115 protein-coding genes, 2 pseudogenes and 1 riboswitch (1 of these 118 cut by a window edge) are annotated in these 111,986 nt (G+C 66.9%); of the genes and pseudogenes, 63 read left to right on the top strand and 54 right to left on the bottom strand.

Annotated features, from left to right (window positions below):
• Positions 1–98 precede the first annotated feature (98 nt).
• From serA to ASF81_RS02175, 3 genes and pseudogenes are all read right to left on the bottom strand, one after another.
• Positions 99–1,346 (bottom strand): phosphoglycerate dehydrogenase, encoded by a 1,248-nt coding sequence (serA, locus tag ASF81_RS15520; RefSeq protein WP_369814895.1) that lies wholly within the window; start codon positions 1,344–1,346, stop codon positions 99–101.
• Positions 1,347–1,463: 117 nt separating this feature from the next.
• Positions 1,464–1,991, bottom strand: a pseudogene (locus ASF81_RS15605) (HAD-IB family phosphatase); the annotation flags it as partial.
• A 121-nt stretch (positions 1,992–2,112) separates the two neighbouring features.
• Positions 2,113–2,652, bottom strand: a complete 540-nt coding sequence (locus tag ASF81_RS02175; protein WP_055755006.1) for a hypothetical protein — start codon at positions 2,650–2,652, stop codon at positions 2,113–2,115.
• Between the two features lie 187 nt (positions 2,653–2,839).
• On the opposite strand from ASF81_RS02175, the gene ASF81_RS02170 reads away from it, so the two are divergent.
• On the top strand, positions 2,840–3,763 hold the full coding sequence (locus ASF81_RS02170) for an Hsp33 family molecular chaperone (RefSeq protein WP_055755007.1): 924 nt from the start codon (positions 2,840–2,842) through the stop codon (positions 3,761–3,763).
• A 37-nt stretch (positions 3,764–3,800) separates the two neighbouring features.
• Here the strand turns inward: ASF81_RS02170 and phoB are convergent, their stop codons facing one another.
• The 6 genes from phoB to ASF81_RS02140 all read right to left on the bottom strand — a co-directional run bounded on the left by phoB (position 3,801) and on the right by ASF81_RS02140 (position 10,461).
• Positions 3,801–4,493: a phosphate regulon transcriptional regulator PhoB gene (gene phoB, locus ASF81_RS02165; protein WP_017505977.1), complete on the bottom strand. Its 693-nt coding sequence runs from the start codon at positions 4,491–4,493 to the stop codon at positions 3,801–3,803.
• Between the two features lie 20 nt (positions 4,494–4,513).
• Positions 4,514–5,239 (bottom strand): phosphate signaling complex protein PhoU, encoded by a 726-nt coding sequence (gene phoU / locus ASF81_RS02160; protein ID WP_017505976.1) that lies wholly within the window; start codon positions 5,237–5,239, stop codon positions 4,514–4,516.
• A 4-nt stretch (positions 5,240–5,243) separates the two neighbouring features.
• Positions 5,244–6,191, bottom strand: coding sequence for a phosphate ABC transporter ATP-binding protein PstB (gene pstB / locus ASF81_RS02155; RefSeq protein WP_055804220.1), 948 nt, complete (start codon positions 6,189–6,191; stop codon positions 5,244–5,246).
• 4 nt (positions 6,192–6,195) lie between these two features.
• Positions 6,196–7,500, bottom strand: coding sequence for a phosphate ABC transporter permease PstA (pstA, locus tag ASF81_RS02150; protein WP_055804218.1), 1,305 nt, complete (start codon positions 7,498–7,500; stop codon positions 6,196–6,198).
• The gene (gene pstC / locus ASF81_RS02145; RefSeq protein ID WP_055804216.1) at positions 7,493–8,923 is read right to left on the bottom strand and encodes a phosphate ABC transporter permease subunit PstC; all 1,431 of its coding nucleotides are present in this window, start codon (positions 8,921–8,923) and stop codon (positions 7,493–7,495) included. Before pstC ends, pstA begins: the two co-directional genes overlap by 8 nt.
• Before the next feature lie 140 nt (positions 8,924–9,063).
• Complete coding sequence (locus tag ASF81_RS02140) at positions 9,064–10,461, bottom strand: ATP-binding protein (RefSeq protein ID WP_055804213.1); 1,398 nt, start codon at positions 10,459–10,461, stop codon at positions 9,064–9,066.
• 144 nt (positions 10,462–10,605) lie between these two features.
• Between ASF81_RS02140 and ASF81_RS02135 the strand changes: the two genes are divergently transcribed.
• The 8 genes from ASF81_RS02135 (at position 10,606) to ychF (ending at position 19,914) form a co-directional block, all read left to right on the top strand.
• Positions 10,606–12,894: an ATP-binding protein gene (locus tag ASF81_RS02135; RefSeq protein ID WP_082503401.1), complete on the top strand. Its 2,289-nt coding sequence runs from the start codon at positions 10,606–10,608 to the stop codon at positions 12,892–12,894.
• Between the two features lie 134 nt (positions 12,895–13,028).
• A complete protein-coding gene (locus tag ASF81_RS02130; RefSeq protein ID WP_045810293.1) occupies positions 13,029–13,661 on the top strand; it encodes a 50S ribosomal protein L25/general stress protein Ctc in 633 nt (210 codons plus the stop codon).
• 86 nt (positions 13,662–13,747) lie between these two features.
• Positions 13,748–14,356, top strand: coding sequence for an aminoacyl-tRNA hydrolase (gene pth, locus ASF81_RS02125; protein ID WP_055804211.1), 609 nt, complete (start codon positions 13,748–13,750; stop codon positions 14,354–14,356).
• Between the two features lie 49 nt (positions 14,357–14,405).
• Positions 14,406–14,792, top strand: a complete 387-nt coding sequence (locus ASF81_RS02120; protein WP_055804207.1) for a hypothetical protein — start codon at positions 14,406–14,408, stop codon at positions 14,790–14,792.
• Between the two features lie 67 nt (positions 14,793–14,859).
• Complete coding sequence (locus ASF81_RS02115) at positions 14,860–16,908, top strand: TonB-dependent receptor domain-containing protein (protein WP_055804204.1); 2,049 nt, start codon at positions 14,860–14,862, stop codon at positions 16,906–16,908.
• Between the two features lie 16 nt (positions 16,909–16,924).
• Positions 16,925–18,244 (top strand): PepSY domain-containing protein, encoded by a 1,320-nt coding sequence (locus tag ASF81_RS02110; protein ID WP_235559192.1) that lies wholly within the window; start codon positions 16,925–16,927, stop codon positions 18,242–18,244.
• A 13-nt stretch (positions 18,245–18,257) separates the two neighbouring features.
• Positions 18,258–18,749, top strand: coding sequence for a copper chaperone PCu(A)C (locus tag ASF81_RS02105; protein WP_055804197.1), 492 nt, complete (start codon positions 18,258–18,260; stop codon positions 18,747–18,749).
• 70 nt (positions 18,750–18,819) lie between these two features.
• The gene (gene ychF, locus ASF81_RS02100) at positions 18,820–19,914 is read left to right on the top strand and encodes a redox-regulated ATPase YchF (protein WP_055804194.1); all 1,095 of its coding nucleotides are present in this window, start codon (positions 18,820–18,822) and stop codon (positions 19,912–19,914) included.
• Here the strand turns inward: ychF and ASF81_RS02095 are convergent.
• The 3 genes from ASF81_RS02095 to ASF81_RS02085 form a co-directional block, all read right to left on the bottom strand.
• Complete coding sequence (locus ASF81_RS02095; RefSeq protein WP_055804191.1) at positions 19,907–20,440, bottom strand: hypothetical protein; 534 nt, start codon at positions 20,438–20,440, stop codon at positions 19,907–19,909. The genes ychF and ASF81_RS02095 overlap by 8 nt on opposite strands.
• Positions 20,441–20,508: 68 nt before the next feature.
• Complete coding sequence (locus ASF81_RS02090; protein WP_200932843.1) at positions 20,509–21,942, bottom strand: hypothetical protein; 1,434 nt, start codon at positions 21,940–21,942, stop codon at positions 20,509–20,511.
• 72 nt (positions 21,943–22,014) lie between these two features.
• Entirely contained in the window at positions 22,015–23,004 is a 990-nt protein-coding gene (locus ASF81_RS02085; protein WP_055804188.1) for a YafY family protein, read from the bottom strand.
• Between the two features lie 91 nt (positions 23,005–23,095).
• Between ASF81_RS02085 and ASF81_RS02080 the strand changes: the two genes are divergently transcribed.
• Positions 23,096–23,320: a hypothetical protein gene (locus ASF81_RS02080; protein WP_055804185.1), complete on the top strand. Its 225-nt coding sequence runs from the start codon at positions 23,096–23,098 to the stop codon at positions 23,318–23,320.
• Positions 23,321–23,322: 2 nt separating this feature from the next.
• On the opposite strand, the gene ASF81_RS02075 is transcribed toward ASF81_RS02080, so the two are convergent.
• The 8 genes from ASF81_RS02075 to ASF81_RS02040 form a co-directional block, all read right to left on the bottom strand.
• Positions 23,323–24,429: an acyltransferase gene (locus tag ASF81_RS02075; protein WP_055804182.1), complete on the bottom strand. Its 1,107-nt coding sequence runs from the start codon at positions 24,427–24,429 to the stop codon at positions 23,323–23,325.
• Between the two features lie 51 nt (positions 24,430–24,480).
• A complete protein-coding gene (locus ASF81_RS02070) occupies positions 24,481–24,834 on the bottom strand; it encodes a DUF1801 domain-containing protein (RefSeq protein WP_200932842.1) in 354 nt (117 codons plus the stop codon).
• Between the two features lie 54 nt (positions 24,835–24,888).
• Positions 24,889–26,310 carry an NAD(P)(+) transhydrogenase (Re/Si-specific) subunit beta gene (locus ASF81_RS02065; RefSeq protein ID WP_055804175.1) on the bottom strand — a complete coding sequence of 474 codons (1,422 nt, stop codon included), beginning with the start codon at positions 26,308–26,310 and terminating at the stop codon, positions 24,889–24,891.
• Between the two features lie 13 nt (positions 26,311–26,323).
• A complete protein-coding gene (locus ASF81_RS02060; protein WP_055755025.1) occupies positions 26,324–26,590 on the bottom strand; it encodes a hypothetical protein in 267 nt (88 codons plus the stop codon).
• Positions 26,587–26,934, bottom strand: a complete 348-nt coding sequence (locus ASF81_RS02055; RefSeq protein WP_017505954.1) for an NAD(P) transhydrogenase subunit alpha — start codon at positions 26,932–26,934, stop codon at positions 26,587–26,589. Before ASF81_RS02055 ends, ASF81_RS02060 begins: the two co-directional genes overlap by 4 nt.
• 392 nt (positions 26,935–27,326) lie before the next feature.
• Positions 27,327–28,460: a Re/Si-specific NAD(P)(+) transhydrogenase subunit alpha gene (locus ASF81_RS02050; RefSeq protein WP_055804170.1), complete on the bottom strand. Its 1,134-nt coding sequence runs from the start codon at positions 28,458–28,460 to the stop codon at positions 27,327–27,329.
• A 130-nt stretch (positions 28,461–28,590) separates the two neighbouring features.
• Positions 28,591–28,863 carry an aa3-type cytochrome c oxidase subunit IV gene (locus tag ASF81_RS02045; RefSeq protein WP_017505952.1) on the bottom strand — a complete coding sequence of 91 codons (273 nt, stop codon included), beginning with the start codon at positions 28,861–28,863 and terminating at the stop codon, positions 28,591–28,593.
• Positions 28,864–28,939: 76 nt separating this feature from the next.
• Positions 28,940–30,733 (bottom strand): M3 family oligoendopeptidase, encoded by a 1,794-nt coding sequence (locus ASF81_RS02040; RefSeq protein WP_055804168.1) that lies wholly within the window; start codon positions 30,731–30,733, stop codon positions 28,940–28,942.
• Positions 30,734–30,829: 96 nt separating this feature from the next.
• On the opposite strand from ASF81_RS02040, the gene ASF81_RS02035 reads away from it, so the two are divergent.
• Together ASF81_RS02035 and ASF81_RS02030 are read left to right on the top strand one after the other, a co-directional pair.
• Positions 30,830–32,599: a DUF4153 domain-containing protein gene (locus ASF81_RS02035; protein WP_055804165.1), complete on the top strand. Its 1,770-nt coding sequence runs from the start codon at positions 30,830–30,832 to the stop codon at positions 32,597–32,599.
• 106 nt (positions 32,600–32,705) lie between these two features.
• The gene (locus tag ASF81_RS02030; RefSeq protein WP_055804162.1) at positions 32,706–34,157 is read left to right on the top strand and encodes a sigma-54 dependent transcriptional regulator; all 1,452 of its coding nucleotides are present in this window, start codon (positions 32,706–32,708) and stop codon (positions 34,155–34,157) included.
• A 154-nt stretch (positions 34,158–34,311) separates the two neighbouring features.
• Here ASF81_RS02030 and ASF81_RS02025 read toward each other — a convergent pair whose 3' ends face one another.
• The 3 genes from ASF81_RS02025 to ykgO form a co-directional block, all read right to left on the bottom strand.
• Positions 34,312–34,689: a hypothetical protein gene (locus ASF81_RS02025; protein ID WP_055804159.1), complete on the bottom strand. Its 378-nt coding sequence runs from the start codon at positions 34,687–34,689 to the stop codon at positions 34,312–34,314.
• A gap of 12 nt (positions 34,690–34,701) precedes the next feature.
• On the bottom strand, positions 34,702–34,977 hold the full coding sequence (locus ASF81_RS02020) for a DUF2312 domain-containing protein (protein WP_055804156.1): 276 nt from the start codon (positions 34,975–34,977) through the stop codon (positions 34,702–34,704).
• Between the two features lie 194 nt (positions 34,978–35,171).
• The gene (ykgO, locus tag ASF81_RS02015) at positions 35,172–35,297 is read right to left on the bottom strand and encodes a type B 50S ribosomal protein L36 (RefSeq protein WP_008263184.1); all 126 of its coding nucleotides are present in this window, start codon (positions 35,295–35,297) and stop codon (positions 35,172–35,174) included.
• A gap of 472 nt (positions 35,298–35,769) precedes the next feature.
• On the opposite strand from ykgO, the gene ASF81_RS02010 reads away from it, so the two are divergent.
• The gene (locus ASF81_RS02010) at positions 35,770–37,053 is read left to right on the top strand and encodes a lytic murein transglycosylase (protein WP_055804152.1); all 1,284 of its coding nucleotides are present in this window, start codon (positions 35,770–35,772) and stop codon (positions 37,051–37,053) included.
• A gap of 49 nt (positions 37,054–37,102) precedes the next feature.
• Here the strand turns inward: ASF81_RS02010 and cysS are convergent, their stop codons facing one another.
• Positions 37,103–38,554, bottom strand: coding sequence for a cysteine--tRNA ligase (gene cysS / locus ASF81_RS02005; RefSeq protein ID WP_055804149.1), 1,452 nt, complete (start codon positions 38,552–38,554; stop codon positions 37,103–37,105).
• A gap of 128 nt (positions 38,555–38,682) precedes the next feature.
• On the opposite strand from cysS, the gene folE reads away from it, so the two are divergent.
• The 15 genes from folE (at position 38,683) to ASF81_RS01930 (ending at position 52,102) form a co-directional block, all read left to right on the top strand.
• The gene (gene folE, locus ASF81_RS02000; protein ID WP_055804144.1) at positions 38,683–39,297 is read left to right on the top strand and encodes a GTP cyclohydrolase I FolE; all 615 of its coding nucleotides are present in this window, start codon (positions 38,683–38,685) and stop codon (positions 39,295–39,297) included.
• Between the two features lie 169 nt (positions 39,298–39,466).
• On the top strand, positions 39,467–39,901 hold the full coding sequence (locus tag ASF81_RS01995; protein ID WP_017505348.1) for a biopolymer transporter ExbD: 435 nt from the start codon (positions 39,467–39,469) through the stop codon (positions 39,899–39,901).
• Between the two features lie 127 nt (positions 39,902–40,028).
• A complete protein-coding gene (locus ASF81_RS01990; RefSeq protein ID WP_055804141.1) occupies positions 40,029–41,858 on the top strand; it encodes a gamma-glutamyltransferase family protein in 1,830 nt (609 codons plus the stop codon).
• 27 nt (positions 41,859–41,885) lie between these two features.
• Positions 41,886–42,227, top strand: a complete 342-nt coding sequence (locus ASF81_RS01985; RefSeq protein ID WP_055804138.1) for an MmcQ/YjbR family DNA-binding protein — start codon at positions 41,886–41,888, stop codon at positions 42,225–42,227.
• A 69-nt stretch (positions 42,228–42,296) separates the two neighbouring features.
• Positions 42,297–43,190 (top strand): serine aminopeptidase domain-containing protein, encoded by an 894-nt coding sequence (locus ASF81_RS01980; RefSeq protein ID WP_156363111.1) that lies wholly within the window; start codon positions 42,297–42,299, stop codon positions 43,188–43,190.
• Positions 43,191–43,260: 70 nt separating this feature from the next.
• Positions 43,261–44,103, top strand: coding sequence for an aldo/keto reductase (locus ASF81_RS01975; RefSeq protein ID WP_055804130.1), 843 nt, complete (start codon positions 43,261–43,263; stop codon positions 44,101–44,103).
• A gap of 18 nt (positions 44,104–44,121) precedes the next feature.
• Positions 44,122–44,784: a Pr6Pr family membrane protein gene (locus tag ASF81_RS01970; protein ID WP_156363110.1), complete on the top strand. Its 663-nt coding sequence runs from the start codon at positions 44,122–44,124 to the stop codon at positions 44,782–44,784.
• Between the two features lie 10 nt (positions 44,785–44,794).
• Positions 44,795–46,324 (top strand): UbiD family decarboxylase, encoded by a 1,530-nt coding sequence (locus tag ASF81_RS01965; RefSeq protein WP_055804122.1) that lies wholly within the window; start codon positions 44,795–44,797, stop codon positions 46,322–46,324.
• A 30-nt stretch (positions 46,325–46,354) separates the two neighbouring features.
• The gene (locus ASF81_RS01960; RefSeq protein WP_055804118.1) at positions 46,355–46,987 is read left to right on the top strand and encodes a hypothetical protein; all 633 of its coding nucleotides are present in this window, start codon (positions 46,355–46,357) and stop codon (positions 46,985–46,987) included.
• Between the two features lie 101 nt (positions 46,988–47,088).
• Positions 47,089–48,858, top strand: coding sequence for a M14 family metallopeptidase (locus tag ASF81_RS01955; RefSeq protein ID WP_200932841.1), 1,770 nt, complete (start codon positions 47,089–47,091; stop codon positions 48,856–48,858).
• Between the two features lie 3 nt (positions 48,859–48,861).
• Positions 48,862–49,269 carry an MAPEG family protein gene (locus tag ASF81_RS01950; protein ID WP_017505339.1) on the top strand — a complete coding sequence of 136 codons (408 nt, stop codon included), beginning with the start codon at positions 48,862–48,864 and terminating at the stop codon, positions 49,267–49,269.
• A gap of 39 nt (positions 49,270–49,308) precedes the next feature.
• Entirely contained in the window at positions 49,309–50,664 is a 1,356-nt protein-coding gene (locus ASF81_RS01945; protein WP_055804113.1) for a TldD/PmbA family protein, read from the top strand.
• Positions 50,661–51,458 carry a 3'(2'),5'-bisphosphate nucleotidase CysQ gene (locus ASF81_RS01940; RefSeq protein ID WP_055804109.1) on the top strand — a complete coding sequence of 266 codons (798 nt, stop codon included), beginning with the start codon at positions 50,661–50,663 and terminating at the stop codon, positions 51,456–51,458. The genes ASF81_RS01945 and ASF81_RS01940 overlap by 4 nt, the downstream gene beginning before the upstream one ends.
• A gap of 108 nt (positions 51,459–51,566) precedes the next feature.
• Positions 51,567–51,812 carry a DUF4170 domain-containing protein gene (locus ASF81_RS01935; RefSeq protein WP_017505336.1) on the top strand — a complete coding sequence of 82 codons (246 nt, stop codon included), beginning with the start codon at positions 51,567–51,569 and terminating at the stop codon, positions 51,810–51,812.
• 77 nt (positions 51,813–51,889) lie between these two features.
• Complete coding sequence (locus tag ASF81_RS01930; protein WP_055804103.1) at positions 51,890–52,102, top strand: hypothetical protein; 213 nt, start codon at positions 51,890–51,892, stop codon at positions 52,100–52,102.
• A 4-nt stretch (positions 52,103–52,106) separates the two neighbouring features.
• Here ASF81_RS01930 and ASF81_RS01925 read toward each other — a convergent pair whose 3' ends face one another.
• Entirely contained in the window at positions 52,107–52,772 is a 666-nt protein-coding gene (locus ASF81_RS01925; protein ID WP_055805324.1) for a beta-lactamase hydrolase domain-containing protein, read from the bottom strand.
• An 88-nt stretch (positions 52,773–52,860) separates the two neighbouring features.
• On the opposite strand from ASF81_RS01925, the gene ASF81_RS01920 reads away from it, so the two are divergent.
• The 5 genes from ASF81_RS01920 to lpxK are packed head-to-tail and all read left to right on the top strand — an operon-like array spanning position 52,861 to position 58,239.
• Entirely contained in the window at positions 52,861–53,382 is a 522-nt protein-coding gene (locus tag ASF81_RS01920) for a hypothetical protein (RefSeq protein ID WP_055804100.1), read from the top strand.
• A gap of 31 nt (positions 53,383–53,413) precedes the next feature.
• The gene (locus ASF81_RS01915) at positions 53,414–55,243 is read left to right on the top strand and encodes an ABC transporter ATP-binding protein (protein WP_055805321.1); all 1,830 of its coding nucleotides are present in this window, start codon (positions 53,414–53,416) and stop codon (positions 55,241–55,243) included.
• A complete protein-coding gene (locus ASF81_RS01910) occupies positions 55,240–55,923 on the top strand; it encodes a lysophospholipid acyltransferase family protein (protein ID WP_055753298.1) in 684 nt (227 codons plus the stop codon). Before ASF81_RS01915 ends, ASF81_RS01910 begins: the two co-directional genes overlap by 4 nt.
• Before the next feature lie 10 nt (positions 55,924–55,933).
• Positions 55,934–57,226 (top strand): 3-deoxy-D-manno-octulosonic acid transferase, encoded by a 1,293-nt coding sequence (locus tag ASF81_RS01905; protein ID WP_055804097.1) that lies wholly within the window; start codon positions 55,934–55,936, stop codon positions 57,224–57,226.
• Positions 57,223–58,239, top strand: coding sequence for a tetraacyldisaccharide 4'-kinase (gene lpxK, locus ASF81_RS01900; RefSeq protein ID WP_055804093.1), 1,017 nt, complete (start codon positions 57,223–57,225; stop codon positions 58,237–58,239). Before ASF81_RS01905 ends, lpxK begins: the two co-directional genes overlap by 4 nt.
• Here lpxK and ASF81_RS01895 read toward each other — a convergent pair.
• Positions 58,224–59,549 carry an amidohydrolase family protein gene (locus ASF81_RS01895; RefSeq protein ID WP_055804090.1) on the bottom strand — a complete coding sequence of 442 codons (1,326 nt, stop codon included), beginning with the start codon at positions 59,547–59,549 and terminating at the stop codon, positions 58,224–58,226. The genes lpxK and ASF81_RS01895 overlap by 16 nt on opposite strands.
• A gap of 156 nt (positions 59,550–59,705) precedes the next feature.
• Between ASF81_RS01895 and ASF81_RS01890 the strand changes: the two genes are divergently transcribed.
• Complete coding sequence (locus ASF81_RS01890; protein ID WP_235559190.1) at positions 59,706–60,356, top strand: murein L,D-transpeptidase catalytic domain family protein; 651 nt, start codon at positions 59,706–59,708, stop codon at positions 60,354–60,356.
• 3 nt (positions 60,357–60,359) lie between these two features.
• Here ASF81_RS01890 and purD read toward each other — a convergent pair whose 3' ends face one another.
• From purD to ASF81_RS15205, 3 genes are all read right to left on the bottom strand, one after another.
• Entirely contained in the window at positions 60,360–61,634 is a 1,275-nt protein-coding gene (purD, locus tag ASF81_RS01885) for a phosphoribosylamine--glycine ligase (RefSeq protein WP_055804083.1), read from the bottom strand.
• Positions 61,635–61,707: 73 nt separating this feature from the next.
• Complete coding sequence (locus ASF81_RS01880; protein WP_055804079.1) at positions 61,708–62,139, bottom strand: hypothetical protein; 432 nt, start codon at positions 62,137–62,139, stop codon at positions 61,708–61,710.
• Between the two features lie 16 nt (positions 62,140–62,155).
• Entirely contained in the window at positions 62,156–62,317 is a 162-nt protein-coding gene (locus ASF81_RS15205) for a hypothetical protein (protein WP_200932840.1), read from the bottom strand.
• A gap of 64 nt (positions 62,318–62,381) precedes the next feature.
• Between ASF81_RS15205 and xseA the strand changes: the two genes are divergently transcribed.
• From xseA to ASF81_RS01835, 9 genes are all read left to right on the top strand, one after another.
• Complete coding sequence (gene xseA / locus ASF81_RS01875) at positions 62,382–63,977, top strand: exodeoxyribonuclease VII large subunit (protein WP_055804075.1); 1,596 nt, start codon at positions 62,382–62,384, stop codon at positions 63,975–63,977.
• A 64-nt stretch (positions 63,978–64,041) separates the two neighbouring features.
• On the top strand, positions 64,042–64,548 hold the full coding sequence (lspA, locus tag ASF81_RS01870; protein ID WP_055804071.1) for a signal peptidase II: 507 nt from the start codon (positions 64,042–64,044) through the stop codon (positions 64,546–64,548).
• 71 nt (positions 64,549–64,619) lie between these two features.
• Complete coding sequence (locus ASF81_RS01865) at positions 64,620–65,186, top strand: DUF3035 domain-containing protein (protein ID WP_055804068.1); 567 nt, start codon at positions 64,620–64,622, stop codon at positions 65,184–65,186.
• A gap of 74 nt (positions 65,187–65,260) precedes the next feature.
• Positions 65,261–65,704 carry a PaaI family thioesterase gene (locus tag ASF81_RS01860; RefSeq protein ID WP_055804066.1) on the top strand — a complete coding sequence of 148 codons (444 nt, stop codon included), beginning with the start codon at positions 65,261–65,263 and terminating at the stop codon, positions 65,702–65,704.
• A 120-nt stretch (positions 65,705–65,824) separates the two neighbouring features.
• Complete coding sequence (locus ASF81_RS01855) at positions 65,825–66,511, top strand: hypothetical protein (protein WP_055804063.1); 687 nt, start codon at positions 65,825–65,827, stop codon at positions 66,509–66,511.
• Positions 66,511–68,313, top strand: a complete 1,803-nt coding sequence (argS, locus tag ASF81_RS01850) for an arginine--tRNA ligase (protein WP_055804060.1) — start codon at positions 66,511–66,513, stop codon at positions 68,311–68,313. The genes ASF81_RS01855 and argS overlap by 1 nt, the downstream gene beginning before the upstream one ends.
• Positions 68,314–68,533: 220 nt before the next feature.
• Entirely contained in the window at positions 68,534–69,544 is a 1,011-nt protein-coding gene (locus ASF81_RS01845) for an adenosine deaminase (RefSeq protein WP_055804057.1), read from the top strand.
• Positions 69,541–69,861 (top strand): hypothetical protein, encoded by a 321-nt coding sequence (locus tag ASF81_RS01840; protein WP_055804053.1) that lies wholly within the window; start codon positions 69,541–69,543, stop codon positions 69,859–69,861. The genes ASF81_RS01845 and ASF81_RS01840 overlap by 4 nt, the downstream gene beginning before the upstream one ends.
• Before the next feature lie 65 nt (positions 69,862–69,926).
• Positions 69,927–71,216: a type VI secretion protein ImpB gene (locus ASF81_RS01835; RefSeq protein WP_235559188.1), complete on the top strand. Its 1,290-nt coding sequence runs from the start codon at positions 69,927–69,929 to the stop codon at positions 71,214–71,216.
• 7 nt (positions 71,217–71,223) lie between these two features.
• On the opposite strand, the gene pncA is transcribed toward ASF81_RS01835, so the two are convergent.
• The 3 genes from pncA to ASF81_RS01820 form a co-directional block, all read right to left on the bottom strand.
• A complete protein-coding gene (pncA, locus tag ASF81_RS01830; RefSeq protein WP_055804047.1) occupies positions 71,224–71,844 on the bottom strand; it encodes a bifunctional nicotinamidase/pyrazinamidase in 621 nt (206 codons plus the stop codon).
• Positions 71,844–72,809, bottom strand: a complete 966-nt coding sequence (locus tag ASF81_RS01825; protein WP_055804044.1) for a class 1 fructose-bisphosphatase — start codon at positions 72,807–72,809, stop codon at positions 71,844–71,846. The genes pncA and ASF81_RS01825 overlap by 1 nt, the downstream gene beginning before the upstream one ends.
• A 131-nt stretch (positions 72,810–72,940) precedes the next feature.
• Complete coding sequence (locus ASF81_RS01820; RefSeq protein ID WP_055804041.1) at positions 72,941–73,978, bottom strand: alpha/beta hydrolase; 1,038 nt, start codon at positions 73,976–73,978, stop codon at positions 72,941–72,943.
• Between the two features lie 105 nt (positions 73,979–74,083).
• Positions 74,084–74,181, top strand: a riboswitch (glycine riboswitch).
• Positions 74,182–74,324: 143 nt separating this feature from the next.
• On the opposite strand from ASF81_RS01820, the gene gcvT reads away from it, so the two are divergent.
• The 7 genes from gcvT (at position 74,325) to ASF81_RS01785 (ending at position 81,007) form a co-directional block, all read left to right on the top strand.
• Positions 74,325–75,437 (top strand): glycine cleavage system aminomethyltransferase GcvT, encoded by a 1,113-nt coding sequence (gcvT, locus tag ASF81_RS01815; protein ID WP_055804038.1) that lies wholly within the window; start codon positions 74,325–74,327, stop codon positions 75,435–75,437.
• An 11-nt stretch (positions 75,438–75,448) separates the two neighbouring features.
• Positions 75,449–75,814, top strand: coding sequence for a glycine cleavage system protein GcvH (gcvH, locus tag ASF81_RS01810; protein ID WP_045810337.1), 366 nt, complete (start codon positions 75,449–75,451; stop codon positions 75,812–75,814).
• A gap of 62 nt (positions 75,815–75,876) precedes the next feature.
• A complete protein-coding gene (gene gcvPA, locus ASF81_RS01805) occupies positions 75,877–77,223 on the top strand; it encodes an aminomethyl-transferring glycine dehydrogenase subunit GcvPA (protein ID WP_055805318.1) in 1,347 nt (448 codons plus the stop codon).
• A 12-nt stretch (positions 77,224–77,235) separates the two neighbouring features.
• Positions 77,236–78,804 (top strand): aminomethyl-transferring glycine dehydrogenase subunit GcvPB, encoded by a 1,569-nt coding sequence (gene gcvPB / locus ASF81_RS01800; RefSeq protein ID WP_055804032.1) that lies wholly within the window; start codon positions 77,236–77,238, stop codon positions 78,802–78,804.
• A 66-nt stretch (positions 78,805–78,870) separates the two neighbouring features.
• On the top strand, positions 78,871–79,788 hold the full coding sequence (locus ASF81_RS01795) for an SDR family oxidoreductase (protein ID WP_055805313.1): 918 nt from the start codon (positions 78,871–78,873) through the stop codon (positions 79,786–79,788).
• 211 nt (positions 79,789–79,999) lie between these two features.
• A complete protein-coding gene (locus ASF81_RS01790; RefSeq protein ID WP_017505302.1) occupies positions 80,000–80,404 on the top strand; it encodes a PGPGW domain-containing protein in 405 nt (134 codons plus the stop codon).
• A gap of 132 nt (positions 80,405–80,536) precedes the next feature.
• Positions 80,537–81,007, top strand: a complete 471-nt coding sequence (locus ASF81_RS01785) for a DUF6789 family protein (RefSeq protein ID WP_055753275.1) — start codon at positions 80,537–80,539, stop codon at positions 81,005–81,007.
• 76 nt (positions 81,008–81,083) lie between these two features.
• Here the strand turns inward: ASF81_RS01785 and ASF81_RS01780 are convergent, their stop codons facing one another.
• The 5 genes from ASF81_RS01780 to ASF81_RS01760 form a co-directional block, all read right to left on the bottom strand.
• Positions 81,084–81,599 carry a F0F1 ATP synthase subunit B gene (locus tag ASF81_RS01780; RefSeq protein WP_055804029.1) on the bottom strand — a complete coding sequence of 172 codons (516 nt, stop codon included), beginning with the start codon at positions 81,597–81,599 and terminating at the stop codon, positions 81,084–81,086.
• On the bottom strand, positions 81,599–82,171 hold the full coding sequence (locus ASF81_RS01775; RefSeq protein WP_055804026.1) for an ATP synthase F0 subunit B': 573 nt from the start codon (positions 82,169–82,171) through the stop codon (positions 81,599–81,601). Before ASF81_RS01775 ends, ASF81_RS01780 begins: the two co-directional genes overlap by 1 nt.
• Positions 82,172–82,239: 68 nt before the next feature.
• Positions 82,240–82,464: a F0F1 ATP synthase subunit C gene (locus ASF81_RS01770; RefSeq protein ID WP_017505298.1), complete on the bottom strand. Its 225-nt coding sequence runs from the start codon at positions 82,462–82,464 to the stop codon at positions 82,240–82,242.
• Positions 82,465–82,522: 58 nt separating this feature from the next.
• Positions 82,523–83,308 (bottom strand): F0F1 ATP synthase subunit A, encoded by a 786-nt coding sequence (locus ASF81_RS01765; RefSeq protein WP_017505297.1) that lies wholly within the window; start codon positions 83,306–83,308, stop codon positions 82,523–82,525.
• A gap of 6 nt (positions 83,309–83,314) precedes the next feature.
• Complete coding sequence (locus tag ASF81_RS01760) at positions 83,315–83,674, bottom strand: AtpZ/AtpI family protein (RefSeq protein WP_017505296.1); 360 nt, start codon at positions 83,672–83,674, stop codon at positions 83,315–83,317.
• A 251-nt stretch (positions 83,675–83,925) separates the two neighbouring features.
• Between ASF81_RS01760 and ispH the strand changes: the two genes are divergently transcribed.
• Complete coding sequence (ispH, locus tag ASF81_RS01755) at positions 83,926–84,897, top strand: 4-hydroxy-3-methylbut-2-enyl diphosphate reductase (RefSeq protein ID WP_055804023.1); 972 nt, start codon at positions 83,926–83,928, stop codon at positions 84,895–84,897.
• On the opposite strand, the gene ASF81_RS01750 is transcribed toward ispH, so the two are convergent.
• The 6 genes from ASF81_RS01750 to ASF81_RS01725 form a co-directional block, all read right to left on the bottom strand.
• Positions 84,894–86,489: an ATP-binding protein gene (locus ASF81_RS01750; RefSeq protein WP_162237568.1), complete on the bottom strand. Its 1,596-nt coding sequence runs from the start codon at positions 86,487–86,489 to the stop codon at positions 84,894–84,896. The two genes, ispH and ASF81_RS01750, sit on opposite strands and share 4 nt — an antisense overlap.
• Before the next feature lie 50 nt (positions 86,490–86,539).
• A complete protein-coding gene (scpB, locus tag ASF81_RS01745) occupies positions 86,540–87,220 on the bottom strand; it encodes an SMC-Scp complex subunit ScpB (protein ID WP_055804017.1) in 681 nt (226 codons plus the stop codon).
• The gene (locus ASF81_RS01740; RefSeq protein ID WP_055804014.1) at positions 87,217–88,035 is read right to left on the bottom strand and encodes a ScpA family protein; all 819 of its coding nucleotides are present in this window, start codon (positions 88,033–88,035) and stop codon (positions 87,217–87,219) included. The genes scpB and ASF81_RS01740 overlap by 4 nt, the downstream gene beginning before the upstream one ends.
• 6 nt (positions 88,036–88,041) lie before the next feature.
• Positions 88,042–89,091: a beta-N-acetylhexosaminidase gene (gene nagZ, locus ASF81_RS01735; protein ID WP_055804010.1), complete on the bottom strand. Its 1,050-nt coding sequence runs from the start codon at positions 89,089–89,091 to the stop codon at positions 88,042–88,044.
• Positions 89,088–89,864 (bottom strand): SPOR domain-containing protein, encoded by a 777-nt coding sequence (locus tag ASF81_RS01730; protein WP_055804007.1) that lies wholly within the window; start codon positions 89,862–89,864, stop codon positions 89,088–89,090. Before ASF81_RS01730 ends, nagZ begins: the two co-directional genes overlap by 4 nt.
• 76 nt (positions 89,865–89,940) lie before the next feature.
• On the bottom strand, positions 89,941–91,131 hold the full coding sequence (locus tag ASF81_RS01725) for a deoxyguanosinetriphosphate triphosphohydrolase (RefSeq protein ID WP_055804004.1): 1,191 nt from the start codon (positions 91,129–91,131) through the stop codon (positions 89,941–89,943).
• A gap of 130 nt (positions 91,132–91,261) precedes the next feature.
• Here ASF81_RS01725 and erpA point away from each other — a divergent pair, with 130 nt between their 5' ends.
• Positions 91,262–91,579 carry an iron-sulfur cluster insertion protein ErpA gene (gene erpA / locus ASF81_RS01720; RefSeq protein WP_055805311.1) on the top strand — a complete coding sequence of 106 codons (318 nt, stop codon included), beginning with the start codon at positions 91,262–91,264 and terminating at the stop codon, positions 91,577–91,579.
• Here erpA and ASF81_RS01715 read toward each other — a convergent pair.
• From ASF81_RS01715 to ASF81_RS01705, 3 genes and pseudogenes are all read right to left on the bottom strand, one after another.
• Complete coding sequence (locus ASF81_RS01715; protein WP_055805308.1) at positions 91,563–91,760, bottom strand: hypothetical protein; 198 nt, start codon at positions 91,758–91,760, stop codon at positions 91,563–91,565. The two genes, erpA and ASF81_RS01715, sit on opposite strands and share 17 nt — an antisense overlap.
• Positions 91,757–92,949: pseudogene (locus tag ASF81_RS01710) on the bottom strand (PepSY-associated TM helix domain-containing protein). Before ASF81_RS01710 ends, ASF81_RS01715 begins: the two are co-directional and overlap by 4 nt.
• A complete protein-coding gene (locus ASF81_RS01705) occupies positions 92,859–95,048 on the bottom strand; it encodes a TonB-dependent receptor (protein WP_369814888.1) in 2,190 nt (729 codons plus the stop codon). The pseudogene ASF81_RS01710 and the gene ASF81_RS01705 overlap by 91 nt, the downstream one beginning before the upstream one ends.
• A 169-nt stretch (positions 95,049–95,217) precedes the next feature.
• Here ASF81_RS01705 and ASF81_RS01700 point away from each other — a divergent pair, with 169 nt between their 5' ends.
• Genes ASF81_RS01700 through ASF81_RS01690 form a run of 3 tightly spaced genes read left to right on the top strand, consistent with a single transcriptional unit; the run spans position 95,218 to position 97,153 of the window.
• The gene (locus tag ASF81_RS01700) at positions 95,218–95,523 is read left to right on the top strand and encodes a metalloregulator ArsR/SmtB family transcription factor (protein WP_055803996.1); all 306 of its coding nucleotides are present in this window, start codon (positions 95,218–95,220) and stop codon (positions 95,521–95,523) included.
• Positions 95,520–96,200 carry an SdpI family protein gene (locus ASF81_RS01695; protein ID WP_055803993.1) on the top strand — a complete coding sequence of 227 codons (681 nt, stop codon included), beginning with the start codon at positions 95,520–95,522 and terminating at the stop codon, positions 96,198–96,200. Before ASF81_RS01700 ends, ASF81_RS01695 begins: the two co-directional genes overlap by 4 nt.
• An 11-nt stretch (positions 96,201–96,211) precedes the next feature.
• Entirely contained in the window at positions 96,212–97,153 is a 942-nt protein-coding gene (locus ASF81_RS01690) for an alpha/beta hydrolase (protein ID WP_082503399.1), read from the top strand.
• Between the two features lie 77 nt (positions 97,154–97,230).
• Here ASF81_RS01690 and ASF81_RS01685 read toward each other — a convergent pair whose 3' ends face one another.
• The 4 genes from ASF81_RS01685 to ASF81_RS01670 all read right to left on the bottom strand — a co-directional run bounded on the left by ASF81_RS01685 (position 97,231) and on the right by ASF81_RS01670 (position 101,009).
• The gene (locus tag ASF81_RS01685) at positions 97,231–97,788 is read right to left on the bottom strand and encodes a dihydrofolate reductase family protein (protein ID WP_055803989.1); all 558 of its coding nucleotides are present in this window, start codon (positions 97,786–97,788) and stop codon (positions 97,231–97,233) included.
• 41 nt (positions 97,789–97,829) lie between these two features.
• Complete coding sequence (locus tag ASF81_RS01680) at positions 97,830–98,558, bottom strand: prephenate dehydrogenase/arogenate dehydrogenase family protein (protein WP_055803986.1); 729 nt, start codon at positions 98,556–98,558, stop codon at positions 97,830–97,832.
• Positions 98,555–99,886: a dihydroorotase gene (locus ASF81_RS01675; RefSeq protein WP_055803981.1), complete on the bottom strand. Its 1,332-nt coding sequence runs from the start codon at positions 99,884–99,886 to the stop codon at positions 98,555–98,557. Before ASF81_RS01675 ends, ASF81_RS01680 begins: the two co-directional genes overlap by 4 nt.
• Positions 99,887–100,049: 163 nt before the next feature.
• Complete coding sequence (locus tag ASF81_RS01670; protein ID WP_055803978.1) at positions 100,050–101,009, bottom strand: glycosyltransferase family 9 protein; 960 nt, start codon at positions 101,007–101,009, stop codon at positions 100,050–100,052.
• A gap of 86 nt (positions 101,010–101,095) precedes the next feature.
• On the opposite strand from ASF81_RS01670, the gene ASF81_RS01665 reads away from it, so the two are divergent.
• From ASF81_RS01665 to ASF81_RS01635, 7 genes are all read left to right on the top strand, one after another.
• Complete coding sequence (locus ASF81_RS01665; protein ID WP_055803975.1) at positions 101,096–101,326, top strand: hypothetical protein; 231 nt, start codon at positions 101,096–101,098, stop codon at positions 101,324–101,326.
• Positions 101,323–101,889 (top strand): hypothetical protein, encoded by a 567-nt coding sequence (locus tag ASF81_RS01660; RefSeq protein WP_055803972.1) that lies wholly within the window; start codon positions 101,323–101,325, stop codon positions 101,887–101,889. The genes ASF81_RS01665 and ASF81_RS01660 overlap by 4 nt, the downstream gene beginning before the upstream one ends.
• Positions 101,890–101,956: 67 nt before the next feature.
• A complete protein-coding gene (locus ASF81_RS01655) occupies positions 101,957–103,345 on the top strand; it encodes a response regulator (protein WP_055803969.1) in 1,389 nt (462 codons plus the stop codon).
• Positions 103,346–103,395: 50 nt separating this feature from the next.
• Entirely contained in the window at positions 103,396–104,199 is an 804-nt protein-coding gene (locus tag ASF81_RS01650) for a folate-binding protein YgfZ (RefSeq protein WP_055803965.1), read from the top strand.
• An 8-nt stretch (positions 104,200–104,207) separates the two neighbouring features.
• Complete coding sequence (locus tag ASF81_RS01645) at positions 104,208–104,966, top strand: 3-oxoacyl-ACP reductase (RefSeq protein WP_055803963.1); 759 nt, start codon at positions 104,208–104,210, stop codon at positions 104,964–104,966.
• A gap of 493 nt (positions 104,967–105,459) precedes the next feature.
• Entirely contained in the window at positions 105,460–106,068 is a 609-nt protein-coding gene (locus ASF81_RS01640) for a DNA-3-methyladenine glycosylase I (protein ID WP_055803959.1), read from the top strand.
• A 52-nt stretch (positions 106,069–106,120) separates the two neighbouring features.
• Entirely contained in the window at positions 106,121–106,702 is a 582-nt protein-coding gene (locus ASF81_RS01635; protein WP_156363139.1) for a ribonuclease HII, read from the top strand.
• A gap of 7 nt (positions 106,703–106,709) precedes the next feature.
• Here the strand turns inward: ASF81_RS01635 and ASF81_RS01630 are convergent, their stop codons facing one another.
• Positions 106,710–106,988: a hypothetical protein gene (locus ASF81_RS01630; RefSeq protein WP_055803953.1), complete on the bottom strand. Its 279-nt coding sequence runs from the start codon at positions 106,986–106,988 to the stop codon at positions 106,710–106,712.
• 62 nt (positions 106,989–107,050) lie between these two features.
• A complete protein-coding gene (locus tag ASF81_RS01625) occupies positions 107,051–108,088 on the bottom strand; it encodes a DNA adenine methylase (protein WP_055803950.1) in 1,038 nt (345 codons plus the stop codon).
• Between the two features lie 142 nt (positions 108,089–108,230).
• Here ASF81_RS01625 and ASF81_RS01620 point away from each other — a divergent pair, with 142 nt between their 5' ends.
• Positions 108,231–108,920, top strand: coding sequence for a VIT family protein (locus ASF81_RS01620; RefSeq protein WP_055803947.1), 690 nt, complete (start codon positions 108,231–108,233; stop codon positions 108,918–108,920).
• Here ASF81_RS01620 and ASF81_RS01615 read toward each other — a convergent pair whose 3' ends face one another.
• Positions 108,921–111,296 (bottom strand): TonB-dependent receptor, encoded by a 2,376-nt coding sequence (locus ASF81_RS01615; RefSeq protein WP_235559187.1) that lies wholly within the window; start codon positions 111,294–111,296, stop codon positions 108,921–108,923. It abuts the gene before it with no gap.
• 21 nt (positions 111,297–111,317) lie between these two features.
• A protein-coding gene (locus ASF81_RS01610; RefSeq protein WP_055803939.1) for a FecR domain-containing protein crosses the window boundary here: on the bottom strand, positions 111,318–111,986 show its 3' portion. The gene runs 312 nt beyond the window's last position; 669 of the gene's 981 nt are visible here — the last part of the coding sequence; the start codon falls outside the window, past its right edge — the gene reads right to left on this strand; its stop codon occupies positions 111,318–111,320.

The following is a 111,986-nucleotide window of genomic DNA, read 5'->3' as shown; positions in this document are numbered from 1 at the left end:
CCGTCGTTGCGCGGCCGTTCGACGTGAGGATGCGCCAGTTCGCGCAGAGCGCAAGATGCCGCGAGGTCAGCTTTGAGAAGATATTTGCGAGCGACGTATCACTGCAACGTGCGGAACTTCAGCGTGCCCGGCACCGTCTTAAGTTCGCGTAGCGCCTCTGGATCGTAGTCGCGGTCCACGTCGGTGATGACATAACCCGTGCGCTCGTCCGTTTTCAGGTGCTGGCCCAGGATGTTCAGGCCCGCCGAAGCCAGAGCGCGGTTCAGTTCGGCCAGCACGCCCGGCTGGTTTCTGTGGATGTGCAGAATGCGGTGCGCGCCCGAAACGTCGGAGAGCTGGACGTTGGGCAGGTTGACGCTGAAGGTCGTATCGCCCCGGTTTAGATAGCCCAGCAGGCGTTCGGCCGCGAACTCGGCGATGGCCTCCTGCGCCTCTTCGGTCGAGCCGCCGATGTGCGGCGTCAGGATCATATTGGGCAGGCCCTGAAGCGGGCTCTCGAAGGGGTCGGCGTTGGTGCGCGGCTCTTCGGGGAAGACATCGACGGCGGCGCCGGCGACCCGGCCCGAGCCGATGGCCTGGGACAGGGCGCCGACATCGACCACATGGCCGCGCGCCAGGTTCAGGAACAACGCGCCTTCCTTCATCCGGCCGAACTGGGCAGCACCGAAGATGTTGGCGTTCTCCTTGCGGCCATCGACATGCAGGGTGACCACGTCGCTTTCGGCCAGCAGCGCGTCCAGCGAGCGCATGCGGCGCGCATTGCCCAGCGCCAGGCGTTCGGACAGGTCATAGAACAGCACCCGCATGCCCAGGTTTTCGGCCAGGACCGACAACTGGCTGCCGATGGCGCCATAGCCGACGATGCCCAGGGTCTTGCCACGCAGTTCCTTGGAGCCGGTGGCGGACTTGTTCCACTTGCCGACGTGCATGGCCGAGGACTTGTCCGCCACGTCGCGCATCAGGACGATCATGAGGCCGATGGCCAGTTCGACCACCGAGCGGGTGTTCGAATAGGGGGCGTTGAACACCGCCACGCCGTGATCCGAGGCCGCGTCCAGATCAATCTGGTTGGTGCCGATGCAGAAGGCGGCGACGGCCATCAGGCGATCGGCCTGTTCCAGCACGCGACGGCTGACCGTGGTCTTTGAGCGGATGCCCAGGACATGGACGCCTTTGATGGCCGCGATCAGATCGTCCTCGTCCAGCGCGCCCTTCTGGGTTTCGACCGAATAGCCCGCCTCTTCCAACCGTTCGACGGCGGCGGGGTGGATGTTTTCCAGGAGCAGCATCTTCATGCGGCTGCGCGGGAAGGACCAGCGGCCGACAAGGCCTTCGGCATGGAGCACCTCGTCGAGCGACGCGGCCTCGGCGTCGGCGACCTGGACCACCGGCGCGCGACGCACCACCTCGGTGAAAGCGTAGAAAGCGTCGGCGGCGCCCGCGATCTTGACCTCAGCGTCGTTCCAGCCGTCGCCCACCATGACGACGCGACCGGACAGGTTCAGGCCGTGAATGGCGGTCGGCTTGCCGTTGGCGTGCGACAGCGGGTTGGCGTCGTCCACGCCGACCACGCGGTCGTCGGCGTCATAGATCAAATCGTTGCACAGCACGCGATCGGGAGAGACGCCCAACTCTTCGGCGACGGGCGCAATCACCTCGCGGAAGCCGCCGGAGAGGATGACGACCTTGCCCTTGTTCTGCTGGAAGAAATTCAGGTTGCGCCGCACAGACGCCGTCAGGTGGTCCGACGCGCTCTGGGCCAGGGCGGCGACATGGGCGCGGGTCAGCGGAAGCAGAGCCAGCCGGCGGCGCAAAGCGTCGCCGAACTCGATCTCGCCGCCCATGGCCTGATCTGTCAGGGCGGCGATCTGGGCGCGCGTATCGGATGCGCCCGGCGCGTCCGCCAGGGCGATGTCGGCCAAAGCCTCAAGGGTCTCGAAATCGACCAGGGTCGAATCGAAGTCGAAGATCAGGGTGGGGCGCGCGCTCATGGGCGGCGTCTTAGCGGCCTTCGCGGCTGCGGCAAAGCCGAGCGATGCTGCTCATTGTGGGCAGATGCGCTAAAAGTTTGCCGCCCGCCGCGATTTTCACCAGGCGGACGGCACGAAAATGTCAGAAGCGGGCGATGCGACGCACATGGCTGTCGGGACGACGGCTTTCAAGCACGGCTGCGCCGACGGCTGCGGCGATGGTCGCCACCGCCAGCAGCGCTCCGCCTTCGCGGGCGTGGTCACGCGCATATTGACCGGCGTCGTCAGCGTAGCGGCGCGCCGTCTTGCCATGCTTCTTCAGCGCCTTCTTGCCGTCCTTGCGGGCCGAACGGAACCAGTCGTCGGCGCGGTCGCGCACGTCATAGGCGGTGTCTGCGGCGCGGTGGCGGGCGTCGCGCGAAAGCGCGCCGGCGCGTTCACCGACATCCTCGGCCCGGTGGCGGAAGGCGTCGACGGCGTCGTGGAAACGGTCGCGCAGTTCGGACGTATCGACCCAGCCGCGCGGGTCGATACGCGACTTGATGCGCTGGTAACGGGTGGGGCCGCTGCGTTGCGTCAGATAGACGACGGCGACAGCGCCGAGCGCGACTGCGAGGAGGCTGCCGGCGGTGATGCCGGGGTGTTTGCGAATCTCTTCGATCGGATCGATGTCGCGGATCATCGGCGGAACCTCTTCAGTTATTGGCGTCATGAACGGAGCGACGGCTCCGCTTGAGCCAAAAGAGCGATCCGCGCCGAAATCGGTTCCGTCGCCCTCCCCCAGACCGGGCGGATTAGCCCCCTTATCAAGCCGCCTGCGGGCGCCTACATAGCCGCGATCCCGAAACGACGCCCCAAAGGACCTCGCCGTGACCGATCACGCGCCCAACATTCCCGTTTCCGACGATCTGGCCGCCGCCTTCCAGATCGAAGGCTGGCCCGTGCGCGGTCGCCTGGTTCGCCTGGGCGCGACCATCGACAAGATCCTGGCCGCCCACGCCTATCCCGAGCCGGTCGCCGCCCTGTTGGGCGAGGCCTGCGCACTGGCCGCCCTGATCGGTTCCAGCCTGAAGTTCGAGGGTCGCCTGCTAGTCCAGGCCCAGGGCGACGGCCCCGTGCGCTACGTCGTCGCCGACTACGGCACCGACGGCTCACTGCGCGGCTATTGCCGCTACGACGAGGCCGAGGTGGCCGAGGCGTCGCAGGGCTTCGCCCGTCCCGGCGCCCGATCGCTGCTGGGCCAGGGCGTCTTCATCATGACGCTGGATCGGGGCCCCGACTTCGAGCGCACCCAGGGGATCACGCCGATCGAGGGCGAGAGCCTGTCGCTGGCGGCCGAACACTATTTCCAGCAGTCGGAACAGGTGCCGACCAAGGTGCGCCTGGCCGTCGGCCAGGTTCAGACCGAGGCCGGATCGCAGTGGCGCGCCGGCGGGGCGATGATCCAGATCATCGCCGGCGACGAGGCGCGCGGTTCAACCGAAGAGGTCTGGGACCGCACGCGGGCCCTGTTCGGCACGCTGGGCGATGACGAACTGGTCGATCCGACGATCTCGCCCGAGACGCTGCTGTTCCGCCTGTTCCACGAAGACGGCGTGCGGCTGGAGGGCGCGCGAGAACTGACGGCCGTTTGCCGTTGCTCGCGCGAACGGATCGCCTCGGTCCTGGCCTCGTTCGATCCCGCCGAACGCGCCGACATGTTGGAGGACGACGGCAAGATCCGCGTCACCTGCGAATACTGCGCCACGGTCTATGCGCTGGACCCCGACGAGGTCGTCGCAGAGCAGATTTGAATTGCAAAGGGCGGCTCCGAGAGCCGCCCTTCTTCTTTTAGCCTTCCAGATCCAGCGAATAGCCAGCCGAGCGGACCGTGCGGATAGGATTGGCGCTTTCGTCGGCGATGGCGAGGGCCTTGCGCAGGCGCCCGACGTGGACGTCGACGGTGCGGGCCTCGACATAGACGTCCGAGCCCCAGACCGCGTCCAGCAGCTGCTCGCGGCTGAACACCCGTCCGGGATGCTGCATGAAGTGATCCAGCAAACGGAACTCGGTCGGGCCCAGATGGACCTCCTTGCCGTTGCGCTTCACCCGGTGCGAGACGCGATCGACAACGATGTCGCCGTGGTTCAGGCGGTCGTCGGCCAGACCCGGACGGATGCGGCGCAGGACGGCGCGGATGCGGGCGATCAGCTCGACCATCGAAAAGGGCTTGGTCAGATAGTCGTCGGCGCCGGTGTCCAGACCGCGAACCCGGTCGCTCTCCTCGCCGCGCGCTGTCAGCATGATGATCGGCAGGTTGCGGGTCTCGGCCTTGCCGCGAATGCGACGGCAGACCTCGATGCCCGACAGCTTGGGCAGCATCCAGTCCAGCAGCACCAGATCGGGCAGACGCTCGTCGATCTGGAGCATGCCCTCCTCGCCGTCGGCGGCGACGGCGACGTCGTAGCCTTCCTTTTCGAGATTGTACTGAAGAAGGGTCGCCAGCGCGTCCTCGTCTTCCATCACAAGGATATAGGGCTGCACGTCGGGTCTCCGGTCTCGGGTCAGTGCGTCGAAAGGTTCGGCGTCGGATCGGAATCCTCAGCCGTGGGTTGGGCGCGCGGGCGTTCGCCCACGATGTCCTCGCCCGTGATCTCGTAGTGGACGGTCTCGGCGATATTGGTCGCGTGGTCGCCGATCCGCTCCAGGTTCTTGGCCATGAACAGCAGATGGGTGCAGGCGCCGATCGTGCGCGGATCGCCCATCATGTATGTCAGCAATTCGCGGAACAGGGCGTTGTAGTGCTCATCGACCTCGTCGTCGGTCTGCCAGACAGCGACGGCGCGATCGAGTTCCGAGGCCGTATAGGCGTCCAACACATCGCGCAGGCGGGTCGAGACAAGCCGTCCCATCCGCTCGATCGAACGGGTCAGGGGCTGCATCGGTTGGGCTTCGGCCAAGATCAGCGCGCGCTTGGCGATGTTCTTGGCCAGGTCGCCGGTGCGCTCCAGATCGGTGGCGATCTTCATGGCGCCCAAGGTGCGGCGCAGGTCACTGGCGACCGGTTGGCGCAGGGCGATCAGGCGGATCGCCTTCTTCTCGATATCGCGGTGCAGGGCGTCCAGCTTCAAATCGCGTTCGACCACGGCGCGGGCCAGGGCGATGTCGCGCCGGGCGACGGAATCGATGGCGTCCGCGACCTGGGCCTCGGCCAAACCGCCCATGCGGGCGATCTCGGCCGTGATCTGGTTCAGTTCGTCGCCATAGGCTTTGACGGTGTGCTGGTTCATCGGATTAGCCGAAGCGTCCCGTGATGTAGTCGAGCGTGCGCCGTTCGCGCGGATTCTGGAAGATGTCTTCCGTGTCCCCGGTCTCGACCAGACGGCCCATGTGGAAGAAGGCGGTGCGTTGCGACACGCGCGCGGCCTGGGCCATCGAGTGGGTGACGATGACGATGCAGAACCGCTCGCGCAGTTCGTCGATCAGCTCCTCGATCCGCGCCGTGGCGATGGGGTCCAGCGCCGAGCAGGGCTCGTCCATCAGGATGACTTCGGGGTTTACGGCGATGGCGCGGGCGATGACCAGACGCTGCTGCTGGCCGCCTGACAGACCCATGGCCGACGATTGCAGGCGGTCAGCGACCTCTTCCCACAGGCCAGCGCGCTTCAGCGCCTTTTCAACGACCTCGTCCATCTCGGCCTTGGACGACACCAGGCCGTGGATCTTGGGTCCGTAGGCGACGTTTTCGTAGATCGATTTCGGGAAGGGGTTCGGACGCTGGAACACCATACCGACGCGGGCGCGCAGCAGCACCGGGTCGATGGAGCGGTCGTTAATGTCCTCGCCGTCCATGGCGATACGGCCCGTGACCTTGGCCCCGGCGATAGTGTCGTTCATGCGGTTCATGGTCCGCAGGAATGTGGACTTGCCGCAGCCCGACGGGCCGATCAGAGCCGTGACGGTCTTGTCCGGGATATCCAGCGAGACGTCGTAAAGCGCCTGTTTGCCCTCATAAAAGACCGAGACGTCGCGCGCGGCGATCTTGATCGGACCGACGGGCGGGCTGTCGACCACGGCGGGGCCCGACCGGGGCGTAGCGTCCTCGACACGCGGTTCGGCGGCTGCGCCCTTGGATGGGGCGATTTCGGGCAGGATCTGACCGCCCATGCGCGGCGCTTCGGTCGGATCGACCGAGCCGGCGCCGGTCTGGTCCTCGGCGGAGCGGAAAATACGGAATTTCATTCTCTTACCACCGACGCTCGAAGCGCCGCCTCAGGATAATGGCCGCCGCGTTCATGATGATCATGAAGACCAACAGGACGATGATCGCCGCAGCGGTGCGTTCGTGGAAGGCCCGCTCCGAGGCGTTTTCCCAGATGTAGATCAGCGAGGGCAGCGCGCCGACAGGCTGGTCGATGGCGTGCGGCACGCCCGGCACGAAGCTGACCATGCCGATCAGCAGCAGCGGCGCGGTCTCGCCCAGGGCGTGGGCCATCGAGATGATGGCGCCGGTCATGACGCCAGGCATGGCCAGCGGCAGGACGTGGCTGAACACCGTTTGGGTCTTGGATGCGCCCATGGCCAAGGCGGCCTCGCGGATCGACGGGGGCACGGCTTTCAGCGCCGAACGGGTGGCGATGACCAGGGTCGGCAGGGCCATCAGCGCCAGGACCAGACCGCCGACGATCGGACTGGCGCGCGGCAGATGCATCCAGTTGATGAACAGGGCCAGACCCAGCAGGCCGTAGACGATGGACGGCACGGCCGCGAGGTTGTTGATGTTGACCTCGATGATGTCGGTCAGCTTGTTCTTGGGCGCGAACTCTTCCAGCCAGATGGCCGCGCCGACGCCCAGCGGAATGGCGATCAGGGCCGTGACCATCAGCATCAGGGCCGAACCGACCACGGCGCCCAGGACGCCCGCCAGCTCGGGCTGGGTCGAATCGCCGTTGGTGAACAGGGCGGTGTTGAAGTGCGAGCCGATCACGCCTTCGGTCTGCATCCGGTCCAGCCAGGCGATCTGCTGATCGGTCAGGCGGCGTTGATCCTCAGGCGTCTCCCTAGAGATTTCGCCCTTCAGATACAGATCGGCGTCATCGGACAGCGGCACGGCCAGGGGCACGGTCTCGCCGATGACCTCGCTTCGCTTGGCGACCAGATCAGCGGCGACAAACTTCAGCTCCGACGAGAACAGCCGCTTCATCTGCGCGGCCTTCGTCCCGGCCGCGTCGTCCTGAATGCCGATGCGGGCCAACTGCTGCTCGGCCGCCAGTTGCTCGAAGTTGGAGCCCTGCGGATAAGCGCGGTCCACGCGCGCCGGGTCCATGAAAACCGGCACGGTGACGGTGTGGGTGTAGAAGGCGGTGTGGCCCTGCTCGACGATGCGCACCAGCAGCACGGCCAAGAACAGCATGGCGGCGGCGATGGCCAGGCGGCCATACCATTTGAAACGCGTTTCCTTGGCGTGGCGACGCTTCAGACCGGCCCGCAGGCGGTCGAGACGTCCCTTGGCGGCCGCGCCGTCGATCTGATCGGGGGTCGCGTCAGTCATATTGTTCCCGATAGGTCTGCACGATCCGGTGGGCGATGATGTTCAGCATCAGGGTGACCAGGAACAGGGTCAGGCCCAGGCCGAAGGCGGACAGGGTCTTGGCGCTGTTGAACTCCTGGTCGCCGGTCAGCAGGGTCACGATCTGCACGGTGACGGTGGTGACGGTGTCCAGCGGGTTGAAGGTCAGGTTGGCGGCCAGGCCCGCGGCCATGGTCACGATCATGGTCTCGCCAATGGCGCGCGACACGGCTAGCAGCAGGGCGCCGGCGATGCCCGGCAGCGCGGCGGGCAGAAGAACCCGCTTCACCGTCTCGGACTTGGTCGCGCCCATGGCGAACGAGCCGTCACGCAGCGACTGAGGCACGGCGTTCAGAATGTCGTCGGACAGGGACGACACGAACGGGATCAGCATGATGCCCATCACCGCGCCCGCCGTCAGGGCCATCTGGTTCTGAACCAGAGCCAGGTATTGGCCGAGCCCGTCCAGCGGTCCGCCGATCAGGAAGAGGCCGATCTCGTTGAAGAAGACCCTCAGCAACGGCCCGACGGTCAGGGCGGCGAAGAAGCCGTAAACGACGGTCGGCACGCCGGCGAGGATCTCCAGCAGCGGCTTGATCACCGCGCGGGTCGTGCGGCCGGCGTATTCCGACAGATAGATAGCCGACAGCAGGCCGATGGGCGCAGCGACGCACATGGCGATGACCATGATCAGCAGGGTGCCGGCGAACAGCGGCACGGCCCCGAAGGCGCCCGAGGACCCGACCTGATCGGCGCGGATGGCGATCTGAGGGCTCCATTGGGTGCCAAACAGGAAGTCGAGAACCGGCACCTTCTGGAAGAAGCGGAAGCTGTCGAAGGCCAGGGAGGCGATGATGCCCAGGGTCGTCAGGACGGCGATGGCCGAGCAGACGAACAGGGCGCCGTAGATCCAGCCCTCGACCCGGTTGCGAGCGCGCGTCTGAGGCTTGATCTGCGTCAGGGCGAACAGGCCGCCCAGGACGGCGGCCAGGATGGCGGCGACGCCGCCGCCCCACGACAGGGTGCGTTCGATGCGAACCATGCGGCGCGCCTCGACCGGCAGTTCTTCGGCCAGCGGACGCTCCCAAATCTGCATGGCGGGCTCGCCACGACCCACGCGGTGGGCGTCGGCGAAGAAGGCGTCGCGACGGAACGGCTCCAGCGCCGCGACTGCATCAGGCGTGCCGGCGGCCGTCAGCTGACGCTGAAGCGGGGCGGCGAAAACCGAGGCCAGGATCAGGACCAGCAGAGCCGGCGCGGCGACCCAGATCAGCGCATAGGCGCCGTGCTGACCGGGGCGGGAATGGGGCTTTGCGCCGATCGCACGACGACGCGCCAATGCACGCCCGCCCAGGAAGGCGGCCGCACTCAAGGCGACGAGGATCAGCAAATAAATCCAGATCATTCAGAAGTCCGAAGCGCCGTGTGCGAATCGACGACGGTCCTGAACATCGGGACCAACGCGGCGCGACTACTGCCTGCGAATGGTCAGCGGATTACGACGGCTCGATGACAGTTGGGTGACAGCGATCGGCCGTCGCGCTCTCAGCGTCGCTCGACCGGCTGAGGGAACCATGCGGTGAAGGCCGCGCCCATACCCGGCGCGCTTTCGACCACCAGACCGCCCTGGTGACGGTTGATGATGTGTTTGACGATGGCCAGACCCAGCCCCGTCCCCTGCCGCTCGCCGCTCTTTTGACCCTCGACCCGATAGAAGCGCTCGGTCAGGCGGGGCAGATGTTCGCGCGCCATGCCGGGCCCATGATCGCGCACCGTGACGGCGGCATAGGAGACGCCGGCCGTGCGGTCCGGCGTGACCAGCGGCAGTCGTGTCGCGCCAGGCATGCGCGAGGCCCAGGCCTCGTCGAACGACAGGTCCGAACGCACCGAGATTTCGACCGTGCCGTTGCGTGACGAATATTTGACGGCGTTGTCGAGCAGGTTCTGCACCACCTGCAATATCTCGTCGCGATCGCCGCTGATCGACGCCCTCGCCTCCCCTTGATCCAGGGCGATGGCGATCTCTTTTTCGCGCGTCAGAACGCTGATGGCGTCGACCACGTCGGAGGCGGCGCGGTCCAGATCGACGCGGCCAGAGGGCGGAATATGCTCGTTCAGTTCGATCCGGCTGAGCGACAGCAGATCCGCGACCAGCCGCCCCATCCGATCCGCCTGGGCCGACATGATGTCCAGGAAGCGGTCGCGCGCGACAACATCCTCACGCGCGTGGCCTTTCAGGGTCTCGATGAAACCGCTGAGCGAGGCCAGGGGCGTGCGCAGTTCGTGGCTGGCGTTGGCCAGGAAGTCCACGCGCATCATCTCGATACGGCGCGAGTCCGTTTCGTCGCGCAGGATCAGCAGGGCCAGCTCCGACCCCGCCTTGCCTGACGCTTCGAGTGAGAGCGGACGGGTCCAGGCACGCCAGCGTCGGTCGCGCTGCCCACCGGTCGCATAATCCGTGGTGCGCGCCGTCCCGCCGAACAGGGCCTCGTCCACCGCCTCCAGCACGCCCGGTTCGCGGATCACCTGAACCAGCAAGGCGCCTTGGCGCTGGATGCGCAGAAGTTCGCGCGCAGCCGCGTTCGCCATCACGATGCGTCGCCCGGCGATGTCGTCCGGCTCGCCGCCGCTGACCACCAGCACCGGATCGTCCAGCGCCTCGAACACCCGGTCGAGAAGATCGCCCGTCACCATGTCGATGGCGGGCTCGGTCGCAGCGCCCTGGTTGGCCGCCGGCTCAGCCCTGGCCGCCTCGTTCATGTTCAACAGCCAAGCCGAGGCCGCCACGATCACCGCCCCGCCGACCAGCCAGTTCGCGAGTTCGGGATGCAGGATCGCCAGCACGAGCAGGGTCACGATGGCGATGCCGATGCTGGCGCCGACCGTCCACAGCCGCGAGGTGGATACCGGCGCGACAGGCGATGGCGAGACTTCGTAAGGCATGGGTCCGGGCGACCTCGAACTGAAGAACGATTCCGATCCTTGCACGGATTCTGTGACGGCGTGCCGACAGCCTGCGGCGCCCATAAGCTTCGCCGCACGGTTTCTTTAGGATTGTCGCCTATCGTACACCCAAGGGGAGGCCTCGTGGACCGCATCATCCATTGCATTGCGCATGATCACGACTGGCGGATTACGGTGTTCGCTGCGTTGATCTGCATGGCCGGTCTGGGCGTCTCCACCCACGTCATGCAGCAGATGGGCCGACGCGACCCCAATCGACGCCGCCGCTCGGTCCTGCTGGCCGTCATGATCGGGGCCTTGTCGATCTGGGCGACCCATTTCGTGGCCATGCAGGGGTTCGTGGCTGGCGTGCCGGTGCGTTACAATCCTTTCCTGACGGTCGCCTCCCTGGGGATCGCACTGGCCATGATCGGCCTGACGATTGGCTCGACGTTGATGGGCAAGGGCCGCATGTGGCGGGTGCTTGCCGCGGTGATCGCCGTCGCCGGCGTCGGAGCCATGCATTACCTCGGTATGGCCGCCATCAAGGCGCCCGCGCACATCAGTTGGGATCCCGGCCTAGTCGCCCTGTCCATCATCGCGGCCCTGGCGATCGGCGGTGCGACGGCCTTCTTCTATCGTCGAGGCGGCCTGCTGCGCCTGCTGGCGACGACGACGGGACTTTCCGCGACCGTCATCGTTCTTCATTTCATCGGCATGGCGGCGATCACGGTGACGCCGGACCCGACCGTCGCCGCCGACCAGGGGCTGTCGAGCGAGGCGATGCGACTGCTGCTGGCCGCCATTCTGCTGATGATCTGCACGGCCGCCACCGTGCTGGGCATGATGGCCTATATTTCCCGCGCCACCGCGCTGCGCCGCATCCGCGAGGCGGTGGACGCCATGCCCGACGGCCTGGGCTTTTATGATTCCAAGGATCGGCTAGTGCTTTGGAATGCGCGCTACGCCGAGGTGAACCCCGAGCTCGAGCCGCATCTGGTCGTCGGCCTGACCTTCCGAGAGGCCTTGCGCATCGGCATCGACGAAGGCCGCTATCAGGAGGCGGCCGGCCGCGAAGAAGAATGGCTGAATGAGCGCATGCAGGCCCGTCGTCAGCTTTCATCGAACAGCGAGCAACAGGTCGCCGGCGGGCGTTGGCTGCGTATTCAGGACCGCCGTACGTCCGAGGGCGGGACGGTCACGGTCTGCAACGACATCACCGATCTGAAGCGCGACGCCGAGGCCCTGTCCGAAGCGCGCGACGCGGCCGAGGCCGCCAATGTCGCCAAGAGCCAGTTTCTGGCCAACATGAGCCATGAGATCCGCACGCCATTGAACGGCGTGATCGGCCTGTCCCAGGCCCTGGCCAAGACCGATCTGACGGCTGAGCAGCGTGAGATGCTGGATCTGATGCAGGCGTCGGGAAAGACGTTGCAGACGCTGCTCAGCGACATCCTGGATCTGGCGCGCGTCGAATCGGGCAAGCTGGAGCTGACCGAAGACGCCTTCGAACTGGCGACGGTCGTGCGCGAGGCGGCTCAGCTCTATGCCGAAAACGCGCGTGAGAAGCATCTCGACTTCCATGTGGATATCGATCTGGAGGACGACGTCTGGATCTTGGGCGATGCGGTGCGCCTGAAGCAGGTGCTGACCAATCTGATCTCGAACGCCGTCAAGTTCACCAGCAAGGGCTTTGTCGGCCTGATCGTGCAGCGTGGCGCGGACCGCGAGGGCTCGCCCGTGCTGCGCTTCACCGTCGAGGACAGCGGCATCGGCTTTGACGCCGCGACGCGGGCGCGCCTGTTCAGCCGGTTCGAACAGGCCGACGGCGGCATCACGCGCAAGTTCGGCGGTTCGGGACTGGGCCTGTCCATCTGTCGTCAGCTGGCCGAGATGATGGGCGGCGACCTGGGCTGCGAGAGCGAACCCGGCGGCGGCGCGGCCTTTATCCTGACTTTGCCGCTGAGACAGACTCAGGCCCCGTCGCGCAAGGAGCCTGCGCCGGCCCAACCCGCCGTCGTGGAGCAGGCGCGAACGATCCGCGTGCTGGTCGCCGACGACCATCCGACCAACCGCCGCGTCATCGAACTGATTCTGGCGCAGACGCCGACGCAGATCGTGATCGCCGAGAACGGCGCCCAGGCGCTGGAAAGTTTCCGGGCCGACACCTTCGACCTAGTGCTGATGGACATGCAGATGCCCATCATGGACGGGCTGACCGCGACGCAGGAGATTCGCCTGCACGAGGCGACGATGGGCCTGGATCGCACGCCGATCGTCATGCTGACCGCCAACGCCATGCCAGAGCACGTCGCCGCCGGACGCGCGGCCGGGGCGGACCACCACCTGGCCAAGCCGTTCAACGCCGCCGAGCTGCTGGGCATCGTCGCGGCGCCGACGTCGCTGCTGAAGGATCGCGCGCGGGCGGCGTGAAGCGGAACCTTTGACGGTTGCGCCTTGGACCTGATGCGTGTAATAGCCCGCGCTCTTGAATTCGAGGGTTCATCACCCCCGCCGCGAGAGCCCCGGGTTGGCGCGGCGTTTCCGTTGTTGTTGAGGCGAGCCACATGGCCGAGATCATTCTGAACGTGGACGTCCGCGATGGCGTCGGCACCGGCGGCGCTCGCGCTGCGCGTCGCGCCGGTTTCGTGCCGGGCGTCCTTTACGGCGGCGAGCAAGCCCCCGTCGCCATTTCGGTGAACGAGAAGGACTTCCGCAAGTCGCTCTACACCGGCAAGCTGCTGGGCCACCTGGTGACCCTGAAGTACGGCGACGAGACCCAGCCGGTCATCGCCAAGGACGTGCAGTTCGACCCCGTTTCGGACCGCCCCCTGCACTTCGACCTGATGCGCGTCGACGAGAAGGCTCCGGTCAAGATCGAAGTGCCGGTGCACTTCCTGAACGCCGATGAAGCGCCCTACTCGCGTCAGGGCGGCTCGCTGGAGATCGTCCGTCACGCCGTCGAGATCCTGGTCCGCGCCGACCAGATCCCGGAAGAGCTGGTTGTCGATCTGGCCAAGGCCGAAATCGGCGACACCATCCGCATCTCGGACATCAAGCTGCCCAAGGGCGCGGAAGCCACCATCACCGACCGCGACTTCGTGATCGCCACGGTCAAGATCTCGTCGGCCGCCCTGTCGGAAGCTGCTGACGAAGCCGCTGACGCCGAGGCCGCCCCGGCCGAGAAGACCGAAGACTGATCCTTCGTCGCTTCGACAAGATCAGGCCCCGCCCGGTTCGCCGTGCGGGGCTTTTCTTTGCCTGACGCAAACGGCAAGAGGACGCCATGATCATCATCGCGGGGCTCGGCAATCCGGGCGGGAAATACGAAAAGAACCGGCACAACATCGGCTTCATGGCCGCCGACGAGATCGCGCGCCGGTGGCGGTTCGGTCCCGAGCGCGCCAAGTTCCAGTCGATCGTCAGCGAGGGTCTGGTCGACGGAACCAAGGTCCTGCTGATGAAACCCCAGACCTATATGAACGAAAGCGGTCGGGCGGTCGGCGAGGCGGCGCGATTCTACAAGATCACGCCGAGCGAAATCATCGTCTTCCACGACGAGATCGACCTGGCCCCTGGGCGGTTCCGTATGAAGACCGGCGGTGGCGCGGCCGGCCAGAACGGCATCCGCTCCCTGATCAGTCATCTCGGCGCCGACTTCCGACGCGCGCGCATGGGCATCGGCCATCCGGGCGAAAAGGAACTGGTCATGCCCCATGTTCTGGGCGACTTCCACAAGGCGGAACAGCCCTGGCTGGACGCCATGCTTCAAGCCTGCGCCGACGCCCTGCCTTTCGCGATCGCCGGCGACGACGAACGCTATCAGGGCGAGGTCATGCGCCTGGCCCCCGCGCCCAAGTTCAGCCCCCGCCAAGCCGCGCGCGGCGAGCTTTAGGACAAACCGCCGCCTATCGCGCCGTCGCAAAACGCCGTAGAGGCCAGACGTGACCCGCGCCCAGGCCGACAATTGGTCGATCTCGCAATCGCTCGCCTTCCTGGCGGCGGTGTTCGCGCTCGTGCTCGGAACCCTGCTGCCGTTCGCGGCTCTCGCGGCGGTCCAGCCGGGTCATCCGCTGGTCATCTGTTCGGCGGAAGGCCCCCAGACGATCCAGTCCGGCGGCATGGACGGCCCGGTCAACAAGCACGTCGGGGCCAAATGCGCTGCCTGCGTCATGCCGTTGGCCGCCGCCCTGCCCTGCCCGCCTGCGCCCGAGCCGGCGCCGGTGGTCCGCACCGTCGAGCGCGTTGTCTATGTCGCCGCCAGCGTCAGCCCGCCGCCGCCAGCGCGCGCGCCGCCGCGTCCGCCGTCCACCGCCCCACCCCAAGCCTGAACCAGACCCAAGCCCGCGCCGGCCCCAGCGCCCGCGCGCCGTCTCGTTCTGATTTCAGGTTCAATCCATGTCCTTCAAGACTACCGCAGCGCCCTGCGCGCTGCTGCTCGCCGCCCTTGCCACTCCCGCCTTTGCCCAGGAGGCGCCAACGGAGCTCGATAGCGTCATCGTCACGGGCCAGCGTAACCCAGATGACCCCGCCGTCGTTGCTGAGGCTCGCGATCGTTTGTCCCGAACGCCCGGGGCCGTCGCCGTCGTCGCCTCAGAAAGCTATGAGGATCGCTACGCACTCGGATTCGCCGATACACTTCGCTCCGTGCCCGGCGTGTTCGCTCAACGGCGATGGGGCGAAGAAGTCCGTCTGTCGATTCGAGGATCGGGCATCGGCCAGAGCCTGCACCTCAGGGGCGTCTTGCTGGCACAGGATGGCGTGCCTTTCAGTCAGCCAGACGGTTTCGGCGACTTCCAGGAACTGGACCCTTTGGTCGCGCGGTATTTCGAAGTCTACAAGGGCGGCAACGCCCTGCGTTTCGGCGGTGCTGCATTAGGCGGGGCCATAAACGTCCTTACGCCGACCGGCCGCAATGCGCCGTTTTCGAATCTGGTCCGATTGGAGGGCGGCTCTTTCGAAACGCGGCGTGCACACGGAGCCATCGCGCGTGAGTTCGGCCCGTGGGATATTTACGCGGCCGCGACATGGTCAGGCAGCGAGGGTTTCCTCGACCACCAAGATTCCGACAGCAAGCGGCTGACGCTGAACATCGGCCGTAAATTTGGCGAGGACCGTGAGCTGCGTTTGATCGTGCAGGCCAACGACCTAGACCTGGACATCTCGGGCACCCAGACGTTGGACAAGGCGCTGAACAGGCCGCGCGATCCCGATCCCTTCGTACGCAACTTGGATTTTGGCAGAGACATCAAATCAGTGCGTGTGACGGCGCAGACCCGTTGGCGACTGACAGATGAGTTGGTGTTTGAAGCCGGCGCCTACGCTGTCGACAAACAACTGTTCCACCCCGTGCCCGTGGTGCTGGACAACAACTATCAGTTCTGGGGCGGCTTTTCACGTCTGGACTGGGATGGGCGGTTGGGCGGGCTGCGAGCCGATGCCTTTGCCGGGGCCTATTTCCGAACGGGCGACAACGACAGTGCAGTCTTCGTCAATACCGGCGGCGGCAACCCCGGATTCCAGATCGGCAGCACGTTGCAGAATGCCACGGGCATGGATGTCTTTGCCGAGGGGCGCTTGTTCGTGACCGACCAAATAGCCTTGATCGCGGGCGGCACCTGGGGCCGAGCCGAGCGTGACGTCGACAACCGTCTGGTCCCGGCCAATAGCGCGCAGCGCGACTATGACTGGTTTGCCCCCCGGGTCGGCCTGCTGTGGGAACAGCCCGATGGATCGCAAATTTACGCGAACGTGACGAAGTCGGTGGAGGCCCCGACATTCCTGGAGCTCGTGCAGACGCCAGTGCCCCAGTTTGTCGATCTCGAGCAGCAGGAAGCCTGGACCGCAGAGATCGGCGCGCGGGGCCAACGCGGCGCGTTTCGCTACGACATCGCCCTCTATCGCTCTCATCTTAAAGGCGAACTGCTGAACTACGTCGTCATCCCCAACAATCCGCCCCTCAGCTTTAACGCCGAGGACACGGTGCACCAGGGCATCGAAGCGGGATTGGATTGGAGGTTGGTCGACAATGGCCGCGAACGCCTGACTTTGCGCCAGACCTACACCTGGTCAGACTTCTTCTTCGACGACGATGCCACCTATGGCGATGGCCGCCTGCCCATTATCCCCGAACATGCCTATCGCGCGGAGTTGAAGTATGAACATCCCGCCGGCTGGTTCATCGCGCCATCCGTCGAATGGGTGCCCCAGGACATCTATGTCGACTACGCCAATCAGCTGAAATATCCGGGATACACCATAGTTTCGCTCAACGCGGGCGTCGATCTGCCAGGAGGGGTGTCTCTGTTCGCAGACCTTCGCAATCTGACAGACAAGAAGTACGTCTCCAACGCCAATGCGATCACCGACGCGCGCACGGCGGCAGCGGATGTCTTCACGCCCGGCGAGGGACGTTCGGCCTATGTGGGGTTGCGTTATGCGTTCTGAGTCTGGCGACGCCTCAATGTCCGACGCCTATCGCGCGGTTTGGCGCTGGCACTTCTATGCCGGCGTCTTCGTCATGCCGGTGCTGATGCTGCTGGCCCTGACGGGGGGTCTTTATCTGTTCAAGGACGAGATCGACGGCTTTCTGTATCGCGACATGATCCGCGTGCCGGCCGTTAAGACCCAAGCGGCGCCGGATGCGTGGGTGGCTTCGGCCGCCCAGGCCGCTGGCGGGGGCCGGGTCGCCAATCTGGTCATGCCCGCGCGCGACGATCAGGCGATCCGGCTGCGGGTGGATCGACCCGACGGCGTGCAGAAGACGGTCTTCGTCGATCCGCACACCGGCCGGACTACCGGCGTCATTCCGGCCGGCGGGTTCATGGAGCTGGTCAAGAAGACACACAGCCTGACCCTGCTGGGGCGGCCGTTCAACATCCTGGTCGAGATCGTCGCCGGCTGGACGATCATCCTGTTCGCCACAGGGCTTTATCTGTGGTGGCCGCGCGGGCGGGGCGTGGCGACCTTTGCGCCGCAGACGATCGACAGCCGCCGCCGTCCGTTCTGGCGCGACCTGCATGCGTTGACGGGTGTCTATGTCGGCGGGGTCGTGCTGTTTCTGGCCGTGACCGGCATGCCGTGGTCGGCGGTCTGGGGCGACAAGGTCATGGGGGCGGTCAAGGAGACGGGGCTCGGTCGGCCGCCCGCACCCGTCGCCGGCGCCTGGCAGAGGGCGCAGCACCACGATGCGCCGGTCGGGGCCGGCTGGACCATGGAGGGGATGGTGATGACCCACGACCACGCCGGCCATGGCGGCCTGGCGCAGGTTCTGCGGGTCGCGGATCAGGCCCGTCTGGCGCGCCCCTATACGGTGAACATCCCCAAGGCCGATGACACCGCTTATACGCTGACGACCCAGGCGACACGGGTTCAGGACAGCCGGTCGCTCTATGTCGATGCGGCCTCCGGACGGCTGCTGGGCGACATCGGCTATGACCAGTTCGGCGCCGGCGCAAAGGCCATCGAGTTCGGCATCTATACGCACCAGGGCACGCAGTTCGGACAGGCGAACCGCATCGTCATGCTGCTGGGCTGCATCGGCGTGTGGCTATTGGCGATCAGCGGCCTGGTCATGTGGTGGAAGCGCCGCCCGCCCAATCTGTCGCGCCGACGCCTGGGCGCGCCGCCCGCCCCGCCGGGACCGCGTGCGCGCGCCGCTGTCTTGGGCATCGTCCTGCCCCTCGCCATCCTCTATCCCCTGACGGGACTGAGCCTGATCGCGGCCGTATTGCTCGACCGAGCCCTGCGTCCGATGATCCGGCGCCGTCCCGCCGCCTCGTGAAAGACCCGACGCCATGAAGACCAAACTCGCCCTTGCCGCCGCCGCCCTGTCGCTGGCGGCCTGCAATCCGTCCGAGCCGGCCAAGGCGCCCGCCGCTCAGACGCCGACCGCGACCGACGCCGTGACCGCAACCGACGCCTGGTGCCGCCCGTCGCCGAATGGGGCCAAGGCCGGCGGCTGCTACGTCACCCTGACCGCCGCGACCGACGACAGGCTGACGGGGGGATCGACCCCGCGCGCCGCATCGCTTCAGGTCCACGAGATGAAGACCGAGAACGGCATGATGAAGATGGCCGAGCTGACGGCGGGCCTGCCCCTGCCCGCCGGTCAGGCCGTGGCCTTGGCGCCGGGCGGCAACCACCTGATGCTCATCGGCCTGACCGCGCCTCTGGTCGCCGGCGAGACCGTGCCGCTGACGTTCCAGTTCGCGTCGGCGCCGGCGATCACGGTTCAGGCGCAGGTTCGCCAACCGGCCATGGAAGGCATGGATCACGCCGCCCACTGACCTCAGTTGAAGCGCGAGCCTGACAAACGGCTCTGAACCCGCTAAAGGCTCGCGCCTCACGAGGAATACCATGGCTCTTAAAGTCGCGATCGTCGGCCTGCCCAACGTCGGCAAGTCCACCCTGTTCAACGCCCTGACCAAGACGGCGGCGGCCCAGGCGGCCAACTATCCGTTCTGCACCATCGAGCCGAACACCGGCGATGTGGCCGTGCCCGAGGCGCGTCTGAACGCCCTGGCCGAGATCGCTGGATCGAAAGAGATCATCCCGGCCCGCATCACCTTCGTCGACGTCGCCGGTCTGGTGCGTGGCGCGTCCAAGGGCGAAGGCCTGGGCAACCAGTTCCTGGCCAACATCCGCGACTGCGACGCCGTGGCCTTCGTCGCCCGCTGCTTCGTGGATGACGACATCACCCACGTCGAGGACCGCATCGATCCGATCGCCGACCTGGAGATCATCGAGACCGAACTGATGCTGGCCGACATGGAAAGTCTGGAGCGTCGCCGGCCGCAGCTGGAGAAGCGCGCCAAGGGCGGCGACAAGGAATCGGTCCTGACGCTGAAGCTGGTCGATCTGGCCCTGGCCCAGCTGAACGCTGGCAAGCCCGCGCGCACTGCCGAGGTGTCCAAGGAGGACATCAAGGCCTGGCACATGCTGCAACTGCTGACGGCGCTCCCAGCGCTTTATGTCTCGAACGTCGAGGAGGGCTCGGCCGACAAGGGCAACGACCTGTCCGACAAGGTCGCGGCCCGGGCCGCCCAGGACAACGCCAACTCGGTCGTCATCTCCGCCCAGATCGAATCCGAGATCGCCGTGCTGGACGACGAGGAACAGAAGGAGTTCCTGGAGACCCTAGGTCTTGAAGAGCCCGGCCTGAACCGTCTGATCCGCGAGGCCTACAAGCTGCTGGGCCTGCAGACCTATTTCACGGTCGGGCCCAAGGAAGCCCGCGCCTGGACCATCAATGTCGGCGACACCGCGCCCCAGGCGGCCGGCGTGATCCATACCGACTTCGAGAAGGGCTTCATCCGCGCCGAAACCATAGCCTATGACGACTTCGTCTCCCTGCGCGGCGAGGCCAAGGTGCGCGAGGCCGGCAAGCTTCGCGCCGAAGGCAAGACCTATGTCGTCAAGGACGGCGACGTGATGAACTTCCTGTTCAACTAGGCGGCGCGGCCGGCGGGGTTTCGGCCCCGTCCTTCTTCATCATCTTTTCCAGCGGATTGGCGGGATCGGGCGCGCGCGGCGAACCGGGGCAGCGCGCCAGTTTCACCGTCTTCATATCCTGATCGACATAGGTCAGGTTCATCACGTCGCCGCTCGTGCCCATGTGCACCCGCTCGGTCTGAGGCCGGCCCGCACATCGCAGCACTGCGACATAGCCGGAACCCGTCTCGTCGATGCTGGCGATGTCGCAGTTACGGCCATAGGCGTCGAAGCGCAGCGGCGTCAGGATGATCGGGCTGCGTTCGCCCTGGGGCCGGGCGCACCATTGCGGGTTCGCCGCCCAAACGCCCACGAAACTGCGCGGCCCCCGCCCGGCCAGAGACGACGGGCCCGGCGGTTCGACCGGCTGCATGGCCTCGGGCGTGCGCAGGGGCGCCGCCGGTTCGTTCGGCGGATTGACCTCGTGATCGCCGCAGGCGGCCAGAAGGGCGATCGCACCCGCCATCGGGATCAAGGCTGTTTTCATCCCGCCACAACGCCACGGCCAAGGTTCGGGTTCAATCCGAGGTCCAGCGCCAGCGGCTGCAATCGGATTCAGCTCAGAACCACCCGGCCGTCGATCATCCGGAAGGCCACGCCGGTGCGCTGGAACAGGCGGGCGATGACGGCGGACGGATCGGGCGCGCCTTGGTCCAGCAGCCGCTCGACATCGCCGCGCAGTGACGGGTCGCGCGATGTCCGGGTCAGGGCCGTCAACCATTCCTCGCGGCTGAGCACGCCGTCCGGCTGGCGCAGCAGAGGTCTGAGGAAGTCGAACCAGTCGCCGCCGGTCCGCTGGCGTTGCGCGCCCTCCGCCGCCAGGGCGAAGACGGCCCCGCAGGCGTAGTAGGCGCGGTGTTCGCCCCGGGCGCCGGCCTGGGCGATCGGCTGGCGGGCCAGGTTGACGCAGTCGTCCACCTCGGACTGAAGCTCGGCCCGGTCGTCATAACTTGCATCGAGGGCCTTGAGGGCGCGCACAGCCATCAGGTCGGCTCCGCCCTCGGTGATCCAGGCCTCATCGGCGAAAGCGTAGCGCACCGTCTGCCCCAGCCAGAAATGCGCCCCCTCATGGCCGATGAACCAGCGCGAACGCTCCATGATTTCGGGCTGGGGCGAGGTCACGCCCCTGCCCTCGAACGACATGACGATCAGGCCCGGCAGGACGCTGCCGCCCATGCTGGTCATGCTTTCGGTCGGCCCGTTCCAGGCCACCATGACGATGGGCGTATCGCCGCCGGAGCCCGGCGCGCCGAGACGGTCGCGATAGTAATGACCGACACGCGGCGCAAAGCCCCGGATCTCCTCCCCGATCCACGGCGGCAGATTGGGGTCCATGACGGTCGACAGGCCGTCGCCCGGCGTCACCGTCGCTTCGCCCAGCAGGACATAGCTGCGCTCGTCCGTCGTGGTCAGTTCGTCGCGACGGCGCCCGTTGAACAGGACGGGTCCATTCTCATCGCGCCACGTCACACGCGAGGGACCGCCATCCAGCCGGATTCGGTTCAGGTCGTCCGGCACCTGTTCAGCCGCCTTGGCCGACGGCAAAGCGAAGACATCCAGTTGTCGCGTCGGCAGGGCCACCGCGCCATTGGAGAGCAGCAGGGTCGGATATTCGGCCTCAAGATCCACCGCCTGCGGTCGAACGCGGAAGCGGACTTCGCGCGGCACGGGACCGCCGTCCGTGCTGCGGATGATGTCGTAATGACCGCGTCGCTCCATGACGACGCCGGGCGTCTCGACCGTCCATTGGCGCGGCCGCCAGGGCTGGCGCGAATCCTGTTCCAGCGCCGAATCCTGGAAGGCCCAGACCGGCACATCGCGCCCGAAGCGATAGTCGATGTTCAGGTGATCGCCGTCGCGGGTCACCGTCACCTGGGGTCCGCCTTCCTCCTGAAAGGTCGCCGGCGCCGACACGGGCCCGGCGGCGCAGGCGCCGCTCATAAGGGCGAGGGCCAGGATGGCGGACGAGGCGAAGGCGTGGACGCGCAAGGGCGATCTCCTGAAGGGCGCTGGGCGCGAAGCCTAGCGGTCGTCAACGCGCCGCGTCAGCTTACGGTTTCGTCAGGCTGAGGCCCGTTCCAAGGCGCGGCCCGCTGCCGCCAGTTCGCCGGCCATCACGGCCTTCAGCCGCTCCGGCGCCAGGATCTGCACCTGCTCGCCCCAGGTAAACAGATGCCAGGCCAGCTCGCGCATGCCCGAGGCGCGGAACCGCACGATCACGCCGCCGTCCGACTGATCCTCAAACGACTGGGTCGGGTGCCAGCGCCAGCCCCTGGCCTCGGCCGCGCCCTCGGGCGCGATGCGCAGCACGACGTCCTCGATCTCGTCCTGATAGATGCCGAAGGACTGGCTGGCGAAGACGCCGAGGTCGAAATCGGCGGGCGGCACGGCCATCCCCTCCTGCGGGGCGACATGGCTCATCCGGTCAAGGCGGAAGGTCTGGATGCGGCCGGTCTCGCGATCGGCGGCGACCAGATAGTTGGCCCGGCCGAACATGACGCCGCACGGCGCCACGCTGCGCCGACGCGGCTCGGCGCCCGGACGGGAATAGGTGAAGCCCAAGGGCTGCTGCGCCAGCACAGCCGCGCGAATGGCGGTCAGCATGGCTTCGTCGGCGGAGGGTCGAGGGCCGGCCTGGACCGCAATGGTCTCTGCCCGGACCAACGCCTCCAGATCGGGCGCCATCCGGTTCAGCGTGGTCGAACGCATCGCCGCCTTCAGCTTGCGCTCCAGCCCCTCCAGCGCCATGGCGCGCGCCGGTTCGCCGGCGGCGCGCAGGGCGGTCGCGGCCTTGGACAGTTCCAGCATTTCGGTCGCCGTCGGGGCCTGTTCGAAGGCCGACAGACCGCCCCGGATGCGCCAGCGTTTGGACGGCGGGTCCGAGACCTCGTCCACCTGGGGAAACAGCATCAGCACGGCGTCGCGCATCCGTTCGGCGGTGCGGCGGCCGACGCGCATGTCGCGCGCGATCTCGTCCAGGCTCAGCCCTTCGGCGCTGGCGGCCATGCGGCGTGCCAGATCGATCACCATCGCCGCCTTGTCGTGTCTCAATGCTCTCGCCGATCCCTACGTCCGTTTCTGACGCAACACTGCTTCATAACGACATCATCGACAAGAGGCCCCCGCTTCAGGAGATCATCAGATGGCGCGTTTCCAACCCACCCAGACCGTCAGCGCCAGCCGCTACATCATCGTGCCGTGCGAGGCCGACTGGTCGTCCGACCTCGCCGTGATCTGGGACCGGCTGGAGGAACAGGTGGTCGACGTCATCTCGGCGGCCGCCAGCAGCCGCTATTCGGACGAGGACATGCTGTGGGACGAAGGCCGCGCCGGCGACATGGCCCCGGAATGGCGGATGGCCGCCTGAGCTCAGGCCGCCTTCGGCTTGGTCCAGCGATCGATCATGCGCTGGGCCGGCTGCTCGACAAGTCGGTGTGCCACGACGGCGACCGCGACGATGAAGCCGAACATGGCGACGGCGAACAGGTCGTTCAGCCAGACCGAGCCGAAGTCGATGCGACGAACCGGGACCAGGTCCAGCTTTCTGGCCACGATCATCATCACGGTCAGGATGAACATGTGGACCATGTAGATGGCGAACGACCACCGCCCCAGGGTGACCAGAGCCGGATGGTCCAGCACGCGTGACAGCGCCCCCTCCTCGCCGGCGAAGACCCAGATCAGCGCCACGAAGATCAAGGTGACGGCCACGGTGATCGGCCCCTGAGCATAGCCGATGAAGATGCAGGCGGCGACGATGGCCGCGATCTCCAAAAGCGTCGCGGCGCCGCCCTTGAGCCGCGGAATGCGGGTCCAGAGCCCCTGCAGCAGGCAGCCCAGGAAGAAGCCATAGACCGCGCGCGGTACGGCGAAGTCATAGGTCGTGTTCATCCAGCGCCGGGCGTAGCTGAGCACCAGCGCGCCGCCGATGATCGCCAGCACCAGCCCGATCCAGCGGAAGCGTTTGGGCGCGATCAGCACCAACCCCGCGAAGATCAGATAGCAGGCCCATTCGGCGCTGAGCGTCCACGATGGCCCGTTCCAGGTCAGATAGGGATGCACATGCCAGGCCTGGATCAGCGCCAGATTGGTAAAGATCGCCTCGATTGACCGATCCCGCGTGAAAGGCGGCGCGCTGTCGAAATGGAAGACAAGCCGCGCCAGCTCCAACCCGATGAAGGCCGCCAGCATTAGCAGATGCAGCGGCCAGATCCGACCGAAGCGCCGCACCATGAACCGCGCGGCGTCGCGGCCCGACTTCAGTCGGTTCGCATAGGCATGAGCGATGACGAAGCCCGACAGAACGAAGAAATAGTCGACAAACAGATAGGAATGCTGAATGAAACCCCAGTCGCGCCAATGACTTGCGACAGGCATATGAAACATCACGACAAGGATGGCGCACACCCCGCGCAGGGAGTCCAGAGCCTCGAAACGGCGATGGGCGGCAGGAAGAGGTCCGGACAATGTGTTCACGGACGCGTGATAGCGCCGGTCAAGGTTGCGCGATAGGGGTCTGAAGAGACTTCAGTCCGAGCCGGCTTTGACCGCGAGAACAGCGCGACCGCAAAGGTCGCGCAGAACCGCCTGGTCGACATCTTCCAAACGCGAAACATAGAGGCAGCCCACGCCGGTTTTCACCTTGCCTAGGCGGGCGATAAGCTCGGCTCGTTCAGAGAAATCCCCACCGACATAAAGCACCAGATTGGCTTTTCGCGGCGAGAAGCTGATCAGCGGCCAGCCGCCCTTGGGGCCGCCGTCGTTGCCGAACCCGACGATGGACGATCCCCAGAGCACGGCCGGTTCACCCGTGATGTGAGCCATCATTGCGGAGACGGCATGAGCATCAGACCGTCGGCGTGGGTCGTCGATCGCAGACAAGAAGGCGTCGATAGAGGCGTCGGTGGGGCTGGTCTTGGGCGTGCTGGCCATGGCTCAAAGCCCCTTCACGATCCCTTCGACCATTTTCTTGGCGTCGGCGAACAGCATCATGGTGTTGTCGCGGAAGAAGAGTTCGTTCTCGACCCCGGCGTAGCCCGAACCCATGCCGCGCTTGATGAACAGCACCGTGCCGGCCTTTTCCACATCCAGGATCGGCATGCCGTAGATGGCGCTGGTCGGGTCGGTTTTAGCCGCAGGATTGGTCACATCATTGGCGCCGATGACGAAGGCGACGTCGGCGGTGGCGAACTCGGCGTTGATGTCCTCCAGTTCGAACACCTCGTCATAGGGCACGTTGGCCTCGGCCAGCAGGACGTTCATATGGCCCGGCATCCGACCGGCGACGGGGTGGATGGCGTATTTCACCTCGACCCCCTCCTCCTTAAGCTTGTCGGCCATTTCGCGCAGGGCGTGCTGGGCCTGAGCCACCGCCATGCCGTAGCCGGGCACGATGATGACCTTGGACGCATTCTTCATGATGAAGGCGGCGTCCTCGGCCGAGCCCTGTTTGACCGGCCGCGTCTCCTTGGCGCCGCCGGGACCGGCCGCCGCATCGCCGCCGCCGAAGCCGCCCAGGATGACGCTGATGAAGCTGCGGTTCATGCCCTTGCACATGATGTAGCTGAGGATCGCGCCCGACGATCCGACAAGGGCGCCGGTGATGATCAGGGCGATGTTCTCCAACGTGAAGCCCAGCGCCGCCGCCGCCCAGCCGGAATAGGAGTTCAGCATCGACACCACGACCGGCATGTCGGCCCCGCCGATGGGTATGATCAGGGTCGCGCCCAAAACGAGCGCGATCAGGAAGACGCCCCAGAAGGCCCAGGTCGCCGCGCCATTCGTGCCGATCAGGATGCCGATCAGGAAGACCAGACCCAGCGCCAGGCCGACATTGATCAGATGCCGCGCCGGCAGGATGATCGGCGCGCCGCTCATGTTGCCATTCAGCTTGGCGAAGGCGATGACCGAGCCGGTGAAGGTGATGGCCCCGATGGCGACGCCGAGGCTGAGTTCGATGATCGACAGCGTCTTGATGCCGTTTCCGTCGTCGGACAGGATTCCAAAGGCCTCGGGCGCATAGATCGCGCCGATGGCGACGAGGCAGGCGGCCATGCCGATCAGACTGTGGAAGGCCGCGACCAGCTGCGGCATGTCGGTCATGGCCACTCGCTTGGCGATCAGGGCACCAGCCCCACCCCCGACGATGACGCCGCCCGCGATCAGGGCCAGGGTCACGGTATCCAGCGCCCCCGTCGTGCCCAGCGTCAGCAGGGTCACGCCGATGGCCAGCGCCATGCCGACCATGCCGAAGGTGTTGCCCTGACGGCTGGTCTCGGGGCTAGACAGCCCCCGCAGCGAAAGGATGAACAGGACGCCTGAAACCAGATAGGCCAGTGCGGCCAAAGATGCGTTCATCACGCCCCTCCCCTCAAGACGTGCGGGCCAGCCGCCACAAGGCGGCGGCGATGAACAGCGGGCCGATGAAGAACAGGGCCCATTCGAAGACGCCCAACGGCCGGTCCTGCGTCACCACGCGAACCAGAATGGCCGAAAAGACCAGGGCGATGCCGCAGTCGTGCAGCCGCTGGCGCTTGATCGGCGTCTTGGCCCCGAACCAGCCGTACAGCCACAGGCCGAAGCCGATGCCGGTCGCGACCCAGGATCCGGTGATGGCGATCTGTGCGGCGTCCGTCACGAAGACGCCTCGGGAGCGGCCTTAGCAGCGGGCCGCTCCTTCTTCTTGTACATGGCCAGCATCCGCCGCGTGACCATGAAGCCGCCGAAGATGTTGACGCTGGCCAGGGTGACGGCGACCACGCCCGCCCCCTTGGCGATCCAGGCGCTGGGGCCGGTCGCGTCACCGGACACGGCCGCCGCCGCGATCAGGCCGCCGACGATGATGACGCTGGAAATGGCGTTGGTCACGGCCATCAGCGGCGTATGCAGGGCCGGCGTCACGCTCCAGACGACATAATAGCCGACGAAGATCGCCAGCACGAAGATGGCCAGGCGGAAGACGGTGGGATCGACGTGTTCCATGGTCAGTTCCTACATTGGCTCACTAGAGACAACTCTCGCATTTATCCCGACGATATCTCCCAGGTGCCAAGCAGTTTCGGGAGCAAAATAAGTCGCCGTGACTACGGCTTGATCACCCGGATATGGTTGTCCGCCAATCTGATCATCAGCATAGCTCATTTGTATCCAACGCCCCCAAACAGGGTAAGGTTGGTTGCCTTCTCCACCTTGCGCGATGACACACACTGGCTCTGGCGTAACGACGAATCCGTATCGCAACGAGGTCCCGTTCGGATGCCTCGACTCCACATATCGGAATTCACCAGCAACCCGATCTCCGTCACGAAGACACTTCGCTCCAGCAGTTGGCGACTGAGCAATTCCGGCAACCGCGAAGGCTAGTGCAACACCGATCATCCCCGCACCTTCTCATGCACCACGGCCCCGCCGTCTGTGACTACCGCCGCCTTCAGGATCTCGTCTTCGAGATCGACAGCCAGACCGCCATCCTTGATCAATAGGCCGACGAAGGCGGTCAGATTGCGGGCGTAGAGGGCGCTGGCGTCGGCGGCGATGCGGCCGGGCAGGTTCGACCAGCCGACGATGGTGACGCCGTTCGCGGTGGTCACGACCTCGTTGAGCTTGGAGCCCTCGACATTGCCGCCTGCCTCGACCGCCAGATCGATGATGACCGAGCCGGGCTTCATCGAGGCGACATGGGCGGCGGTCAGCAGCACAGGCGCGGCGCGGCCGGGGATCAGGGCTGTGGTGATGACCACGTCCTGCTTGACCACATGGCTGGCGGTCAGCTCGGCCTGTTTGGCCTGATACTCGACCGACATGGGTTTGGCGTAGCCGCCGGCGGTCTGGGCGTTCTTGAACTCCTCGTCCTCGACGGCCAGGAATTTGGCGCCCAGGCTTTCGACTTGTTCCTTGGTCGCGGGGCGAACGTCGGTGGCGGTGACGACGGCGCCCAGGCGACGCGCGGTGGCGATGGCCTGCAAGCCCGCGACGCCCACGCCCATGATGAAGACCTTTGCGGCGGCGACCGTGCCGGCCGCCGTCATCATCATCGGGAAGCCCTTGCCATAGGCGTAGGCCGCCTCGATCACCGCGCGGTATCCGGCCAGGTTCGCCTGGGAAGACAGGACGTCCATGACCTGGGCGCGGGTGATGCGGGGCACGAACTCCATGGCGAAGGCGGTGGCGTTGGCCCCGGCCAGGGCGTCGACGGTGGCCTTGTCGCGATAGGCGTCCAGCATGGCGATGACTATGGCGCCGGGCTTGAGCGCGCTGGTTTCCTGGGCCGTAGGGCCGCGCACCTTCAGCACGATGTCGGCGCCGTCCAGCACGGCGCGGGTGTCCGGCTTCACCACAGCACCTGCGGCGGCATAGTCGGCGTCGGGAATGGAGGAGCCAAGGCCGGTCCCGGCCTCGACCGTGACGGTCGCCCCCAGGGCGATCAGCTTCTTGACCGTCTCGGGCGTGACGGCGCAGCGCGTCTCGCCTTCGCGACGTTCACGGGTGACGGCGATAGCGACGGCCAAGCGAATCCCCTCGTTCTTTTCGTTGAACGAAGGTTAGGCCGTTCCGGCGCAAGCCGTCAAAGCACGGTTATGCCAAAGCTTGGCGAGGGCGCGTGATTTCAGACCGCCCAAGGGCGATCCTACGCAAGGCTCAGTGCGCGGCGCCCGGCTTGGACTTCAGCGCCACGAAGCCGACGCCGCCCAGAACGACCGCGCCGATGACGGCGGCCATGAAGCTGCCGCCTGGGTGGAACCACAGGGTCAGGAACAGCAGCAGCACCGCGATGGCCAGGCTGCCCCACTTGGCCAGGTTCAGGAACAGGCGATAGGTCGAGACCTGTTCGCGCACTTCCATATGGCCGTGCAGATAGGCTTGCGCATCGGCGTCGGCAGGTGCGTTGGCGGTGTCGTGCAGGTCGGCCATTCGTGGAATCCCCTCGTCGTTATCGCGGACTTACACCGAGGCGACCGCCCCGCTCAAGCCCGCAGTCATGCCTTGCTCAGGCCAGCGCCTCGAACTGATCGACCAGCCGCTCCAGCCTCTGACAGCCGACGCTCCAGAAGGCCGGGTCGCGCGGATCCAGACCGAACGGCTTCAACGCCTCGACGTAGGTCCGCGATCCGCCGCCGGCCAGAAGCTCGCGATAAAGCGGCGTGAAGCCGGCCGGATCGTTGCGACGCGCCTCCATCAGCGCCGCCACCAGCAGGTCGCCGAACGCGTAGGCGTACACATAGAAGGGCGAATGGACGAAGTGGCTGACATAGGCCCACCAGTGTTCATAGCCGGGGTTGAGCTTGACCGACGGCCCCAGCGAGGCGCCCATTTCCTCAAGCCACAGCTGGTTGATCCGCTGTTGGGACACCTCGCCCTGCAGGCGCTCGTCGTGGAAACGGGTCTCGAACCGGTGGAAGGCGATCTGGCGCACGACGGTGTTCAGACCATCCTCGATCCGGCCGGCCAGCAGGCCCCGCTGCTCGGACTTCGGCGCGGTGGCCAGGAGGCGGTCGAAGGTCAGTCCCTCGGCGAAGATCGACGCCGTCTCGGCCAGGGTCAGGGGCGTGTCGGCCAGAAGCGTGCCCTGATCGGCCGCCAGAGTCTGGTGGACGCCATGACCCAGCTCATGCGCCAGGGTCAGGACATCACGCCGCTCGCCCATCCAGTTCAGGAAGACATAAGGGTGGCGGTCGGCGGTGACGGGGTGGGCATAGGCGCCCGACTGCTTGCCCGGCCGCGCCCGGCCGTCGATCCAGGGCTTGTCGAAGAAGCCGCCGGCCCGGTCGGCGAAATCGCCGCCCAGGTCCGAGAAACTGTCCAGTACGATCTCGCGCCCCTGGGTCCAGGTGAAGGCGCGCGGCGTCGTCGTCTCGATCGGGGCGTTACGGTCCCAGTGGTCCAGGCGCGCCTTGCCCATCGCCTTGGCCTTCAGCGCATAGTAGCGATGCGACAGGCGCGGATAGGCGGCGGCGACCGCCTCGGCCATCGCATCCACGGCCTCGCCATCCACCTCGTTGCCCAGGTGACGGCTGTCGGCGGGACGTTTGAAACCGCGCCAGCGATCCTCCATCGCCTTGTCGGCGGCGACGGTGTTCAGCACCAGGGCCAGCGTCGGGGCGCGGGCGGCCAGCGCCTCTGAAAGACCCTCGGCGGCGGCCTTGCGGCGCGCGGGTTTGGCGTCCGACAGGCGGTTCAGCGCCTCGGCCAGCGTCAGTTCCTCATGGCCCGCCTTTGCACGCAGGGCGGCCAGCTGCTCATCGAACAGGCGCGGCCATTGGGCCGTGATCGGTCCGCGCTCGGCGATGAAGGTTTCCAGTTCGGCCGACAGTTCGTGCGGCTTCATCGCCCGCACCCGGCGCAACCACGGCCGCCAGCGCGCTGCGCCGGCATGGGCGGTGAGCGCCGCTTCCAGCGCCGCATCGTCGATCTGATTGATCTCCAGCGTCAGCCAGACAGTCGGCGTGGCGATGGCGGTGATCTTCTCACGCACATCGGCCTCGAAGCCTTGCGCCGTCGCATCGTCGCGCGCGGTTGAGGCCGACAGGAAGGCGTAGGCGCCCAGCGCGCCCAGGACGTCGGACGCCTGCTCGTAAAGCTGGATCGCGCGGTCCAGCGCCTCGCCCAGCGCCTGCGCATCCTGATCCGCCGCCAGCAGGCCCTTCAGCCCATTCAGCGCCTCGACCAGACCCCTCGCCTTTTCCAGATCGGCGGCCACCTTGGCGTCATCGCGCGAGGCATAGAGGTCGGTCAGGTCCCATAGCGGGGCTTCGGTGTTCGGCGTCTTGAAGGGAGCGTTCATGCCCCTTTTCTGGGGATGCGCGGCGACGGCCGCAACCGTCCCTTGCGCTTTCTCGACGTCACGGCCCGTGCAATCCTGCCTTTCGGAGACGCCTGAATGACCGAAACCCTGCAGCATGACACCGGCCGGACGGGCCTTGGCGGGGCCTCGGCCCTGTTTGCGATTCGCGTGGCGACGGGTCTGGTTCAGGGGCTGGCGCTCTATCTGCTGTATCTGGCGGCCGACAGCCGCGTCTGGCCCGAAACCCAGCCAGTGGTGTTCGGCGCTCTGGCCCTGGCGACCGGCTATGTGCCGGTGGTGGTTCTCGCCGGTGTGGGCCGGGTCAAGCCGCTGGCCCTGATCCTTTGGGCAGCCGCCGCAGCCGGCGTGCTGGCCCTGCTGGGCGTCCACGACGTCGCCCGCCAGGTGCTGAAGCCGCATGAGGAGCCGCCCTTCCTGAGCTTCCCCGTGCTGGCCTTCAGCGCGGCGGCTCTGTTCATCGCCCACCACCTGATCGTGCCTGCGATCCGCGAACGACGCTGGATCGTCGACTATCCCGACTATTTCGACATCGCGTGGAAGGCGGGGGTGCAACTGGCCCTGTCGCTGGGGTTCACCGGCGCCTTCTGGATCCTGCTGCATCTGGGCGCGGCCCTGTTCAAGATGATCGGCCTCGGCTTTCTACAGCATCTGCTGAGCGAGGCGTGGTTCGCCATTCCGGTTACGGCCCTGGTCTTCGCCACCGCGGTCCAGCTGACCGATGTGCGCGACGGCCTGATCCGGGGCGTGCGGACCGTGGCGTTGATGCTGCTATCGTGGCTGCTGCTGGTGATCACGGTCCTGGTCGGCGGCTTTCTTGTCGCCCTGCCCTTCACCGGACTGGACGGTCTGTGGGAGACGCGCAGCGCGACGGCGCTGGTATTGTCGGCCGCCGCCGCCCTGATCGTGCTGATCAACACGGCCTATCAGGATGGGCGCGCCGACAATCTGCCGCCGGTCGTTCTGCGATACGGCGTGCGGGCCGCGTCCGTCCTGATCGCGCCGCTGATCGTTCTGGCCGCCTGGGGCCTGGGCTTGCGGATCGGCCAGCACGGCCTGACGCCCGATCGGATCATCGCCGCCGCCTGCACCCTGATCGGCGCGGTCTATGGCGCGGGCTATCTGCTGGCGGCCGTAAAGCCGGGCGGCTGGATGAAGCCGCTGGAGCGGACCAATGTCGTGGCCGCCGTCCTGTCGGTTCTGGTCATCCTGGCCCTGTTCAGCCCATTGGCCGATCCCGCCCGCCTCTCGGTGCAGGATCAGGTCGCACGCTTGCAGCATGGGACTGTGTCCGCTGACACGTTCGATTATGACTTCCTGCGGTTTGAGAGCGGCAAGGCCGGCGAGGCGGCGCTGAGACGTCTGGCCGCCTCAACCGATCCACGCATCGCGCGAAACGCCCGCGCCGCCCAGGCCCGCCCGTGGCCATCCGGCGATACTGCGCAAGGACTGCAAGCGCGCAAGGCCGCCATCCGCCTGAAGGCCGCCGATGGCCAGTCCGTGCCCGCGAGCTTCGTCGAACAGTTGGACGCGCAGGTGGACGTGCTGTTCAGCTGCAATGCGGAAGCCCCCTGCGTCGTGCGATCAATGGACCTGAACGACGATGGACGAACCGATCTGCTGGTCGCTACGGCTCGCGAAATCGTCGCCTTCGATCAGGACGACCAGGGCCAGTGGCGCGTGACGGGCCGATACGGCTTCACCTGCGGGCGCAATGCCGAGCGGATGAACGAAGGCCTGTCGAAGGGCGTCGCGACGGCGCCGGCGACCCTGCCGGATCTGGTTGTCGACGGCCAGAAATTGCGCGCCAGCCCCGAGGTGCGATGCGACGCAACCGAGCCGCGTTAACGGGACGCTCACCACGCCGTGTCACCCGATTTTCACCTCGCCATCCTAGGAATCGTCCCGAAACGATCCATCCGTGACGGGTTGGGCGACAGTACAAGGGATTTTCATGGCCAAGACCATCCTGGTCGTTGACGACGATCCGACCCAGCGCCGGTTAATCCAGGCCGTGCTGGAGCGGGACGGCAACGCCGTGGTCCATGCCGCCAGCGGCGGCGAGGCCATCGACCGGATGACGCGCGGCGGCGGGGCCGATCTGATCCTGCTGGACATGGTCATGCCCGAGATGTCGGGGCTGGAATGCCTGGCCGAACTGCGTAGCGCAGGGATCAACGAGCCGGTGATCGTCCTGACGGCCAACGGCGGCATCGACATGGTGGTCAAGGCCATGCAGGCCGGGGCCCAGGACTTCTTCGTCAAACCGGTGGGCCCGGAACGCCTGCTGGTCGGCGTGCGCAACGCCATGCAGATGAAGCGCCTGACCGCCGAGGTCGGCCGCCTGACCAAGCGCGTCCAGGGTCGCACCAGTTTCGACGACATCGTGGGCGACAGCGCGCCGATGCGCATGGTCAAGGCGCTGGGCGCCCGGGCCGCCAAATCCTCGATCCCCGTCCTGATCACCGGCGAGAGCGGCGTCGGCAAGGAGGTCATCGCCCGCGCCCTGCACGGCGCCAGCGACCGAGCCGGCAAGCCCTTCGTCGCCGTCAACTGCGGCGCCCTGCCCGCCAATCTGATCGAATCCATCCTGTTCGGGCATGAGAAGGGCGCCTTCACCGGCGCCGTGGACAAGACGCTGGGCAAGTTCCGCGAGGCGGACGGTGGCACCCTGTTCCTGGACGAAATCGGCGAACTGCCTCTGGACATGCAGGTCAAGCTGCTGCGCGCGCTGCAAGAGGGCGAGATCGATCCCGTCGGCGGCAAACGCCCAGTCAAGATCGACGTGCGCATCGTCTCGGCGACCAATCGCGACCCCGCCCAGCAGGTCAAGGACGGCGCCTTCCGCGAGGATCTGTTCTATCGCCTGAACGTCTTCCCGATCGAGGCCCCGTCCCTGCGCGACCGGCGCGAGGACATAGCGCCCCTGGTCGATCACTTCATCGCCCGTTTCAACGCCGAGGAGGGCAAGCGGATCGCCGGGTGCGCGCCCGAGACCCTGGCTCTGCTGCAAGGGTTCGACTGGCCCGGAAACGTGCGGCAGCTGGAAAATGCGGTGTTCCGCGCCATCGTGCTGGCCGACGCGCCCTTCCTTCAGCCGCACGATTTCCCGGCGATTTCGGGCGTCGCCGCGCCCCTGCCCGACGCCCAGCCCCTGAAGGCCGCCACAGCCGCCGGCGCTCAGACCGACGCCGCCGCGCAGGTCGATCAGCCGATCCGTATCCTAGACGAGCGCGGCCATCTGCGCACGCTCGAGGACATCGAACGCGACCTGATCCAGCACGCCATCGAGGTCTATGCCGGGCACATGAGCGAGATCGCCCGCCGCCTCGGCATCGGCCGCTCGACCCTGTATCGCAAGGTCCGCGAACAGGGGCTGGAAAATCAGCTCAAGGAAGCGGGCTGAGGGTTACCCTCTCCTCCCCACATCGTGCGGAGGTGGCGCGGCGCTCCTTAGCGCCGTGACGGAGGGGCTCTTCATCGCATCATAGCGCCTTTGGAGATTCGAGAGCCCCTCCACCGCTTCGCGGTCCCCCTCCCCACGAGTGGGGAGGAGACGATCACTCAGGCTTCTTTCGCCCCCAACGGCTTTTCGACGCTTCGCCATTGGCCTTGGCGGTGATCTCTTTCAGCTTGCGGCCCTGCATGGCCGACAGGGCTTGCCCCGGCGCGCCCTTTTCGGGGTCGGCGAAGGCGCGGCCGTGGGTCTTAACGCGCTCGCTGACCGAATCTATGAACTCGCCCTCCCATTCGGACAGCGAAACGCCCGCCTTGTCCGCCGCGCGGCGAGCGCGTTTCAGGGCGTTCAGAGCAGCGCGTTTAGCCGCCTCGCGCTGCATCTCGAAGGGGCTGGGCAACGGCTTCTTGTTGGCGCCATCGCCTTTCAGGCCGCCTGATCGCGACAGCCCGCCTCCTGGCTTGAAGGGGGTGCGCTTCAAGCCGGGTCAGCCTCAGATCTCGCCGAGCGCTGAGAGGTAGAGGTCCAGAATGGCGTCCTCTTCCTGACGCTTGGCCTTGTCCTGCTTTCTGATGCGGATGACCTTACGCAGGATCTTGACGTCGTAGCCCTCGCCCTTGGCCTCGGCGAAGACCTCCTTCATGTCGATCATGACGGCCTGCTTGTCCTCTTCGAGGCGCTCAAGGCGCTCGATGATGGTGCGAAGGCGGCCCTGCGCCGTGGCGGTGAGAACGTCGGAACCACCGTCGAACGAGGCGTCGTCAGCCATGGGAATACTCCAGAAATCAGGCGCGGACGCTAACCATGCGGACAGGCGCGCGACAACCGCGAACACGAAAAAGGCCGCGGACAGAAATCCGCAGCCTGTGGATCGTCATCTTTCAAGCGCGCTATCGCCCTTCGGGCTGCTTGAGCGCGATCCAGCGTGCGCACGCCGCCGAAGCGGCGCGCAGCGAACGCTGCTTAGCCCTGCTTCGCCTTGAAGCGCGGGTCGGTCTTGTTGATGACGAAGACAACGCCCTTGCGACGCACGACCTTGCAATCGCGGTGGCGGGTCTTCAGCGACTTGAGCGAGCTACGGACCTTCATGGTCGGACGTCCTGAAAGAAACCAATAAGAAAGCCGCTGACCCGGTCGGATCGCGGCGGAGGCGGTCGTATAGAGAGAGGGGTTCGGAAGGTCAAGCCGCCAAAGCCCAAAACCGCAGAAAACCCAGTCCCCGTCTGCTCTGCGAGCTATTTCCGCTCATGTGCTCAAGCAGCCCGAAGGGCGATAGCACGCTCAGAAAACTATGGAGGCCTGACCTCCGAGTCGAACGGAGGGTTTACGGGGTTGCACGCCCGCCGCGTCGCCGCTCCGCCATCAGGCCGTCAGAGCTGGTGCGTCATTACGACACACACGTCTAAGGCGTCCAATACAAAGGTGGTTAACGGCGCGCCTTACACCCGAGCGGGGAACAGTGAAGCAACGCATTCGCGCCGCGCGCGCTTTAGGGCGTCGAAATGGCCGTTCGCGCGGATGTCATTTCGTGTCTGACCCCGGGGGCTTTAGTTTGAATCTCATGCGCTTTTCCTACCGCCTTCTCCTGATCGGCTGCGTCTCGGCCTGCGCACCCATGCTGCCCGAGCCGCAGGTGAATCTGCCGACGCCCCAGCCTCAGCCGCAGGCGGGCGCGCCGGTCACGACGCCGGCCCCTGCCCCCCAGACGCCGCCGTTGGCCGCCTATGACCAGCAGGGTTTCGAGGGCTGGAAGCAGGGCTTCCTGGCGCGTAAGGGCGGCGTCCGCCGCGCGGACTACGCGCGAGAACTGGAGGGCCTGACGCCCGATCCGACGGTTATCCGCCTGGATCGCAACCAGCCTGAGTTCTCCAAACCCGCCGGCGCCTATGTTCAGAATGCGGTGACCCCGGTGCGAATCGCCCAGGCCAAACAGCGCATCGACCGGGTGCCGTGGTCGGTGGTTCAACGCTTCGGCGTGCCCAGCGAGATCCTGGTCGGCGTGTGGGCCCAGGAGAGCGCATTCGGTCAGGTGCAGGGCGACTATGACGTGATCCGCTCGCTGGCGACCTTGGCTTATGACGGTCGCAGACGCGATTGGGCCGAGGGGCAACTGAAGGACGCGCTGGACATCGTCGTGGACGGCCGGCGCGAGCGCACGGGGCTGAAGGGCAGCTGGGCCGGGGCCATGGGCCAGACGCAGTTCATGCCCGACAACTATCTGCGCCTGGGCGTGGATCAGGACGGCGACGGCAAGGTCGACATCTGGCGCGACGACGCCGACGCCCTGGCGTCCGCCGCCAACCTGCTGGCCCAGGCCGGGTGGAAGCGCGGTCAGGGCTGGGGCTATGAAGTCACCCTGCCCTCCGGCTTCGACTATGCCGAGGCGGAAGGCCCGAAGCACAACTGGGCCTATTGGGCGGCCAAGGGCGTGCGCCTGGCGCAAGGCGGCACGCCGAACGGCGCAGAGGCGCTGGAAGAGGCGACCATCCTGCTGCCGCAGGGCGCGAACGGTCCGGCCTTCCTGGCCCTGCCGAACCACTATGTGATCCGCCGCTACAACAACTCGGTGTCCTACGCCCTGGCCATCGGCCTGACGGCGGACGGGATCATGGGCAAGCCGGGGCTGACAAAGGCCTGGCCCAACGATCCGTCTATGACGCGCGATCAGCGGATTGGGGCGCAGCGCGCCCTGACGCAGCTCGGTTACGACACCCAGGGCGTCGATGGGGTGATCGGTTCCAACACCCGCGCGGCCCTGCGTCGCTGGCAGATCGCCAACAACAGGATCGCCGACGGCTATCTGACGCCGGCGCTGGCGGACGAACTGATCCGCCGGACGAACTGAACCGCGTCTCCCGCCCCTCGCACCGCGATGGGCGGGCGTGGATTAGACCCTACCCCTTCACGCGCCAGGTGGCGCCGTCGGGGCCGTCCATGACGACGACGTTCAGGGCCTTCAGGCGGTCGCGGATGCGGTCGGCCTCGGGCCAGTCCTTTGCGGCGCGGGCCTTGGCGCGTTGGTCCAGCAGGGCCTCGACCTCGGTCTTCAGCGCGGGATCGCCGCCCTCGAACCAGGCGTCCGGCGTCAGCGACAGGACGCCGAGCAGCCCGGCCGCTTCCTTCAGGCTCCAGCGCGCCATGGCGACATCGTTGATATCGGCCTCGGCATCGTTCAGCAGCTCGCGCAGGGTGTTGCCGAGCCCGAACAGCTGGGCGATCGCGCCCGGCGTATTGAGATCGTCTTCAAGCGCGTCCAGCACAGGATCCAGTGCGTTCTCGGCCAGCTCCATCTCGGCCTCGTCCAGCGTGGCCTCGTCGAAGTCGGTCAGGGCCGCATCGGCGTCGCGCAGGACGCCATACAGCCGGTCCAGGTTCTTGCGACTCTGCTCCAGCAGCCCCTGGTTCCAGTCCAGCGGCTGGCGGTAGTGGGCGCTCAGCAAGGCCCAACGGACGACCTCGCCCGGCATGGCCTGGACCAGGTCGTGCAGCAGCAGGACGTTGCCGATCGACTTGGACATCTTCTCGGCGTCCACGGTCAGAAAGCCGTTGTGCATCCAGTATCGGGCGTATTCGTCATGCGCCTGATCGCCATGGGCATGGCCGTGGGCGCAGACGCCCTGTGCGATCTCGTTCTCATGGTGGGGGAAGACTAGGTCGATGCCGCCGCCGTGGATGTCGATGGGCAGGCCCAGGGTCTTTTCGATCATGGCCGAGCATTCGATGTGCCAGCCGGGGCGCCCCTCGCCCCACGGCGACGGCCAGGACGGCTCGTCCGCCTTGGACGGCTTCCACAGGACGAAGTCGTGGGGGTTCTTCTTGTACGGCGCGACCTCGACGCGGGCGCCGGCGATCATGTCGTCCAGGTTCCGGCCCGACAGGGCGCCGTAGGCCTTGTAGGACGAGACGTCGAACAGCACGTGCCCCTCGGCGGCATAGGCGCAGCCCGCGTCGACAATGGCCTGGATCTGATCGACGATGGCCGGGATGTAGTCGGTGACGTGGGGCGCGATATCGGGCGGCGAGACGTTCAGCAGGCCCATGTCGGCGAGGTAGGCGGCTTCGTAGCGGGCCGTGACTTCTCCGATCGGCACGCCCTCGCGCGCGGCCTTCTGATTGATCTTGTCGTCCACGTCGGTGACGTTGCGGGCGTAGATCACATGGTCCGCGCCATAGGTCCGGCGCAGCAGCCGCACCAGGACGTCGAACACCACCGGCGGGCGCGCATTGCCGATATGGGCGTAGTCATAGACCGTGGGGCCGCAGACATAGAGGGTCACACGATCCTTGTTCCGGGGCTCGAACAGGCGCTTTTCACGGCGCAGGGTGTCGTGGATGTGCAGCGGCATGGATCAGTCTTTAGCGGGTTTTCTTGCGGGACGGACGGTCTGTCCCATATAGCGGCCTGATATACAGTCCCGACGGATTGTAGAAGGTAAACCGGGCGACCCGCCCGCCCCGGCCGGAAATCGAGTTCATGAGCGTCACCCCCGCCAAGCCCGTCCTCGTCAGCGACGAAACCGTGCAACGTCCGTCGCGCGAACAGGCGCTGGAGGCCGTGCGCACCCTGATCGCCTGGGCTGGCGACAATCCGAACCGTCCCGGCCTGATCGACACGCCCAAGCGGGTGGTCGACGCCTATGGCGAATGGTTCGACGGCTATGACGCCGATGCGGGCAAGGAGCTGAGCCGCACCTTCGAGGACGTGACCGGCTATGACGACATGGTCATCCTGCGCGACATCGAGGTCGAGAGCCATTGCGAGCACCACCTGGCCCCGTTCCTGGGCAAGGCCTACGTCGCCTATCTGCCCGGCGAGAAGGTGGTCGGCATCTCCAAGCTGGCGCGGGTCGTCGAGATCTATGCGCGGCGCCTGCAGAACCAGGAAACCCTGACCAACGACATCATCGACGCCATCGAATCGCACCTGCAGCCGCGCGGCGTGGCGGTGCTGGTGGACGCCGAGCACCAGTGCATGACCACGCGCGGCGTGCATCATCGGCACGTTTCGACCATCACGACCCGCTTCACCGGCGCCTTCAAGGACGATCCTGCCCTGACGGACCGTTTTTTGAAGCTGGCCAAGGCCTGAACGCCGAACCGTCGTCCCTCTGTCGTGTATAATTGACGTTCGGGAACGGCAGATCGTTTAGAACCGCTTTACAAGCCCGCATCGGGACGCCAAGAACCGATCAAGCCTTCGGGCGATCCATAGGGAAATGTCGGCGCGGAACGCAGCCGGCGAGTAACGGAGACGATGCATGGCTGCCAAGCTCGGTGGTTCCGGCGGGGACAAGCACACGATCGAACAGACGGCGGATATCAACATCACGCCGTTCATCGACATTCTGCTGGTGCTCATGATCATCTTCATGGTCGCCGCGCCTATGGCGACCGTGTCGATCCGTCTGGACCTGCCGCCCGCACAGCCGCCCACCAATCCGACCGAAGAAAAGGAACCGGTGTACATCACCATCCAGGAAAACGGTCAGCTCTTCCTGTCGGACAAGCAAACCTCGATCGACAACCTGGCCACTGACGTCTGCACCGCCCTGGGCGGCGGCGCCTGCCAGGAAGAGCGCGTCTTTGTCCGCGCTCAGCCGGAAGTGAAGTACTCGCAGTTCATGGAAGTCATGAACAAGATGCAGGAGAACGGCTTCTTCAAGGTCGGCCTGCTGAACGAAGACATCGAATAGGACCTTCGTCCTTTCCAGGATTGGGGCCGCGTTCCGAAAGGGACGCGGCCTTTTTCTTTGCCGAAAGACTTGCCGGATCGATCGACTGCACCCTTGATGCCGCATCGGTTGTTCGAGGAGTCCGCCCATGCGTCGTCGCACCTTCCTGTCCGCCCTGCCCGCCGGTGCGCTGGCGGCGACCGCAGCCCAGGCCAGGCAGACTTCCCCCGCCGCCGGGCCGACCGAGGCGGCCCCTGCGCCCGCTCGCCCGGCCGACCCCTATGCCGGCGTCGGCATCGGCGACCGGATTTCGGGACCGAAGTTCATGGGGCGCTCGACCGTCTGGGGTGCGAACGGGGCGGCGGCGACGGCGCATCCGGCGGCCAGTCTGATCGGCATCGACACCCTAAGGCGCGGCGGATCGGCCATCGATGCGGCCATCGCCATCAATGCGGCCCTGGGCTTTCTGGAGCCGGTCGCCAACGGCATCGGCGGCGACGCCTATTGCATGCTCTGGGACCCCAAGCAGAAGAAGGTCGTCGGGTTGAACGGCTCGGGCGCCAGTCCCCGGGGACTCAGCCTGGAGATCGCGCGATCCAAGGCCATCGACGGCTATCTGCCCCGCTATGGCGCGGTGACGGTAAACGTGCCGGGCACGGTGGACGCCTGGTGGAGCGCGCACCAGCGCTACGGGAAACTGCCGTGGAAAGAGGTGCTGCTGCCCGTCGCCGAATTGTGCGAACAGGGCGTGCCCGTGCCCCAGGTCATCGCCTACTATCTGGAACGCAACATGGCTTCGTTTGATCGGGGCCAGATCCCGATCGAGGAAAACGAGAACCGAAAGCGCATCTGGGCCGCCGGCGGCGCGACGCCGAAGGTGGGCGAGATTTTCGCCAATCCCTATCTGGGCAAGACCCTGCGGATGATCGCAGAGGGTGGACGCGACGCCTTCTACAACGGTGCCATCGCCGATCAGATCGAGGCCTATTTCAAACGGATCGGCGGCTGGATGACCCGCGCCGACCTGGCCGCCCATCATACCGAATGGGTCGAGCCGATCCGAACCAACTATCGCGGCGTGGACGTGTTCGGCCTGGGTCCGAACACGCAAGGGCTGAGCACCAACCAGATCCTGAACATCTGCGAACAATTCGACCTGAAATCGATGGGCTTCCAGTCGGCCGCCTCGCTGCACGTCCAGGCCGAGGCCAAGCGGCTGGCGTTCGAGGACCGGGCGCGCTGGTTCGCCGACGACCGATTCTCCAAGACGCCGGTCGAATGGCTGAACTCCAAGGCCTATGCGGCCGAGCGGGCCAAACTTATCCGGCCGGATCGGGTCATGGACCGCGTCATGCCGGGCGATGCGCCGCACCACGGCGACACCACCTATTTCAGCGTCGCCGACGCGGACGGGATGATGGTCAGCTGGATTCAGTCCAACTATCGCGGCATGGGCTCGGGCTTGGCGCCCGACAACGGCTCCGAACCGCTGGGCTTCATGTTCCAGGACCGGGGCGAGCTGTTTGCCCTGAGCGACGGCCACCCCAACATTTACGCGCCCGGCAAGCGTCCGTTCCAGACGATCATTCCCGGCTTTGCGGTCAAGGACGGCGAGCCGTGGATGGCGTTCGGCGTCATGGGCGGCGCCATGCAGCCCCAGGGCCAGGCCCAGATCATCATCAACATGGTCGATTACGGGCTGGAGTCCCAGGCGGCGGGCGACGCCCCGCGCTGGCAACACTATGGCTCGTCCGAACCGACGGGCGAGCCGCAGGAAGGAACCGGCGTGCTGCATCTGGAAAGCGGCGTGCCCGAGGCGACCAAGGCCCAGCTGCGCGCGATGGGCTGGACGCTGGGTGAACCCGACGGCGGCTTCGGCGGCTATCAGAACGTCATGAAACAGATGAACCCCGGCGGACGCTGGACCTATGGCGCGGCGACCGAGATGCGCAAGGACGGGATCGCCCTGGCTTATTGAGATTGGTCTACGGAGATTGGCCGCCCGATGACCCACGACGAGGTCCGCGCGCTTCTGCTGTCGTTTCCCGGCGTGGAGGACGGCGTGTCCTATGGCGAGCCGTCGTTCAAGGTGGCGGGCAAGTTCTTCACCTGGATGCGCCCGGCGCTGGACGACAGCATCGTGGTGCATCTGGATAATTTGGATGAGCGCGAACGGCTGATCGAGATGGACCCGGCGACCTTTCACTTCACCGACCACTATCGCGATCATCCCATCGTCCTGGCGCGCATCCCCACGGTCGATCCGGTCTGGCTGAAAGCCAGGATGGAAAGGCGCTGGCGAAAGGTCGCGCCCAGGCGGCTGATGAAAGGCGTCGATCAGGCTTGACCTGACGCGACGGAAATCCGGCATGGTCCGTATCCAATGAGGACGGACAGGCACGTTGGGGGCGACGCCGTGACGGTCAGGGTCGAGGATCGCATCATCAAGTCCGGCGACGGCTGGCCGCTGGAGGCGACGACATTCAGCCCCGACGAGGCGCGGATGGCGGTGCTGATGTCGGCGGGGACCGGGTTTCCGCGCGGATTCTATGGCCGGTTCGCGCGCTGGATGGCCGAGCGAGGGGCGGTGGTCCTGACCTATGACTATCGCGGGATCGGCGGATCGCGGCCGGACGATCTGGCGGCGATGCGGATGGATTACACCGACTGGGGGCGGCTGGACATGCCCGCCGCGCTGGAGGCGTTGAAGACGACGGCGCCCGGTCTGCCGGTCTTTCATGTCGGCCACAGCGTCGGCGGCCATTTCGTCGGCTTCATGCCGAACCAGGACGAGATCGCCCGGCACGCCTTCGTCTCGGTCGGCAGCGGCTGGTGGGGCGGCCATCACCGGACCTACAACCCGTTCGAGCTGACGTTCTGGCTGGTGCTGGGCCCGCACGATCTCAGCAAACACGGCTATGTCCGCAGCGGCAAGCTGTGGCGCGGGACCGACCTGCCGCGCGGCGTGTTTGAGACCTGGAAACGGTGGTGCCTGAAGCCGAGCTATTTCCTGAAAGAACTGGCTGACGGCGCGCTGGACCCGCAACAGTTCGACCGGGTGAAAGCGCCGATCCGGTCGTGGATCTTCAGCGACGATCCCATCGGCACGCCCGACACGGGCGCGATGTTGCTGACCGCCTATCCCGGCGCGCCATCGGAAATTCTGACGCGGCGTCCGGAAGACTTTGGCGTCAGGAGCATCGGTCATGAGGGAGCGTTCAGAAAGGGGATGGAGCCGTTATGGACGGAAATCCTGGCATGGTTCGAGGCGGACCCGGTGAACGCCGGCCGGGCGTCGACGAGCGATTAAGACGGGCGGAACCGTAGCGAAGCCGGGTTCAGAGCCTATATCGGGCGACACGGCCCAGCAGGAGACGCGCATGGCATACGGCGACCAACCCACGATCACCGTCGACGGTATCGAAATCCCCCTGCTCGGTTTCGGCACCTGGCAGCTGGAGCCGGACGATGCGCGGCGCATGGTCGCTGAGGCGCTGCGGATCGGATATCGCCACATCGATACGGCCTGGATCTACAAGAACGAGAAGGCGGTCGGCGAAGGCATTCGCGACTCCGGCGTGGCGCGCGAGGACATCTTCCTGACCACCAAGATCTGGGTCGACCATTTCACTCACGACGCCCTGCTGAAACAGGCCAGGGAATCGGCCGACAGCCTGGGCACGACGCCCGATCTTCTGCTGCTGCACTGGCCCAAGACGACGCCGACATTCGACGAGACGCTGGGCGCCCTGAACGAGGCCAAGGACCAAGGGCTGACCAAGTCGATCGGCCTGTCCAACTTCCCCTCCAAGGAGTTCCGCCAGGCGCAGAGCCTGTCCAAGGCGCGCCTGCTGACCGATCAGGTCGAGCATCACCCCTATCTGGGTGTCGATCAGCTGGTGGCGACGGCGGCCGAGCTGGGGTCGTCGATCACCGCCTGGTCGCCGCTGGCGCAAGGCAAGATCGCCGACGACGCCACGATCAGCGAGATCGCCGGCGCGCACGGCAAGACCAACGGCCAGATCACCCTGCGTTGGCTGATCCAGCACGGGATCATCGCCATCCCGCGCACGACCAAGGAAAGCCGCGCGCGCGAGAACTTCGACATCTTCGACTTCGCCCTGACGGACGAGGAGATGCAGCGGATGGACGCCCTGGATCGCGGCGAGCGACTGGGCGACTGGCTGGACCCGGCGTTCGAATGGGACAAGACTGCCGCCTGACCGACAGGGGAGGCGCCGGTGTTTCGCAAGCGAGACCAGCCCAGGCTGTGGCGTGCGACGTTCGCCGTCGTGGGCTGGACCGCGCTGGCGCTTCAGTATCTGCTGATGATCGCGCCAGCCCAGGGCTGGACCGTGCTGGAACGGACGATCAACTACTTCAGCTTCTTCACCATCCTGACCAACATCCTGGTCGCCCTGGCCTTTACCGGGCCGCTGGTCGGTGAAGGATCCCGCCTGGCCCGCTGGTCCGCCAGCGAAGGCGTCAGGGCGGCCGTCGCCATGTACATCGTGGTGGTCGGGGTGGTGTATCACTTCCTGCTGCATCCCTATTGGAACCCGACCGGCTGGTCGTTGGTGGTCAATCTGGTGCTGCACTACGTCATGCCCGCCGCCTTCGTGCTGGACTGGCTGTGGTTCAGTCCCAAGGGGCGGCTGCGCTGGATCGATCCGGCGAAGTGGCTGGCGTTTCCGCTCGTCTACGGCGGCTGGACCCTGGTTCATGGACTAGCGACGCGCTGGTGGCCCTATGGCTTCGTCAATGTGGATCAGCTGGGACTGGTCCGGGTCGTGGTGATCTTCGGCCTGCTGCTGGTGTTTTTCCTGATCGTCGGGCTCGGCCTCGTCGGGCTGGACCGGCTGTTCGGTCGCGCGACGCGTGACAGACGGGCCACGCCCGCCTAAGCGTCGCGGCATGGCCTACAAATCCCTGCGTGACTTCATCGACCAGCTGGAAGCTCAGGGCGAGCTGGTGCGGGTGTCCGAACCCGTCTCTACCGTACTGGAGATGACCGAGATTCAGACCCGGCTGCTGAGGAACGGCGGACCGGCGGTGCTCTTCGAAAAGCCGGTCATGCCGGACGGCACAATCAGTCCCATCCCCTGCCTGGCCAATCTGTTCGGCACGGTGAAACGGGTCGCCATGGGGGTGACGCTGGAGGGCAAGGACCGGACGACGGCGGGCGAACTGCGCGAGGTCGGCGAACTGCTGGCCTTCCTGCGCAATCCGACGCCGCCGCGCGGTCTGGGCGACGCGATGGAGATGCTGCCGCTGATGCAGACCGTCCTGTCGATGCGGCCCAAGACGGTGAAGAAGGCGCCGGTGCAGGAGGTTGTGCTGAAGGGCGATCAGATCGACCTGACCGCCCTGCCCGTCCAGTCGTGCTGGCCCGGCGAACCGGCGCCCCTGATCACCTGGGGCCTAGTCGTGACCAAGGGGCCGTCGGACGACCGCGAAGACGACTTCAACCTGGGCATCTACCGGATGCAGGTGCTCGGCAAGGACAAGGCCATCATGCGCTGGCTGGCGCACCGGGGCGGGGCGCAACACTATGCCCGGCACAAGAAGGCTCGGCCGAAGGAGCCGCTGCCCTGCGCCGTCGTGTTGGGCGCCGATCCCGGCACGATCCTGGCGGCGGTGACGCCGGTGCCCGACACCCTGTCGGAATATCAGTTCGCGGGCCTGATGCGGGGCGCCAAGGCCGAGCTTGTGCCTTGTAAGACCGTGCCGCTGATGGTGCCGGCACAGGCCGAGATCGTGCTGGAGGGCCATGTCCTGCTGGACGAGTTCGAGGACGAAGGCCCGTACGGCGACCACACCGGCTATTACAACTCGGTCGAGAAGTTCCCGGTCTTCAAGGTCAGCGCCATCACCATGCGCCGCGATCCCATCTATCTGACCACCTTCACCGGCCGGCCGCCTGACGAGCCGAGCGTGTTGGGCGAGGCGCTGAACGAGGTGTTCATTCCCCTGCTGCGCCAGCAATTTCCGGAGATCACGGACTTCTGGCTGCCGCCCGAGGGCTGCAGCTACCGGATCGCGGTGGTGTCGATGAAGAAGGCCTATCCGGGCCACGCCAAGCGCGTGATGCTGGGCGTCTGGAGCTATCTGCGCCAGTTCATGTACACCAAATGGGTCATCGTCGTGGACGACGACATCGACGCCCGCGACTGGAAGGACGTGATGTGGGCCATCTCGACCAAGATGGACCCGGCGCGCGACATCACCGTGATCGAGTCGACGCCCATCGACTATCTGGACTTCGCCAGCCCCGAGAGCGGCCTGGGCTCCAAGATCGGCCTGGACGCCACCGACAAATGGCCGCCCGAGACCAAGCGCGAATGGGGCGAGGAGATTCGCATGGACGCGGCGGTCGTCGAACGGGTCAACGACCTGTGGGGCCGTCTCGGCCTGCCGGGTGACGGGACGCCGATCTGGAAGTAAGCTTGGCTTTTGGTGAGGCCGGGGGGCGATGTGAGCGCGTTCGAGTTCTTCTTCAGCTTTTACGGCCTGCTGCTGGGCCTGTCCGTGGCCGAACTGGTCGGCGGGTTCGCGCGGGTGCTGCATGAAAAGCAGCGGATCCGGTTCGGCTGGCTGACGCCGATGCTGGCCCTGTTCGTGGCCATCGACATCGCCACCTTCTGGAACCAGGCTTGGGTCATCTTCCGCGGGGCGCCGTTCAACACCTTCGTGCTGCTGATCTCACTGGCCATCGCCGCAACCTTCTATGTCGCCGCCAGCGTGACCTTCCCGCGCGTTTCGGCCGAGGGCGGCGACCAGAAGATCGATCTGGACGCGCATTTCTGGTCGCATCGGCGACTGGTGTTCGGCTGCATCCTGACGGCCAATCTGATCGTGGCGGTGATCGTCATCATCCTGGCTCAGCTGAATCCCGGCTTCGCCCAGATCGCCGGCTCGGTGCGATTGTGGGTCGGGGTCGCCATCTTCGTGATCGGCACAGCGACGGCGGCGTTCGCACCGTGGCGCAGGGTTGCGGTCGGCGCCCTGGTCGTCGTGCTGCTGTACAGTCTCTGGCAGATGGGGAACGCGGCGGCGCTGCTGCTCAAGGCCGGCGGCTGGGCGCCCGCGCTGGGCGGCGGCGGGTGAAACCTTGTCAGGGCCGCGCAATCGGCTCACGAAAGGCCATGCAGTCCCCTCTTCTGGTTTCGGCGCTGGTCGCCGCCCTTGCCTGTAGCGTGAGCCCCGCCATGTCCCAGACGCTTCCCAACATCGCCCCGTGGGATCAAGCCTTCTTGCCGCCCGCCCCCGCCTGGGACGGTGCGTCCAAGGCGCTGCTGCGCGATGCGTCTGATCCGTGGGTCACGGCGTTCGAGGCCGATCCGGGCCATGACTTCAGCCCCAACTATGTCGACACCCGCGCCTGGTTCGATCGTCTGGACGCCGCCAGCGATCTGATCCGCATTGAGCAGTTCGGCGTCTCGCCCGAGGGCCGACCCATCTATGCGGTGATCGCGTCCAAGGATGGCGCGACGTTCGATCCGGCCAAGCCGGTGTTGATGATCCAGGCCGGCATCCACCCCGGCGAGATCGACGGCAAGGACGCGGGCATGATGCTGCTGCGCGACATCGCCTTCTATGGAAAGGACGCCCTGCTGGACCGGGTCAACCTGATCCTGATCCCGATACTGAGCGTGGACGGCCATGAGCGTTCCGGCCCCTATTCCCGGCCCAACCAGCGCGGCCCCCGTATCCAGGGCTGGCGCAATACGGCGACCAACCAGAACCTGAACCGCGACTATCTGAAGCTGGACCAGCCCGAGATGCGGGCCGTGCGCGGCCTGATCCTGAAATACCGGCCGGACCTGTATGTGGACGTCCACGTCACCGACGGCATGGATTACCAGTACGATGTCACCTACGGCTTCAACGGCGAGGACGGGACCTTCAGCCGTTCGCCGAACGGCTCGGCTTGGCTGGATTCGGTAGTCAAGCCGGCGATGAACGCCGCGCTGGAACGCAAAGGCCATATCCCCGGCGAACTGGTGTTCGGCATCGACGACGACGAACCCAAGAAGGGCCTGTCGGACGGCGGCCTGGGTGAGCGGTTTTCCAACGGCTGGGGCGCAGCCGCCCATGTGCCGACGATCCTGATCGAGAACCATAGCCTGAAACCGCACGAACAACGGGTGCTAGGCACCTATGTCTTCATCGAGGAGGCGATGCGTCTGCTGGCCGATCAGGGCGCCGGTCTTCGCGCTGCGACGGATCAGGACAAGGCCCTGCGTCCGGCGCAGATCCCCGCCAACTTCGAGGCCGACGAGACGCCGTCGTCCACCCGGCCCTTCAAGGGCATGCTGTACGAGATGTATGACAGTCCCGCCTCGGGTCGGAAGGAAATCCGCTGGCTGGGCCAACCTGATCCCGACCTGTGGCAAATGCCCTTCTATGGCTCCAAGCCGACGCTGAGCCTGAAGCGGCCGACGGCCTACTGGGTGCCGGGCTATCGCACCGACATCATCGAGCGGCTGAAAACGCACGGGATCGAAATAGAGACGGTCGAGGCTGCGCGCACCGTGAACCTTTCGATGCTGCGCCTGGTCGAGCCCAAGCTGGCGACCCGCGCCAACGAAGGTCACGTGCAGGCTTCGGTGAAGACGGTGGAGGTCGAGAAGCGCGACTGGACGTATCCGACCGGCTCGGTGCGCGTGCCGACGGATCAGCCGCTGGGCGACATCGTCGTGCTGCTGCTGGAGCCGCAATCCAGCGAGAGCTTCTTCGCCTGGGGCATGTTCCCCGAGGTGATGAGCCGCGTCGAATATATCGAGGCCTACGCCATCGCGCCGCTGGCGGACAAGATGATGGCGGCGGACCCGGCGTTGAAGGCCGAGTTCGAGGCCAAGGTGGCCGCCGACGCCACGTTCGCCGCCGATCCGCAGGCGCGTCTGGCCTGGTTCTATGAACGCACGCCCTTCTATGACGACCACTATCTGCTCTACCCCGTCGGGCGCGAGGACTGATCGATGACCACGCCGCTGATGTACGCCGTCCAGGCCGCCGCCCTGTGGAGCGGCCTGCTGATCCTGATGATGCTGGTCTTGTCGGGCATCGTGGTCAGTGGGCGGCGCAAACACATGGTGTCGTTCGGCGACGGCGGAAACGCGGATCTGATGGCCGCCAGCCGCGCCTTCGGAAATCTGGTGGAATATGCGACGCCGGGCATGATCGCCATGCTGCTGCTGGCCGCCGTCGGGGCACCGGCCTGGATGGTCCATGGGGTCGGCGCGACGCTGTTCGTCGGTCGGGTCGCCCATGCCCTGGGCCTTTTGCTGCAGACCGGGCCGTCGCTGGGTCGCGTCGTCGGCATGCTGCTGACCTGGGTGGCGCTGCTGACGGCGGCTGTGGGCCTGATCGCCTTCGCCGTCGTCTGACGCGGTTGCGGTGCAGCGGGGCGTCCGCCATATCGGGGCATGACTGAAACCCTGGCTGCGCCCGTTTCCACCGATCTTCTCAACGACATCGTCAAGGCCGCGCTGAAGGCCGGCGCCGACGCCGCAGAGGCGGTCAGCGCCGATCGCCGATCCCTGTCGGTCGGGGTGCGCAACGGCAAGCTGGAAGACGTCGAACGCGAGGAATCGCGCGACCTGGGCCTGCGCGTGTTCGTGGGCAAAAGGCAGGCGTCGGTCTCGGCCTCAGACCTTTCGCCGGCGACCCAGGCGCGCTTGGTCGAGCGGGCGGTGGCCATGGCGCGACTGGCGCCGGAAGACCCCCACGCCGGTTTCGCGCCCGAGGATCGGCTGGCGCGCGGGCCGTTCGTCGATCTGGACCTGTTCGATCCCAGCGAACGCAGCGCCCAAACTCTGGAACAGGTCTCGGCCGAGGCCGAGGCGGCGGCTCTGGCGGTGACGGGCGTTGCGCGGTCAGAAGGCGGACACGCCGGCTGGTCATCCAGCCGCTGGCGGCTTGTGACCTCTCACGGTTTCGACGGCGCCTATGAAGGGTCGGCCTTCTCGCTGGGCGTCGGCGTCATCGCCGAAAAGGACGGCGCGATGGAGCGCGGCGGCGAGAGCCGTTCGACCCGCCATCTGTCCGACCTGCCGGGCGCCGACCTAATCGGCCGCACCGCCGGCGAGCGCGCCGTGGCCCGCGTGGGGCCGCGCAAGATCGCCTCCACCACTGCCCCGGTGATCTTCGACAATCGGATGGCGGGCCAGATCGTCTCTCCGGCCATCGGGGCCATTTCCGGCCCGTCCATCGCGCGCGGCACCTCCTTCCTGAAGGACCGCATGGGTCAGCGCGTGTTCGCCGAGGGCGTCACCCTGATCGACGATCCGTTCCGCCCGCGCGGCATGGGATCGACCCCGTTCGACGACGAAGGCGTAGCGGTCCAGAAGCGCGCCCTGTTCGACGACGGCGTCCTGACCACCTGGTTGCTGAACAGCGCATCGGCCCGACAACTGGGCCTGGAAACCACCGGCCATGCGTCGCGGGGTCTGGCAGGGCCATCCGGCGTCTCGACCCACAATCTGCATATGGAGCCGGGCGAGCGGGATCTGGCCGGTCTGATGGCCGACGCCGGGACCGGCCTTCTGGTGACGTCGATGTTCGGCCCGTCGCTGAACGGCAACACCGGCGACTGGTCCGCCGGAGTGTCGGGCTTCTGGTTCGAGAATGGCGTGATTGCCTATCCGGTCAGCGAGGTCACGGTCGCGGGCAAGCTGACTGATCTGTATCTGCGTATCGAGCGTGGTTCGGACTTGGAGTTCCGTGGCGGGTTCAATGTGCCCAGCCTGATGTTCGATGCGGTGGCCATCGCGGGCAAATGATCGACTTGCACGCCGACCTCGACCTGATCCGCCAGGCGGCCATCGACGCCGGGGCGCTGGCCATCACCGAGCGTGAGGCGGGGCTGAAGATCGAGTCCAAGGTCGGCGGTTCGCCCGTCACCAGCGGCGACCTGAAGGTCGACGCCATGCTGAAGGACAGGCTGCTGTCGGCGCGGCCGGACTATGGCTGGCTGTCGGAGGAGACGGCGGATACGGCCGAGCGTCTGTCGAAACGACGCATCTTCGTGGTCGATCCCATCGACGGCACCGTCGCCTACATGAAGCGGACGCCGTGGTGGTGCGTGCCCATCGCCGTGATCGAGGACGGCCAGGTTGTCGCCGCCGTCATCCATGCGCCTGAGGTGGACGAGACCTATGTGGCGACGCGCGGCGGCGGGGCGCGGCGCAACGGCAAACCCATCCACGCCTCGGATGTCGATACGCTGGAGGACGCCTCGATCCTGGGCGATGCGCGACTGATCGAAGCGCCCTATTTCGTCGACGAGCCCTGGCCGTCGATGCGGTTCGAGAAGCGCAACGCCCTGGCCTATCGGATGGCGCTGGTCGCCGCCGGCGCTTTCGACGCCGCCCTGGCCCTGACGCCGAAATGGGACTGGGACGTCGCTGCGGGCTGGCTGATCGCCCAGGAGGCGGGCGCCAGGGTCAGCGACCACCACGGGCGGCCATGGGCGTTCAACCGGCCCGATCCGCGTCAGGCCAGCCTGGTCTGCGCGGCGCCGATCATCCAGCCGATGATCGTGCGGCGCTGTAAAAACGTGCCTTTATCGACCTGACGCGAGGGCGGAAAAACCCCGCCCCACATTGATCCGAGGGCGTTCTCGGCCTATGCCGCGCGCAAACCTCCTCCCCCCAGCCTTCTGGCCCAGCCTTCAGGATTTCCGATGACCGATCAGAACGCCGTCCCGCCGCAACTTCTGCACATCGTCATCGGCGGCGAGCTTCGTCACCTGGGCGAGCCGACCTTCCGCGACCTGTCGCAGGTCGAATTCGTCGGCGCCTTCGGCAGCTATGACGAAGCCAAGAAGGCCTGGAAGGCGCGGGCCCAGGCGACCGTGGACAACGCCCACATGCGCTATTTCATCCTGCACGCCCACAAGCTGATCGATCCGCGCGGCGACGCGGCCTGAGCCGAGAACTGAGTGCGACATCGAGGGGCCGAACCGGCTCCTCGATCCGACGTTTTGATCTGTAGGCGAGGACGACGATGAACCTGGAACCGCAACAGATCTTTCAACTGGTCAGCCTGCTGGCCGTGCTGGCGCTATTCAGCTTTTCGCTGCGCGGCCACATCGACTACGCCCGCTGGTTCAAGAAGTGGGAGGCCGACCGCAAGGCCCGTCGCGACGCCGAATTGGCCAACGAGGCCCGCGCAAACGGCGAGGTTGGCGACGAACCGAAGACCGGCCCCTGGGGCTGAAGCCCTACTCCCGCCGCAGCAGCTTGTCGGTCAGCAGCGTGCCCCACCAGCCGGCCTTGAACTCGGCGCGGATGGCCTTGGGATCGTAGTCGGGGCTGTCGACCCAGTCGATGAAGCTGATGCCCCGAGGTTCGATCTCGGCGACGTATTTCTCCAGCGTATAATCCAGCACGCCGGTCAGCCCCTCGCGCGAGTGCAGGTATTTCTTGGACAGCTGTTTCATCGCGACCGAGATCGGCTCGCCCAGATGGAAATGCCTATAGAAGACCGCCATCATCCCGGCCCGGTCCGCGCCGGACTTGCAGTGGATCAGCACCGGATACTGGATCGTCTTGAACAGCTCTCGCGCGCGGTGGATGCGCACCGTCTCGGGCGGATCGCGCGAATCGAGCGGGGCGTCGATCAGGGTCAGGCCCAGCCGTTCGCAAGCCTCGCGTTCCAGCCAGTAGTAGCCTTCGTCGCGTTCGCCGCGCAGGTTGATGACCGTGCGCACGCCCTTGGATTTCCAATAGGCCAGCTGGCGCGGCGACGGTTGGTTGGTGCGCACCAGGTCCGGCCCCAGCCAGTGGGCGTTGGAAAAGGCCACACGCAGAAACGCATGGTCGGCCCAGAAATAATGCCAATGCGCCCGAAAACGGCCCATCGCGGTCGAGAGGTCGAAGCGCGCCATGCCCGCCAGATAGCGATCCGACGCCGCCGCGTCATCCGATCTCGATCCTGATGCGTTGGAATGTTCGTCGAGACCGGAGAACACCCCGATGAGAACCCTCGCCGTGACCGCCGCCGTCGCCGCCAGCCTGTGGACCGGCGCGGCCGCCGCCCAGACGCCGCCGCCCGAAGACCCTGCCCTGATCATTTATCTGCGTGACCGGGCCAAGGAGGCGCTGGACACCACCCGCTATACGGCCGCGATCACGCCGGACGGGGCGATGACCCTGGTCTATCTGACCGGACCCAATTGGTGTGGCTCCGGCGGATGCCGGCTGCTGGTGCTGGACCGCACCGGCGCAACCTATCGCTCGGTCGGCGAGATCAGCGTCGCGCGCGCGCCGATCCGGTTGCTGGAGCGACAGACCCATGGCCGACGGGATCTGGGTGTCTATGTCGCGGGCGGCGGAATCACCGAGGGCTATGAGGTCGCCGTGCCGTTCGACGGGCGTCGATACGCGTCAAATCCGACGGTTCCGCCCGCCGTCAGGATCCAGGAAACGCCCGGCGAAACCCTGATCCGCGCCGACGAGCCGGGCCGTGCGCTGGAACCGTCACCGGACAAGCCTTGACTTGAACGGCGGCTCGGACGACCGAGAGCCGATGACCGTCGCCGCCTCCGAAACCATGCCGCTGCGCGCCCTGTTGGCGCGGATTTGGCGCGACTATCTGTCCAAGCACAAGGGATCGCTGATCCTGTCGGTCTTGTGCGCGGCGGGGACCGGCCTGCTGACGGCGGCGCTGCTGAAGCTGCTGGAGCCGGCCGTCAACGGTCTGTTCCTGGGCGGGACCAAACCGATCAGTCTGTTCGGCCTGGTGACCTTTCCGGCGGACAAGGCCGTCGTCTGGATTCCGGTCGCCATCCTGACCGTCGCCATTGCGCGAACCCTCGCCGCGCTGGGCCAGGCCGCCCTGGTCAACCGATTGGGTCACACCATCGTCGGCGACATCCAGATCCGCCTGTTCGGCGCCATGATCCGCGCCGATCTGGCGCGCTTACGCAGTCAGCACTCGGGCGGCTTCGTCTCCTCGGTGCTGTTCGACGCCAATATGGTGCGCGAGGCCTTCACCTCGGGCGTGGTCAACTACACCCAGAACCTGCTGACCCTGATCGCGGTCCTGATCTACATGGGTTTCATCGACTGGCAGCTGACGATCGTCGTGCTGCTGGGCGTGCCGCTGGTGGCGCTGGTGCTGCGCCGGTTCGGGCGCAAGACGCGCAAGGCCGCCGTCGGCGCCATGGCCGAGACCGAGAACCTGTCCACCGCCCTGATGGAGAATCTGGACGGGGTTCGCCTGATCAAGATCGAGAACCGCGAGGCCGCCGAACAGGACCGCGTCGCCGAGGTGGTCGCCCGTCGCCAGCGCCACGTCATCAAGGGCGCCAACGCCCGCGCCTTCGCCGGCCCGTCCAGCGATCTGGTCGCCTATGTCGTCGTCGCCGCCGTCATGGCCTACGCGGGATGGCGGGCGCAGTCGGGCGACATGACCGTGGGCGGCTTCGCCGCCTTCATCGGCATGCTGCTGGCCGCCGGGCAGGCCCTGCGCCAGGTGACCAACCTGGCCACGGTGATGAGCGAGGGCTTCACCGCGGCGCGGCGCCTGTTCGGCGCCCTAGACATCCAGCCTGAAATTCGCGAGGCGGCCGACGCCACGCCCTTGGCCGCCGGGCCGGTGGAGGTCGTGCTGAACAATGTCTCCTTCGCCTACGCCGGGACCGATGCGCCGACGCTGGACGGGGTGTCTCTGCGGGTCGCGCCGGGCGAGACGGTGGCCCTGGTCGGGCCGTCGGGCGGCGGCAAGAGCACGATCCTGAGCCTGTTGCCGCGCTTCTATGATGTTACGGGCGGGGCGGTGACGATCAACGGCGCCGACGTGCGGGCGCTTCGCATCCATGACCTGCGCGACCACATCGCCCTGGTGACGCAGGAACCCTTCCTGTTCGACGACACCATCGCCGCCAACATCGCCTATGGCCGGCCCAGCGCGACGCAAGGACAGATCGAGGACGCCGCGCGATCCGCCGCTGCCCATGACTTCATCACGGCCTTGCCTGAAGGGTACGCGACCCGCGCGGGCGAGGCCGGCCTGCGCCTGTCCGGCGGTCAGCGCCAGCGGATCGCCATCGCCCGAGCCTTCGTCAAGGATGCGCCGATCCTGCTGCTGGACGAGGCCACCAGCGCCCTGGACACCGAAAGCGAGGCCCTGGTCCAGGCGGCGCTGGAGCGGCTGATGCAGGGGCGCGCCACCCTGATGATCGCCCACCGCCTGTCCACCGTCCGGAACGCCGACCGCATCTATGTGATCGAGGCTGGCCGCGTGGTCGAGGAAGGCGCGCACGACGCCCTGGTCGGCAGAGGCGGCCTCTATTCTCGCCTGGCGCGCCAGCAGTCGCTGGACGGCGCCGCGCCCACGGTCGAGACGGTCGCGTGAGGCCGCTGCGCATTCCGGCCGTCCAGGCCAGCCTGTCCTTCATCCTGGCGCACTGGATGCAGTTTTGCTTCGCCACCATGCGCTGGACCCATGAAAACCAGGCGGTGGCCGAGGGGGTTTGGGCCCGAGGCGGCGGGGTTTTGTGCGCCTTCTGGCATTCGCGCATCGGCCTGTCGCCGGCGTGCTGGCCGCTGAACCGCGCGCAGCCGGCCAAGGCGTTGATTTCGCTGTCGGCGGACGGTCAGTTCATCGCAAAGGCCGTGGCTCGCCAGGGCTTTCCCGCCATTCGCGGTTCGTCGTCGAACAAGGACAAGGCCGACCGGGACAAGGGCGGATCGCAGGCGCTACGGGCTGGCCTGCGTCAGTTGAAGATCGGCGCCCTGGCCATTACGCCGGACGGTCCGCGCGGACCGGCGCGGCAGATGGCCGAGGGTCTGCCGATGATGGCCAAGATCTCAAAGGCGCCGACGCTGTTCATCGGCATGTCGTGCAATCCGGCCATCCGGCTGAACAGCTGGGACCGCGCGATCCTGCCCCTGCCCTTCGCCAAAGGCGCCATCGTGTGGGACATCGCCGATTATCCGACCGGCGACGACTTGGATCACGTCCGCCAGGACTGGGCCGCGCGGCTGAACGCCGTCGAGGCGCGAGCCGATGCGATCACGGGCCTGAAACCGTGAGGATGCAGCCGTGACGCCGCTGCCGCTGATCGCCTATCGGCTGGCGACGCGCGCGCTGGAGCCGCTGGCCCCGCGCCTGCTGGATGCGCGCGCCAGGCGGGGCAAGGAAGACCCGGTGCGGGTGGACGAGCGGATGGGCTTCACCCGCACCGCGCGCCCCGAAGGTGATCTGGTCTGGCTGCACGGCGTCAGTGTTGGCGAGAGCCTGTCGCTGCTGCCCGTGGTCGAGCGGCTGACGAAGGCGCGGCCGGACCTGACCGTTCTGGTCACCTCCAGCACCGTGACCTCGGCGCAGATTCTGACCGAACGGCTGCCGGCGGGCGTGATCCACCAATATGCGCCGGTCGATGCGCCGGGCGTGGTCGAGCGGTTCCTGGACCATTGGCGGCCAGCCCTTGCGGTCTTCGTCGAAAGCGAACTGTGGCCGAACCTGCTGCTTGAGGCGAAACGGCATGGCGTGAAACTGGCCCTGGTCAGCGCCCGGATCACGGAAAAGACGGTCGAGGGCTGGGCGCGGTTTCCGGCCTCGGCGCGGGCGCTGACCGGCGCCTTTGATCTGGTCCTGCCGCAGGATGCGGTTTCGGCCCAACGGCTGGAGGGCATGGGCGCGCGGATCGACGGGCTGGTGAATCTGAAACTGTCGGGAGAGGCCCTGCCGCACGATCCCGCCGCCTTCAGCGGTTTGAGCGCCGCCATCGGCGACCGGCCGGTGATCGTCGCCGCAAGCACCCATGAGGGCGAAGAAATCGCCATCGTGCGCGCGCTGGACCATTTGAGCGAGCGTGTCTGCCTGATCCTCACGCCACGCCATCCCGAGCGGGGGGCGCACATCGCCCAGGCGCTTCAACACGACGGCTACGCCTTCGCCATACGCTCGCGGGGCGAGACGATCGCGCCGGACACCGACATCTATCTGGCCGACACCCTGAACGAGATGGGCCTGTTTCTGCGTCTGGCGGACGTGGTGGTGATGGGCGGCTCATTCGCGCCAGCCATCGGCCTGCCCCCCGTCGGCGGGCATAATCCGCTGGAGCCGGCGCGGCTGGGCAAGCCGACGATCACAGGACCAGATGCATCCAACTGGGCGCCGGTGACGGCGGCTCTGGTCGAGGCGGGAGGCCTGGCCCTGGTTCAGGCGCCGTCCGACCTACCCGGCGTGATCGAGCCCCTGCTGGAAGACCTGAACGCGGCCAGGGCCATGGGCGAACGCGGGCGTCGCGCGGCGGTCGAGGCTGGAGGCGGGCTGGAGCGACTGTGGGCGCTGCTGTCGCCGCTGATGCCGCAGAGGCAGGGCCGGCGATGAAGCTGAACACGCCGCGCTGGTGGTATGTGCGTGACAGCAACCACGCCCGGATGACGCGCACGGCGTTGAAACCGCTGGGCTGGGTGTGGGCCGCCGTGACGGCGCGCCGGATCGCGCGGACGGTTCCGATCGACCCCGGCTGCGCGGTCATTTCGGTCGGCAATCTGACGGTCGGCGGATCGGGCAAGACGCCGGTCGCGCGCGAAACCCTGCGGCTGCTGCGGGCGGCGGGGGTGGAGGCGCAAGGGCTATCGCGCGGCTATGGCGGGCGGCTGGAAGGGCCGGTCCGGGTCGATCCTGAAATCCATACGGCCGACGATGTCGGGGACGAGCCGCTGATGCTGGCGCAGGGGTCGCCGGTCTGGATCGCGCGCGATCGCGTCGCGGGCGCCAGGGCCGCCGTGGCGGAGGGGGCGCAGGCCCTGGTGCTGGACGACGGCCATCAGAACCCGGCCCTGACAAAGACCGTCAGCCTGATCGTCGTGGACGGCGAAACGCGCGGCGACGAATGGCCGTTCGGCGACGGTTCGGTCTTTCCGTCGGGTCCGATGCGCGAGCCGCTGAAGGCCGGGCTGGCGCGCGCCGACGCCGTGGTTGTCATGCTGCCGACCGATGTCGAAGAGGCCGATCCCGAACTGCTGGCGGTCTTCGGCGCCCTGCCCGTCTTCGTCGCGCGCCTGACGCCCGAGGGGCCCCCGCCTTCTGGGCCCCAGGTCGGCTTCGCCGGCATCGCCAAGCCCTGGAAGGTCGAGCGGTCGCTGAAGGCGGCGGGCTGCGACCTGGTCGACTTCGTCCCCTTCCCCGACCACGCGGCCTATAGCGACGCCGACATGACGTTCCTGACTGACCGGGCTGCGGTGTTCGACGCCCGCCTGATCACGACGGAAAAGGACTGGGTCCGGCTGATGCCCGAGCAGCGCAAGGCCGTCGTCGCCTGGCCGGTCATCGCCCGCTTCGAGGACGAGGCGGCTTTCGCCGCCTTCCTGAACGACAGGATTCAGTCGGCGCGATAGACCACGCCGGACTTCATCACGAACTTCATCCGCTCCAGCTCGGTCACGTCCGTCAGCGGATCGCCCGAGACGGCGACGATGTCGGCGGGCATGCCCACGGCGATCTTGCCGGCCTCATTGGCGATGCGCAGGTGTTCGGCGGCGCCGACGGTGGCGGCCTGGATGGCCTCAAGCGGGCTCAGGCCGGCGCGGACCAGAAGCGCGAACTCCTGGGCGTTGTCGCCGTGTGCCGAGACGCCCGAGTCGGTGCCGAAGGCGATTTTGACCCCGCCTTCATGCGCGCGGCGCGCCATGTCCAGCATCTTGGGCCCGGCTTCCAGCGCCTTGGCCGTCTGGGCGGGGGTGAAGAAGTTGTCGGGTCCCGAGGCGATGCGCGCCACAAAATCCCCAGCCAGCAGGGTCGGGATCAGCCAGGCGCCGTTCGACTTGAACAGGCGGATCGACTGGTCGTCCAGATAGGTGCCGTGCTCGATGGAATCGCCGCCGGCCCGCAGGAAGGCGTTGATGCCGTCCACCCCGTGGGCGTGCGCCGTCACCTGGCGGCCCATGCGATGGGCGCTGCCGACGATGGCGGTCAGTTCGTCGTCGCTGAACTGCTGGTTCAGGCCGGCGGCGGTGTTCGAAAGCACGCCGCCCGTCGCGGTGATCTTGATGATGTCGGCGCCGGCGCGAACCTGGGTGCGCACGGCTCGCATGCAGTCCTCAGGTCCCGAGCAGATGCTTTCGGACGACAGCAGGTGCATGACGTCCTCGCGATAGCCGTTGATGTCGCCATGCCCGCCGTGGATCGACACCGACGACCCCGCCGCGATGATACGCGGTCCCGGCACGTCGCCGTTCCGAACGGCGTTCCGCAGGGCGAAAATAGCTTGGTTCGAGGCGCCCAGATCCGCCACCGTCGTAAAGCCGGCCATCAGGGTCCGACGCGCATAGCGGGCGCCAACCATCGCTTGGTCCGCGTCCGAAAGGGTCACCTCTTCGAGGCGTGCGTTCGGGTTTTGCTGGCCGGTCAAATGGACGTGGCTGTCGATCAGGCCGGGCAGGACAAAGGCCTGGCGCAGGTCCACGACCTTGCCTTGCGACGCGTCGCCGACGAAGCCGTCGCGCATTTCAACGACCTGGTTCCCTCTGATCACGAGAGTTTTATCGCGTTGCACAACGCCGTTCGACGGATCCGCAAGCAACCTTCCGGCTTCAACGAACGTTGTGTCGAGTTGGGTCGAAACGCCTGTGGCCACGGGGGTTTGCTGCGCGTGAGCGCTTACCGCCGACGCCATCAGCGCCGCCAGCGCGATTCCAAAACGTTTCATCGATATCTCCCCGCGACGCGTCGGCCGCAAAAATGCCCCACAAGGCTCAGGTTGCCTCGCCCGTAACCAACTGAAACAAACACGCCTCAAGACCAACCGCAACGAGGGCGTCGCATGCGGCTATCGAGACGAGGACTTATTCTGGGTGGATCGGCCATGCTGGCGGGATGCGCCAGCGCGAGCGCTACGGCGCCGCTGACGACGGCTCAGAACGGAACTCCGATCGCCATGCCGCAGGTCGGTCTGCCCACGGTCCAGACCTCCGCCCTGACGCCTCCGCCGCTGGATCCGCGCGGTCACGTTCGCAAGGACCTGATGGAGCGCGCCATGACCGCGCTGGATACCCACCATCACCGCCTGCCTCTGCGTGACCGGATGTATCTGGTCGACTTCCAGAAGTTTTCGGGCGAGGAGCGGCTGTACGAAGTCGACCTGATCGCGGGTGAAGTGAAGGTGCTGCGCACCTGCCACGGTAGGGGATCGGATCCCAGCCACACCGGCTATGCCCAGCGCTTTTCCAACACGCCGGATTCCAACATGTCCTCGATCGGCGCCTATGCGACAGCGGGGGCCAACTGGGGCGCGCAACAGGGGCCGAACGTGCTGCTGGACGGGCTGGAATACACCAACGACAAGGCGCGCGAGCGGGCCATCATCATCCACGGCGCCGACTATGCCGATCCCGACTTCCTGGCGCGCGAAGGCAAGCTGGGTCGCAGCTACGGCTGTTTCTCGGTCGCCCACACCGACCTTCCGGCCTTGCGCGAGCGCATGGGCGAAGGCCGACTGTTGTTCGCTGCGGCCTAGGCTTCAGCCCCGGTCCAGCGCCCGCCAGCCGATGTCGGAGCGGTTGAAACCGCCCGGCCAGTCGATCTTGCGGATGGCGGCATAGGCGCGTTCGCGGGCCTGGGCGATGTCGTCGCCCTCGGCGCAGACGTTCAGGACGCGCCCGCCCGAAGCGGCCAGCAAGCCGTCGTCGCGGCGCTTGGTCCCGGCATGAAAGACCTGGACATGAGGGCCGAAGTCCTGATCGGCGCCGCGGATGATCGAGCCTTCCAGCGGGCTGTCGGGATAGCCCTTGGCGGCCATGACCACGCAGATCACCGTCTGAGGCTTGAAGGCGGGCGAAGCCAGACCCGAGACGTCGCCGCGCGCGCAGCCCAGCAGATAGGGGACGATGTCGCCCGCCATCCGCATCATCAGCACCTGGCATTCCGGGTCGCCGAAACGGGCGTTGAACTCGACCACCTTGGGGCCGTCCTCGGTCGCCATCAGGCCGGCGTAGAGGACGCCGCGATAGGGCGCGCCTTCTTCGGCCATCTTGCGGATCGTCGGCTGGACGATCAGCGCGTCGGCCTGCTGCACCAGCTCGGGCGTGAAGACGGGCGCGGGCGAATAGGCGCCCATGCCGCCGGTGTTGGGACCAAGGTCGCCGTCAAAGGCGCGCTTGTGGTCCTGGGCGCCGCCGAACAACAGGGCGCGTTGACCGTCGCACAGGGCGAACAGCGAGCCTTCCTCGCCGTCCATGAACTCCTCGATCACGACGCGGGCGCCGGCCGCGCCGAACCGGCCGCCCAGCATCCGTTCGATTTCAGCCTCGGCGTCGGGGCGGTCGGGGCTGATGGCCACGCCCTTGCCGGCGGCCAGGCCATCGGCCTTGATGACATAGGGCGGCCGGAACACGTCCAGCGCCGCCTTGGCGTCCTTGACCGTGTCGTAGACGCCGTAGCCGGCGGTGGGGATTTCGTGCCGTTCAAGGAAGCCCTTCGAAAAGGCCTTCGAGGTTTCCAGCTGCGCCGCCTTGGCGGTCGGCCCAAAGCAGGGAATGCCGGCCGAAGCTAGGCGGTCGGCGAGACCAGCGGCCAGCGCTACCTCTGGCCCCACAACGACCAGGTCGGCCTTGATCTCTCTGGCCAGGGCGGCCAGGCCGTCGGCGTCGTCCGCCTTGAGGGCGCGCAGCTCGCACAGCTTCTCGATGCCAGGGTTGCCGGGCGCCGCGACCAGGCGCGTGACCAGCGGCGACTGGGCGATCTTCCAGGCCAGGGCGTGTTCGCGGCCGCCCGATCCGACGAGAAGAATGTTCATGAGATCGGGCAATGACCGGCCGGCGCCGGCCGGTCAAGCGCCCGTCAGACTTAACGCCGCATTCAGCCTCCAATCAGCGCGCTGGCGGGGTCCAGGCCGGCAGGGCCTGAAGCTGGCCGGGCGTCAGATCGGTGACCAGATCCCGGTCGCCGTTGCGGTCGATCGGAGCAACATCCGCGACCGGAACCCGCACCTTCATGTCGCCGGGCCCTTCCAGCTCGACGACCAAATGGGTCAGGGCGCCCGAGGCGTCCAACACCAGGGTTTCCACGTCGCCCAGATCGACGTTGGCGCGCGAATACAGGTCCGCATCCTCCAGCTGATCGCGGGTCATGTTGAAGGCCAGGGCGGCGTTCGAGGCGGCGGCATCCGCCTGTTGATCCGGCAAGGCCACGGGCGCTGCGCCCGGCGCAGGGGCCTGGACCACATCGTCGTCGCGATCCGAGCAGGCGACGACGCCGCCGGTCAGGCAAAGAATGGCGGCGAGCGGGACGAAGCGGTTCATACGGCCTCCTTGGGCATTAAAGCAGGGCCGAGACGACATAGACGCCCAGGCCCAGCAGAATGATGCAGCCGATGATCAGCCACGGGCTCATGGCCCCGCCGCCCCCGGCGCGGCGCGACAGATCGCGCTCGTGCGGGTCGCGGTCAGAAGGATCGGTTTCGGGCGGGTCGGCGGCCATGAAAGTCGAACGGCAGGGCGCGCGCAGCGTTCCCGGGCGGATCGACGCAGGCTAGGATGTCTTCATGAGCGACGACTCCTACGTATTTGAAGGCCCGGCCGAGGTCCCTGCCCCGCGCGACAACAATCCGCCCCTGTCGATCTCGGAACTGTCGTTCGCGCTGAAGCGCACGCTGGAAGACCGGTTCGGCCACGTGCGGCTGCGCGGCGAGGTCTCCAAGGTCAACCGCCACGCCTCGGGCCACATCTATCTGACGCTGAAGGACGACAAGTCGGCTATCGACGGCGTCGTGTGGAAGGGGTCGGTGCGCGGCCTGGGCGTTCAGCCCGAAGCGGGGCTGGAGGTCATCGTCACCGGCAAGATCACCTCCTATCCGGCGCGGTCCTCCTATCAGATCGTGATTGAGAGCATGGAGGCGGCTGGCGCCGGCGCCCTGCTGGCCCAGTTGGAGCGGCTGAAGGTCCGCCTGCGTGAGGAAGGTCTGTTCGAGCCGGGTCGCAAGAAGCCCTTGCCCGCCTTTCCCGCGACCATCGGCGTGATCACCAGCCCGACCGGCGCGGTGATCCGCGACGTGCTGCACCGGATCGCGGAACGCTGGCCCTGTCGTGTCATCGTCTGGCCCGTGGTCGTTCAGGGCGAATCGGCCTGCGGTCAGGTGTCGAACGCGATTCGCGGCTTTGATGCGATGACAGCCGACGGGCCGATCGCCCGCCCGGACCTGCTGATCGTTGCGCGCGGCGGCGGGTCGGTCGAGGACCTGTGGTGCTTTAACGACGAGGGCCTGGCGCGGACCGTGGCGGCGGCGCGCATTCCGATCATCTCGGCCGTGGGGCACGAGACCGACACCACCCTGATCGACTTTGTGTCGGATCGCCGGGCGCCGACCCCGACGGGCGCGGCCGAAATGGCGACGCCGGTACTGGCGGACCTGCGCTACGCCGTCGCTGACATGGACCGGCGCATGGTGCAGGCGGGCGGACGGCTGATCGAGGATCGACGTACGCGCCTGCGGGCCGTGGCGCGCGGCCTGCCGGCGCGGCCGGAGGACCTGCTGGCCCTGGCGCAGCAGCGGCTGGACCATGTGTCAAGCCGACTGGGATCGGGCCTGCAACGCAATGTCGCCCTGCACGAGCGGCATCTGGCGGTGACGGGCGGCAAGCTGAGCCCGGCCCTGCTGCGCACGCGGATCGAGCGAGGTCAGGACCGGCTGCGCGGCGCGAGCGATCGGCTGGGCGCGGCGCTTCAGGCCGGAGTGGCGCGCGGCGAGCGGCGGCTGTTGCAGGTCTCTGGGCGGCTGTCGCCCGAACCGCTGCATCGACGGCTGGACCAGCGCCAGGCGCGGCTTGAAGCCGTCGGCGCGCGACTGGACGGAGTCTTGCCACGCCGGCTGGAGCGGGACGCCGATCGCCTGGCGGCGCTGTCTCGCGCGCTGACGACCCTGGACCCCGGACGGCCCAAGCCCGGCTTCGCCCGCGTTGAAGATCCAGACGGCGCCTGGATCACCTCGGCCAAGGCGCTGGAGGCGGGTCAGGCGGTCCGGCTGGTATTCGGCGACGGCGTGCAGCCGGCGACGATCGACGGCGGCGAACCCCGTCCGTCCCCGCCGCGTCCGGCGGCCAAGCCGAAGCCGTCCGCCGCCGATCAGGGCAGCCTGTTCTGACGGCGGCGGATATGATCCGCGTTTTCCGCTTCGCCCCGGCGCCGCTTCCTGCTAACGGCGCCGCATGAAGATCACGCGCCTCGCCGTCACCGCCTATGTGTTCGCCCTCCTGATCATCGTTCTGGATCAGCTGACCAAGGCCTGGATCATCAGCGGCCTGTCGCTGCAGGAAGTCGGCCGCATCCCCGTTTTCCCGCCGATCCTGAACTTCAGCTGGGTCGAGAACACCGGCGTCAGCTTCGGCCTGTTCGGCGGCGGTGAAGCGCGCTGGGGCCTAGCCATCTTCTCCATCGTCGTCTCGGCCGGCCTGGCCTGGTGGGCGACGCAGTCGAACCGACGCCTGCTGATCACCGCAATCGGCTTCGTCATGGGCGGGGCGCTGGGCAATGTGATCGACCGGATCCGCTTCGGCTATGTGGTCGATTTCATCGACTTCTCGGGCACCGGCGTCTTTCCCTGGGTGTTCAACGTCGCCGACAGCGCCATCACCATCGGCGTAGTGCTGCTGATCATCGACAGTCTGGTGTCTGACAAACCAGCCAAGGTTGGCGCGGCCGTCGAAAAGTCGTAATCACCCCGTCTTCACTATGCCGACTGCGCCATCGCGGCGCTTCCTGCATCAGCCGACCAGAGCCTGAAACCATGCGTATCCGCAGTGTCGCCGTCCTGACCCTCGTCGCCTCATCCGCGCTCGCCGTCTCGGCCTGCGGAAGCATCAAACAGGGCATCGGCCTGACCAAGGTGGTGCCCGACGAGTTCGTCACCGTCTCCACCGCCCCGCTCAGCATTCCGCCGGAATACGGCCTGCGTCCGCCCGCGCCGGGCCAGCCGCGCCCGCAGGAACTGGCCCCTGAAAGCGCCGCGCGTCAGATCCTTCTGGGTCAGCGTCAGGCCGTTACCCGCACGCCGGGTGAACAGGTCCTGGTGGCCCAGGCCGGCGGCGAACAAGCCGACCCGCTGGCCCGCTATGTCGTCGATGACGAGTTCGGCGATCTGGCGCACAAGGACGAAAGCTTCGCAAACCGCCTGATGTTCTGGCGCAAGGACGACGCCTCGACCCAGGCCCCGACGGTTCGCCAGACCGCCGAAGGCCAGAAGACCATCGACGCCTCGACCGAGGCCGCCCGCCTTCAGGCTCTGACCGGCGGCCAGCAGGCCATCACGATCCAGCCGCGTCGCAGCAGCGGCTTCAAACTGCCGGGCCTGTAAGGACCGATACGACGGGCGCTTGCCACGGCGGTGTCCGTCCTTATTGTAAACGGACCTGATCAGGAGCCGTTTGCATGACCGAAACCGTCGATATCGCCGCCCTGTCCGGGATCGATCAACTGCGTCTGGGTATGACGGGCGGCTTCATCGCGCCCATCGCCCGCACCGTCGGCTTCGAACTGACCGAGGTGGAAGAAGGCCGGGTGGTGTTCGAGGCCATCCCCACCACCGCCGTCTATAATCCCTTGGGCACCGTCCATGGCGGCTGGATCGCGACGGTGCTCGACTCGGCCTGCGGCTGCGTCGTGCATTCCACGCTTCGGCCGGGCCAGACCTATACGACGCTGGAACTGAAGACGGTTTTTCACAAGGCGCTGACCGCCGGCACACCCGTTCGGGCCGAGGGGCGGATCGTTCAGGCCGGTCGCCGCGCGGCCTTCTCGGAGGCCGATCTGCGCGGCCTGGACGGCAAGCTCTATGCGACCGCGACCTCGACCTGCCTGGTGATGGAGCGCTGAGGGGAGCGCTGAGGGCAGCAAGCGTTTGCCGCGCCTCGCTTTAGCCGCTATCAGCGGCGAGCGTTGATGATCGGCCGCCGATTGTCGTGCGCCCTCTCTCGCTGTCGGAAAAATAAGCTGATGCGTCGCGTGTTCACCGCCCTGGCCGCCCTCTCCATCGCGGCCTCCGTCCTGCCCGTCGCCGCCGAGGCCCAGACCTCCCAGCGTCAACGCGAGCGCAGCGGGCAACAGCAGCAGGCCTCGGGTGAAGACGCCGCGCCGTCGCGCGCGCCGCGCATCGCACCCCTGCGTCGCCGCGCCAACGCCGGCCCCTGCCCCTATGTGAAGATTCTCTACGACGCCGCCCGCTACGTCGAGTTGGAAGGCGGCCGCGCCGCCGTGGCCAACGTCGGCTATACCGGCGAGATCGAAGGCATCTCTTCGGACTGCGAATATCGCGAAGCCGATCCGATTCGCGTCGATATGGACGTGCTGTTCAACCTGGGCCGGGGCCCGCAGGCGACGGGCGAGCAGCGTACCTATCGCTACTGGATCGCGGTGACCGAGCGAAACAACGCCATCCTGTCGAAGGAATATTTCGACCTGCCGGTGAACTTCGAAGGCCAGCGCACCGCCTCGGTCACTGAAAAGCGCACCATCGTCATTCCGCGCGCCGGCATCGAAACCAGCGGCAGCAACTTCGAGATCTTGGTCGGTTTCGACGTGACGCCGGAAATGGCCGAGTTCAACCGCTCGGGCAGCCGCTTCCGCGTCAACGCCGGCACGACGCCGGCTGCCCCCGCGCCTGCCTCCGCACCGAGCCAATAATGTCTGATCTGAAAACCGTCCTCAGCGAAGCGGTCGCCGCCGCCTTCGCCGCCGAAGGCGTGGACCCGGCCTTGGCCCGCGTCACCCCGTCGGACCGCCCCGACCTGGCCGATTTCCAGTCCAATGGCGCGCTCGCCGCCGCCAAGGCGCTGAAAGCCAATCCGCGCGAACTGGCCGGCAAGATCGCCGAGCGCCTGAGCGCGGATGCCCGCTTCGCCTCGGTGGAGGTCGCGGGACCGGGCTTCATCAATCTGAAGCTCTCCGACGCGCTGCTGGCCGAACGCGCGATTGAGGTGGCGAACGACGCCGCCCACGCGGGCGCCGCGACCGTGGCCGCACCCCGCCAGGTGGTCATCGACTACGGCGGTCCCAACGTCGCCAAGCCGATGCACGTCGGCCACCTGCGCAGCGCCATCATCGGCGAGAGCCTGAAGCGGTTGTTCCGCTTCCGCGGCGACCACGTCACCGGCGACGCCCACTTTGGCGACTGGGGCTTCCAGATGGGCCTGCTGATCGTCGCCTGCGGCGATGAAGGTCTGGCCGAGGCCTTTATGGCCGAAGGCGACGGCCCCTTCCCGACCGAAAGCCCAATGACCCTGGCCGATCTGGACCGCCTTTATCCGCAGGCCGCCGGCAAGGCCAAGGAGGATCCGGCCTTCCGCGACCGCGCCCGCAAGGCGACGGCTGAACTCCAGAACGGACGTCCCGGCTATCGCGCCCTATGGCGGCATTTCGTGGCGGTCAGCCGCGAGGCGCTGAAGCGCGAGTACGGCGACCTGTCGGTCGATTTCGACCTGTGGAACGGCGAAAGCGACGCCGATCCGCAGATGCCGGAAATGCTGGCGCATCTGAAAGAGACCGGCCTGCTGGTCGAGGACGACGGCGCCCAGGTGGTCCACGTCGCCAAGCCCGGCGAGACGCGCAAGAAGAAGCTGGCCGACGGCTCGGTGATCGAGGCCCCGTCCCCCCCGCCCCTGCTGGTCATCAGCTCGGAAGGCTCGGCCATGTACGGCACGACCGACCTGGCCACGATCCTGGACCGCAAGAAGGCCCTGTCGCCCGATCTCGCCCTCTATGTCGTCGACGAACGCCAGGCCGAGCATTTCGAACAGGTCTTCCGCGCCGCCTATCTGGCCGGTTACGCCGCAGAGGGCGCTCTGGAGCATCTCGGCTTCGGCACGATGAACGGACAGGACGGCAAACCCTTCAAGACCCGCGCGGGGGGGGTGTTGAAGCTACGCGACCTGATCGATCAGGCGACCGAAAAGGCGCGCGAGCGTCTTCACGAGGCCAAGCTGGGCGACGACCTTTCGCCGGAAGAGTTCGAGGCCATCGCGCACAAGGTGGCCATAGCGGCCCTGAAGTTCGCCGACCTGTCGAACGCGCGCACGACCAGCTACGTCTTCGATCTCGACCGCTTCATGAGCTTCGAAGGCAAGACCGGGCCGTATCTTCTGTATCAGTCGGTCCGCATCAAATCCCTGCTGCGCAAGGGCGCCGAACAGGGACTGACGCCCGGCGCCATCGTCATCGCCGAACCGGCGGAGCGCGATCTGGCCCTGACGCTTGACGCCTTCTCGACGGCCGTGTCGGACGCCTACGACAAGCGGATGCCGCATCTGGTCGCCGAACACGCCTATCGCGTGGCGCAGTCCTTCTCGAAGTTCTACGCCGCCTGCCCCGTGCTGATCGCGCCGGACGAAGCGACCAAACGCTCGCGTCTGGCCCTGTCTGCCGCGGCTCTGCGCCAGCTTGAAATCGCGTTGAGCTTGTTGGGCATCGACACGCCTGAGCGGATGTAAGCAGGTCTCGATCCTCCCCCGTTCACGGGGGAGGGGGACCGCGAAGCGGTGGAGGGGGCGGATACGCCCCGCCGCCCGCCGGTCAGAACCGAGCCTGTTTTCGCCCCTCCACCATGATGCGCGTGGACCCCCTCCCCCACCATGCGGGGGAGGATCGCCGTTTCGGATGACGCCTCGAACCTGATCCTTTAGGCTGGCGGCCGTTACGGAGCCGCTCCTCATGTCTAATCTCGACGCCTATATCGCCGGCCTGCCCAAGGCTGAACTGCACCTGCATATCGAGGGCTCGCTGGAGCCCGAGCTGATGTTCGAACTGGCGCAGCGCAACGGCGTGTCCATTCCCTACGACAGCGTCGAGGCGGTGCGGGCGGCCTATGACTTTTCGAACCTGCAGGACTTTCTGGACATCTATTACGCGGGGGCCGCCGTCCTGCTGACGCGGCAGGATTTCGAGGATCTGGCCTTCGCCTATTTCCAGCGCGCGGCGGCGGACAATGTGCGCCACGCCGAAATCTTCTTCGATCCTCAGACCCACACCGACCGGGGCGTGCCGTTCGGCGTGGTGGTCGATGGGCTGATCGCGGGCATGGACCGGGCCAAGGCGGAGTTGGGCGTGAACAGCGGCCTGATCCTCAGCTTCCTGCGCCACCTGACCGAGGACGAGGCGTTTGCGACGCTGGAGGCCGCCAAACCCTATCTGCATCATTTCATCGGGGTGGGTCTGGATTCGTCGGAGGTCGGTCATCCGCCGTCCAAGTTCCAGCGCGTCTTCGCCGCCGCGCGTGAGCTGGGCCTGAAACTGTGCGCCCACGCGGGCGAGGAAGGCCCGCCCGCCTATGTCCACGAAGCGCTGGACCTTCTGAATATCGACCGGATGGACCACGGCAATCGCTCGATGGAGGACGAGGCGCTGGTGCAGCGGCTGGCCGCCGAGCAGATGACCCTGACCGTCTGCCCCCTGTCGAACCTGAAACTCTGCGTGGTCGATGACCTCAAGGACCATCCCGTCCCCGAGATGCTGCGCCGGGGCCTGCACGTCACCCTGAACTCGGACGACCCGTCCTATTTCGGCGGCTATGTGAACGACAACTACAGCCGGCTGGCCGAGGCCGTCGGCCTCACACGCGATCAGGTGACGCAACTGGCGAAGAACAGCTTCGAGGGGTCGTTCCTGGGCGAGCCGGAGAAGGCGGCCTACCTGGCTGAGGTTGATGCCTACGCGAAGCGATGAATACCGCTCAAGCCGTTCTGGCCATCGCTGGCTGGTTCAGCTTGGCGACAGGCATGGTCAGCAGCATGGGCGCGCATTTCGCGGCCGACCACAGAAGGCGAAACGGGCTCGTTCCCCGGAAGACCCCGGATTTCTACGACTTCTCGAAAAATGTCTTTTACTTCGGCATAGGGCCGTCGTTCAGGACGATCTTTTCCGACGCACACCGTCACTATAAGAGCCGCTTCATAACGCGTTGCGTCAAAGTCGCGCGGGTGGCTTTTGTTCTGGCCGCCGCCCTCCTCGCTGCATTCTTCGTAAGCCTGGTTATCTGGTGATCGACGCCCTTTAGCTCACTTCGTGTTCCTGATATGTTCCGCCGATGGAGCGGACAGGATCACCGGTGGAAGACAGCGCGAACCTACGCTGGCTGTTCGTTGATCTGAACGCCTTCTTCGCCAGCGTCGAACAGCAGATGAACCCGGACTGGCGGGGCAAGCCGGTCATCGTGCGGCCGGCGATGAGCGAATACACCGGCGCCATCGCCGCCAGCTATGAGAGCAAGGCCTGGGGCGTTCACACCGGGATGCGGGTGTCCGAGGCGCGCAAACTGTGCCCTGACCTGATCGTCGCCGAGGCGCGCCCCGACCTCTACGTCAAAATCCACCAGCAGATCATGGCCGAGATCGACCGCCATATTCCGGTGTGGAAGGTCGGTTCGATCGACGAGTGTTCCTGCGAACTGCTCGGTCCAGAACGGCTGGAGGCGAACGCCGTCGCCCTGGCCCGACGCATTCAGGCGGGCATCCTGCAAAACGTCGGCGACTGTCTGCGGTCGTCCGTCGGGCTGGCGCCGTCGCGGTTCCTGGCCAAGACCGCCTGCGGCATGCAGAAGCCCGCCGGACTGACGGTGCTGCGCGCCAACGAACTGCCCGGTCCCCTGCTGGACCTGCCGCTGTCGAAATATCCGGGCATCGGCTCGCGCATGCAGATCCGGTTGCAGGCGGCGGGCGTCACCGACACGGCCGGCCTTTGGAACATGAGCGCGAAACAGGCCCGGGCGGTCTGGAACAGCATCGAGGGCGAACGCATCTGGCGCGGCCTGCATGGTCTGGACAGCGAGCCGACGCCGGAAAAACCGCCCGCCTCCATCAGCCACAGCCACGTCCTGGCCCAGGCAATGCGGACCCCGGACAAGGCGCGGGCCGTGGCGAGGCGGCTGGTGGTCAAGTGCGGAGCGCGTCTGCGGCGCATGGGCCTGACCGGCGCCAGCCTGACCCTGCATCTGGACATGGGGCCGAAGGCGACGCCCCGAAGCGGTCGACGCGGCTGGGAAACGGCGGCAATGAGTTGTCCCATCGCGCCCACGCAGGACACCTTCGCCCTTCTGGCCGCGCTCGACAGCCTGTGGCGCAAGGTCGAGCCCGAACTGGAGGCGGGACGGCTGAGCTATGTCGGGGTCGGGGTGCATGGCCTGAAATCTCGCGACGCCTTCGAAACGGACCTGTTCGCCGCCGGTCCGGATCAGGACGGCGACGCTCCGTCTCTTCGCCTGTCCCAAGCGCTGGATGCGCTGAACCGCCGCTACGGCAAGGACACCGTCAGCATCGGCCCCAAGGCCGGCCTGCCCGACTATATCGGCGCGAAGATCGCCTTCACCCGCATCCCCGAGGCCGAGGATTTCTGGGAGTGAGGCCCACCTAGCTCAGCAGGGACGCCGCCGCGATCTCCGCGACGCCCAAGGCCCGGAAACTGTCTTGGGCCGCCGCCTCGGTCTGCGGCGCGATGGCCCGGCTGGCGTCAGTGATCACCACGGCTTCGAACCCCTCGCGAATCGCGTCCTCGGCCGTGAAACGGACGCAGTAGTCGCGGGCCAGACCGCACAGGAAGACGCGCGTCACGCCCAGTTCGCGAAGCAGGCCGGACAGCCCCGTCGGGGTGCGGTGATCGTTCTCGAAGAAGCCGGAATAGCTGTCGACCGCCGGATTATAACCCTTGCGGATCACGGCCATAGCCTTGTCCACCGTCGGCGCTGCATCGGGATGAAAGTCGGCGCCCGGCGTGCCCTGAAGACAATGATCCGGCCAAAGCATCTGGCGACCATAGGCGACCTCGATCTCGGTGAAGGGCACCGCGCCGGGGTGGTTGGAGGCGAAAGAAATCTGGTCCGGCGTATGCCAGTCCTGGGTCACGATCACCCGGTCGAACCGAGCCGCCAGCCGGTTTATCAGCGGCATGATCCCCGCGCCGCCCGCCACCGCCAGACGGCCGCCTTCGCAGAAGTCGTTCTGCGGATCGATGACCAGAAGGGCGGCGCTCATCAGACGCCTGCGTAGGCGTCGATCTCGTTGGCCGACCCGAGCGCGACGGGGATGCGCTGGTGCAGATGCTCGGGCTGCACGTCCAGAATGGCCTGGCGTCCGTCCGTCGTCGCCTTGCCGCCGGCTTGTTCGACCAGGAAGGCCATCGGATTGCCTTCGTACATCAGGCGCAGTTTGCCCGGCTTGTTCGGCTCGCGCCGATCCCAGGGATAGAGGAAGACCCCGCCGCGCATCAGGATGCGGTGAACATCCGCCACCATGGCCGCGACCCAGCGCATGTTGAAGTTCTTGGCTCGCGGCCCCTCGTCACCCTTCAACAAATCGCCGACATAGGTCTGCACCGGCTCGGCCCAGTGGCGCAGGTTCGACATGTTGATGGCGAACTCCTTGGTGTCCGGCGAAATGGCGATGTCGTCGTGGGTCAGGATCCATTCGCCGTCGTTCGACAGGGTGAACCCCTTCACGCCCGCGCCCGTCGTCAGCACCAGCATGGTCTGCGGCCCATAGACGGCGTAGAGGGCGGCGACCTGATTGCGGCCGGGCTGCATGAAATCGACCTCGCTCGGCGTCGCGGTCGCGGACTTCAGCACCGAGACGATGGTGCCGACGGGCGCGTTGATGTCGATGTTGGACGAGCCGTCCAGCGGATCGAACAGCACCAGATAGTCGCCGGCCGGATTAGAGGCCGGCTGGACCTTGTCCATCTCTTCCGAGGCGACGCCGGCGACGGCTGAGCTGGCCAGCAGGGCCTCGGTCAGCATGTCGTTGGTCATGACGTCGAGCTTCTTCTGCTCCTCGTCCTGCACGTTGATCTGACCCGATGCGCCCAGCGCCCCGGCCAGGGCCCCGCCCGCAACGACCTTGCTGATGTCCGCGCAGGTGGCGGCGACCACGGTCAGAACCGTCTTCAGTCCTTCGGGCGCATCCAGGGCGGCGATATGGGCGTCAAGGCGTGTGCGGGTCATGCGGTCGGTCCGGTTCTGGGCGTTGCGCCGTTTTGGCCGGGGACAGGCCCCAGAGCAAGGCGGCAGGGCGAGGCGACAACGAAAACGCCCCGGCGAAACCGGGGCGTTTCCTTATCCTTCGGCGTTGTCGCTCAGATCGGCAGGATCGCCGTACCGAACGCCCGTTTCAGTTCGTGGGCGGCGAAGGTCTGGGCCGCCGCCGCATCCGGCACGACCGCCGCCATGCCGAAGAACTCGTGCGTCGAGCCGTTGAAGGTCTTGTGACGCACATCGACGCCCGCCTGCTCCAGCTTTTCGGCCAGCAGTTCGCCTTCGGTGCGCAGCGGATCGATCTCGGCGCAGATCACCGTCGTCGAGGGCAGGCCCGACAGGTTCGCCTTCTCGACGATATTGATGCGCGGGTCCTGAGCATCGGCCTCGTTGGCGAAGATGTGTTTCACGAACCACTTCATCATCGGCTTGTTCAGCGGCTTGGCGTCGGCGTTCTCGATGTAGGACTCATTGTTCATGTCCACGCCGGCGACCGGGTAGACCAGCACCTGATGTTTGGGCGCCGGCAGGCCGGCGTCGCGCGCCATCATCGACACCCCGATGGCCAGGTTGCCGCCTGCGCTTTCGCCCATGACCGCCACCTTTTGCGGGTCTCCGCGGAAGGTCTGCGCATTCTCCAGCACCCAGCGATAAGCGGCCAGGGCGTCGTCGTGGGCGGCGGGGAAATGGTGTTCCGGAGCCTGGCGATAATGGACCGAGACCACGATCACATCGGCCATCTTGGACACGCCGCGCGGGCCGCCGTCATAGACGTCCAGATCCGCGATCACGAAGCCGCCGCCGTGGAAATAGACGACGACCGGGTGCAGCTTGTCTTCGGAATGGTCGTGCGGCTTGTAGATGCGCGCCTGAATGGGGCCGGCGGCGCCGGGAATGGTGATGTCGCTGGTCTTGACGCCCATGTCGTCGCTGGGGTCCTTGCCGTCTTTGCGCAGCAGCGATTTCACTGCGTCGGTCGGGGTCGGTTGCTGGCGAGCCTCCTCGGGCGACAGGGTCTCGATCGGCTTGCCGCCGAGAGACGCCAGTTCGTCCAGCACCTTCTGCATCGGGCCATCGGCCTTGGCGGGCGTGTCGCGCGGCTTGTCGTTGTCGCCGAACAGCTTGTCTATAATGGACATTTTAGCATTCCTGGGTCTGGTTTCGGGGTCCGCAACGACAACCCGCCGCGCGCATCCTTGTTCCCGGCCCGCTTGACTTGGCGCTTGAGTCGATGCCTTAGGTCGCAGGCTCTCGCGGGAGAGATCGGGCGCTGGAAACAGGGTTCGACGCCGAAGGCGCAACCGCCCCGGAAACGCTCAGGCAAACGGACCGCGAAGCATACGGACGCTGGAAAGTCGCCCATTCGGGCGCGCCGACGGAGCAAGGCGACATGATTTGGTCGCCGGAATCTCTCAGGCTTCAGGACAGCGGGGGCGCGAGGACGGCGGAGCTCCGCCACAACACGCGACCGTGAAAGCCTGAACCATGACCGACCAGACCCTGAAGACCACGCCCCTAAACGCCGCGCACCGCGCGCTGGGCGCCCGCATGGTGGGCTTCGGCGGCTATGACATGCCGGTCCAGTACGAAGGCGTTCTGGCCGAGCACCGTTGGACGCGGGAACACGCCGGTCTGTTCGACGTCTCCCACATGGGCCAGTGCAAGATCACCGGCGAGGACGCGACCGCCCAGTTCGAGCGTTTCGTGCCCGGCGACTATGCGATCCTGAAGGCCGGTAAACAGAAGTATTCGCTGCTGCTGAACAAGGACGGCGGCATCATCGACGACCTGATGGCCGGACGGCCGGATCACGACGGCCTGTTCGTCGTCGTCAACGCCGGCAACAAGGACGAGGATTTCGCCTTCTGGGAAGCCAACCTCGAAGGCGACGCCAAGCTGACGGTGCTGGACCGCGCGCTGATCGCCATCCAGGGGCCGGAAGCCGCCGAGGTCATGGCCGCGCACGAGCCGATCCTGGCCGAAATGGGCTTCATGGAATGCGCCCGTCTGATGCTGTTCGGCGCCGACTGCTATGTGTCTCGCTCGGGCTACACCGGCGAAGACGGCTATGAGATTTCGGTCCCGGCGGACCAGGCCGAGCGCATCTGGAACACCATTCTGGAAGACGCTCGCGTCAAGCCGATCGGCCTGGGCGCCCGCGACAGCCTGCGTCTGGAAGCCGGTCTGCCGCTGCACGGCCACGACATCGACCCGACCACCTCGCCGGTCGAAGGCGCCCTGACCTTCGCCCTGTCCAAGTCGCGTAAGGAACGCGCGGACTTCGCCGGCGCCGACCGGATCCTGCAGGAACTGTCCGACGGCCCCTCGCGCGTTCGCGTCGGTCTGATCGTCAAGGAAGGCGCCCCGGCCCGTGAGGGCGCCGAGATCGCCGACGCCGACGGTAATGTGATCGGCAAGGTCACCTCTGGCGCCCCCTCCCCCACCTTGGGCAAGAACATCGCCATGGGCTACGCCCCGCCGGCCCATGCCGCTTTGGGCACGGCGCTGAAGGTCATTGTGCGCGGCAAGACCGCCGCCGCCGAAGTCGTCGCCATGCCCTTCGTGGCCCAACGCTATTACCGCAAACCCAAAGCCTGAGAGATCAGACCATGAAGTTCACCAAGGATCACGAGTGGGTCAGCCTGGACGGCGACATCGCCACCGTCGGCATCTCCAAACACGCCGCCGACGCCCTGGGCGACGTGGTGTTCGTCGAAGTGCCTGAAGTCGGCAAGACCGTCTCCAAGGGCGACAGCTTCGCCGTGGTCGAAAGCGTCAAGGCGGCGTCGGACGTCTACGCCCCCGTCTCGGGCGAAGTGGTCGAGGCGAACGACGCCCTGTCGACCGCCCCGGAAACCGTCAACTCGGGCGCCGAGGCCGACGGCTGGTTCGCCAAGATCAAGGTTTCGGACGCCTCGCAACTGGACGCCCTGATGGACCAGGCCGCCTACGACGCCTTCCTCGCCACCCTCTAAGCCCCATCGGACCCGCTGATTAGTCAGCGGGTCTTCGGCCTTTCATGGCCCAGGACACGACCATGCGTTACCTCCCCCTGACGCCCGACGACCGCACGGCGATGCTCGCCGCCATCGGCGCGAAATCCATCGACGATCTGTTCGTGGACGTGCCCCAGGCCGCCCGTCTGGACGGCCCCGTCGATCTGCCGCGCGTCGCAGGCGAGTTGGAGGTCGAGCGCGCCCTGTCCGCCATGGCGGCCAAGAACGCCACGGCCGGCGCCGTGCCCTTCTTCTGCGGCGCAGGGGCCTACAAGCACCACGTCCCGGCGACGGTGGATCACGTGATCCAGCGCTCGGAGTTCCTGACCAGCTACACCCCCTACCAGCCGGAAATTGCGCAGGGCACGCTGCAGTATCTGTACGAGTTCCAGACCCAGGTCGCGAACCTGACCGGGATGCCGGTCGCCAACGCCAGCCTGTACGACGGTTCGACCGCCATGGCCGAGGGCGTGCTGATGGCTACCCGCGTGACCCGCCGCAACAAGGCGGTGATCTCGGGCGGGGTGCACCCGCACTACATCAAGGCGACCGAGACCGTGGTTCACGCCGTCGGAGTCGAGACCCTGGCCCTAGCCGCCGCCGTCGACGCCGAGGCCGCCGTGATCGACCAGATCGGTCCCGACACCGCCTGCGTCGTCGTCCAAACCCCGAACGTCTTCGGCACGGCGACGGATGTCACCAAGATCGCCGAGGCCGCCCACGCCGCCGGCGCCCTGCTGATCGTCGTGGTCACCGAGGCCGTGTCGATGGGCCTGTTGAAGTCGCCCGGCGAAATGGGCGCCGACATCGTCGCGGCCGAAGGCCAGTCGATCGGCAACGCCCTGAACTTCGGCGGCCCCTATGTCGGCCTGTTCGCCACGCGCGAGAAGCTGATCCGCCAGATGCCCGGCCGCCTGACCGGCGAGACTGTGGACGCCGACGGCGAGCGCGGCTTCGTCCTGACGCTGTCCACGCGCGAGCAGCACATCCGCCGAGACAAGGCGACCTCGAACATCTGCACCAACTCGGGCCTGTGCACCCTGGCCTTCACCATCCACATGAGCCTGCTGGGCGAGACGGGCCTGCGCAAACTGGCCCTGCTGAACCACGAAAAGGCCGTCGCCACGCGTGACGCCCTGGCCGCCATTCCGGGCGTCGAAGTCCTGACCGACCGCTTCTTCAATGAGTTCGCGGTGCGCCTGCCCAAGAACGCGGCTGAGGTCGTGGATCAGTTGGCCGCCCATCACGTCCTGGCTGGCGTGCCCTACAGCCGCCTGGCCCCCGACGCCGGCATGGACGACGTCCTGCTGGTCGCTGCGACCGAGACGACCCTGGATGCCGACATCCAGATCCTCGCCAAGTCGCTCTCCAAAGTCCTCGGCGCGTAAGGGATACTGACCATGAGCACCATGAACACCGTCGGCCGCCCGACCGCCCCGAACCAGGTCCAGACCAAGCCCGCCACCCTGACTGGCGGCCGCGGCCTGTTGCAGAACGAAGCCCTGATCTTCGAAGGCGACGGCTGGGGCAAGACCGGCGTCGATCTGCCGGAGCCCAAGACGGACGGCTCCGACCTGGGCGACCTGGTCCGCAAGGATCCGATCGGCCTGCCCGGCCTGTCCGAGCCGGAAACCATGCGCCACTATGTGCGCCTGAGCCAAAAGAACCACGCCATCGACCTGGCCATCTATCCGCTGGGATCGTGCACGATGAAGCACAACCCGCGCCTGAACGAGAAGATGGCCCGCCTGCCCGGCTTCTCCGACATCCACCCGCTACAGCCGATCTCGACCGTTCAGGGCGCGCTGGAGCTGATGGACACCCTGGCCCACTGGCTGAAAACCCTGACCGGCATGCCCGCCGTCGCCCTGTCGCCCAAGGCTGGCGCCCACGGCGAACTGTGCGGTCTGATGGCGATCCGCGCCGCTCACGAGGCCTCGGGCCAGCATGAGAAGCGCCGCAAGGTTCTGGTTCCCACCAGCGCCCACGGCACCAACCCCGCCACTGCCGCCTTCGTCGGCTATTCGGTGGTCGAAGTGGCCCAGACCGAGGACGGCCGCGTGGACGTCGCCGACCTGGCGTCGAAGCTGGGTGACGACGTCGCCGCCATCATGGTGACCAACCCCAACACCTGCGGCCTGTTCGAGCGCGACATTCTGGAGATCAGCCGCCTGACGCATGAGGCCGGCGCCTACTTCTACTGCGACGGCGCCAACTTCAACGCCATCGTCGGCCGGGTTCGTCCGGGCGACCTCGGCGTCGATGCGATGCACATCAACCTGCACAAGACCTTCTCGACGCCCCATGGCGGCGGCGGTCCGGGCGCGGGTCCGGTCGTGCTGTCCGAAGCCCTGGCGCCCTTCGCCCCCGCCCCCTGGGTCGTGCATGACGACGGTGGCTATCGCCTGATCGAGCGCGAAGAGGACGAGGCCGAGCAAGCCTTCGGCCGTCTGTGCGCCTTCCAGGGCCAGATGGGCATGTACACCCGCGCCCTGTCCTACATGATGTCGCACGGCGCCGACGGCCTGCGTCAGGTCGCCGAGGACGCCGTCCTGAACGCCAACTACATCAAGGCCCGCCTGTCGGACCTGATGTCGGCCGCCTTCCCCGACGGCCCCTGCATGCACGAGGCCTTGTTCGACGACGAATGGCTGAAGGGCACGGACATCACCACGCTCGACTTCGCCAAGGCGATGATCGACGAGGGTTTCCACCCGATGACCATGTATTTCCCGCTGGTCGTCCACGGCGCCATGCTGATCGAGCCGACGGAAACCGAGTCCAAGGCCGAGTTGGACCGCTTCATCGAGGCGATGCGCGCCTTGGCCGGGGCAGCCAAGGCCGGCGACGTCGACCGCTTCAAGGGCGCGCCCTTCCACGCGCCGCTGAAACGTCTGGATGAAACCCGCGCCGCCCGTTCGCCGGTTCTGCGCTGGACCGCGCCGGAAGGCTCCAACAAGGCGGCCTGACCCCTTAGTCGCCCCTTCCTGCGGGAAGGGGCTGACGCGGGGCTGATCCATCGCTAGGTCATGGCCATGACCTGGACGACGAACGACATCCCCGACCTTTCCGGCCGACTGGCCATCATCACCGGCGCGACCGGCGGGCTGGGGCTGGAGACCGCCCTGGTGCTCGCCGGCAAGGGCGCGGAGGTCGCGCTGGCGGCCCGCAATCCCGACAAGGGAGCCGAGGCCGAACGGCTGATCCGGTCTCGTCATCCGAACGCGGCCGTGCGGTTCGAGCTGCTGGACCTCGCCAGCCTGGCCTCTGTCCAGGCCTTCGCCGAGCGCCATCTGGCGACGGGACGCCCCATCGACATCCTGATCGACAACGCGGGCGTCATGGCCCTGCCGACACGCCAGACGACCGTCGATGGCTTTGAGATGCAGTTCGGGACCAACTACCTGTCCCATTTCGCCTTGGTCGGCCGCCTGCTGCCTTTGCTGATTGGGGCAAAGGCCCGGGTGGTCCAGTTGTCGAGCGTCGCCCACCGAAGCGGCCATATCCGCCTGGACGACCTGAACTATCAGACCCACTACAGCCCGTGGCCTGTCTATCAGCAGTCCAAACTGGCCATGCTGATGTTCGCCTTGGAGCTTCAGCGCCGCAGCGACGCCAACGGCTGGGGCCTGACCAGCGTGGCGGCCCACCCCGGCTTCGCCCGCACCGACCTGATCGCCAACGGCCATGCCGGCAAGCCAGGCTTGTTCGCGCGCGGCGCCCGGCTGCTGGAGGCCGTGCTCAGCCATTCGGCCGCGGACGGCGCCCTGCCGATCCTGATGGCCGCGACCCTGCTGGACCCGACGCCCGGCGGCTATAACGGCCCCACCGGTTTTCAGGAGATGAAAGGCCCGCCCGGCGTTGCGGCGATCAAGCGCCAGGCCAAGGACGCCGATGTGGCCAGGCGTCTGTGGGGGGAATCAGAGCGTCTGACGGGCGTGACCTACGGCTGACGGCGCGGGGCGTGTCCGGGGCACCACGGCGCGCAGAGATCGTCTCTTCATGACCAAAGCTTCACCCGCCGGACACCCATCCGCCATGGACGCAGGGCGTTAAGAGGTCTTGTGGCAAGGTCGTCACGGTCGCCTTTTCCTTTCCCGACGAGGGATCGTGCGCCCGTGGCGACCGTTGTCATGACGATCCTCCTCCCCATCTGGCGTATTCGTGACCTCACTCCCCGTTCCCTTCGTCCGCTCAGACAAACCGCGCGCCTCGACGCTGCGGGTCGTCAAGCGCTGGGCGCTGATGATCGGCGGTCTGTTCGTCGTGCTGCTGGGCATTCTGATCGCCCCCCTGCCCGGGCCCGGCGGCATTCCCGTCATCGCCGTCGGCCTGATGCTGATCCTGAAAAGCTCGTTCTGGGCCAAGCGCCAGTTCATTCGCGCCCAATATGCGCGGCCGAAATGGGTCTATCCCTTCCGTCGCCTGATGCGGAAGAAGCCCGAGTTCGCACCGGTCTTCTGGCAACAGGCGCTCCGCGCCGAGAAGATCGTGACCAAACGCTCCAGCCGTCGCCTCTCGCGCGGCCGAAAGAGCGTTCGGCGCTATTTCCGCAAACTGTTCCGCTAGTTTGCGCCTGATTTCGCGGTTGCGTTGCTGCAACCGCTAACCACAGGATCGTGAACACCACTCTCCCAAGTCAGGCGTATTCTGTCTGCGCGTTATCAGAGAACCACTTAGGCGTTGGGAGGCGCTAAGGTCATGATGTCACGCGTACAAAAAGGTCTGATCGCCGGCGTTGCGGCGACCGTGGCCGTCTCACTGCTCGAAATACCCAATATGTTCCTGAACTGGTTCGATCCCTTCCAGGGGGTCATCGCCAGCATGATCGGCATGCCCGGCAATCTGGCCGTCGGCTGGGTCGTCCATGTCATCAGCGGCGTGTTTATCCTGGGGCCGTTGTTCGCCGTCCTGTGTCCCCGCCTGCCGACAGACACGCCCGAGACCAAGGGTATCGTCTTCGCCGTCGGCGCCTGGATCCTCATGATGGCGGCCATCGTGATGTTCGGGAACTACCGCACCTTCACGGCCGGCGCGGGCTTCGGCACTTTCGCCTGGCTGCTGATCACCCACGCGGTCTTCGGCATCGTGCTGGGCAACGTCTATGCCCGGCTGGTGGCGCGCGACAAGCGGATGGGCGCGACCATCATCGGCGGCGCCCACGCTCACTGATCACGGCTTGATCGCTCAAGAAAAAGGCCCCCGACGGCGACGTCGGGGGCCTTGTTTCATTCAGGATCAGCCCTGATCAGTTCAGGCGATCACCGATCTGGGCGATGGCGCTGTCCAGCAGCGGATCCTTGGCGCCGCTGGCGAGGCGCGCGGCCAGAACCTGTTCCGCCGACTTGGCGGCCAGATCGGCGGCGGCGGCCTTTACCTCGGCAGAGGCCTGGGCTTCGGCTTGGGCGATTCGGGTTTCAGCCATCTTCTGGCGACGGGCCAGGGTCTCTTCCAACTTGGCCTTGGTCTCGACTTCCAGGCGACGGGCGTCGGCTTCGGCCTGAGCCATCATCTCGGCGGCTTGGGCTTCAGCCTCGGCCTTCTCCTTGCTGATCTGGGCCAGCAGGGCTTCGGCTTCAGCGCGGAGGCGAGCGGCCTCGTCCAGGTCGGCTTGGATCTTGACGGCCTTGGCGTCCAGCGCCTTGCCGGCCATCTTGGGCACGCCGGCGGCGATCAGGATGCCGAAGAAGATGATCAGGCCGATGCCGACCCAGATCTCCGCATTGGCGAAGCTCCAGATACCGTGTTCGAAGATCAGGTTCATCAGGCGGCTCCCTTGACGGCGGCCAGCTCGGCGGCGGTCGCGGCCTTGCCGGTCAGACGTTCGACCATGGCGGCGGTCGTGTCGGAGGCGATGGTGGAGACATTGGCCATGGCGGCGTCGCGCGTCTGGCCGATCGAGGCTTCCGCCTCGGCGATGCGGGCGTTGACCACGGCTTCTTCGGCGGCCTGACGGGCGTTGGCTTCTTCGGTCACGCGCGCCTTGGCGGCGGCGGCCGTGGCGCGGGCGTCAGCGCGAGCCTTGGCGACTTCCGCCTGAGCTTGGGCGGCCTGATCGGCGGCTTCAGCCTGAACCTGACGCGCGGTCGCAACGGCGGTGGAAATGGTGTCGGCCCGTTCGTCCATCACCTTGCGAAGGCGTGGCGCGAAGACCTTGGAGACCAGAACGTACAGAATGACGAACAGGATCAGCAGATAGCCGATCTGGCCCGCCCAGTGTTCGAACTGGAATTGCGGCAGGCCGCCCGAGCCGTGCTCGGCGGTGGTCGCCGTCTCGGCGTGCAGGTCCGCTTCGACCGAAGGCGGGACCGCGTCGATGGTGTGGGTGCTGGCCATGAACCGTCTACTGCAGGATCAGATGAAGCGGCGCGCGGGCGAACCCCGCGCGCCGTGATCGACTGAAATCAGCCGAAGATCATCAGGATGCCGAGCACGAAGGCCAGGATGCCCAGGGCTTCGGCCAGAGCGGCGCCGACGAACAGGTTGCCGACTTGGCCGGCGGCGGCCGACGGGTTGCGCAGGGCGCCGGCAAGGAAGTTGCCGAAGATGTTGCCCACGCCCAGGGCCGAACCGATCATGCCCAGGGTGGCGAGACCAGCGCCGATGTACTTCGCGGCTTCAGCGTCCATGATTGTATTCCTAGATTAAAGTCGTTGGTGGTTGGGGTGAAGAGACTGGTCCGGCCCTTTAGTGGGCGTGGTCCAGGTTGACCACATCGTTCAGATAGATGCAGGCCAGAACGGCGAAGACGAAGGCCTGGAGGAAGGCCACCAGGAACTCCAGAGCGGTCAAGGCGACGACCATGCCCAGCGAAAGGGCCGCGACCGGGAAGGCCAGCAGACCGATGCCGCCGCCCAGGCCCAGAAGGCCCAGCGAAACGACGAAGCCGGCGAAGATCTTCAGCGCGACGTGACCGCCCAGCATGTTGCCGAACAGACGCAGCGCCAGGGTGACCGGGCGAAGCAGGAAGGACACGAACTCGATCAGGCCGACCACCGGACGCAGCGCCAGCGGCGCGCCCATCGGCCAGAACAGCTTGAAGAAGCCCAGACCGTTCTTGGCGAAGCCGACGACCAGCACCAGACCGAAGGTGATCAGGGCGAAGGTGGCCGTGATGGCCAGTTGCGAGGTCGCCGTGAAGGTCAGGAACAGACCCAGGATGTTCATGCCCAGGATCAGGATGAACAGGGTGAAGATGAACGGGAAATACTTGCGGCCTTCGTGACCGATGATCGAATCGGCCAGATTGTCGATCAGGCCGAACAGGCCCTCGCCGGCGGCTTGCAGCCGGCCGGGCACGACCTGGGCGTTCGCGGTCACGGCGGCCAGGAAGCCGACGATCAGCACGAAGGCGACCGTCATGGCGATGTGCGAGTTGGTGATCGCCAGATCGACCGTCCCCAGCACAGGCAGGGTGACGTCGCCAAGGTCGACGACCTTCTGAATCGCAAACTGATGAATCGGATCGGCCATGAAGCCCTATCGTTCCCCGTCTTCGTCGGCCTCGACGTAGGGCTCGGCCGGAGCCGTCGTCCCTTGCGCCTTGGCCTGCGCCATCAGCCGGTTGGCTGTGCGACGCGCCATGTAAATCGACAAGGCGAAGCCCAGAAGGACCCCGCCGATCAAACCCCACGGACGGGTCCCGAGGGCCCAGTCTGCGATCGCTCCGAACGCCAGCCCCACGAAGACGCCGCCGAGAAGCTCGGCGATGATCTTGTAGGCCTGACCCGACACCTGATGGCCGGTCAGTTCGGCGGATTTCTCCGCCGTGGTCCGCGCCTCCAATGCGGATGCGCTGTCTTGGAGGCGTTTGATCGCCTCTTCGCGCGATTCCGACATGGGGGATAGGACCTGTGCGTGCGGCGTCCAGACAGTGCGTCCGGACGGGTCTGAATTCGGCGCGGAAACTAATCGTGAGCGGCCTACAGGTCAAGGCGTCGTGATCATGCGCTAAAGCATTGTAGAATATCGGCTTTCCATTCGCGCCCGCCCGCCGTGACGATGCGCCGCTGCTGCGGGCGACAGAATCCGTCGCATCCGCCCTTCGGCTCCGATGGCGGTCAGCGCCGCAAACGACTAGGTTCGCCGCCATGAATGCGCATGTTCCCGTCCCCAATGCTCCGCTTCGCCCGCTTTCGGTGCGGTTGGCCACTCCGAGGGGCTTTTGCGCCGGGGTCGATCGCGCGATCCAGATCGTCGAGCGCGCGATCGAAAAGTTCGGCGCCCCCGTCTATGTGCGCCACGAGATCGTCCACAACAAACATGTGGTCGAGCGGCTGAAGGCCATGGGTGCCGTCTTCGTCAAGGAACTGGACGAATGCCCCGACGACCGGCCGGTCGTCTTCTCGGCCCACGGGGTGCCGAAGTCCGTGCCGGCGACGGCGCGGGCGCGCGAACTGGTCTTTCTGGACGCGACCTGCCCCCTGGTGTCCAAGGTCCACGTCGAAGCCGAGCGTCATCATGCGGCCGGCCGCCACATCATCTTGATCGGCCACGCAGGCCACCCCGAGGTCGTCGGCACCCTGGGCCAGTTGCCGCCCGGCGCCATCACCCTGGTCGAGACCGAGGCCGACGCCGAATCGTTCGAACGCCCCGGCGACGCGCCCCTGGCCTACGCCACCCAGACCACCCTGTCGGTAGACGACACGGCGGGCATCCTGAAGGTGCTGAAGCGCCGGTTCCCCGAATTGCCCGATCCGCACAAGGAAGACATCTGCTACGCCACCACCAATCGTCAGGATGCGGTGAAGGCGTTGGGCGAGTGCTGCGACCTCGTGCTGGTCGTCGGATCCAAGAACTCGTCCAATTCCGTGCGCCTGGTCGAGGTCGCGATGCGCGCCGGCGCTCCGGCTGCCTATCTGGTGGACGATGCGTCCCAGGTGGACTGGTCCTGGTTTGACGGCGTGAACACCGTCGGCGTGACCGCTGGCGCCTCGGCGCCCGAGCCGCTGATCGAGGCCCTGGTCGACGCCATCCGGGCGCGCTTCGACGCCACCGTGACCGAAGACGACGGCGCGCGCGAAACCGTCACCTTCAAACTGCCGCGCCTGCTGACAGCCTAGGCGACCGCTTTCAACGGCAGAACGACGCGGAAGGTGCTGCCGGCGCCGGGCGCTGTGACGATTTCGATCTTGCCGCCCATCAGGGCCGCCAGACCGTGCGCCGCCGTCAATCCCAGTCCCAGCCCTTCGGCGGTGCGCGTCGCGCTTTCATCGCCCTGGGTGAAAGCCTCGAACAGGCGCGCCGCTTCCGCCGGCTCCATGCCCGGCCCGGTGTCCTCGACCTCCAAGGCCAGGCCCGCGCCCGCAACGGCGCGCAGCATCACGCCGCCGGTGCGTGTGAACCGCACCGCATTGTCCGTCAGCGCCGCCATCAGCTTTTCGACATGGACCGGGTCGCCCAGCCATTCGCCCTCGGCCGCCTCAACCGAAATCTTCAGCCCCTTGGCCTCGGCCGCGCCCCGGAAGTCGTTGGCGACCCGCCGCAACAGGTTGTCGGGCCGGAATGGCCGGGTTTCCAGCGCCACGGCCCCGTCGCGCAGCCGCACCACGTCAAGCAACTCCTCGACCAGCCTCAGTTGCTGACGCCCCGACGCCTTCAGGATTTCCAGCCGCTCGCGCTGCTGGGGCGTCACCAGATCGGCCCCGATGATCTCGGCCATGCCGAGAACGCCGTTCAGGGGTGTGCGCAGTTCGTGACTGACGTTGGACAGGAACCGCGTCTTGGCCCGGTTCGCCGCCTCGGCCCGCTCCAGCGCCGTCGACAGGGCGACCTCCGAGGCTTTGAGGCGCCGCACGTCGGCCGTCGTGTTCCACAGGAGCGACCCCGTGCCGATCAGCAGCACGATGAACAGCAGCAGCAGCAGCGGCCCGGCCTTGGTCAGGATCTGATAGCCGGGCTGCTCCGGCGCCCAGACGACTCGGCCCAACAGGTCGCCGCGGACATCGCTCACATCGACGCCGACCATGCCTTTGGGCGGCTCTGCATCGCCGGGCTGGAAGTGAATCCGGTCCAGCGCCAGCCGCGTTCGCAAGAGATTGAGCTCGCCGGCGAACGGTTTGAACGATGCGACGACCGGATCGGACGCCGGCGTCGATCCGCCCGCCGTATGTCGCACGACGGTGGAGGCCCCCAGCACATAGACGTCGTCGCCGACGCGAACGAACGCCGCCTTCAGCCGCACCCCGGCATCCGCCGTGACCGATCGGTCGCGGCCGGCGGCCTCGGCCCGGAGCGCGTCGATCAGCGGCCGGGCCGCCTGACCGAATGGCTCGCCGACCTGCGTCTCGGCCGGTCGGCCCAGCGTGCTGATGCGAAACAGCCGCCCGGTCCCGTCATAACCCAGTGTGAACTGATGCTTATGCTGCGCGGCGTAGAAGGCGCCGAAGTTCCGGTCGTACCAGGCTACATCGCCCGCCGTCATCCTATCGACGGCCTCGTCCCAGACCGAGGCGGTGGTCAGGTTTTCGCCGATGGTTTCCAGCGCGCGCGTCAGACGCAGCCGCACCAGACCTTCTTCCTTGCGTGCCTGGTGGGCGTCGATGCCGCGACTGACGATCGCCAGAACCCCAGCCATGCCGATGATGGACGACAGCATCAGGATCAGCGCGATCCTGAACGTGCTCCACGCCCGCCAACCCGTCTTCGATGTCACGCCACTCATACGGTCTGGCTTAAGGTGCGCAGACTAAGACGTCGTGAACATCATCCAGGTCCGCCGCGTTCGCCGACGAAATCCTGGGCGAACTCGGGCGCCTCGTCGTCCAACGGCAGAGTGCCGTCCTCGTCGTCCGCCTCGGAGGCGCGGCTGGGATCCGGCACCTCGAATCCGACCGGCAGCGACAGGTCTAACAGGCCCGCCGCCTTCATCTCCTGCACGCCCGGCAGATCGTACAGGGTCGCCAAGCCGAAATGCTCCAGGAAGCGGTCGGTGGTCGCATAGGTGACGGGCCGCCCCGGCGTGCGCCGGCGTCCGCGCAGCCGCACGAACCCCATCTCCAGCAGCAGGTCCAGGGTGCCCTTGGAGATGCTGACGCCCCGCACGCTCTCGATCTCGGCGCGGGTGACGGGCTGGTGATAGGCGATGATGGCTAGGGTCTCCAGCGCGGCCTTAGACAGACGGCGCGGCTCCTCGCGTTCCTGCGTCATCATGAAGGCCAAGTCCGGCGCGGTGCGGAACCGCCAGCGGTCGGCGACACACTCCAGCTCCACCCCCCGCCCCTCATAGCGCGCGCGCAGACCCGATATGGCGCGGGCGACGTTGCAGTTCTCGGGCAGGCGCGCGGCGATCTCGGCCGCCGTCAGCGGCCCGGCGGCGGCGAATAGCAGGGCCTCGACCCGCCGTTCGATCTCGGCCTCGTCGGGCTGGAACGACAGGTCGCTCACGGCGTCAGCTCCAGCGGCTGGCCCGCCCCCCGGCGTTTCAGATACAGGTCCGCAAACGCCTCGCTCTGCCGGATGTCCATCGCCCCCTCCTTCACCAGCTCCAGACTGGCCGAGAGGGTCGATGCCGTAAAGCTGGCCTGGCTAGGCCCCTCCTCGTCCTCGCGATGGGGCGCCACCTGTTCCAGCGGCGTCCAGTCGGCCAGCTTCGGCATGATTTCGCGCAGCCAGTCGCGGGCGGCTTCCAATGGAAAGGCCTCGACCCGCTGGCCTGGAGCATAGCGCCGGGCCTCCTCGCGCCGACGCTGGACGACATAGGCGCTCATCAGTTCGTACAGGCTGGCGTCGATGCGATCCGACGGCACGATCACCGTCGCCTCAGGGTCGCCCCGCGTGAAGACGTCGCGCTTCAGCTGGGGCCGTGCCATCAGCTGTTCGACGGCCTTTCGCATCGCTTCCAGCTTCTGCAGCCGGAACGCCAGGGCGGCGGCCATCTCTTCAGCCGGCGGTTCTTCGGCCTTGCCCTTGTCGGTGCGCGGCAGCAGCAGGCGCGACTTCAAATAGGCAAGCCACGACGCCATCACCAGATAGTCCGCCGCCAGGGCGAAGTTGCGCCTGCGCGCCTCGTGCACGAAGGCCAGATACTGTTCCGCCAGCTGGGTGATCGACAGCTTCAGCAGATCGACCTTCTGGTTTCGCGCCAGGGCCAGCAGGACGTGCAGCGGTCCCTCATAGCCTTCCAGATCGACGACGAAGGCCTCGCGCTCCTCGACCTCCTCGGCGTTGAAATCCAGATTGGGCTGGAAAGACTCCGTCATAGGTCTTTAGGCCTGCGCCTCACCCACATCCGGCCCCTTGGCGACGTCCATCCGACCGCCCATGGCCTTGAAGAAGCGATCGTGGCCCGCGACGGGATCCAGCGGCTCGGGCGTCCGCACAATCCGGGCCAGCGCGGCTTCCGCCCGGCGGCGCGCCCCGCCCTTCAGCGATCCGACGCCCTCGGCGACCTGGCGCATTTCGTCCATGTCGCCGTTCCAGTGGACGACGAGATCGCACCCCGCCTTCAGCGCCTTGTGAGCGCGCTGGGTCAGCGAGCCCGAAAGAGCGTTCATCACCAGATCGTCGGACAGCAGCAGACCGCCGAATCCCAAGCGCTCGCGGATCAGGCGAATGGCCTTCTTGGACTGCGTCGCCGGATGTTTGCGATCGATCGCGGTGAAGACGATGTGCGCCGTCATGCCGATCGGCATATCCGACAGGGCCTTGAATGGCGCAAAGTCCCAGGCGTCCAGCGTGTCCAGATCGGCGTGAACCGTCGGCAGATCCTTATGCGTGTCTGCAAAGGCGCGGCCATGGCCCGGCATATGTTTGATGCAGGGCAGAACCCCGCCCGCCAGCAGTCCCTCCGCCGCCGCCCGGCCCAACACGGCGACCGTCTCGGGATCGACGCCATAGGCCCGGTCGCCGATGATGTCGTGGGCGCCGGGGACCGGTACGTCCAGCACCGGCAGCAGATCAACGGTCACCCCGACCTCGCGCAGATCGTGCGCCATCAGACGTGCGCCCAGGCGCGTCAGCTCACGCGCCTGAGCCAGCTCGTTCGTCGCCTTCAGATAAGCGTTACCTGGCGGATATTTGGGCCAGTGGGGCGGCCCCATCCGCTGGACCCGACCGCCTTCCTGGTCGATCAAGACCGGCGCGTCGGGATCGCCGATGGACGCCCGCAGTTCGTCCGTCAGGGCCCGCACCTGTTCCGGCGTGTCGATATTGCGCCGGAACACGATGAAGCCCCAGGGTCGGACCTCGGCGAAGAAGGCCTTTTCGGCCTCCGTCAGCCGATGTCCCAGGCAGCCATAGATGGCGGCGGACGTCACCGGACGATGCAGTCCCGGCCCGCCGCCTTCAGCGCATTGCAGAAGGCCACCGCCCGTTCGCGCGACAGGCCCGAGAAGGCCGTGCGGTACAGGGTCGATCCGCTGGATGAGGTCACTTCCGTCACCCGCTTTTCAGCGCCGGAGGCATACGCGCCGAAACGGCCGGCGACCGCGGCGTATTCACGGTCCGCGATCTCGGTCGAGGAGAAGGCACCGATCTGGACCGAGGCTGATCCGCCGGTCGCGGCCGGAGCTTTGGTCGCCGGCGCAGCGACGGGCGCAGTCGGAGTCGTCGGACGCGGTGCGGGCGCGGTCGGCGTCGCCGTATTCGCGGGCGGCAGGCCCTGTCCGGTCGGTGCGGCGGTCGGGGGCGCGGCCAGACGCGGCTGAGGCGACTCGGGCGGCGGGGTGAAGGTTACCGGCGCATCGGTCGTCTCGGTCTCGTCGCGATAAACGCGCACGCCCTCGGCCGGATCGATCGGCTGGGCGTCGATGGGCGCGGCGGTCTTCATCTCGCCGACCGGCTGACCCACGGCCGGCGGCGCGTCGGTGGAGGCGCGCATGCCGGAACGATAGAAGAAGATCACCGCCACGATCAGCAGCAGCAGGACCACCGCGCTGATGATCAGCGTCACCGGCGGCGCCTTGCCTCCGCCCGAGCCCACATTGCGGCCGCTGCGCGGGTCATAGCTGTTGCGGCGGAACGGCAGGTCGTCATCGGTCGGCGGCGTATAGGCGCCCCGGCCGGGTTTGTTGTCGTCTTCAAAGGACATGGTCGCGCTCCGCCGTCTGTCGGCGCGAATCGGCGCGCCGAACGATCACTCTACGCCCCCGCGTGCATCTTTCGAATCACAGATCGAGGGCGAGGTCGAGGCTGAACAGCTTCTGGTGCACTTCTATGGCGTAACGGTCGGTCATGCCGGCGATGTAGTCGCACACCGCCCGCGCCCGCTGCGTCTTGTCCGGGGTCATAGCCGGCTCGCCCCACTCCGGCGGCATCACCTCCGGCTCGGCCATGAAGAGTTCGAACAGCTGCGACAGCACGCGCCGCGCCTGGCTGCGGGTGCGGTTGACGCGGTAGTGGCGATACATCCGCTCGAACAGGAACTTCCTCAGCACCGCCAGATCGACGTGCATGGCGTGCGAGAAATCCACCATCGTGCGCTTGGCCATCCGCACGTCCTCGGTCGTGACGATCCGGTCCTCCTCCAGCCGCCGCGCCGTCTCGGCCAGCACGTCCTCGACCATGACGCCGATCATCCGCCGCACGGCCTCGATCCGCAGCATCCGGTCGTCGATCGTGGGCCAGTCGCGGCGCACCTCGGCCAACATCGGGCCGATCAGCGGCACCTGATCCAGATCGCGCAGGGTGATCAGACCCGCCTGCACCCCGTCGTCCACGTCGTGATTGTTATAGGCGATGTCGTCGGCGATGGCCGCGCACTGGGCCTCCAGCGAGGCGAACGTCCCCAGCCGCAGGTCCCACCCCGCCTCGCCGCCTGATGCATAGGGGCGCACCACCGACCAAGCCGGCTCGTCCAGCCGGTGCGACACCGGGCCGTTGTGCTTGATGACGCCCTCGACCGTCTCCCAGCTGAGGTTCAGCCCGTCGAACTGCGGATAGCGGTTCTCCAGCTCGGTCACGACGCGGAAGCTCTGGACGTTGTGATCGAACCCGCCGTGATCGCGCATCTGCACCACCAGCTCGTCCTCACCGGCATGGGCGAAGGGCGGATGGCCGAGGTCGTGGGCCAGGGCGATGGTCTCGGCCAAGTCGTCATCCAGCCTCAGAGCATGGGCCAGCGACCGTGCGATCTGCGCCACCTCCAGCGAATGGGTCAGGCGGGTGCGGTAGTGATCGCCCTCATGCGCCACGAAGACCTGGGTCTTCTCCTTCAGCCGACGAAACGCCGTCGCATGGATGATGCGATCACGGTCGCGAGCGAAAGCGGTGCGCGTGCGGCTGGCGGGCTCAAAAACGCGGCGGCCCTGGGACAGGTCGGCGCGCTCGGCGAAGGAGGCGAGGTTTGTGTGGCTCAAGTCATCAACTTTAAAGCGGCGGCCCTTTGCGAACGGCCCTGCCCGCCTCATATAGACAGCCGTGAGCACCGTCCAATCCACAGAACCGTCCACACCCGCCTTCACCGTCGCCACGCGCGCGCCAGAAGGCATCGTGCTGGCCGCCAGCGCCGCCAAGCGCCTGGCCAAACTGGGGGCTGCCGAGGGCAAGACCCTGATGTTGCGGGTCGCGGTGGACGGCGGCGGCTGCTCGGGGTTCCAGTATCGGTTCGAACTTGTCGAGACGGCCGAGGACGACGATCTGCGCATCCAGGCCGACGGCCAGATCGCCTTGATCGACCCCGTCTCGGTTCCCTTCCTGAAGAACGCCGAGATCGCCTATGTCGATGAACTGGCCGGCGCCCAGTTCGTGGTCAGGAACCCGAACGCGGCCTCCAGCTGCGGCTGCGGCGTCAGCTTCTCGATCTGACGACGGCCCATCCGGTCGCCAGGATCGGCGTGGCCAGCAAGGCCGCAAACACCCAGTCCCAAACCCCATCCTGCAACAGCGCGCCCACCAGCCCAATCAGGCTGAGCGCGAACAGGAGGATGGGCGCGCGGAAGATGGCCCACAGGGTCAGATCCCTCGGGTTAGGACGGCGACGGCTCACGCCTTCCGCCTCCCCTTGCCCAGCCACAGATAAAGACCGGACCCCAAAATCACGATGGTGGCGATGTCCAGCAGCGCCCACAGCATCTTCAGCGCCAGCCCGCCATAGTCGCCGAAATGCAGCGGCTGCGACAGCGACAGGGTTTTCACATACCAGGGCATCGGCGCCACCGCCGCCAGTTCGCCGGTCCGCGCGTCGATCAGGGCCGGCGTCGTCATATGCGTCGTCAGCGGCGTGTCGCCGTGGAAGAAGACGGCATAGTGGTGGTCGGTCGAATAGTCGGTCCCCGGAAAGGCCACGAACTGCAGCTTCATGCCCGGCAGCGCCGCCTTGGCCCGCTCCACCGCCTCATCCAGCGAGGCCCGGCCTTGGGCGGGCGCCGGCGCATCGTAGGCGACTGTCAGTTCCTTCAGCGCCGTCTCTTTCCAATAGGCCAGGATGGGCGTGGCCAGGGTGTTGACCACCCCCGTCAGCCCCACCACCAGCACCCAGGCCGCCGTCACAACGCCCAGCAGATTGTGATAGTCCAGCCACCGCGTCCGCGCCGCCTTTTTGACCCGCACCGTCCCGAACGGCAGCCGACGCATGAAGGGCGCATACAGCACCACGCCCGACACCACGGCCACGACCAGCAACAGCCCCATCGCGCCCAGAAACAGCATTCCCGGCAGACCCAGGAACATGTCGGTGTGCAGCTGAAGCAGGAACTCCATCACCGGATGACCGGCGACCAGCGGCGCGCCCTCGCCGCTGGTCTGGTCGATGGGCTCGAAACTGTATTTGCCGGCCGGGGCGTCGGGCGCGCGGCTGGTGACGTTCACCACCGGCCGGTCTTCGTCGAAGCTCATGAAGGCCGGAACCTCGCCCGGATGCTTGGCCAGACCGGCGGCCAGCACCTCGTCCAGCGTCAGCAGTCGGCCGCCCGGGTTCTTCGGCGCCCACGGCTCATGCAGCAGCGCCTCGTTCAGCTCGTGGCTGAACACCAGCGGCAGCCCGGTGACGCACAGCATCAGCAGGAACAGGGTCGAGATCAGGCTCGACCACTTGTGCGTCCAGGTCCAGGCGCGGATCGTCCGGGCGTGCATCGGCTGACGCGGATCAGAACTCGGTCGAGACCGAAAGACGCAAGGTCCGCGGCGCGCCCAGCGTCAGATAGTTCGATCCCGGATAGCCGCCGACCGCGACCCACTGATCCTCGTCCGCGACATTCTCGACCCGCGCCCGCAGCGTCACCGGCTTGTAGCCCGCCACGAAGGCATAGCGCACCCCGGCGTCGAACCGGGTCCAACTTTGCAGCTCCAGCGTATTCGTCGCATTGGCCGGCTGGGCGCCGGTATGGACTGCCCGGCCCTCGACCGTCAGGCCGCTGACCATCGGCACGTCCCACTCGACGTTCAGATTGGCCTGAAAGTCCGGCACGCCGATGGCGGACTTGCCCGCATTGGCGGCGGTCAGCGACCGATTGATCTCGGCGTCCAGCCATGTCGCGCCGCCGATCAGACGCAGTCCGGCGATCGGTTCGCCATAGACCGTCAGCTCGACGCCCTTGTTCTCCTGCTCGCCGCCGTCGGTGTAGACGCCTTCCGGCAGAACATTCGACGCAGGGTTTCCGTTGGACGTGATGGAAACGAGCGCGCTGGGCAGGGTTGTGCGAAAGACGCTGAGCGTTCCGCCAAACGATCCTGCGTCATACTTCGCCCCTATCTCGGCCTGCTTAGCGCGGAAGGGCTCGAGCACATCGCCACCATTGGTGACGTTGACCGGCACTGCGGCGTTCCCCCAGCCTTCCACCACAGCATTGGCCAAGACGGGCGCGGTCGTGCCCGGAACCAGGGCTTCGGCATAGTTGGCGTACAGTGAAATCGTGTTGCTGGGCTTGTAGACCACGGCGAAGGCCGGCGTCGTCGCTTCGCTGGAATAGCCCGACGTGAATGCGCCGTCGGCATAGGCATAGGATCGGGTTTCGATCTCCTGATAGCGGACGCCGACGGTCGCCAGCAGCCGTCCATCCAGGAAGGACAGCACATCGGCGACGGCGAAACTGGTGTTCTTGACCCGCTCGGTGACGTTGGGATCATCCAGATCGCCCGAGACGCTGGCGATGGCCGGCGCCGGCGACAGCAGCGGATTGGTCAGTGTCCCCATCGCATAGCCGGCGAAGCTCGACGCCGCCCAGGCGTTCTTGGACTTGGACTGGATCTGCGAGGCCGAGGCGACCAGACGATGGTTGATCGGGCCGGTCGTCAGGTCGGCGCGCACGCCGATGTCGCCCGACCACACGGTGTCCTCGCGGATATTGTCGAAGCGATAGCCGCGGATCGCGCCCGCCGCATCGACGCGCGGATTGGCCAGGCTGTTGTCTTCCTCGCCCTGACGTCCGCCGAAAGCGGCCCAGGCGCTGATACTGTCGGTCAGGTCGAGCTCGCCGCGCACGGCGCCGAACAGTTGCTCCTCGTCGGTGTAGGTCCAGCGCTGGGCGAAGTTCTTGTCGGCCGAGGGCGCGTCCGGGATGGCGGTTCCCGGCGTCACGCTGGGACGGGGCGCGTCGATCCGGTGATCCTGCCAGCCGAGATCGGCCGAAAACCGGGCGCGATCGCCTCGGCGGTCCAGCCCCAGGCCGACGACCCGCAGTTGGCCGGTCTCGTCCTCGACGGCGCTTTCGCCCGCACGGCTGGCGATGTTCAAGCGCGCGCCCCATTCGCCTTCGGCGCCGAAACGGCGAGCCAGGTCGGCGGCGGCATAGATCTCGTCACGGCCCGACACGCCCCCGGTCAGGCGCGTCAGGGGGGCGTCGCCCGCCCGCTTCGGCGTCAGGTTGAAGGCGCCGCCGACCCCCGTTCCGCCCGGCGCGGCGCCGTTCAGGAAGGTGCTGGCGCCGCGAAACACCTCGACCCGCTCGACCAGTTCGGCCGCCACGAACTGGCGCGGCAACACGCCATAGAGGCCGTTGTAGCTCATATCGTCCGAATAGACCGGAAAACCGCGAACGACATACAGCTCCTGGAAGTTGCCGAAGCCCTTGGACACACGCACCGTCGGGTCGTTCTGCAGCACGTCGCCGATGCCGCGCGCCTGCTGATCACGCACCAGCTTTTCGGTGTAGTTGGCGGTCGAGAACGGCGTGTCCATTACGCCCAGATTGCCCAGCAGGCCGATGCGTCCGCCGCGCGCCACCTGACCGCCCGCCGCCGGCGCCGTCAGCCGAACCTGCGATCCCGTCACCACGATCTCGCCCAGCTCCGCCGGGGCCATCGCCTGCTGCGCCAGCACCGGCGAGGCAAGCGTCATCGCAAGGGCGCTGGCTGTCAAAAGAACGGAGGCACGGCGAAGGCAGGGCATTTTGATACGCATTCTCAAAATCAAGTTGCGCGTCCCTAGCCCGATCGGTGGGCGCAATGCAATCCGCCGCGCCCGCGACATATTGCATTTAGCCGTTTTCCTAATTAGGAACGTCGCTATGAACACCCTGTTCAAGGCCCTGTCGCATCCGGTGCGTCGTCGCATCATCGCCATGCTGCGCGCCGGTCCGCTGGCCTCCGGCGACATCGCCGCCGCCTTCGATATGAGCTGGCCCACCATCACCGGCCACCTCAACGCCCTGAAGGAAGCCGGCCTGGTCAGCCCGGAGCGCGAGGGCCAGACCATCCGCTATCGGTTGGAAATCTCGGCGGTCGAGGAGGCCATGGCCTTTCTGATGGACATCGTCGGGACCGGCGAGGCGACTGCCCCCCTGCCCCAGCCCTCAAAGGAACCACGCCGATGAAGGATCGCCTGTCACTGCTGGACTATCTCACCCTCGCCGTCTTCGGCGTGCAGGCGGCGTTTGCCCTCTACATCGGCGTCAACGGCCCGACGACGCCCATGCCGATGCACTGGAATGCGGACTGGCAGGTCGATCGCTGGGGCGACCGGGTGGAGTTCGCGACCTTCGCGGGCGGCATGGCGGTGATCGGCTTCATCGCCGCCGCCGGCTTGGGTCTGGCCGCCCTGCGCGCAGAGGACCAAGGCGACGCCTCACGGCGTCGCTCGATGCGGATCGGCCAAGGGCTAACCGTCTTCATCTTCGCCGCCATAGGCCTGGTGATCGCCTGGGCCAGCCTGGGTCACGCCAGCGCCAACAGCGGCCCCGCCGTGATGACCGGCGCCCTGTCGCTGATCCTGCTGGTCACCGGCGCCTTCCTCGGCCGTGTCGCGCCCAATCCCCTGATCGGCGTGCGCACGCCCTGGAGCTACAAGAGCCGCCTGGCCTGGGATCGCTCGAACCGTCTGGCCGGCCGGCTGTTCTGTCTGGTCGGTCTGGCCGGCCTGATCGCCGCGCCGCTTGCGTCCCCGCCCTATGGCGTCACGGCCCTGATCGCCGCCGTCATCGTCGTCGCGGGTCTTTCGATCTTCGAAAGCTGGCGCGTGTGGCGCGCCGATCCCGACCGCCAACCCTTCTGAAGGAGACTGCAATGCCGATGCTGACCCACGCCCTTCTGGCCGTCAGCCTGATCGCCGGCCCGGTCTCGACCGACATCGCCCTGCCCGCCCAGCCCGCACCCCTGCATGGCACGCTGCTGACGCCGGAGGCGCCGACGGCCGTCGCCGTCATCCTGCCCGGCTCCGGCCCGACCGATCGGGACGGGAACAGCCCGATGGGCGTCGCCGCCTCCACTTATCGCCTGCTGGCCGAAAGCCTGGCGGAACAGGGGATCGCCACCGTGCGCATCGACAAGCGCGGCATCGCGGCCAGCGCCGCCGCCGGGCTCGACGAAACCAAGTTGCGTTTCGACGACTACGCCGCCGACGCCCGCGCCTGGGCCGCCGAGGCCGCCTCGCGGACGGGACAGCCCTGCGCCTGGTTGATCGGCCACAGCGAAGGCTCTCTGGTCGCGCTGAAGGCGGTCGAGGGCGGAGATGACAAGGTCTGCGGCCTGATCCTGCTGGCCGGCGCGGGTCGCCCGGCCGGCGCGAGCATCCGAGAACAACTGGACGCCGGCCTGCCCGAGCCGATGAAGCCCCATGCCTTCGCCGTCCTGAGCGAGTTGGAGGCCGGCCGCACCGTCGCCGACACGCCGCCCGCTCTGTCGGCCCTGTTCCGCCCGTCGGTCCAGCCCTATCTGATTTCCTGGTTCGCGCTGGACCCCGCCGCCCTGCTCGCCGCCTACGACGGCCCGGTCTTCATCGGCCAAGGGACCACCGACCTTCAGATCGGCGTCACGGACGCCCAGGCCCTCGCCGCCGCCGACCCCAAGGCCACGCTGAAACTCTGGGACGGCGTCAACCACCTCCTCAAGACCGCCCCCGCCGACCGCACCGCCAATCTGGCCACCTACGCCGATCCGGCGCTGCCGCTCGCGCCGAGCGTGGCGGAGGATGTGGGGTCGTTCATTCGGGCGAATGGGAAGCGCTGAGCGTCAACGAGTTCGGCCTGCGCTTGCGTCACCGGGCGAACAGATGCGGCGCCGAGGCCTTTAGCCGCAGTTCGACGTCAGCCGTCACGCCTGTAATGCGTGGCGATCACCCCGTTAGTCAGCGGCGTCGCGGACACCAGTTTCAGCCGTCGCGCGCTGGGCAAGCCACTCTGATGCAGGGTCGGGCCGCGCCCGGCGATGCGGGGATGGACGAGAAACTGATACTCGTCGATCAGGTCCATCCGATCCAGTTCGGCCGCCAGTTCGCTGCTCCCGAGCAAGACGCCTTCAGGCGTTGCGTCCTTGAGCGCCTGGACGGCTGTCCGAAGGTCGCGGCCAATATGGCGGCTGTTGGTCCATGGAAAGTCCGCTCGCGTCGATGACGCCACATACTTTGGCTTGACCTCCAGTTTGAGCGCCCACTGGCGGATCATCGGCGGCGTGTCCGCCTCGCCCCGGGCGACAGCGGGCCAGTAGCTTTCCATCATTTCGTAGGTCACGCGGCCCCACAACATCGCCCCGTGTTCGTCCATCAGGCGGGTGAAGAAGGCATGTGTTTCATCATCGGCGATGCCCGCCTCATGATCGACGCAACCATCCAGGGTGACATTCAGACAGAAGGTCAGAAGTCCCATGCGCCAAGCCTCCCTTAGAGTACCCATTGTCACTCTGCGCCTCAGTTCGACGCTAAGCCACCCCGTGCTTCATCCGCCAAAGCGAAGAACCGCGCCCGCACCTCGGCCGCGAAGGGGTTGTCGCGTTCGATGGCGCGGAAGACGGCGGGGCTGTCGTGGCGGACCATGTCGACGGCCTGCATCAGACGGTCGAAGCTGGCGGTGGTCATGCGCGTCGGCAGGGGCTCCATCGCCATCAGGACGCGGGCGATCAGATGGGTCAGGCCCTGCACCGTCGCGGCCTCGCGGTCATGGTCCTCGGGGCTTACCTGAAACACCCTCAGCCCCAACGCCCGACGGCAGAAGGCGGCGACGCGGCGGGCGTCTTTCGCCCCCCTCACCTCGCACACGGCGATCCGCAGTCCCGCGATGCCGTCCTTCCCGCTCTGCGGTCCGAACAGGGGGTGGGTTCCGACAATCCGCACGCCGGGTGGCAGCAGTTCGTTCATCGCCTGCGCCGGCTTTACCTTCACCGAACCCACGTCGATCACGAGGGCGTCGGGCCTCAGGTGCGGGCCGATGGCGATCAGCGTCGCCTCCAAGGCCTCAACCGGCACGGCCAGCACCACCGTGGGACAGGCGGCGGCGGTCGCCAGATTGGTCAGGGTCGCGAAGCCCTCGTCATCGCTGGCCGCCGGGTCATGCGCTAAGATATCGAACCAGGCCGACAGATGCCGCGCCGTCAGCCGCCCGAAGGCGCCGAAGCCGATCAGGCCGAGCCTGTCCCTCACAGCGTCTCCATGAACCGCACCGGCCGCCCGTGCGCCGATCCGAGCAGTTCGCCGTCCTGCATTACCACCCGACCGCGCACGATGGTCGCCATCGGCCAGCCGGTCGCCTCGACGCCGTCGAACGGGGTCCAGCCGCAGCGCGTCGCCTGCTGATCGTCTCTAATTGTTCTCTTCGCCTTCAGATCGACGATGGTCAGGTCGGCGTCATAGCTGACGGCCATCCGCCCCTTGTTCGCCGTGCCGAACACCCGTTGGGCGCCCGCAGAGGTCAGGTCGATGAACCGCTCCAGCGACAGCCGCCCATTGGCGACATGGGTCAGCATCAGCGGCACCAGCGTCTGCACCCCCGGCATGCCGGACGGCGAGGCCGGATAGGGTTTGGCCTTTTCTTCCTTGGTGTGCGGCGCATGGTCGGAGCCCAGCACGTCGGCCACGCCCTGCTGCATCCCCCACAGCCACAGGGCGTCCACGTGCTCCTGCGACCGGATCGGCGGGTTCATCTGGGCATAGCTGCCTAGCCGCTCATAGGCTTCCGGTCCGACCAGGGTCAGGTGCTGGGGCGTGATCTCGACGGTGGCGACATCCTTATGGAAGCGCAGATATTCCATCTCGTCCCTGGTCGTGACGTGCAGCACATGGATGCGCGCGCCCGTCTCCTTGGCCAGGCCGACCAGGCGCCGGGTCGAGCGGATGGCGCTTTCGGCGTCGCGGACCTCGGGGTGGCTGGTCCAATCGCCGGTGCGGGCCAGGCCGCGCCGCTCGACCAGCCGGTATTCGTCCTCGGAATGGAAGGTGGCGCGGCGGCGCACATTGGAGAGGACCTTACGCACGCCCTCGTCGTCGGCGATCAGCAGGTCGCCGGTCGAGGCGCCCATGAAGACCTTGACCCCGCAGCAGCCGGGCAGGCGCTCCAGTTCGCCCAGATAGTCCGCATTCTCATGCGTGCCGCCGACGTAGAAGGCGTGGTCCGTCCACATCCGATCCTTCGCCCGCGCCAGCTTGTCGGCCATGGTGTCGGGATCGGTGGTGTTGGGATTGGTGTTCGGCATCTCGAACACGGCGACGACGCCGCCCAGGGCCGCCGCGCGGCTGCCCGTCTCCAGGTCTTCCTTCCACTCCAGCCCCGGCTCGCGGAAATGGACCTGGGTGTCGATGACGCCGGGCAGGACCGTCAGGCCCGTCGCGTCGAAGACCTCGCCCGCAGACGCCTGGGACAGGTCGCCGATGAAGGCGATCTTGCCGTCGATCACCCCGACATCCGCCATGCCCCGCCCCGCATGGTTCGCCACCTCGCCGCCACGGACGATCAGGTCATAGGTCTGGGTCATGGGGCGGCGTCCTTTCTTTCACTCCGTCATCCTCGGGCTTGACCCGAGGATCGGACTGTCCGCATCGCGACAGGCGACGCATTGACGCCATGCTTCTACCGGAACCACCGCCCAGCGGAACCCTCGATCCTCGGGTCAAGCCCGAGGATGACGGAAGACATGATCAACGTTTCAACATCCGCTGCGCCGCCTTCAGCACCCGCTCCCACGGGAGGTCCATCATATGCTGGATCGCCTGGTTCAGGCGCGGATCCAGCTTTTTGAACTCGTCATAGGTGCGCGGCCCGCGCACGACTTCGCCCTTCCAGGGTCCGCGCACGGTCTCGTCGGACGGTCCAAACACGGCCACCACCGGCGCGCCCGAGGCCACGGCCAGATGGGTCCAGATCGAGTCCGCCCCGATGTACAGCACCGACTTCGACAGGGCCGCGACCGTCTGCAGGCGCGTCAGCCTGCCCTGAAGCTCGACCACCCGCGCGCGCGGCACGGCGTAGCGAATCGTGTGCGCCGCCTCGCGGTCGATCTCCTCGCCTACGATCATCAGCCGGCCGCCCGCCAGCGGCCCGTCGTCGGCCAGCAGCTTGGCCGCGACCTTGGCGTAGCGTTCTGCGGGCCAGCGCTTGCCCATCCATTCCACGCCCGGCCCGACCGCCAGGATCGGCCCATCACCGCCCGTCGCCGGAATCAGCGCCTCGACCTGGGCCCGCGTTTCATCCGAGACGTAGAGTTTCGGCGCCGGGATCTCATCAGGCTCCAGCTTCAGCACCGCCGCCGCCGCCTCCACCGCATGCAGGCCCGGCTGATCCTTGCCCCGCACCGCCCGCTTGTGCCGCCTCAGCTTGCCCGACAGGTCCGAGCCGCGCATGTCCACGACCAGCCCCCATTTGGTCGCCCGCACCTGGTTCCACAGGGCGATCCATTCGAAATGGCCCTCGCGCTCCAGCACGATCAGCTTCGTCAGGCGCGGCGTATCGGCGAACAGCGGCGCGCTGGCAGCCGATCCGACAATGGTGAAGGTCGCGTGCGGCAGGCTCTCGACCAGATGCGCCAGCACGCCGGAAGACAGCACGGCGTCTTCGGCGTCCGCCTCGGCGATGTACAGGATGGGAAACCGCCCGATCATCCGTCGACGGATACAGGGATTCTATCTGCGGTTCAGCGCCAAACGCGTGTTTCCACAGAAAGGCCCCATGCGCTACAGCACCGCGCATGAGCCACACGCCCGACGCCGCCCCGGATCCCGCAGCCGCCGCCGCCCTTGAACGCTTCAAGGCCCAGCGCGTCACGGCCATCTACCGGCTGGACCTGATCGCCAAGGGCGCGACGATTTCCTACGAGGACGGCACGCCCATCGACATGGCTTCCGAAAAGGCGCGACTAGAAGCGGTCGTCGCCGACATGGATCGCCGCATCGCCCGGATGGAGCGTTCAGCCGGGTGAGCCTGCCCCTCCTCCCCGGCCGGACCTGCGGCGGTTGCGTCGAATGTTGTCGGGTCATTCCGCTGAACCTGCCGGAACTGGCCAAGCCGACGGGCGAACTGTGCGCCTATTGCGTCGACGGCGCGGGCTGTTCGGTCCACGCGATCCGACCGAACACCTGCCGCGTCTGGTTCTGCCTGTGGCGTGTGGTCGAGCTGTCCGACGACTGGCGACCGGATCGCAGCGGCGTCATCGTCCGCCCCGACGGCGTCGAGGATGGGGTCATCACCCTGTATGTCCTGCGCCGCTCCGACTTCCTGGCCTCGCCCGACTTCTTCGTGACCGTCGCCGGCTGGGTCGCGGAAGGGATTGAGGTCGCGCTCAGCATCCCCGGCCCGGTCGGAACCTATCCGGCCCGCGCGGTCGTCACCGATTGGCTGCGTCCGGCCATCGAGGATGGCGACACTGACGCCTTCACGACCCGTGTCCTGATGTCCCTCGACACCTTGGCCGAACACGATTTCCAGCCGGACGGCGTCGTTGCACGATATGCAGTGACAACCCAGGATCGTCCGAAAGCTTAGCCGAAGCTTAAGCCCTTGGCGCTACGATAGAATCCGTAACGCCGTCGCTGGAAAGGGCACGCCGTCGATGCAGGCCTGGGACGCGCTGAAACGACCGATCTGGATGTTCGATCCGGTCGCCCTGCGCGGCGTCTACGCCAATGCGGCCGCGCTCGACCTCTGGGGCTCCGACAATCTCGACGCCCTTCTGGCGCGCGACTTCACCAATGTCTCCCCCGCCGTCCTGGCCCGGACCGAGCGTCTGGCGCGCGAGACGGCCAATGGCGAGATCCTGACCGAAGACTGGACCTTCTATCCCCACGGTCGACCGCTGACGGTGTCGGCGGTGATCTCGACCTATCGCTTGACGGACGGCACGCCGGTCCTGCTGTTTGAGGCCGCGCCCATTGCGGTCGAAAACGAGGAGCGTCGCGCGGTGGAGGCGTTGCGCCACACCTCGACGCTGATCACCCTGTTCGACAGCGAGGCCCGCCCGATCTTCTCCAATCCCTCGGCCTTCGCCGCCTACGGATCGACCGCGCACCCCTTCGAGGCCCGGTTCGCCGAACCCGAGCGCGCCCAGCCCATGCTGGCGACCGCCCTGTCGGGGTCAGCGATTTCCGACGTCTGCGAGATCATCACGCGAGAAGGCGTGCGCTGGCACCATCTGGACGTTCGTCCCGTGACGGACCCCGTCACGGGCCATCTCGGCGTCTTGCTGAACGAGATCGATGTGACCGACCGCGTCGAGGCCGAACAGGCTCGCGTAGCCGCCGAGCAGAAAACCGCGATGGCCGAGGCTCGGCAGAAGTTCCTGACGGACATGTCGCACGAACTGCGCACGCCGCTGAACGCGGTCATCGGCTTCTCCGATCTGTTGTCCAAGGCCGGCCTGCCCGACGAACAGGCTGATCAGGCCGCCCGCATCAACGGCGCGGGCCAGCGCCTGTTGTCCGTCGTCAACGATATGATCGACCTGTCGGCCGACAACGTTGTTCCCCTGGAGCCCTCAGACACCCCGGCCGAGCCCGCCCCGCCGGCCAATGAGGACGTCCCTGCCCTGCGCGTCCTCTATGTCGACGATCACGACAGTAACCGCGCCCTGGTCATGGCGGTGTTGACGGCCCAAGGCATCGCCTGCGCCACCGCCAACGACGGTGAACAGGGCGTCGAGGCCGCCCGCACCGGCGACTGGGACGTGATCCTGATGGATATCCAGATGCCCGTAATGGACGGCGTCGACGCCACACGCGCCATCCGCGCCCTGCCCGGCGTGGTGGGCCGCACCCCCATCCTGGCCCTGACCGCCAACACCCTGCCGGAACAGCTGACCCAGTACGAACAGGCCGGCATGGACGACTGCATCGCCAAGCCGATGAACATCGTCGACCTGGTCATGCGCGTCACCGCATGGGGCGCCAGCGACTGGCGCTCCTTCGATCCTCGCCTTGAAGACGCGGCGGCCGCTGTCGCCTAAATTCGGCGCGGTGTCTTCTGAAGCCACGCCGTCGGCCCTATCTTGGCCCCATGCCCATCGCCCGTCTCGACAGTCGCGCCCTGATCTCCGTCACGGGCGAGGATGCGAAACCCTTCCTGCACAATCTGTTGACCCAGGATGTAGAGACGCTGGCCGACGGGGAACTGCGCTTCGGCGCCCTGTTGTCGCCTCCGGGCCGTCTGCTGTTCGACCTGTTCCTTCTGGGACAGGCTGACGGCGTTCTGCTGGATGTGGCGACGGAACGTCGCGACGCCCTGATCCAGCGCCTGTCGATGTACAAGCTGCGCGCCAAGGTCGAGGTCGCCGCCGACGACCGCCCGGTCTTCGTCGCCTGGCCCGAGGCCCCCGCCGGCTTCATCCCCGACCCCCGCACGCCCCTGATGGGCGGCCGCCTCTATGGCGAGGCGACTGCAGACGCCGCCGAGGCCGACTACGACGCCTATCGCCTGTCCATCGGCCTGCCCGATCCGACCGCCGACGCGCCCCAGGACAAGACCTATCCGATCGAGGCCGACTTCGACCTGCTGAACGGCATCGATTTCCAGAAGGGCTGTTTCGTCGGCCAGGAGACGACCTCGCGGATGAAGCGTCGGGGCACGATCAAGAACCGGATGCTGCCGTTGGACTTCGACGGCCCGCCCCCCGCCTTCGGCGCCGAGGTGCTGAACAGCGAACTGCGCGCGGGCGAAGTCCTCTCGGGGCAGGACGGTTCGGTCATGGCCCTGCTGCGCGTCGACCGCCTCGACGGCGACCTGACCGTGGACGGCCGTCCGGTGCGCTTGCGCAAGCCCGCCTGGATGGGCGAGGACGTCCTTCCCTCCTCCAACGCGTGAGTCCCCCCATGAAGATCGCCGATCAGCTCGTCCTCGTCACCGGCGGGGCGCGCGGCGTCGGCGCCGCCTGCGTCCGCGCCTTCGCCCATGAAGGCGCTCGCGTCGTCATCAACTGGAGGAACAGCGGCGAGGCCGCGAACGCTTTAGCCGCCGAGATCGGCGAGCGCGCCCTCGCCCTCCAGGCTGACGTCACCGACCGTGCCGCGGTGGACGCCATGGTCGCGGCCGCGCAAGGCCACTTCGGCGCCCCCGTCACCACCGTCGTCAACAACGCCCTGGACTACAGCTTCAACGGCGACGCCCGGTCCCAGATGACCGCCATTGGCTGGGACGAGATGGATCGCCAGTTCTCGACCGTCGTGCGCGGCGCCCTGAACCTAATCCAGGCGACCGCGCCCGGCATGGCCGCGGCCCAGTTCGGCCGCGTCGTCAACATCGGCACCAACCTGTTCCAGAATCCGGTCGTGCCCTACCACGACTACACCGCCGCCAAGGCCGCCCTGCTCAGCCTGACCCGCACCGCCGCCGGCGACCTCGGCCCTGACGGCATCTCCGTCAACATGGTCTCGGGCGGTCTCCTGCGCACCACCGACGCCAGCGCCGCCACGCCCGAGGCCGTCTTCGATTTCATCGCCGGCATGACGCCGCTTCGCAGCGTCACGACCCCGCAAGAGTTCGCCGACGCGGTCCTCTTCTTCGCCTCCCCCTGGAGCCGCGCGGTCACCGGCCAGAACCTGGTCGTGGACGGCGGTTTGGTCCGGGACTGACCACGACCGTCTCCTCCCTATCGCATGGCGATGGGGAGGTGGCGCGGCCTCTTGCGCCGTGACGGAGGGGTTCTTAGGTGCCTCACCGCCGCCCGCGGGACTCCAAAGAGCCCCTCCACCGCTTTGCGGTCCCCCTCCCCATTTCATGGAGAGGAGACGAGATACATCCTATTATCGCGAAATATTTTACAGGCATTCAGTCGCTTAGCTTTCGCCAGCGCCAATCGACCATCCCCTCCCCCACACCCCCTTACAATGCGCAGGTTTACGACAGGGAGAGACGAAGATCTGGGCTCATTGGACTGTTTTCCAGCGTCCAACTTCAACCGCGAAATTGCACTTTCTTGCACTTTGCACGCTTTCTCGAGGTGCAGTGCAATTTCGCCCGCGCCCCGAGATTAGACGAATTAGACACTTTAGACGGTGTTTTTCCTCCGTCGCCCCGACGCCGAACGCCCTTTCCTCAAGCGGAACAGACTGGCAACGTCAGGCCATGACCGACTCACACGCCTCAGAGGTTCCCGGCGGCCGCTGCGGCTGGTGCGGGACCGACCCCCTCTATGTCGCCTATCACGACACCGAATGGGGCGTGCCCGAGCGCGATCCCCGCGCCCTATGGGAAAAGCTGGTGCTCGACGGCTTTCAGGCCGGTCTCGCCTGGATCACCATCCTCAGAAAACGCGAGGGCATCCGCGACGCCTTCGATGGTTTCGATCCCGAGATCGTCGCCCGCTATGACGAGGCCGACATCCAGCGCCTGCTGAACGATCCGCGCATCATCCGCTCGCGCGCCAAGATCAACGCCGCCATCCGGGGCGCCAAGATCTGGCTTCAGATGCGCGATGATGGCGAGGACTTCTCAGAATGGCTCTGGTCCTTCGTCGGCGGCGAACCGATCCAGACACCCTACGCCGACTATCGCCAGGCCCCGACCCAGACCGAACAGTCCGTCGCCATGGCCAAGGCCCTGAAGAAGCGCGGATTTAACTTCTGCGGCCCGGTCATCGTCTACGCCTTCATGCAGGCCGTCGGCATGGTCAACGATCACCAGACGACCTGCTTCCGTCACACCCAGGTTCGTGCGATGGCGGGCCATGGCTAAAGCCCCCGCAAACCCGAAAGCCTTCCCGACCCTCGCGCTGGAAACGGTGCTGATGAAGCGGGTCAACGGCCTCGTATGCGGCGTGGACGAGGCCGGGCGTGGTCCTTGGGCCGGGCCCGTCTCGGCGGCGGCCGTGATCCTGAACCCTGACGACCTCCCGCCCGGCATCGACGATTCCAAGGCCCTGACCGAAAAGCGTCGCGCAGCCCTGGAGCCCGAGATCAAGGCCCGCGCCGTCGCCTGGGGCGTCGGCTTCGCATCGGTGGACGAGATCGAGGAACTGAACATCCTGCATGCCACGGGCCTGGCCATGTGCCGCGCCATCGAGGCCTTGCAGGTCCAGCCGGTCGCCGCCCTGGTCGACGGCAACTATCGCTTCAAGCTTCCCTGCGAAATCCAAACGGTTGTTGGCGGCGACGGGTTGTCGCTATCGATCGCGGCGGCCTCGATTCTGGCCAAGACCGCACGGGATCGACTTATGATCGATCTGGATGCCCAATACCCCGGCTACGGCTTCGCCAGCCACAAGGGCTACAACGCCCCGATCCACCAGAACGCCTTGAAAACCCTGGGCCCCTGCCCCGCCCACCGGCGCAGCTGGTCGCCGATCAAGGCGCTGTTGCAGGAGGCCTGACGCCGCCTCAGATGTGCAGGAAGCCGCCCAGCAGCGCGCCCATCAGGGCCGCAACAGCCGCCCCGGCGATCGCCATCATCCAGCGCGGCGGCGGCGCCACTTCGGGCTCGACGTCGATCTGTTCGACTGGCTGAACGGCCTCGACCGGCCGAGTGTAACGCGCCGCGTTGTGGGTAAAGGTTGCATCCGCCGCCCGCGGCGCCCAAGAGCGGGGCTCGGCCGCCGGGCGCACACGGTAGTCGTCGGGGCGATCGGTCTTGGGGGCGGTGTACGGGTGCGGTTGCATAGTCCCACAACGGCACGCAGCGATTCGCGTTCCGCCCTACCCTCCGTTGTTTTCATTGGTGTCTATGCGGCCACGGGCAGGGAGATCGGCCGCTCGGTGACCACGAACAGGTGCTCGACATTCTTGAGCCGCCCCACCTGCCCGACCTTCTCGCCCTTGGGATTATGGATCCCGATCCGGGCGCCGACATAGCGCGGATGCGCCACCTCCAGCACCTGCACATGGCCTCGCGCCGACAGCATCTCGACCAGGTTGGCGCGGCTCAGATACCCCTCATCGTTGAAGCTGACGATCAGGTTTGGCGCCTTGACCCGCTCGATCACGGTCCGCAGCGCCGGGCCGATGCCGGGCCGACTGTTGAAGGCGCTCTTGCGCGTCCTCACGTCCACCCGCTTGTTGGCCACCCCATAGGTCTCGGGCCGGTCCCACAGCACCAGGCTTTCCCAGCAATGGTAGTTCCCAAGATAGGAATGCTGGTTGTAGGGCGGATCCAGATAAACCAGGTCCGCCTCGACCTGTTCGGCGATCTCGACCGCATCGCCCTGCGTCGCTCGGCATGGCCCGTCCACCGCCGGAACCAGGTCCGGCGTGCGCAGCTCCAGCGTCTTCAACGCTCTCGGCGCCCACTGCTTCATATAGGCCATCTGAACCCCGGCGGTGGAATCCACCCGGTCCGCCGCCTCCATCAGGCTGACCAGGGCGATGGCCTTGAGTTCCGGCTCCAGTCCCATCGCCTCGATCCGGTGGCGCATGGCGTCGATGCGAGCGCCGTTGTCGGGGTGGAAATACCGCGCATCCTGACAAAAGGCCTGGGTGAACCAGCCCGCCTCGGGCTTCACTGTCCGCAGCTCGGCCAGCACGACCTCGGCCCGCTCAAGCCACCGCTCTCGATCCGCCTGGACATAGGTCGTCGCCAGGGCGTGGGCATAGGCGTTCAGGTCGTTCGACCAGACCTGAAACCCCTGCTTCTTCAAGGCGTGCCCGACCCGCGCTGTGCCCGAGAACAGATCGCACACCCGCCCGCCCTGCGGCAGCACCCCCGCCACCGCACCCGTCACATGCCCCAGCAAGGCGCGCTTGGAGCCGATATATTTGATCATGACGCGGCCCGACTCATCACGGCAGCATAGAGCCTGTCGACGGTCGCGCGAAGCTGGTGAGGGACGTTCGAGTCCGCACGCCGCGCCTATCTTCAAGCCAACGCCCGGTCCATGCTCGGTGCGACGACTACGGAGAAGGCGCATGCTGCACAGTGAAACCCATCGGGTCGATCGGATCGGCTGGCTCAGGGCGGCGGTGTTGGGGGCCAATGACGGGCTGGTGTCGACGGCCAGTCTGGTGGTTGGCGTCGCGGCGGCGGCGACCGGTCATGGCGGCATACTGATCGCGGGCGTCGCCGGATTGGCGGCGGGCGCGATGTCGATGGCGGCGGGCGAATATGTCTCGGTCAGTTCGCAGTCCGACACCGAAAAGGCCGATCTGGCGCGCGAGGCGGTCGAACTGGCCGGCGATCATGAAGCGGAGACGCGCGAACTGGCCGGCATCTATGTCGGGCGAGGCGTCGCGCCGGATCTGGCGACCGAGGTGGCGCGTCAGATGATGGCGCATGACGCGCTGGGCGCCCATGCGCGCGACGAGCTGGGTATTTCGGAGATCACCACCGCGCGGCCGATCCAGGCGGCGCTGACTTCGGCGATCACCTTCTCGGCCGGGGCCGCCTTGCCTCTGGTCGTCGCTGCCGTCGCGCCGCTGGACACGCTGGCGATCTGGGTCGCGGTTTCCGCCCTGCTGGGTCTGGCCGTGCTGGGCGCCCTGGGCGCTCGCGTAGGCGGCGCGCCGATCGGACGATCGGTTTTGCGTGTGGTCTTCTGGGGCGCGCTCGCCATGGCCATCACGGCGGGCGTCGGCCGGCTGTTCCACATCGCCGCCTGATCAGAACCGCGCCGTCAGGGCCAGGCGGGCGGCGAGCGGTCGTTGCGGCGTGCTGATGTCGCCCGAGCCGTAGAAGGGATTGCCGAAGGTGAAGGTGTCGTCGCTGCGGTTGAACAGATTGTCCAACGACGCCCTGATCGCCCAGCGATCGATCTCCACGCCGACGCCCAGCAAACTGGTCAGATAGCCGGCCGAGGCGCCGGTGGAGGTCGGCGACAGGGCGATATCGGTCGGGCCGACATAGCCCAGGCGAAGCTCCGAACGCACCGTCGCGTGCGCGAGGTGCGCCTCATGCACGACGCCGCCCTGCACGCTGAAATCGGCGACCGCCGGCAGGCGTGTGTCGGTGCCGAGCGCGAAACCGGGATCGGGTCGGGTCAACTCTGGATCATTGACGACGGCGTGCGCATCCAGCGTCCATGGCCCGTCGCGCCATTCGACCTCGCTCTCGATCCCGCGATTGCGGCCGTCGCCCAGATTGGCGGTGAAGGGCAGACCCCGGGCGTCGAACCGGTCCGACTGGATGTTGCGCCAATCGGCGACGAAGACCGCGCTTCGCCCGCGCAGGCGCCCTTCGAACAAGGTGAAGCGCGCGCCCGCCTCGCCGGCGACGATCTCGTCCGGCTTCACCCGTCGCGCGGGCTGCTGATCGCCAGCCGGCACGGCGCCAGCGTTGAAGCCCGGCCCGCGATAACCCTCGGTCGCCAGGGCGTAGAAGACGAAAGGACCGCGATCGTATTCGATCACCAGACGTGGGGTGATATCGACCAGAGCGTCGTCTCCAAACACCTTCATCGGATCGCCGTCGGTTTCGCTGCGATGCTCGACCCCGATGCGGAACAGGCGCGCGCCGGCCGTGATCTTCAGGCGGTCGGTCAGCGCATAGGCGGCGTCGCCGAACAGAGCCGCCTCGTCCACATGGTCGCGCCTGTACTGTAGATAGACCCCCGGCCCGCCCTGCCCGTCCGAGATCGCGACGGTGCGGGTGTGTGTGTATTCCGAGAAGAACAGTCCGGCGCTCCACTTCAGCCTTGCGCCGAAGTCGCCGTTCAACCGCACCTCATGCACCGCTGCCGACAGGTCGTCGGCCTGGTCCAGCGCCGCTGTTCCCGTAAGCCCGAACAGTCCGGCCGCAGGCGTCGCATCGTAGCGCGCATCAAGGCTGTGCGACTGAACGCTGGATGAGGCCCGCAGCCGCGCCCAGCCGATATCCCCGTCCACCGAGGCCCAGACGCCGTCAAAATCGTTGCGGCTGGGCTCCGTCAGGCTGCGACGACGCGCATAGGGTTGGTCGGCGCCTAGATTGGCGTACTGGCTGTCGTTGACGTCGATGGTCTGGGCCAAGAAGCCCGTCTTCAAGGTCCAGCCAGGGTTCAAGCGCAGCAGCGCCGCCGCCCTCAGCCCCTGCCGATGCATGCCACCGGTATTGCTCAGTCCGAGGGCCTGATCATCGACGTAGCCCCCGACCCGTTCGTCATAGCCGACGACCCGGACCGCCAAGCGATCGCGAAGGATCGGGGCGTTGATCATTAGCTCGACGGCGTCACCCGGCGCGCCGCCGGCCGTCAGCGCCCCCTCCGCCGTCACGCGCCCATAAAAGCCGTTCAGGTCCGGCGCGCGGCTGACCATCTGAACGACGCCGCCCATCGAGCCGGCGCCGTAGAGCGCCCCCTGCGGCCCGCGCAGAACCTCGACCCGTTCGATGTCGGCCAGACGCAACGCCGGGTCAGGCGCGTCGTAGGTCAGGCGCACATCGTCGAGATAGAGCCCGATCAGGCTTTGCGCCTGTCCCGCAACGGGTCCGTCCGCCAGGCCGCGAATGAAGAGCTTGTCGCGCCCCGGCCCCAGATTGGTGACCGTCAGGCCGGAGACGCGCGCGGCGACGCCGTCAAGGTCGCTGACCCCGGCTCGTTCCAGCGTTACCCCGTCCAGCGACGACAGGCCATAGGGGGCGCGCGACAGCAGCAGATTGTCCGTGCGTGACGCCGTCACCACGACCTCATCCAGCGTCGTCGGGGTCACGGGCGCGGGCGGCGCCGAGATCGTCCGCGCGACAGCAGGCGGCGCGGCGGCGACCCGCACGATCCTGTAGGCGCCGTCGCCGACGCGGGTCGCGACGCAGTGCGTGCCCAGCATCAATCTGGACAAGGCGGCATCGACGGAAAGTCGGCCTCTCACCCCGCGCGTGGGGCCGCATCGCTCGGCTCCGGCGGCGTCGATGCTGACGCCCGCCTGCAGACCGAAGTCGAGGACGGCGGTCCGCAACGGCTGAGGCGAAACCGACACCTGAAGCGAGGATCGCCCTTGGGCCATGCCGATCGACGGCGTGGTCACACCGCAAACGACGACCAGGGCGCAGAGGAAGGCTCGTACCAAAAGGCGACGTCCGAAGCAGGTTCAGCGCCGTTCTAGACGAACCCCTTGCGGCCCGCGAGTGGCCTTGATCGGCAGGAACCGTTCCAGCCGGCCGATCACCGCCGCTTCGTCATCAAGCACCAGCGTGCCGGAAAAGCGCAGGTTCGCCGCGTTCGGCGCCACAGAAACCGGCGTGGCGAAGGCGCGGCTGAGGTCGGCGGCGATCTCTCGCAGAGGCCGATCGTCATAGGCCCGTCGCCCCTGGGTCCAGGCGGCGGAGGTGCGGACATCGACGGGGGCCACGGTCATCCGGTCGTCGGCGTCGTCGCGCTGAACCGACTGACCGACCGTCAGACGCACCCGCCGCGCGGGCTGTTTCAGGTCGCTGACCTCGACGACGCCCCGCAGCACCGCAACCTGGGTGTCATCGGCGGATCTGCGGATGTTGAACGCCGTGCCGACCACGCGCACCTGGCTTTCGCCGACATCGATCAGGAAGGGTCGGCCGGCGTCATGCGCGACATCGAAGGTCGCCTCGGCCTGATCCATATGCACCAGACGCCGTCCTCGCTCCATCTTCACCGACAGGGTCGAGCCGCCGTTGATCTGAAGCCGTGATCCGTCGTCCAGAGTCACCGTCCGCGTTTCGCCGGGCGCGGTGCTGTACACCACTGTCGGCGCGGTTTGCAGCAACGGACCCAGGAAGATCGC

Source organism: Brevundimonas sp. Leaf168 (genome assembly GCF_001423685.1).
GTDB classification, from domain to species: Bacteria; Pseudomonadota; Alphaproteobacteria; order Caulobacterales; family Caulobacteraceae; genus Brevundimonas; species Brevundimonas vesicularis_C.
This window is presented reverse-complemented; position numbering and strand designations above follow the sequence as displayed.

Excerpts from the sequence above, each read along its gene's own strand:
- ASF81_RS02175 (WP_055755006.1), bottom strand. The coding sequence starts at position 2,652 with ATGATCCGCGACATCGATCCGATCGAAGAGATTCGCAAACACCCCGGC.
- phoU (WP_017505976.1), bottom strand. The coding sequence starts at position 5,239 with ATGAACCAGCACACCGTCAAAGCCTATGGCGACGAACTGAACCAGATC.
- pstB (WP_055804220.1), bottom strand. The coding sequence starts at position 6,191 with ATGAAATTCCGTATTTTCCGCTCCGCCGAGGACCAGACCGGCGCCGGC.
- pstA (WP_055804218.1), bottom strand. The coding sequence starts at position 7,500 with ATGACTGACGCGACCCCCGATCAGATCGACGGCGCGGCCGCCAAGGGA.
- pstC (WP_055804216.1), bottom strand. The coding sequence starts at position 8,923 with ATGATCTGGATTTATTTGCTGATCCTCGTCGCCTTGAGTGCGGCCGCC.
- ASF81_RS02140 (WP_055804213.1), bottom strand. The coding sequence starts at position 10,461 with ATGCCTTACGAAGTCTCGCCATCGCCTGTCGCGCCGGTATCCACCTCG.
- ASF81_RS02130 (WP_045810293.1), top strand. The coding sequence starts at position 13,029 with ATGGCCGAGATCATTCTGAACGTGGACGTCCGCGATGGCGTCGGCACC.
- pth (WP_055804211.1), top strand. The coding sequence starts at position 13,748 with ATGATCATCATCGCGGGGCTCGGCAATCCGGGCGGGAAATACGAAAAG.
- ASF81_RS02115 (WP_055804204.1), top strand. The coding sequence starts at position 14,860 with ATGTCCTTCAAGACTACCGCAGCGCCCTGCGCGCTGCTGCTCGCCGCC.
- ASF81_RS02110 (WP_235559192.1), top strand. The coding sequence starts at position 16,925 with ATGTCCGACGCCTATCGCGCGGTTTGGCGCTGGCACTTCTATGCCGGC.
- ASF81_RS02105 (WP_055804197.1), top strand. The coding sequence starts at position 18,258 with ATGAAGACCAAACTCGCCCTTGCCGCCGCCGCCCTGTCGCTGGCGGCC.
- ychF (WP_055804194.1), top strand. The coding sequence starts at position 18,820 with ATGGCTCTTAAAGTCGCGATCGTCGGCCTGCCCAACGTCGGCAAGTCC.
- ASF81_RS02095 (WP_055804191.1), bottom strand. The coding sequence starts at position 20,440 with ATGAAAACAGCCTTGATCCCGATGGCGGGTGCGATCGCCCTTCTGGCC.
- ASF81_RS02080 (WP_055804185.1), top strand. The coding sequence starts at position 23,096 with ATGGCGCGTTTCCAACCCACCCAGACCGTCAGCGCCAGCCGCTACATC.
- ASF81_RS02065 (WP_055804175.1), bottom strand. The coding sequence starts at position 26,310 with ATGAACGCATCTTTGGCCGCACTGGCCTATCTGGTTTCAGGCGTCCTG.
- ASF81_RS02055 (WP_017505954.1), bottom strand. The coding sequence starts at position 26,934 with ATGGAACACGTCGATCCCACCGTCTTCCGCCTGGCCATCTTCGTGCTG.
- ASF81_RS02045 (WP_017505952.1), bottom strand. The coding sequence starts at position 28,863 with ATGGCCGACCTGCACGACACCGCCAACGCACCTGCCGACGCCGATGCG.
- ASF81_RS02040 (WP_055804168.1), bottom strand. The coding sequence starts at position 30,733 with ATGAACGCTCCCTTCAAGACGCCGAACACCGAAGCCCCGCTATGGGAC.
- ASF81_RS02035 (WP_055804165.1), top strand. The coding sequence starts at position 30,830 with ATGACCGAAACCCTGCAGCATGACACCGGCCGGACGGGCCTTGGCGGG.
- ASF81_RS02030 (WP_055804162.1), top strand. The coding sequence starts at position 32,706 with ATGGCCAAGACCATCCTGGTCGTTGACGACGATCCGACCCAGCGCCGG.
- ASF81_RS02020 (WP_055804156.1), bottom strand. The coding sequence starts at position 34,977 with ATGGCTGACGACGCCTCGTTCGACGGTGGTTCCGACGTTCTCACCGCC.
- ykgO (WP_008263184.1), bottom strand. The coding sequence starts at position 35,297 with ATGAAGGTCCGTAGCTCGCTCAAGTCGCTGAAGACCCGCCACCGCGAT.
- ASF81_RS02010 (WP_055804152.1), top strand. The coding sequence starts at position 35,770 with ATGCGCTTTTCCTACCGCCTTCTCCTGATCGGCTGCGTCTCGGCCTGC.
- cysS (WP_055804149.1), bottom strand. The coding sequence starts at position 38,554 with ATGCCGCTGCACATCCACGACACCCTGCGCCGTGAAAAGCGCCTGTTC.
- folE (WP_055804144.1), top strand. The coding sequence starts at position 38,683 with ATGAGCGTCACCCCCGCCAAGCCCGTCCTCGTCAGCGACGAAACCGTG.
- ASF81_RS01995 (WP_017505348.1), top strand. The coding sequence starts at position 39,467 with ATGGCTGCCAAGCTCGGTGGTTCCGGCGGGGACAAGCACACGATCGAA.
- ASF81_RS01990 (WP_055804141.1), top strand. The coding sequence starts at position 40,029 with ATGCGTCGTCGCACCTTCCTGTCCGCCCTGCCCGCCGGTGCGCTGGCG.
- ASF81_RS01985 (WP_055804138.1), top strand. The coding sequence starts at position 41,886 with ATGACCCACGACGAGGTCCGCGCGCTTCTGCTGTCGTTTCCCGGCGTG.
- ASF81_RS01975 (WP_055804130.1), top strand. The coding sequence starts at position 43,261 with ATGGCATACGGCGACCAACCCACGATCACCGTCGACGGTATCGAAATC.
- ASF81_RS01965 (WP_055804122.1), top strand. The coding sequence starts at position 44,795 with ATGGCCTACAAATCCCTGCGTGACTTCATCGACCAGCTGGAAGCTCAG.
- ASF81_RS01955 (WP_200932841.1), top strand. The coding sequence starts at position 47,089 with ATGTCCCAGACGCTTCCCAACATCGCCCCGTGGGATCAAGCCTTCTTG.
- ASF81_RS01950 (WP_017505339.1), top strand. The coding sequence starts at position 48,862 with ATGACCACGCCGCTGATGTACGCCGTCCAGGCCGCCGCCCTGTGGAGC.
- ASF81_RS01945 (WP_055804113.1), top strand. The coding sequence starts at position 49,309 with ATGACTGAAACCCTGGCTGCGCCCGTTTCCACCGATCTTCTCAACGAC.
- ASF81_RS01940 (WP_055804109.1), top strand. The coding sequence starts at position 50,661 with ATGATCGACTTGCACGCCGACCTCGACCTGATCCGCCAGGCGGCCATC.
- ASF81_RS01935 (WP_017505336.1), top strand. The coding sequence starts at position 51,567 with ATGACCGATCAGAACGCCGTCCCGCCGCAACTTCTGCACATCGTCATC.
- ASF81_RS01930 (WP_055804103.1), top strand. The coding sequence starts at position 51,890 with ATGAACCTGGAACCGCAACAGATCTTTCAACTGGTCAGCCTGCTGGCC.
- ASF81_RS01925 (WP_055805324.1), bottom strand. The coding sequence starts at position 52,772 with ATGGCGCGCTTCGACCTCTCGACCGCGATGGGCCGTTTTCGGGCGCAT.
- ASF81_RS01920 (WP_055804100.1), top strand. The coding sequence starts at position 52,861 with ATGAGAACCCTCGCCGTGACCGCCGCCGTCGCCGCCAGCCTGTGGACC.
- ASF81_RS01915 (WP_055805321.1), top strand. The coding sequence starts at position 53,414 with ATGACCGTCGCCGCCTCCGAAACCATGCCGCTGCGCGCCCTGTTGGCG.
- lpxK (WP_055804093.1), top strand. The coding sequence starts at position 57,223 with ATGAAGCTGAACACGCCGCGCTGGTGGTATGTGCGTGACAGCAACCAC.
- ASF81_RS01895 (WP_055804090.1), bottom strand. The coding sequence starts at position 59,549 with ATGAAACGTTTTGGAATCGCGCTGGCGGCGCTGATGGCGTCGGCGGTA.
- ASF81_RS01890 (WP_235559190.1), top strand. The coding sequence starts at position 59,706 with ATGCTGGCGGGATGCGCCAGCGCGAGCGCTACGGCGCCGCTGACGACG.
- purD (WP_055804083.1), bottom strand. The coding sequence starts at position 61,634 with ATGAACATTCTTCTCGTCGGATCGGGCGGCCGCGAACACGCCCTGGCC.
- ASF81_RS01880 (WP_055804079.1), bottom strand. The coding sequence starts at position 62,139 with ATGAACCGCTTCGTCCCGCTCGCCGCCATTCTTTGCCTGACCGGCGGC.
- ASF81_RS15205 (WP_200932840.1), bottom strand. The coding sequence starts at position 62,317 with ATGGCCGCCGACCCGCCCGAAACCGATCCTTCTGACCGCGACCCGCAC.
- xseA (WP_055804075.1), top strand. The coding sequence starts at position 62,382 with ATGAGCGACGACTCCTACGTATTTGAAGGCCCGGCCGAGGTCCCTGCC.
- lspA (WP_055804071.1), top strand. The coding sequence starts at position 64,042 with ATGAAGATCACGCGCCTCGCCGTCACCGCCTATGTGTTCGCCCTCCTG.
- ASF81_RS01865 (WP_055804068.1), top strand. The coding sequence starts at position 64,620 with ATGCGTATCCGCAGTGTCGCCGTCCTGACCCTCGTCGCCTCATCCGCG.
- ASF81_RS01860 (WP_055804066.1), top strand. The coding sequence starts at position 65,261 with ATGACCGAAACCGTCGATATCGCCGCCCTGTCCGGGATCGATCAACTG.
- ASF81_RS01855 (WP_055804063.1), top strand. The coding sequence starts at position 65,825 with ATGCGTCGCGTGTTCACCGCCCTGGCCGCCCTCTCCATCGCGGCCTCC.
- argS (WP_055804060.1), top strand. The coding sequence starts at position 66,511 with ATGTCTGATCTGAAAACCGTCCTCAGCGAAGCGGTCGCCGCCGCCTTC.
- ASF81_RS01845 (WP_055804057.1), top strand. The coding sequence starts at position 68,534 with ATGTCTAATCTCGACGCCTATATCGCCGGCCTGCCCAAGGCTGAACTG.
- ASF81_RS01840 (WP_055804053.1), top strand. The coding sequence starts at position 69,541 with ATGAATACCGCTCAAGCCGTTCTGGCCATCGCTGGCTGGTTCAGCTTG.
- pncA (WP_055804047.1), bottom strand. The coding sequence starts at position 71,844 with ATGAGCGCCGCCCTTCTGGTCATCGATCCGCAGAACGACTTCTGCGAA.
- ASF81_RS01825 (WP_055804044.1), bottom strand. The coding sequence starts at position 72,809 with ATGACCCGCACACGCCTTGACGCCCATATCGCCGCCCTGGATGCGCCC.
- ASF81_RS01820 (WP_055804041.1), bottom strand. The coding sequence starts at position 73,978 with ATGTCCATTATAGACAAGCTGTTCGGCGACAACGACAAGCCGCGCGAC.
- gcvT (WP_055804038.1), top strand. The coding sequence starts at position 74,325 with ATGACCGACCAGACCCTGAAGACCACGCCCCTAAACGCCGCGCACCGC.
- gcvH (WP_045810337.1), top strand. The coding sequence starts at position 75,449 with ATGAAGTTCACCAAGGATCACGAGTGGGTCAGCCTGGACGGCGACATC.
- gcvPA (WP_055805318.1), top strand. The coding sequence starts at position 75,877 with ATGCGTTACCTCCCCCTGACGCCCGACGACCGCACGGCGATGCTCGCC.
- gcvPB (WP_055804032.1), top strand. The coding sequence starts at position 77,236 with ATGAGCACCATGAACACCGTCGGCCGCCCGACCGCCCCGAACCAGGTC.
- ASF81_RS01795 (WP_055805313.1), top strand. The coding sequence starts at position 78,871 with ATGACCTGGACGACGAACGACATCCCCGACCTTTCCGGCCGACTGGCC.
- ASF81_RS01785 (WP_055753275.1), top strand. The coding sequence starts at position 80,537 with ATGATGTCACGCGTACAAAAAGGTCTGATCGCCGGCGTTGCGGCGACC.
- ASF81_RS01780 (WP_055804029.1), bottom strand. The coding sequence starts at position 81,599 with ATGAACCTGATCTTCGAACACGGTATCTGGAGCTTCGCCAATGCGGAG.
- ASF81_RS01775 (WP_055804026.1), bottom strand. The coding sequence starts at position 82,171 with ATGGCCAGCACCCACACCATCGACGCGGTCCCGCCTTCGGTCGAAGCG.
- ASF81_RS01770 (WP_017505298.1), bottom strand. The coding sequence starts at position 82,464 with ATGGACGCTGAAGCCGCGAAGTACATCGGCGCTGGTCTCGCCACCCTG.
- ASF81_RS01765 (WP_017505297.1), bottom strand. The coding sequence starts at position 83,308 with ATGGCCGATCCGATTCATCAGTTTGCGATTCAGAAGGTCGTCGACCTT.
- ASF81_RS01760 (WP_017505296.1), bottom strand. The coding sequence starts at position 83,674 with ATGTCGGAATCGCGCGAAGAGGCGATCAAACGCCTCCAAGACAGCGCA.
- ispH (WP_055804023.1), top strand. The coding sequence starts at position 83,926 with ATGAATGCGCATGTTCCCGTCCCCAATGCTCCGCTTCGCCCGCTTTCG.
- ASF81_RS01740 (WP_055804014.1), bottom strand. The coding sequence starts at position 88,035 with ATGACGGAGTCTTTCCAGCCCAATCTGGATTTCAACGCCGAGGAGGTC.
- ASF81_RS01730 (WP_055804007.1), bottom strand. The coding sequence starts at position 89,864 with ATGTCCTTTGAAGACGACAACAAACCCGGCCGGGGCGCCTATACGCCG.
- ASF81_RS01705 (WP_369814888.1), bottom strand. The coding sequence starts at position 95,048 with ATGACGCTTGCCTCGCCGGTGCTGGCGCAGCAGGCGATGGCCCCGGCG.
- ASF81_RS01700 (WP_055803996.1), top strand. The coding sequence starts at position 95,218 with ATGAACACCCTGTTCAAGGCCCTGTCGCATCCGGTGCGTCGTCGCATC.
- ASF81_RS01695 (WP_055803993.1), top strand. The coding sequence starts at position 95,520 with ATGAAGGATCGCCTGTCACTGCTGGACTATCTCACCCTCGCCGTCTTC.
- ASF81_RS01690 (WP_082503399.1), top strand. The coding sequence starts at position 96,212 with ATGCCGATGCTGACCCACGCCCTTCTGGCCGTCAGCCTGATCGCCGGC.
- ASF81_RS01685 (WP_055803989.1), bottom strand. The coding sequence starts at position 97,788 with ATGGGACTTCTGACCTTCTGTCTGAATGTCACCCTGGATGGTTGCGTC.
- ASF81_RS01675 (WP_055803981.1), bottom strand. The coding sequence starts at position 99,886 with ATGACCCAGACCTATGACCTGATCGTCCGTGGCGGCGAGGTGGCGAAC.
- ASF81_RS01670 (WP_055803978.1), bottom strand. The coding sequence starts at position 101,009 with ATGATCGGGCGGTTTCCCATCCTGTACATCGCCGAGGCGGACGCCGAA.
- ASF81_RS01665 (WP_055803975.1), top strand. The coding sequence starts at position 101,096 with ATGAGCCACACGCCCGACGCCGCCCCGGATCCCGCAGCCGCCGCCGCC.
- ASF81_RS01655 (WP_055803969.1), top strand. The coding sequence starts at position 101,957 with ATGCAGGCCTGGGACGCGCTGAAACGACCGATCTGGATGTTCGATCCG.
- ASF81_RS01650 (WP_055803965.1), top strand. The coding sequence starts at position 103,396 with ATGCCCATCGCCCGTCTCGACAGTCGCGCCCTGATCTCCGTCACGGGC.
- ASF81_RS01645 (WP_055803963.1), top strand. The coding sequence starts at position 104,208 with ATGAAGATCGCCGATCAGCTCGTCCTCGTCACCGGCGGGGCGCGCGGC.
- ASF81_RS01640 (WP_055803959.1), top strand. The coding sequence starts at position 105,460 with ATGACCGACTCACACGCCTCAGAGGTTCCCGGCGGCCGCTGCGGCTGG.
- ASF81_RS01635 (WP_156363139.1), top strand. The coding sequence starts at position 106,121 with ATGAAGCGGGTCAACGGCCTCGTATGCGGCGTGGACGAGGCCGGGCGT.
- ASF81_RS01630 (WP_055803953.1), bottom strand. The coding sequence starts at position 106,988 with ATGCAACCGCACCCGTACACCGCCCCCAAGACCGATCGCCCCGACGAC.
- ASF81_RS01625 (WP_055803950.1), bottom strand. The coding sequence starts at position 108,088 with ATGATCAAATATATCGGCTCCAAGCGCGCCTTGCTGGGGCATGTGACG.
- ASF81_RS01620 (WP_055803947.1), top strand. The coding sequence starts at position 108,231 with ATGCTGCACAGTGAAACCCATCGGGTCGATCGGATCGGCTGGCTCAGG.